Annotated in this window: 110 protein-coding genes (1 of these 110 only partly in view); 55 read left to right on the top strand and 55 right to left on the bottom strand. The window is 70.6% G+C overall.

All coding sequences use genetic code 11. The features are described 5' to 3' along the window. Together WH85_RS48210 and WH85_RS53070 are read left to right on the top strand one after the other, a co-directional pair. Nucleotides 1-69: the end of an ISAs1 family transposase gene (locus WH85_RS48210; protein ID WP_245674052.1), read on the top strand. It extends 741 nt beyond the left edge of the window; the window shows 69 of its 810 coding nt (coding positions 742-810); its start codon lies beyond the left edge, outside the window; its stop codon occupies nucleotides 67-69. After that, on the top strand, nucleotides 56-250 hold the full coding sequence (locus tag WH85_RS53070) for a hypothetical protein (protein WP_245674051.1): 195 nt from the start codon (nucleotides 56-58) through the stop codon (nucleotides 248-250). The genes WH85_RS48210 and WH85_RS53070 overlap by 14 nt, the downstream gene beginning before the upstream one ends. Before the next feature lie 123 nt (nucleotides 251-373). Here WH85_RS53070 and WH85_RS50650 read toward each other — a convergent pair whose 3' ends face one another. Both WH85_RS50650 and WH85_RS22660 read right to left on the bottom strand, forming a co-directional pair. Continuing rightward, nucleotides 374-811 carry a hypothetical protein gene (locus tag WH85_RS50650; protein WP_157411170.1) on the bottom strand — a complete coding sequence of 146 codons (438 nt, stop codon included), beginning with the start codon at nucleotides 809-811 and terminating at the stop codon, nucleotides 374-376. 91 nt (nucleotides 812-902) lie between these two features. Further along, the gene (locus WH85_RS22660) at nucleotides 903-1,151 is read right to left on the bottom strand and encodes a hypothetical protein (protein WP_157411169.1); all 249 of its coding nucleotides are present in this window, start codon (nucleotides 1,149-1,151) and stop codon (nucleotides 903-905) included. Nucleotides 1,152-2,300: 1,149 nt separating this feature from the next. Here WH85_RS22660 and WH85_RS47250 point away from each other — a divergent pair. Together WH85_RS47250 and WH85_RS22650 are read left to right on the top strand one after the other, a co-directional pair. Beyond that, on the top strand, nucleotides 2,301-3,401 hold the full coding sequence (locus WH85_RS47250) for an LPXTG cell wall anchor domain-containing protein (protein WP_052720684.1): 1,101 nt from the start codon (nucleotides 2,301-2,303) through the stop codon (nucleotides 3,399-3,401). Between the two features lie 269 nt (nucleotides 3,402-3,670). Then, on the top strand, nucleotides 3,671-4,054 hold the full coding sequence (locus WH85_RS22650; protein ID WP_045743959.1) for a hypothetical protein: 384 nt from the start codon (nucleotides 3,671-3,673) through the stop codon (nucleotides 4,052-4,054). Between the two features lie 39 nt (nucleotides 4,055-4,093). Here the strand turns inward: WH85_RS22650 and WH85_RS22645 are convergent, their stop codons facing one another. Further along, nucleotides 4,094-5,119 carry an ABC transporter permease gene (locus WH85_RS22645; RefSeq protein WP_045743958.1) on the bottom strand — a complete coding sequence of 342 codons (1,026 nt, stop codon included), beginning with the start codon at nucleotides 5,117-5,119 and terminating at the stop codon, nucleotides 4,094-4,096. Between the two features lie 89 nt (nucleotides 5,120-5,208). On the opposite strand from WH85_RS22645, the gene WH85_RS22640 reads away from it, so the two are divergent. After that, complete coding sequence (locus tag WH85_RS22640) at nucleotides 5,209-5,835, top strand: TetR/AcrR family transcriptional regulator (protein WP_045743957.1); 627 nt, start codon at nucleotides 5,209-5,211, stop codon at nucleotides 5,833-5,835. Nucleotides 5,836-5,928: 93 nt separating this feature from the next. Here WH85_RS22640 and WH85_RS22635 read toward each other — a convergent pair whose 3' ends face one another. The 5 genes from WH85_RS22635 to WH85_RS22615 form a co-directional block, all read right to left on the bottom strand. Next, nucleotides 5,929-6,795: a hypothetical protein gene (locus WH85_RS22635; protein ID WP_045743956.1), complete on the bottom strand. Its 867-nt coding sequence runs from the start codon at nucleotides 6,793-6,795 to the stop codon at nucleotides 5,929-5,931. After that, a complete protein-coding gene (locus tag WH85_RS22630) occupies nucleotides 6,792-8,120 on the bottom strand; it encodes a hypothetical protein (protein WP_245674050.1) in 1,329 nt (442 codons plus the stop codon). The genes WH85_RS22635 and WH85_RS22630 overlap by 4 nt, the downstream gene beginning before the upstream one ends. Then, on the bottom strand, nucleotides 8,117-8,416 hold the full coding sequence (locus tag WH85_RS22625) for a DUF6403 family protein (RefSeq protein WP_045743954.1): 300 nt from the start codon (nucleotides 8,414-8,416) through the stop codon (nucleotides 8,117-8,119). Before WH85_RS22625 ends, WH85_RS22630 begins: the two co-directional genes overlap by 4 nt. Nucleotides 8,417-8,515: 99 nt before the next feature. After that, nucleotides 8,516-9,733, bottom strand: coding sequence for a sialidase family protein (locus tag WH85_RS22620; RefSeq protein WP_052720682.1), 1,218 nt, complete (start codon nucleotides 9,731-9,733; stop codon nucleotides 8,516-8,518). 218 nt (nucleotides 9,734-9,951) lie between these two features. Next, on the bottom strand, nucleotides 9,952-10,749 hold the full coding sequence (locus WH85_RS22615; protein WP_045743953.1) for an SDR family NAD(P)-dependent oxidoreductase: 798 nt from the start codon (nucleotides 10,747-10,749) through the stop codon (nucleotides 9,952-9,954). An 81-nt stretch (nucleotides 10,750-10,830) separates the two neighbouring features. Here WH85_RS22615 and WH85_RS22610 point away from each other — a divergent pair, with 81 nt between their 5' ends. Beyond that, complete coding sequence (locus WH85_RS22610) at nucleotides 10,831-11,739, top strand: LysR family transcriptional regulator (RefSeq protein WP_045743952.1); 909 nt, start codon at nucleotides 10,831-10,833, stop codon at nucleotides 11,737-11,739. 145 nt (nucleotides 11,740-11,884) lie between these two features. Here the strand turns inward: WH85_RS22610 and WH85_RS22605 are convergent, their stop codons facing one another. Next, complete coding sequence (locus WH85_RS22605; protein ID WP_045743951.1) at nucleotides 11,885-12,364, bottom strand: SRPBCC family protein; 480 nt, start codon at nucleotides 12,362-12,364, stop codon at nucleotides 11,885-11,887. 105 nt (nucleotides 12,365-12,469) lie between these two features. Here WH85_RS22605 and WH85_RS22600 point away from each other — a divergent pair, with 105 nt between their 5' ends. Continuing rightward, nucleotides 12,470-13,138, top strand: coding sequence for a TetR family transcriptional regulator (locus WH85_RS22600; RefSeq protein ID WP_045743950.1), 669 nt, complete (start codon nucleotides 12,470-12,472; stop codon nucleotides 13,136-13,138). Nucleotides 13,139-13,300: 162 nt separating this feature from the next. Here WH85_RS22600 and WH85_RS51670 read toward each other — a convergent pair whose 3' ends face one another. After that, nucleotides 13,301-14,056, bottom strand: coding sequence for an SDR family NAD(P)-dependent oxidoreductase (locus WH85_RS51670; RefSeq protein WP_045743949.1), 756 nt, complete (start codon nucleotides 14,054-14,056; stop codon nucleotides 13,301-13,303). 49 nt (nucleotides 14,057-14,105) lie between these two features. Between WH85_RS51670 and WH85_RS51665 the strand changes: the two genes are divergently transcribed. Continuing rightward, complete coding sequence (locus WH85_RS51665; RefSeq protein WP_045743948.1) at nucleotides 14,106-14,675, top strand: hypothetical protein; 570 nt, start codon at nucleotides 14,106-14,108, stop codon at nucleotides 14,673-14,675. Between the two features lie 268 nt (nucleotides 14,676-14,943). Here WH85_RS51665 and WH85_RS22585 read toward each other — a convergent pair whose 3' ends face one another. Continuing rightward, the gene (locus WH85_RS22585; RefSeq protein ID WP_045743947.1) at nucleotides 14,944-15,840 is read right to left on the bottom strand and encodes an SCO6745 family protein; all 897 of its coding nucleotides are present in this window, start codon (nucleotides 15,838-15,840) and stop codon (nucleotides 14,944-14,946) included. Nucleotides 15,841-15,947: 107 nt separating this feature from the next. Between WH85_RS22585 and WH85_RS22580 the strand changes: the two genes are divergently transcribed. Further along, entirely contained in the window at nucleotides 15,948-16,130 is a 183-nt protein-coding gene (locus WH85_RS22580; protein WP_045743946.1) for a hypothetical protein, read from the top strand. A gap of 52 nt (nucleotides 16,131-16,182) precedes the next feature. Further along, a complete protein-coding gene (locus WH85_RS22575; protein WP_045743973.1) occupies nucleotides 16,183-16,617 on the top strand; it encodes a PPOX class F420-dependent oxidoreductase in 435 nt (144 codons plus the stop codon). On the opposite strand, the gene WH85_RS22570 is transcribed toward WH85_RS22575, so the two are convergent. After that, the gene (locus WH85_RS22570; RefSeq protein ID WP_045743945.1) at nucleotides 16,592-17,218 is read right to left on the bottom strand and encodes a TetR/AcrR family transcriptional regulator C-terminal domain-containing protein; all 627 of its coding nucleotides are present in this window, start codon (nucleotides 17,216-17,218) and stop codon (nucleotides 16,592-16,594) included. The genes WH85_RS22575 and WH85_RS22570 overlap by 26 nt on opposite strands. 197 nt (nucleotides 17,219-17,415) lie before the next feature. On the opposite strand from WH85_RS22570, the gene WH85_RS22565 reads away from it, so the two are divergent. After that, nucleotides 17,416-18,996, top strand: coding sequence for a methyl-accepting chemotaxis protein (locus WH85_RS22565; protein WP_045743972.1), 1,581 nt, complete (start codon nucleotides 17,416-17,418; stop codon nucleotides 18,994-18,996). 57 nt (nucleotides 18,997-19,053) lie between these two features. On the opposite strand, the gene WH85_RS22560 is transcribed toward WH85_RS22565, so the two are convergent. Next, the gene (locus tag WH85_RS22560) at nucleotides 19,054-19,941 is read right to left on the bottom strand and encodes a helix-turn-helix domain-containing protein (protein ID WP_045743944.1); all 888 of its coding nucleotides are present in this window, start codon (nucleotides 19,939-19,941) and stop codon (nucleotides 19,054-19,056) included. Nucleotides 19,942-20,110: 169 nt separating this feature from the next. Here WH85_RS22560 and WH85_RS22555 point away from each other — a divergent pair, with 169 nt between their 5' ends. From WH85_RS22555 to WH85_RS22545, 3 genes are read left to right on the top strand one after another with little or no spacing between them, the layout of a single operon-like run. Next, on the top strand, nucleotides 20,111-20,998 hold the full coding sequence (locus WH85_RS22555; RefSeq protein ID WP_045743943.1) for an MBL fold metallo-hydrolase: 888 nt from the start codon (nucleotides 20,111-20,113) through the stop codon (nucleotides 20,996-20,998). Continuing rightward, nucleotides 20,995-22,377 (top strand): carboxylesterase/lipase family protein, encoded by a 1,383-nt coding sequence (locus WH85_RS22550; RefSeq protein WP_211275427.1) that lies wholly within the window; start codon nucleotides 20,995-20,997, stop codon nucleotides 22,375-22,377. The genes WH85_RS22555 and WH85_RS22550 overlap by 4 nt, the downstream gene beginning before the upstream one ends. Before the next feature lie 3 nt (nucleotides 22,378-22,380). Further along, nucleotides 22,381-23,100 carry a hypothetical protein gene (locus WH85_RS22545; RefSeq protein ID WP_045743941.1) on the top strand — a complete coding sequence of 240 codons (720 nt, stop codon included), beginning with the start codon at nucleotides 22,381-22,383 and terminating at the stop codon, nucleotides 23,098-23,100. A gap of 44 nt (nucleotides 23,101-23,144) precedes the next feature. Here WH85_RS22545 and WH85_RS48925 read toward each other — a convergent pair whose 3' ends face one another. Further along, nucleotides 23,145-23,612, bottom strand: coding sequence for a fasciclin domain-containing protein (locus WH85_RS48925; protein WP_169792478.1), 468 nt, complete (start codon nucleotides 23,610-23,612; stop codon nucleotides 23,145-23,147). A 646-nt stretch (nucleotides 23,613-24,258) separates the two neighbouring features. Between WH85_RS48925 and WH85_RS22535 the strand changes: the two genes are divergently transcribed. Continuing rightward, nucleotides 24,259-26,619, top strand: a complete 2,361-nt coding sequence (locus WH85_RS22535) for an NACHT domain-containing protein (protein WP_045743939.1) — start codon at nucleotides 24,259-24,261, stop codon at nucleotides 26,617-26,619. Nucleotides 26,620-26,686: 67 nt separating this feature from the next. On the opposite strand, the gene WH85_RS22530 is transcribed toward WH85_RS22535, so the two are convergent. Continuing rightward, a complete protein-coding gene (locus tag WH85_RS22530; RefSeq protein WP_245674049.1) occupies nucleotides 26,687-27,238 on the bottom strand; it encodes a hypothetical protein in 552 nt (183 codons plus the stop codon). Nucleotides 27,239-27,550: 312 nt separating this feature from the next. Here WH85_RS22530 and WH85_RS22525 point away from each other — a divergent pair, with 312 nt between their 5' ends. Beyond that, nucleotides 27,551-28,021, top strand: coding sequence for a hypothetical protein (locus tag WH85_RS22525; RefSeq protein ID WP_157411165.1), 471 nt, complete (start codon nucleotides 27,551-27,553; stop codon nucleotides 28,019-28,021). Nucleotides 28,022-28,300: 279 nt separating this feature from the next. Here WH85_RS22525 and WH85_RS22520 read toward each other — a convergent pair whose 3' ends face one another. The 6 genes from WH85_RS22520 to WH85_RS22495 all read right to left on the bottom strand — a co-directional run bounded on the left by WH85_RS22520 (nucleotide 28,301) and on the right by WH85_RS22495 (nucleotide 34,151). After that, nucleotides 28,301-29,329 (bottom strand): 2-hydroxyacid dehydrogenase, encoded by a 1,029-nt coding sequence (locus WH85_RS22520; RefSeq protein WP_083449183.1) that lies wholly within the window; start codon nucleotides 29,327-29,329, stop codon nucleotides 28,301-28,303. A 273-nt stretch (nucleotides 29,330-29,602) separates the two neighbouring features. Further along, entirely contained in the window at nucleotides 29,603-30,766 is a 1,164-nt protein-coding gene (locus tag WH85_RS22515; RefSeq protein ID WP_045743936.1) for an ABC transporter substrate-binding protein, read from the bottom strand. Continuing rightward, nucleotides 30,763-31,530: an ABC transporter ATP-binding protein gene (locus WH85_RS22510; RefSeq protein ID WP_045743935.1), complete on the bottom strand. Its 768-nt coding sequence runs from the start codon at nucleotides 31,528-31,530 to the stop codon at nucleotides 30,763-30,765. Before WH85_RS22510 ends, WH85_RS22515 begins: the two co-directional genes overlap by 4 nt. Then, nucleotides 31,523-32,287, bottom strand: coding sequence for an ABC transporter ATP-binding protein (locus WH85_RS22505; RefSeq protein WP_045743934.1), 765 nt, complete (start codon nucleotides 32,285-32,287; stop codon nucleotides 31,523-31,525). Before WH85_RS22505 ends, WH85_RS22510 begins: the two co-directional genes overlap by 8 nt. Beyond that, nucleotides 32,284-33,291 carry a branched-chain amino acid ABC transporter permease gene (locus tag WH85_RS22500; RefSeq protein WP_045743933.1) on the bottom strand — a complete coding sequence of 336 codons (1,008 nt, stop codon included), beginning with the start codon at nucleotides 33,289-33,291 and terminating at the stop codon, nucleotides 32,284-32,286. The genes WH85_RS22505 and WH85_RS22500 overlap by 4 nt, the downstream gene beginning before the upstream one ends. Continuing rightward, on the bottom strand, nucleotides 33,288-34,151 hold the full coding sequence (locus tag WH85_RS22495; RefSeq protein WP_045743932.1) for a branched-chain amino acid ABC transporter permease: 864 nt from the start codon (nucleotides 34,149-34,151) through the stop codon (nucleotides 33,288-33,290). Before WH85_RS22495 ends, WH85_RS22500 begins: the two co-directional genes overlap by 4 nt. A 533-nt stretch (nucleotides 34,152-34,684) precedes the next feature. Between WH85_RS22495 and WH85_RS22485 the strand changes: the two genes are divergently transcribed. Further along, on the top strand, nucleotides 34,685-35,734 hold the full coding sequence (locus tag WH85_RS22485) for a D-alanine--D-alanine ligase family protein (protein WP_045743930.1): 1,050 nt from the start codon (nucleotides 34,685-34,687) through the stop codon (nucleotides 35,732-35,734). 172 nt (nucleotides 35,735-35,906) lie between these two features. On the opposite strand, the gene WH85_RS22480 is transcribed toward WH85_RS22485, so the two are convergent. Beyond that, nucleotides 35,907-36,989, bottom strand: coding sequence for an esterase-like activity of phytase family protein (locus WH85_RS22480; protein ID WP_045743929.1), 1,083 nt, complete (start codon nucleotides 36,987-36,989; stop codon nucleotides 35,907-35,909). A gap of 22 nt (nucleotides 36,990-37,011) precedes the next feature. On the opposite strand from WH85_RS22480, the gene WH85_RS50640 reads away from it, so the two are divergent. From WH85_RS50640 to WH85_RS22440, 9 genes are all read left to right on the top strand, one after another. Further along, the gene (locus WH85_RS50640; RefSeq protein WP_157411164.1) at nucleotides 37,012-37,185 is read left to right on the top strand and encodes a hypothetical protein; all 174 of its coding nucleotides are present in this window, start codon (nucleotides 37,012-37,014) and stop codon (nucleotides 37,183-37,185) included. 140 nt (nucleotides 37,186-37,325) lie between these two features. Beyond that, nucleotides 37,326-41,006 carry a S8 family serine peptidase gene (locus WH85_RS22475; protein WP_245674048.1) on the top strand — a complete coding sequence of 1,227 codons (3,681 nt, stop codon included), beginning with the start codon at nucleotides 37,326-37,328 and terminating at the stop codon, nucleotides 41,004-41,006. Between the two features lie 58 nt (nucleotides 41,007-41,064). After that, entirely contained in the window at nucleotides 41,065-41,544 is a 480-nt protein-coding gene (locus WH85_RS22470; RefSeq protein ID WP_157411163.1) for a DUF3421 domain-containing protein, read from the top strand. 70 nt (nucleotides 41,545-41,614) lie between these two features. Next, entirely contained in the window at nucleotides 41,615-42,511 is an 897-nt protein-coding gene (locus tag WH85_RS22465) for an alpha/beta fold hydrolase (RefSeq protein ID WP_245674047.1), read from the top strand. Nucleotides 42,512-42,788: 277 nt separating this feature from the next. Beyond that, on the top strand, nucleotides 42,789-43,160 hold the full coding sequence (locus tag WH85_RS22460; protein WP_245674046.1) for a phage holin family protein: 372 nt from the start codon (nucleotides 42,789-42,791) through the stop codon (nucleotides 43,158-43,160). Beyond that, nucleotides 43,157-43,426 (top strand): DUF4235 domain-containing protein, encoded by a 270-nt coding sequence (locus WH85_RS22455; protein WP_045743926.1) that lies wholly within the window; start codon nucleotides 43,157-43,159, stop codon nucleotides 43,424-43,426. The genes WH85_RS22460 and WH85_RS22455 overlap by 4 nt, the downstream gene beginning before the upstream one ends. Nucleotides 43,427-43,567: 141 nt before the next feature. Further along, complete coding sequence (locus WH85_RS22450) at nucleotides 43,568-44,053, top strand: hypothetical protein (protein ID WP_045743925.1); 486 nt, start codon at nucleotides 43,568-43,570, stop codon at nucleotides 44,051-44,053. 85 nt (nucleotides 44,054-44,138) lie between these two features. Further along, entirely contained in the window at nucleotides 44,139-45,020 is an 882-nt protein-coding gene (locus WH85_RS22445) for an SDR family NAD(P)-dependent oxidoreductase (RefSeq protein ID WP_211275426.1), read from the top strand. Between the two features lie 18 nt (nucleotides 45,021-45,038). Beyond that, nucleotides 45,039-45,647, top strand: coding sequence for a TetR/AcrR family transcriptional regulator (locus WH85_RS22440; RefSeq protein WP_045743923.1), 609 nt, complete (start codon nucleotides 45,039-45,041; stop codon nucleotides 45,645-45,647). Nucleotides 45,648-45,847: 200 nt separating this feature from the next. Here WH85_RS22440 and WH85_RS47245 read toward each other — a convergent pair whose 3' ends face one another. The 5 genes from WH85_RS47245 to WH85_RS22415 are packed head-to-tail and all read right to left on the bottom strand — an operon-like array spanning nucleotide 45,848 to nucleotide 50,586. After that, nucleotides 45,848-47,533 (bottom strand): serine/threonine-protein kinase, encoded by a 1,686-nt coding sequence (locus WH85_RS47245; RefSeq protein WP_052720676.1) that lies wholly within the window; start codon nucleotides 47,531-47,533, stop codon nucleotides 45,848-45,850. A 9-nt stretch (nucleotides 47,534-47,542) separates the two neighbouring features. Beyond that, nucleotides 47,543-49,057 carry a serine/threonine-protein kinase gene (locus WH85_RS22430; protein WP_045743967.1) on the bottom strand — a complete coding sequence of 505 codons (1,515 nt, stop codon included), beginning with the start codon at nucleotides 49,055-49,057 and terminating at the stop codon, nucleotides 47,543-47,545. 10 nt (nucleotides 49,058-49,067) lie between these two features. After that, nucleotides 49,068-49,313, bottom strand: a complete 246-nt coding sequence (locus tag WH85_RS22425) for a hypothetical protein (protein ID WP_045743922.1) — start codon at nucleotides 49,311-49,313, stop codon at nucleotides 49,068-49,070. Then, complete coding sequence (locus WH85_RS22420; RefSeq protein ID WP_045743921.1) at nucleotides 49,310-49,687, bottom strand: DUF1622 domain-containing protein; 378 nt, start codon at nucleotides 49,685-49,687, stop codon at nucleotides 49,310-49,312. The genes WH85_RS22425 and WH85_RS22420 overlap by 4 nt, the downstream gene beginning before the upstream one ends. Nucleotides 49,688-49,737: 50 nt before the next feature. After that, entirely contained in the window at nucleotides 49,738-50,586 is an 849-nt protein-coding gene (locus tag WH85_RS22415; protein WP_045743920.1) for a helix-turn-helix transcriptional regulator, read from the bottom strand. 139 nt (nucleotides 50,587-50,725) lie between these two features. On the opposite strand from WH85_RS22415, the gene WH85_RS22410 reads away from it, so the two are divergent. Continuing rightward, nucleotides 50,726-51,577, top strand: a complete 852-nt coding sequence (locus WH85_RS22410) for an SDR family NAD(P)-dependent oxidoreductase (RefSeq protein WP_045743919.1) — start codon at nucleotides 50,726-50,728, stop codon at nucleotides 51,575-51,577. Nucleotides 51,578-51,583: 6 nt separating this feature from the next. On the opposite strand, the gene WH85_RS22405 is transcribed toward WH85_RS22410, so the two are convergent. From WH85_RS22405 to WH85_RS22395, 3 genes are all read right to left on the bottom strand, one after another. After that, the gene (locus WH85_RS22405) at nucleotides 51,584-52,900 is read right to left on the bottom strand and encodes a cation:proton antiporter (RefSeq protein WP_045743966.1); all 1,317 of its coding nucleotides are present in this window, start codon (nucleotides 52,898-52,900) and stop codon (nucleotides 51,584-51,586) included. A gap of 206 nt (nucleotides 52,901-53,106) precedes the next feature. Beyond that, entirely contained in the window at nucleotides 53,107-54,489 is a 1,383-nt protein-coding gene (locus WH85_RS22400; protein ID WP_045743918.1) for a metallophosphoesterase, read from the bottom strand. Between the two features lie 88 nt (nucleotides 54,490-54,577). After that, entirely contained in the window at nucleotides 54,578-55,006 is a 429-nt protein-coding gene (locus WH85_RS22395; RefSeq protein ID WP_052720672.1) for a MarR family winged helix-turn-helix transcriptional regulator, read from the bottom strand. Nucleotides 55,007-55,096: 90 nt separating this feature from the next. On the opposite strand from WH85_RS22395, the gene WH85_RS22390 reads away from it, so the two are divergent. Further along, nucleotides 55,097-55,447: a DoxX family protein gene (locus tag WH85_RS22390; protein ID WP_045743917.1), complete on the top strand. Its 351-nt coding sequence runs from the start codon at nucleotides 55,097-55,099 to the stop codon at nucleotides 55,445-55,447. 172 nt (nucleotides 55,448-55,619) lie between these two features. On the opposite strand, the gene WH85_RS22385 is transcribed toward WH85_RS22390, so the two are convergent. From WH85_RS22385 to WH85_RS22375, 3 genes are all read right to left on the bottom strand, one after another. Next, nucleotides 55,620-56,537: a dioxygenase family protein gene (locus WH85_RS22385; protein ID WP_045743916.1), complete on the bottom strand. Its 918-nt coding sequence runs from the start codon at nucleotides 56,535-56,537 to the stop codon at nucleotides 55,620-55,622. A gap of 93 nt (nucleotides 56,538-56,630) precedes the next feature. Continuing rightward, entirely contained in the window at nucleotides 56,631-57,176 is a 546-nt protein-coding gene (locus WH85_RS22380; protein WP_045743915.1) for a YciI family protein, read from the bottom strand. A gap of 5 nt (nucleotides 57,177-57,181) precedes the next feature. Further along, nucleotides 57,182-57,868, bottom strand: a complete 687-nt coding sequence (locus WH85_RS22375) for a TetR/AcrR family transcriptional regulator (RefSeq protein WP_045743914.1) — start codon at nucleotides 57,866-57,868, stop codon at nucleotides 57,182-57,184. A 100-nt stretch (nucleotides 57,869-57,968) separates the two neighbouring features. Between WH85_RS22375 and WH85_RS22370 the strand changes: the two genes are divergently transcribed. Further along, nucleotides 57,969-58,487: a hypothetical protein gene (locus WH85_RS22370; protein ID WP_045743913.1), complete on the top strand. Its 519-nt coding sequence runs from the start codon at nucleotides 57,969-57,971 to the stop codon at nucleotides 58,485-58,487. A gap of 8 nt (nucleotides 58,488-58,495) precedes the next feature. On the opposite strand, the gene WH85_RS22365 is transcribed toward WH85_RS22370, so the two are convergent. Further along, nucleotides 58,496-59,512, bottom strand: coding sequence for a peptidase C39 family protein (locus tag WH85_RS22365; RefSeq protein WP_045743912.1), 1,017 nt, complete (start codon nucleotides 59,510-59,512; stop codon nucleotides 58,496-58,498). Between the two features lie 106 nt (nucleotides 59,513-59,618). Here WH85_RS22365 and WH85_RS22360 point away from each other — a divergent pair, with 106 nt between their 5' ends. Further along, the gene (locus WH85_RS22360; RefSeq protein WP_045743911.1) at nucleotides 59,619-59,954 is read left to right on the top strand and encodes a cupin domain-containing protein; all 336 of its coding nucleotides are present in this window, start codon (nucleotides 59,619-59,621) and stop codon (nucleotides 59,952-59,954) included. 92 nt (nucleotides 59,955-60,046) lie between these two features. On the opposite strand, the gene WH85_RS22355 is transcribed toward WH85_RS22360, so the two are convergent. After that, nucleotides 60,047-61,192 (bottom strand): DUF2157 domain-containing protein, encoded by a 1,146-nt coding sequence (locus WH85_RS22355; protein ID WP_045743910.1) that lies wholly within the window; start codon nucleotides 61,190-61,192, stop codon nucleotides 60,047-60,049. Nucleotides 61,193-61,418: 226 nt separating this feature from the next. On the opposite strand from WH85_RS22355, the gene WH85_RS22350 reads away from it, so the two are divergent. After that, a complete protein-coding gene (locus WH85_RS22350; protein ID WP_157411161.1) occupies nucleotides 61,419-61,874 on the top strand; it encodes a hypothetical protein in 456 nt (151 codons plus the stop codon). Between the two features lie 87 nt (nucleotides 61,875-61,961). On the opposite strand, the gene WH85_RS22345 is transcribed toward WH85_RS22350, so the two are convergent. After that, nucleotides 61,962-64,100, bottom strand: a complete 2,139-nt coding sequence (locus WH85_RS22345; protein WP_045743908.1) for a hypothetical protein — start codon at nucleotides 64,098-64,100, stop codon at nucleotides 61,962-61,964. Between the two features lie 179 nt (nucleotides 64,101-64,279). On the opposite strand from WH85_RS22345, the gene WH85_RS22340 reads away from it, so the two are divergent. Then, entirely contained in the window at nucleotides 64,280-65,257 is a 978-nt protein-coding gene (locus WH85_RS22340) for an STM4015 family protein (protein ID WP_045743907.1), read from the top strand. Nucleotides 65,258-65,428: 171 nt separating this feature from the next. Here the strand turns inward: WH85_RS22340 and WH85_RS22335 are convergent, their stop codons facing one another. The 3 genes from WH85_RS22335 to WH85_RS22325 form a co-directional block, all read right to left on the bottom strand. Continuing rightward, a complete protein-coding gene (locus WH85_RS22335; RefSeq protein ID WP_052720671.1) occupies nucleotides 65,429-68,008 on the bottom strand; it encodes a putative bifunctional diguanylate cyclase/phosphodiesterase in 2,580 nt (859 codons plus the stop codon). A 143-nt stretch (nucleotides 68,009-68,151) separates the two neighbouring features. Continuing rightward, a complete protein-coding gene (locus WH85_RS22330; protein WP_157411160.1) occupies nucleotides 68,152-68,619 on the bottom strand; it encodes a ricin-type beta-trefoil lectin domain protein in 468 nt (155 codons plus the stop codon). Between the two features lie 121 nt (nucleotides 68,620-68,740). Next, the gene (locus tag WH85_RS22325; RefSeq protein ID WP_045743905.1) at nucleotides 68,741-69,766 is read right to left on the bottom strand and encodes an aldo/keto reductase; all 1,026 of its coding nucleotides are present in this window, start codon (nucleotides 69,764-69,766) and stop codon (nucleotides 68,741-68,743) included. A 272-nt stretch (nucleotides 69,767-70,038) separates the two neighbouring features. Between WH85_RS22325 and WH85_RS22320 the strand changes: the two genes are divergently transcribed. The 3 genes from WH85_RS22320 to WH85_RS22310 are packed head-to-tail and all read left to right on the top strand — an operon-like array spanning nucleotide 70,039 to nucleotide 77,084. Further along, nucleotides 70,039-71,637, top strand: a complete 1,599-nt coding sequence (locus WH85_RS22320; RefSeq protein ID WP_045743904.1) for an MFS transporter — start codon at nucleotides 70,039-70,041, stop codon at nucleotides 71,635-71,637. 11 nt (nucleotides 71,638-71,648) lie between these two features. After that, nucleotides 71,649-72,263: a TetR/AcrR family transcriptional regulator gene (locus WH85_RS22315; RefSeq protein ID WP_045743903.1), complete on the top strand. Its 615-nt coding sequence runs from the start codon at nucleotides 71,649-71,651 to the stop codon at nucleotides 72,261-72,263. A gap of 39 nt (nucleotides 72,264-72,302) precedes the next feature. After that, entirely contained in the window at nucleotides 72,303-77,084 is a 4,782-nt protein-coding gene (locus tag WH85_RS22310) for a DUF4011 domain-containing protein (protein WP_045743902.1), read from the top strand. 65 nt (nucleotides 77,085-77,149) lie between these two features. Here WH85_RS22310 and WH85_RS22305 read toward each other — a convergent pair whose 3' ends face one another. Both WH85_RS22305 and WH85_RS22300 read right to left on the bottom strand, forming a co-directional pair. Then, nucleotides 77,150-78,883 (bottom strand): M28 family peptidase, encoded by a 1,734-nt coding sequence (locus WH85_RS22305; RefSeq protein ID WP_045743901.1) that lies wholly within the window; start codon nucleotides 78,881-78,883, stop codon nucleotides 77,150-77,152. Nucleotides 78,884-78,982: 99 nt separating this feature from the next. Continuing rightward, entirely contained in the window at nucleotides 78,983-79,528 is a 546-nt protein-coding gene (locus tag WH85_RS22300; protein WP_045743900.1) for a TetR/AcrR family transcriptional regulator, read from the bottom strand. A gap of 295 nt (nucleotides 79,529-79,823) precedes the next feature. On the opposite strand from WH85_RS22300, the gene WH85_RS22295 reads away from it, so the two are divergent. After that, a complete protein-coding gene (locus tag WH85_RS22295) occupies nucleotides 79,824-80,819 on the top strand; it encodes an NADP-dependent oxidoreductase (RefSeq protein ID WP_045743899.1) in 996 nt (331 codons plus the stop codon). Between the two features lie 139 nt (nucleotides 80,820-80,958). Here WH85_RS22295 and WH85_RS22290 read toward each other — a convergent pair whose 3' ends face one another. Further along, nucleotides 80,959-82,563, bottom strand: a complete 1,605-nt coding sequence (locus WH85_RS22290) for a cellulase family glycosylhydrolase (RefSeq protein ID WP_045743898.1) — start codon at nucleotides 82,561-82,563, stop codon at nucleotides 80,959-80,961. Nucleotides 82,564-82,713: 150 nt separating this feature from the next. Between WH85_RS22290 and WH85_RS22285 the strand changes: the two genes are divergently transcribed. Next, nucleotides 82,714-85,296, top strand: a complete 2,583-nt coding sequence (locus WH85_RS22285; RefSeq protein WP_157411159.1) for a hypothetical protein — start codon at nucleotides 82,714-82,716, stop codon at nucleotides 85,294-85,296. A 107-nt stretch (nucleotides 85,297-85,403) separates the two neighbouring features. Here the strand turns inward: WH85_RS22285 and WH85_RS22280 are convergent, their stop codons facing one another. Together WH85_RS22280 and WH85_RS22275 are read right to left on the bottom strand one after the other, a co-directional pair. Next, a complete protein-coding gene (locus tag WH85_RS22280; protein WP_045743896.1) occupies nucleotides 85,404-85,838 on the bottom strand; it encodes a VOC family protein in 435 nt (144 codons plus the stop codon). A gap of 9 nt (nucleotides 85,839-85,847) precedes the next feature. Then, nucleotides 85,848-86,402 (bottom strand): TetR/AcrR family transcriptional regulator, encoded by a 555-nt coding sequence (locus WH85_RS22275; RefSeq protein WP_045743895.1) that lies wholly within the window; start codon nucleotides 86,400-86,402, stop codon nucleotides 85,848-85,850. A 113-nt stretch (nucleotides 86,403-86,515) separates the two neighbouring features. Here WH85_RS22275 and WH85_RS22270 point away from each other — a divergent pair, with 113 nt between their 5' ends. The 3 genes from WH85_RS22270 (at nucleotide 86,516) to WH85_RS22260 (ending at nucleotide 91,450) form a co-directional block, all read left to right on the top strand. Then, nucleotides 86,516-87,901, top strand: coding sequence for an FAD-dependent monooxygenase (locus tag WH85_RS22270; protein WP_045743894.1), 1,386 nt, complete (start codon nucleotides 86,516-86,518; stop codon nucleotides 87,899-87,901). Nucleotides 87,902-88,028: 127 nt separating this feature from the next. Next, nucleotides 88,029-90,374, top strand: coding sequence for a hypothetical protein (locus WH85_RS22265; RefSeq protein ID WP_045743893.1), 2,346 nt, complete (start codon nucleotides 88,029-88,031; stop codon nucleotides 90,372-90,374). 191 nt (nucleotides 90,375-90,565) lie between these two features. Then, entirely contained in the window at nucleotides 90,566-91,450 is an 885-nt protein-coding gene (locus WH85_RS22260) for a hypothetical protein (protein WP_045743892.1), read from the top strand. Nucleotides 91,451-91,453: 3 nt separating this feature from the next. Here WH85_RS22260 and WH85_RS22255 read toward each other — a convergent pair whose 3' ends face one another. The 3 genes from WH85_RS22255 to WH85_RS22245 all read right to left on the bottom strand — a co-directional run bounded on the left by WH85_RS22255 (nucleotide 91,454) and on the right by WH85_RS22245 (nucleotide 93,701). Further along, on the bottom strand, nucleotides 91,454-92,086 hold the full coding sequence (locus WH85_RS22255; RefSeq protein WP_045743891.1) for a DJ-1/PfpI family protein: 633 nt from the start codon (nucleotides 92,084-92,086) through the stop codon (nucleotides 91,454-91,456). 76 nt (nucleotides 92,087-92,162) lie between these two features. Further along, on the bottom strand, nucleotides 92,163-92,537 hold the full coding sequence (locus tag WH85_RS22250) for a TM2 domain-containing protein (RefSeq protein WP_052720669.1): 375 nt from the start codon (nucleotides 92,535-92,537) through the stop codon (nucleotides 92,163-92,165). Between the two features lie 39 nt (nucleotides 92,538-92,576). Then, nucleotides 92,577-93,701, bottom strand: coding sequence for a pyridoxal phosphate-dependent aminotransferase (locus WH85_RS22245; RefSeq protein ID WP_211275425.1), 1,125 nt, complete (start codon nucleotides 93,699-93,701; stop codon nucleotides 92,577-92,579). Between the two features lie 213 nt (nucleotides 93,702-93,914). Here WH85_RS22245 and WH85_RS22240 point away from each other — a divergent pair, with 213 nt between their 5' ends. Next, nucleotides 93,915-94,202 carry a hypothetical protein gene (locus tag WH85_RS22240; protein WP_045743889.1) on the top strand — a complete coding sequence of 96 codons (288 nt, stop codon included), beginning with the start codon at nucleotides 93,915-93,917 and terminating at the stop codon, nucleotides 94,200-94,202. Between the two features lie 12 nt (nucleotides 94,203-94,214). Here WH85_RS22240 and WH85_RS22235 read toward each other — a convergent pair whose 3' ends face one another. Then, nucleotides 94,215-94,937, bottom strand: coding sequence for a hypothetical protein (locus WH85_RS22235; protein ID WP_045743888.1), 723 nt, complete (start codon nucleotides 94,935-94,937; stop codon nucleotides 94,215-94,217). Between the two features lie 58 nt (nucleotides 94,938-94,995). Here WH85_RS22235 and WH85_RS22230 point away from each other — a divergent pair, with 58 nt between their 5' ends. Then, the gene (locus tag WH85_RS22230; protein ID WP_157411158.1) at nucleotides 94,996-95,646 is read left to right on the top strand and encodes a hypothetical protein; all 651 of its coding nucleotides are present in this window, start codon (nucleotides 94,996-94,998) and stop codon (nucleotides 95,644-95,646) included. A gap of 44 nt (nucleotides 95,647-95,690) precedes the next feature. Further along, a complete protein-coding gene (locus tag WH85_RS22225) occupies nucleotides 95,691-96,302 on the top strand; it encodes a class I SAM-dependent methyltransferase (protein ID WP_245674045.1) in 612 nt (203 codons plus the stop codon). On the opposite strand, the gene WH85_RS22220 is transcribed toward WH85_RS22225, so the two are convergent. Continuing rightward, nucleotides 96,241-97,170: a hypothetical protein gene (locus tag WH85_RS22220; protein ID WP_157411157.1), complete on the bottom strand. Its 930-nt coding sequence runs from the start codon at nucleotides 97,168-97,170 to the stop codon at nucleotides 96,241-96,243. The two genes, WH85_RS22225 and WH85_RS22220, sit on opposite strands and share 62 nt — an antisense overlap. 113 nt (nucleotides 97,171-97,283) lie before the next feature. On the opposite strand from WH85_RS22220, the gene WH85_RS22215 reads away from it, so the two are divergent. After that, entirely contained in the window at nucleotides 97,284-97,637 is a 354-nt protein-coding gene (locus tag WH85_RS22215) for an effector-associated constant component EACC1 (RefSeq protein ID WP_157411156.1), read from the top strand. Continuing rightward, complete coding sequence (locus tag WH85_RS22210; protein WP_052720667.1) at nucleotides 97,634-98,734, top strand: caspase family protein; 1,101 nt, start codon at nucleotides 97,634-97,636, stop codon at nucleotides 98,732-98,734. The genes WH85_RS22215 and WH85_RS22210 overlap by 4 nt, the downstream gene beginning before the upstream one ends. Nucleotides 98,735-98,741: 7 nt before the next feature. On the opposite strand, the gene WH85_RS22200 is transcribed toward WH85_RS22210, so the two are convergent. After that, on the bottom strand, nucleotides 98,742-100,577 hold the full coding sequence (locus tag WH85_RS22200) for a glycoside hydrolase family 5 protein (RefSeq protein ID WP_083449180.1): 1,836 nt from the start codon (nucleotides 100,575-100,577) through the stop codon (nucleotides 98,742-98,744). Nucleotides 100,578-100,686: 109 nt separating this feature from the next. Between WH85_RS22200 and WH85_RS22195 the strand changes: the two genes are divergently transcribed. The 4 genes from WH85_RS22195 to WH85_RS22180 all read left to right on the top strand — a co-directional run bounded on the left by WH85_RS22195 (nucleotide 100,687) and on the right by WH85_RS22180 (nucleotide 103,832). Beyond that, the gene (locus WH85_RS22195; protein WP_045743881.1) at nucleotides 100,687-101,922 is read left to right on the top strand and encodes an extracellular catalytic domain type 1 short-chain-length polyhydroxyalkanoate depolymerase; all 1,236 of its coding nucleotides are present in this window, start codon (nucleotides 100,687-100,689) and stop codon (nucleotides 101,920-101,922) included. Between the two features lie 39 nt (nucleotides 101,923-101,961). After that, nucleotides 101,962-102,318, top strand: coding sequence for a DoxX family protein (locus WH85_RS22190; protein WP_045743880.1), 357 nt, complete (start codon nucleotides 101,962-101,964; stop codon nucleotides 102,316-102,318). A 93-nt stretch (nucleotides 102,319-102,411) separates the two neighbouring features. Beyond that, nucleotides 102,412-102,600, top strand: a complete 189-nt coding sequence (locus WH85_RS22185) for a hypothetical protein (RefSeq protein WP_045743879.1) — start codon at nucleotides 102,412-102,414, stop codon at nucleotides 102,598-102,600. A 56-nt stretch (nucleotides 102,601-102,656) separates the two neighbouring features. Continuing rightward, nucleotides 102,657-103,832 (top strand): UDP-N-acetylglucosamine--N-acetylmuramyl-(pentapeptide) pyrophosphoryl-undecaprenol N-acetylglucosamine transferase, encoded by a 1,176-nt coding sequence (locus tag WH85_RS22180; RefSeq protein ID WP_045743878.1) that lies wholly within the window; start codon nucleotides 102,657-102,659, stop codon nucleotides 103,830-103,832. A gap of 3 nt (nucleotides 103,833-103,835) precedes the next feature. Here the strand turns inward: WH85_RS22180 and WH85_RS22175 are convergent, their stop codons facing one another. Beyond that, nucleotides 103,836-105,161 carry a helix-turn-helix domain-containing protein gene (locus tag WH85_RS22175; RefSeq protein ID WP_083449179.1) on the bottom strand — a complete coding sequence of 442 codons (1,326 nt, stop codon included), beginning with the start codon at nucleotides 105,159-105,161 and terminating at the stop codon, nucleotides 103,836-103,838. A 160-nt stretch (nucleotides 105,162-105,321) separates the two neighbouring features. Between WH85_RS22175 and WH85_RS50630 the strand changes: the two genes are divergently transcribed. Then, nucleotides 105,322-105,558, top strand: coding sequence for a hypothetical protein (locus WH85_RS50630; protein ID WP_157411155.1), 237 nt, complete (start codon nucleotides 105,322-105,324; stop codon nucleotides 105,556-105,558). Nucleotides 105,559-105,629: 71 nt separating this feature from the next. Continuing rightward, the gene (locus WH85_RS22170; protein ID WP_045743876.1) at nucleotides 105,630-106,493 is read left to right on the top strand and encodes an oxygenase MpaB family protein; all 864 of its coding nucleotides are present in this window, start codon (nucleotides 105,630-105,632) and stop codon (nucleotides 106,491-106,493) included. A 9-nt stretch (nucleotides 106,494-106,502) separates the two neighbouring features. Here WH85_RS22170 and WH85_RS22165 read toward each other — a convergent pair whose 3' ends face one another. Next, complete coding sequence (locus WH85_RS22165) at nucleotides 106,503-107,297, bottom strand: MBL fold metallo-hydrolase (protein WP_045743875.1); 795 nt, start codon at nucleotides 107,295-107,297, stop codon at nucleotides 106,503-106,505. Nucleotides 107,298-107,342: 45 nt separating this feature from the next. Here WH85_RS22165 and WH85_RS22160 point away from each other — a divergent pair, with 45 nt between their 5' ends. The 3 genes from WH85_RS22160 to WH85_RS22150 all read left to right on the top strand — a co-directional run bounded on the left by WH85_RS22160 (nucleotide 107,343) and on the right by WH85_RS22150 (nucleotide 110,150). Beyond that, nucleotides 107,343-107,903, top strand: a complete 561-nt coding sequence (locus WH85_RS22160) for a TetR/AcrR family transcriptional regulator (protein ID WP_211275424.1) — start codon at nucleotides 107,343-107,345, stop codon at nucleotides 107,901-107,903. 306 nt (nucleotides 107,904-108,209) lie between these two features. Beyond that, the gene (locus WH85_RS22155) at nucleotides 108,210-109,238 is read left to right on the top strand and encodes a YncE family protein (RefSeq protein ID WP_045743873.1); all 1,029 of its coding nucleotides are present in this window, start codon (nucleotides 108,210-108,212) and stop codon (nucleotides 109,236-109,238) included. A 93-nt stretch (nucleotides 109,239-109,331) separates the two neighbouring features. Next, nucleotides 109,332-110,150 carry a TrmH family RNA methyltransferase gene (locus WH85_RS22150; RefSeq protein WP_157411154.1) on the top strand — a complete coding sequence of 273 codons (819 nt, stop codon included), beginning with the start codon at nucleotides 109,332-109,334 and terminating at the stop codon, nucleotides 110,148-110,150. On the opposite strand, the gene WH85_RS22145 is transcribed toward WH85_RS22150, so the two are convergent. Together WH85_RS22145 and WH85_RS22140 are read right to left on the bottom strand one after the other, a co-directional pair. Further along, entirely contained in the window at nucleotides 110,140-110,325 is a 186-nt protein-coding gene (locus WH85_RS22145) for a hypothetical protein (RefSeq protein WP_045743872.1), read from the bottom strand. The genes WH85_RS22150 and WH85_RS22145 overlap by 11 nt on opposite strands. A gap of 200 nt (nucleotides 110,326-110,525) precedes the next feature. Then, entirely contained in the window at nucleotides 110,526-111,494 is a 969-nt protein-coding gene (locus WH85_RS22140) for an NmrA family NAD(P)-binding protein (protein ID WP_083449178.1), read from the bottom strand. 48 nt (nucleotides 111,495-111,542) lie between these two features. Here WH85_RS22140 and WH85_RS22135 point away from each other — a divergent pair, with 48 nt between their 5' ends. Beyond that, nucleotides 111,543-111,893, top strand: a complete 351-nt coding sequence (locus WH85_RS22135; protein WP_045743870.1) for a winged helix-turn-helix transcriptional regulator — start codon at nucleotides 111,543-111,545, stop codon at nucleotides 111,891-111,893. 52 nt (nucleotides 111,894-111,945) lie between these two features. Here WH85_RS22135 and WH85_RS47240 read toward each other — a convergent pair whose 3' ends face one another. Continuing rightward, complete coding sequence (locus WH85_RS47240; RefSeq protein WP_052720665.1) at nucleotides 111,946-112,515, bottom strand: GyrI-like domain-containing protein; 570 nt, start codon at nucleotides 112,513-112,515, stop codon at nucleotides 111,946-111,948. Nucleotides 112,516-112,686: the final 171 nt, after the last annotated feature.

Raw genomic sequence — 112,686 nt, 5'->3', positions numbered from 1 at the left:
AACCTGGATCCGCCGACACCGGCACATCAAGAACCGCCTCCACCACGTCCGCGACATGACTTTCCGTGAAGATCTACATCAAGCCCGGGCCAACAACGGACCCGCCGTCATCGCAACCCTGCGTAACACCGCGATCGGCTGGCACCGCGCGAACGGAGCGACCAATATCGCCCGACCTACCCGCCAGGCCAACCGCCAATCACACAACCTGATCATCGCCGTGACCAGCAGTTACCCGACTATTCAATGACCCTGGGGTTCGATGACGTAGCGATACCGACTGAGCCGGGTCGAGGAATCGATGCCGTTACGGGCGATCATGGCCTTGATCCGGCGCTTCGCCAGCACCTGACGCGATTTCCGCTGGGTAAATTCATGCAGGCTGGTTCAGCAGCATGAAGTGCCGGTCAAAAATCTTCTCCAGTTCGCCCATATGCGGCTTTCCCGCAATTTCGGCCTGAATCAATGCAACAGCATGCAGGAGCGCGGTGCGCCACTCATCCAACCGAACGGCGCCAACCACCACAGACTGCACCTCGTTCTCATCTCGATCACAATTTGCCTCAATGTACATCAACGGATCACCTGTCGCCTCGTACTGATAATAGAGAAAATACGGTCCGTCGAACACATACGAAAAGGCTTCCGAGTCGCCGGAAACGATTGAAGAGTAAGCGTTCACTGCGGAACTTATCACCGAAGCCGGAAAGTCGGACCATGCCTCGAAAGGAAATTCGACGCCTTTCAGTGTCAACCACACTCTGCCAGTTACAACACCATCGGGGGAATCAGGCGTCTCAATTCCCTCCACATGCCACACCGCGGCTCGACTCATCGAAATATTTCTCCATAGCATCCGCATCTTTATCAGATGCGCTCGCCAAAATTGAGGTTTTGATTATTTACTTCGTGCGGCTGGGCCCGAATGGCAACATTCGGGCCCAGCCGCGTTCCGGGTCCGGACCAACCATCGGCAGAACGGCCGCCTTCGGCACCACACCCGCCGATGTACGTTTCAACGTCGTGTCCACCGGCACCCATGAGGTGCCCTCACGTGCCCGCTGCGGCTCGACACTCTGCTCGAGCGTCCGCGACCCGTCGGCATTGGCGAACACCTGCGAGTACTCGGTCCGCTCCGACAGGATCTCCACGGCACGACCGCACACCGCGGCCATCCGCTGTGCAGCCGCCTCGTCCGCCTGCTCCCGGACACACGCCACCGGCGCGCCGCCACGGCAGGCGCAGGAAGGCCCACGACCTGCACTCCTGCACCTATCAGCCCCGCAGCGCAGAGCCCCGCCAAACGCAGCGAGACCGTCCCCGGACAGCAGCCATCATCGATCCCCCGCGCATCCCCGTAACAGCCAGTCGATCGAGGAATCTATACAAGCAAGATCATTAATGTAAAGAGTGATCTCACGCTACGCGGTCGGGCCGCTCCCGAGAGGAGCCAGCCGGAGCGCGAGCCGGTGATCACCTAACGCCTCCAGCCACCGCCAGCCAACCGCACCACACCCGCGCGACCCCCGGAAGGCGACACATGCGCCGGTCGCTCCCACAGGACCTTGGCACACATGGTCGTCGCCAGGATCGTCATGGCCGCCTGGGGTTCGGATCGCACCGGCGGGCTCACCATTCCGACATCCCTCCCGACGCAGACAGACAGTCGGACATCAAACCTCTCGGATCCCTTGCGGCGCCGTCCGAATAGGTCGACACGGTCATCTCATGGCCGACGTCGTCCCACAAAATTCCATTACCACCTTCATGGCTTCATCCGCATCATTCACCCACTTTGAATCCTCGCCATAATTCAAAAGAAAGAACATTACTTCTCCTGAAATGAAGAACTGATCCGGCCGCCTAAGGAGCACGAACGCCCGACACGGTAGCGCGGACATCAACACTCCCGGCCACGACGTCATGCCCCCGCTTCGACCGGCCTTCGACACGTCTGGTGGCGTGCGTCGCGTTCCTGCTCCCACCGCCACGTCGGCCGTCGCTGCCGCATCCGTCGAGGACAACGGCGACGGAACCGGCGAAGACGAACAGCCGGGGGTCTGCCGATCACCGGCAGTGCCACCGCCTCGATGGTGGCCGCGGGTGTTTTGCTCGTCGTGGGCGGGGCTGCGGCCCCGGTCACCAGCCAACGTCGGCGGGTTCTCTGATCAGCGGGCTTTCACGCGTACCCCAGGACGGGGTTGATCGGGGATGCATGGTGGTGATCTATGTCTGGACCGTGAAGAGGGTCCAACGGCTTCGGTAACAGCGGGTTGCGGGAGCGTGCCATACTCCCGCACATGACGTCACGGTTCCGCCACGAACGGTCCTTTGCCCTGCTCGCTGCGGCTGCCGTTGTTCTGATCGCCGCGTCGGCCGCGGCCGCGCCACCCGAGACCGTTGACATGCGCACCGCCGTCTCGGGACCGGCCGAAGTGGTCGCCGGGGAGATTCTCGGCATCGAGATCGGCACGACCGTTCCCGGGCCGCCGCCCCCGACCGGCGTCAAGCTGACCGTCACACTGCCCGAGGGTGTGGGCTACGAGGGTGAGGGCGGCGGATCCGGCCCGTGTTCGGGTGAGGCGGGTGGCCGGGTCGTCGTCTGCATCCCCGACCCGGAGGTGCCGGATCCGGGCAACCGGTCGTGGGGGCTCGGCGGGCGGGTCGCCGCGTCGGTGCCGGCCGGGACCACGCTCACCACCACGGTGGTGGTCTCCTCCGACAGCGAGGAGACGAACCCGGCCGACAACACGGCGCAGCTCGTCACCACTGTCGTCGACCGGGCCGCCGAGTCCCTCACGGTGACCGGTCCGGCCGATCCGATCGTTCCCGGACAGCCGTTCCGCGCCACGGTGAAGGCCCGCCACGGCGCCGGCCAGCCGCTGAAGAACTTCCACCTGATCACGTCGTTCGGTGACTGGTTCGAGGGCGGCCGGATCGTGAACCTTCCGGAGGTCGAGTGTTCGGCCGACCCGGGTTCGCTGCTGTGTGAGACCGGCAAGACCTTGGAGCCGAACAGCGAGCTGTCCTTCGAGTACGAGTTCCGCACCAGCGCCGACCCGAAGGACTATCCGGAGAGCGCCGTCACGCTGGGGTTCCGGAGTTACTCGTACAGCCAGGACTACACGGTCTCCGCGAGCACGCTGATCCATTTCGCCAAGGCGCCCGCCCCGTCGACGTCGGTGTCGGTGTCGCCGTCGGCTTCCCGGTCGGCATCGGCGTCACCGTCGCCGTCGCGTTCGGTTTCGGCCAGTCCCAGCGTCAGCCCGTCCGCGACCGGGACCGGTGGCGGTCTGCCGATCACCGGCAGTGCCACCGCCCCGCTGATGGCCGTCGGCGCGCTTCTCGTCGCCGCCGGCACCGGTGCGCTCCTGGCTACCCGGCGGCGCCGCACTTTCTGACAGCCCGCACCTCTGACAGCCCGCACCTCTGACAGCCCGCACCTCTGGCCGCCCGCGCCTCTGACCGGTAAGCCCGGAATCCGTTGCACCACAACGGATTCCGGGCTTTTCGGTGTCTCCGCACATCGAGGAATCGGGGCCACTCCCGGGCGTTCTCATGATCTACGGTCTCGATCACAGCCGTTCAGTGTTCTGAATGGCCAGTTCGCCGATGGCAACATTGAGGGGACGACCACGTGCATACAAACATCAAGCGGGCAATCGGCGGTGTGACGGCGACCGTCACCGCGATCGGCCTCGCCACCGCTCTGGGAGCGACGCCCGCTCAGGCGCAGTCGAATGTAACCGCCTACAGCAACGCCCGGGGCGGATACACGAGCCAGGCCGCGGTAACGCGATTCACTGCCTACGGTGACAAGATCACCCTTTTCGACCAGGCGGCGGACGGCGCCGGCGTCCATGGGGACTGGTTCTACACCGACGTGAACGGCCGGGAGTACGAGCAGACCGATCTGTACTGGGGTGGCGGCGCGGGTACCTCCCACACCTGGGACTTCGATATCCCCGAGAACGTCATCGTGACCGTCATCGCCTGCATCAGGGACAACGGAGACATCATCGTTGTCACGTGCGACGTTCAGCACAGCAGTTGATACACCCCACGCTCTGAGGGACGGAGAATCTCTGCCTTCTCAGACCGCCAGGGGAACCGCGGTCTCCTTCGGCGCTTCGGCGGTGATGGCGGCCGCGGTGCGGCGGCTGCGGACTCCGCCGGCGACGCAGAGCGCCAGGCCGACGGCGAGCCAGGCTGCCAGCACGATGATCGCGTGGGCGCTGCCGTGGCCGTCGAAGAAGGCGACGGAACGCAGCAGCTGACCGCCGGCACCCGGGGGAAGCAGCTGGCCGAGGGCCCCGGACCAGCCGGGCAGCATCTCCGGGGCGGTCGCGCTGCCGGAGAGCGGGTTGCCGATCAGCATCATGATCACGGCGCCGAGGCCCAGGCCCGGGTAGCCGAGCAGGGACTCCAGGCCGAGCAGGGTGAACGACGTGGCGGCGACGGTGAGGCTGATGGCGCCGACGTTGGTCAGGTAGGAGCCGTCCAGCGAGCCGAACCAGAACTGCAGGATGGCCGTGATGGCCAGGCCGCCGGCGACGGCGAAGGCCAGCGCTCCGACGATGCGGCGGCCGGTGCCGCGTACCAGCCGGGTCATCAGGACCGCGGTGAGCATGCCGCTCATGACCAGGGGCAGGGCGGCGGCGGCGAGTCCGGCGCCGCGCGGGTCGTCGGCAGGCAGGGCGGCCAGGTCGCGAACCGTGACGGTGGTGCCGGCGTCCGGTGCGGCCGCCTGGCTGAGGGCGGTGCCCACGCCCTGCAGGGTCTGTGCGACCGAGGCGCTGGCCGCGGAGGCGGTCAGGATCTGCGGGGCGCCGGTGCTGAGGTCGATCGCCCCGTAGACCTCCCGGTCGAGGATCAGTTGTTCGGCGGCGGCGGTGTCGGCGACGACGGTGACCTCGAAGGCGTCCGGCATCTTCGCCTCCAGCGCGGAGGTGACCTGCTCGACCGCGGCGGCCGGGCCGGCGACGGCGATCGGCACGTCGTGCACCGACGAGCGCACCGACGGCCAGGCGAACGCGGTGAGCAGCACGCTGATGATCACCGTCAGGAGGGCCGCGGCCCCGAACACCTTCGGCCAGGGCGTCGGATCGGTTTCGGTCATCACATCTCCTTAGGGAACGATCGTTCGTTTTTAGAATGCGCGCACCGGGCCTGCTTGTCAAGAACGATCGTTCGCTTTAGCGTCGGCTCATGCCTCGCGTCTCTGAGCAATACCGGGCCGACCGCCGCACCGAGATCCTGGTCGCCGCCACCCGCCTGTTCGCCGTCAACGGGTTCCACAGCACCTCGATGGCCGACATCATCACCGAGTGCGGGCTGTCGGCCGGGGCGGTCTACCGCTACTTCAGCAGCAAGGAGGAGCTGATCGCGGCATCGGCGGAATCCGCGCTGTCAGCGGCGAACGAGACGTTCCAGGCGCTGCTCGCCGACGGCGCCACGCCATCTCCCGAGCAGGCGCTGACCGCGCTCATCGAGACGATCGACAGACGCATCGTCAACCATCGGGCCGACGGTGCCGACCTCACCCGCATCGGCGTCCAGGTGTGGGCCGAGGCCCTGCGCAGCCCGGCGCTCGCGGCCCAGGCGAACACGGTGTACCAGCAGCTGCGGGGCAACTTCGCGGAGGTGATCCGGCGCTGGCAGGCGGCCGGCCACACCCCCGCGGATCTCGTGCCGGAACACGCGGGCGGGGCCATGCTGAGCCTGGTGCAGGGCTTCATCCTGCAGCGCTTGCTGGTCGACGGCACCAGCACCGAGGCCTACCTGTCCGGCGTACGCGGTCTGCTGGCCTCCGCCCCCGCTGCTGACGCCACATGACGGCACCGCCACGCCACCGGACGCCGGGACACGGTGCCGGCCGCGTCCCACACCGCTGACGGTCGCGTGTCCGGCGGCCGTCAGCGACGCCGGCTAGCGCAGGGCCGCCAGCTGGGTGGCCCGGGCAGCCAGGCGATCGACCCGTTTGCGGGCTTCGGCGTCGTCGCCGGACTCCAGGTCGCCGAGGAGTGCGACGTAGTCGCCGGCCAGGGCGGCGTAGTGCGTCCGGAAACCGCGGCTGCCGGCGCGGTAACCGGCGTCCAGGTCGATGATCTGCTGGGCGACCGCGGACGCCGCGGCACTCAGGGCCACCCGGTCGTCGGTGGCGGCGTCCAGACGTTCGCGGCGGTCCAGCGCCGCCCGGGCGGCGCGACGGCCCGTCAGCCACAGCAGCAGCGAACCCAGCACGACGGCCGATACGGCGGCTCCGGCGATCAGGTAGCGCGGCAGGTACGGGTTGATGGTGCGCGGCCCGTCCGTGAGGAGTCCGGTCTTGACCAGACGGTCGTAGTTGACCGCGACGACCTTGACGGTGGACAGCGGGTCACCGCCGAACTGCTGGATGCCGGTGCCGATGGTGGCCTCGATCGTCATCAGTTCGCCACCGCCGGGGAACATCGCACAGCCGTACCGGTTCCAGCCGTCCCCCCGGGGGCGCAGCGCCAGGACCAGGACGCCGTCGGCGGCGCGTTCCAGCGAGTCGCAGACCGGAGCCGGATCGCTGGTGCTCTGGTCCAGGAAGAGCACGATGAGACGGCGATTGCCGATGATCTGCTCGGCGGCGGGGACGTCCAGGTCGACGCCGGGTGCGGCGTACACCGACGAGGTGCGCACCTGCCGGGCGATCGGGCCCTCGAACAGGCCGCCGGTCCACAACGCCCAGCCGGCCAGGACCAGGCACGCCAGCGAGGCCAGCGCGAACGGTGACACCACGGCCCGCACGATACGGCGCAGTCTCACGCGAGCCGCCCCCTCAGGTATTCGGCCGGCCGGTACCCGCGGTACGGCAGCAGGCGGGCGGCACGGTCCAGCTCGATCTCCGCGTTACGCAGCATGGCGCGTACGTGAGCATCGGGAAGATCGGCGTCGACGGCGTCCCGCGCGGCGGTGAGGCTGACCAGCGCCCGGGCCAGCGGGGTCTCGCTGCGCTGATCCGCGAGTGCGGACATCTCCACCGCGAGGGCGGTCAGCGCGGCGAGCTGGGCGAGCGTCCCGGGAATCAGGCGGGCGACCTGCGGACCGGCCGGGAGCAGGATCGGCCGCGCCGAGATCACCACGAACAGCAGCACACACAGCACGAAGATCCACGGCAGGGCGGGCAGGGCTACCCGCAGCGGATCCGGCGGCTGGTAGGGCAACGGCCGGTCGAAGATCCCCGCGAACCGGATTTCGGTGACGCGCTGCAGATAGGTCTCCAGAACACCACGCTGTGTGTACGCGCTGCGCTCCATCACCGATGCGGCCTGCGAGTAGAAGCCGGCCGCCGCGATGTCGGCGAAGTCGCCGGCGAACGGGCCGGAGTACTCGATCCAGCCGCCGTACATCACCACGATCGGGGTGTCCGGAAACAGCTTCGCCAGCGCCGGGCCGTACTCCGGAACGGGTTTCCCGAGCGGCTGCACCGGCAGCGCAACGTAGAGCACACGCCCGTCCGGGAACGCCGTCGATTTCTGCGGCGCCTCCTCCAGCGCCGCGCCCTCGGCCCGGTGGAATCCGCCGGCCCGCAGATCGGCGGCGACCACCGCGGTCTCGGCGGCGGTCGGTTCCCGCCATCGCAGCGTCTCCGGCATCGCCGGCGCCGGCTGGTCGCGCAGGTCGGCGATGAGCAGGAGCAGCGAATTCGTCACGTCGGCGGTGGCGAACTCGTCCCGCCAGTCGGCCAAAGTCGAGCCGCCGACCGAGATCGTGCCGAGGGTCACCGCAGTGCCGATGATGCGCAGGTCGGCCTCCTCGACCGCGCGAAGCCGTTCGGTGGATGCCTCGTCGAGGCCGGGCGGCACGGCCAGGATCCGCAGTCCACTGTCCCCGATCGCGGCGTCGACCCGGGCGGTGTCCCACCGCGCGACGGTGCCCGGCAGCCGCACCACCGGCGACGCCCGTACCAGTCGGGTCATCTCCTCGACCGACGGCAGCGTCACGGTGCCGGCCGGGGCGACCTTGCCGTTACCGCCGGCCGGCGACCGGGCGTAGCTGACCTCGAAGTCGCTGCGCTGGCTGCCCAGGAACACGAGTATGGTGAGCGCGGCGACCGTGAGGGCGGCCCACCGCACCGTCTGGCTGATCATTCGCGCCACATCCGGTCGGCGGTCTCGGCGAGGTCGGTGGCCTCCCGGGCGGCGTCCGGTCCGCCTCTCGCGGCGGCGATGGTCTCGGCCCGGCGCAGCAGCCCGGTCGCCTCGGCGTCACGCGGCGCGCCCGCCCCGGCGGCGTCCCGGCTGATCGAGGCGGCGGTGATCGCGGCGTGCGCGGTGGACCAGGCGACCCGGCGTTGCAGCGCGCGTTCCCGCAGCCGGGGCACAGCGACCGCCGCGTACCCCGATCCCACCAGCACGACAGCCCCGATCCCCCAGATCAACCACATCGGTGCAGGGTAACGGGTTCCGACCGCACCGTTGATCGTGTCAGGGACCACAGTCACCGGGGTACCGGCAGCAGCCGGTGAGCGTGGCCAATGTGAAGGTCAACCCGTGATCCAGGCGAGGTTGACCTTGCGGAAGGCGATCGAACGGTGTGAGGTGGCGCTCGCGCCGGTGTCCTCGTTGACCTCGACCAGGGCGCCGACGAAGAAGTCGGCGGTCTTCGCCATGCTGGAGTAGCCGCCCTCGGCGACCGTGCCGGTGCCCAGTGCGGGCCAGGCCGGCAGTGGCGCGTCGCTCAGCGGGCGGCTGACCGGCCAGGTCGCCGCCTCGTCGGTGCTGATCCGGATCGTCATGTGCTGCCGGTTCGCCGAACTCGCCGAGTTGAGGAAGACGATCCGGGCCGGCGACGGCAGGTTGTACCGCAGGATCGACGCCTCGGCGTGCGGGTCGGGCAGGGCCTGCTCCGGGGCGTACGAGTCGAAGCCCGACTCGATCGTGCCGCGGCTCACCCAGCGGCTCTTCGCCGTCTCCCACACCGACTTGACGGCGGTGTCGTTGCGCATCAGCCGGCCGTCGGTCAGTTCGAGCAGGGTGCTCTCGCCGGTGACCTCGTTGCCGTTCGCCATCGGCGCGCTCGTCCACGTCGTGCCGCCGTCGTCGCTGTAGATGTTGCGGTTGGTGGCCGGCACGACCAGCCGTCCGGTCGTCGTCTGCACGCCGGTGCCCGGGCCGACCGCGTCCCACGCCCACACCCTGCCGTCGGCGTGCACCTTCGGGGTGACGTCGGCGGTCAGGTCGACCGGGCCGGTCCATTTCGTGCCGTCGTCGTCGACACTGCTGGTGAACAGTCTGACCCGCCGGTCACCCCACGCGGAGATCTCGGTGGTGCCGTCGGCGCCGTCGGCGCTCTTGTCGGCGGCGTTCCACGACACGAACAGGAAGATGGTGCCGGTGTTCCGGTCGACCACCGCGGTCGGGTTGCCCCAGGTGCCCTGGCCGGTCCCGACCACCTCGTCGATCGCGGACCAGGTCTTCCCGTTGTCGGTGGACCGCTTGAACATCAGGTTGATGTTGCCGTGGTCCCGGTTGGAGGAGACCCGGCCCTCGGCGAACGCCAGGAGCGTGTCCTTCGTGGTGCGGATCAGCGACGGGATCCGGAACGAGTGGTAGGTGACACCCGCGTAGGTCTCCCCGTTCCCGTCGAACAGGAGCAGTTCGCTGTGCTTGGCGTCCGCCGCGGCCGCGGGCGTGCCGGGCATGACGAGTCCGCAGAGCAGCATCACCGCTGCGCCCAGGGCGAGCCGCCGGTGCCGTCGCATGGAGGAGTCCTTCCGTAGATCCACAGTAGGGCCCCATCGTCACCCGGCGCCGCCGCCGGCGGTGTCCCGTTCGCTGTAGGTATCGTCACTGTCGTCGTCCCGGAACGGCACGGTCCGGAACGGCACGATCCGGAACCGCCGTTTCGGGGATCGAGACGCGGGAATGAGAGATGCCGGGCCTGTGGCGGCGTTTCCGGCAGCGGCAGAACGACCGCGGATCAGGCGACCCGGCTGCCGAACGCGTCGAGTGACACCTTCGCCCAGTCACGCCAGGTGGTGAGGCGCTGCTCGTAGATGGCCTCGATCTCCGGCAGCACGTCGCCCATGACCAGGCGGCGTGGCGGGTTCTCCGCATCGACCAGGGCGAGGAGCGCCGCCGTCGTCGCCGTCGGGTCGCCCAGGCGGAAATCGATCTCCGGGCGCGGGTACGCCGGCGACTCCGCACTCTGGTGGATCGCGCCCACGAACCCGGTCGCGTACGGGCCCGGCTCCACCAGCGTCACGTGGAACCCGAAGTCCGCCGTCTCCAGCGCCAGCGCCTCGGTCAGTCCTTCGACCGCCCACTTCGACGCGTGGTAGGCACCGAATCCCGGGTACGCCCGGACGCCGCCCTCGCTGGTCACCTGCAGCAGGTGCCCGGCGTTCTGGCGGCGCAGGACGGGCAGGACCGCCTGGGTCACCCAGACCGCGCCGAAGAAGTTGGTCTCCATCTGCCGGCGCAGTTCGCGTTCGGTGACCTCCTCGACCATGCCGACGTGGCCGTATCCGGCGGCGTTGACGACCACGTCGATCCGGCCGAAGCGTTGGACCACGTGGTCGACGGCCGCGAACACCGCTTCCCGGTCGGTGACGTCGAGGGTCAGCGGCAGCACCGCGTCGCCGAACCGCTCGACGAGGGCCGGGTCGACGGCGCTGCGGGCGGCGACGGCCACCCGGTCGCCGCGTTCCAGGGCGGCCTGCGCCCAGAGCCGGCCGAAGCCACTGGACGCGCCGGTGATGAACCAGATCTTCTGCATGCCTGAAGTCTGCGCACCCGTCGGCCATGCCACCAGCGAATGTTTCGCATGGCAGGTATTCCAGGATGGCATACTCGGCCGATGGGACTGAACGTTCACCCGCAACTGCTGCTCGCCCTGCGGACCGTGCTGGACGCCGGTTCGCTCACCGCCGCGTCCGAACGTCTCGGGTTCACCCAGTCCGCGCTGTCGAAACAGATCGCCACCCTGGAGGCCGCCGCCGGCACTCCGCTGGTCCGCCGCGGCCCGCGCGGCGTCGAACCGACCGACGCGGGCACCCGGCTGGCGGCCCGGGCGGCGGCTGTCCTCGACCAGCTCGACGCCGCCCAGCGCGAACTCGACGACCTGTCCGCCCCGCTCGGCGGCCGGCTGACCCTCGGCGGCTTCCCCGCGACCGCGATGGAGCTGGCGCCGCGCACGCTCGCCCGCCTCCGCACCGAACACCCCTCCCTCGAGATCGACTTCTTGGAGTCGTCGACGGCCGTGCAGGTCCGGCGGTTACGGGCGGGCCGTCTGGATCTCGCGCTTCTCGCGACCGGCGAGGGCCTTCCGGGGTACGACCTGACGGGCATCGACATCGAGCGTCTGCCCGCCGGCCCGCTGATGGTCGCGGTGAGCCGCCGGCACCGGCTGGCCCACGCCCGGCGGGTGACGGTCGCCGACCTCGCCGGCGAGGGCTGGATCGTCGGCCGGGCCACCCGGTCCGAGCCGCAGTTCGGCGCCTGGCCCACCCTGACGAACGCCCGGATCGTCGCCGAACTGGGCGACTGGTCCGCCCGGCTCGGCTTCGTCGCGGCCGGCCTCGGCATCGCCACCGTCCCGAGCCTCAGCACGGGCGTGCTGCCCGGCGACGTGGTCTGCCTCGCGGTCGACGACCCGTCGTGGACGGGACGAACGTTGAGCCTCGCCCGGATCGGCGCGCTCACACCCTCGGCGGCCGCGGTCCGGGCCGCCCTGCGCATCGAGGCGCAAGCCATGGCCGACCGCTGAACGACTCGCCAACCATCGATCGGCTTCCCGAACGCCGTCGCGCCGCATGCGACCGTGTCCGACCGGCGGGCTGACCGGGTTCGTCAGCCTCGAAACCGAGCGTGCGTCGGTGCTCGAACGCTGCGAGACTGCGGCGTCGGCGCGCTCAGCCCTCAGCCCGTAAGGTCGAAGTGCGGCTCAGAACCCCGTTGTCGTCGATGTCACGGAGCACGGCCGGCAGCGCATCGGTCAGCATCTTCTCGCGCACGGATTTGAGCAACCGCGACATGGCGAACCCGCCGACCCCGGTGAAGCCGGTGTGCTCCCACGTGAAGCGCGTGCCGCCGGCCTGCGGTGCCAGCCGGTACGCCACGACGGACGGCTTGTCGCCCTCGTCGCCGACCCAGGTGTAGCGCAGCAGATGCGGGGCCCGCACCTCGACCACCTCGCAGTCGACGATGCCGCGCCACCCCATGGTCGGTTTCGCCACGAACCGGAACCTGTTGCCGACGGTCGGGGAGAAACCCTCCGGTCGCCCGCCCTGACCGGTGGATGTCCAGAGCGGAACCAGGCCGGGATCGGTCAAGGCCCGCCACACCCGTTGGGCGGGGTACGGGTAGTCCCGGGTGACACGAAACTCGCTCATGCACATCTCCTCGAGATCGAACTGAACTTACCGTAACGGCATTTATGCTGCGACTACAAGATTTTAGTCGCAGTAAGTTTTCTGACGCTGTATTAACATGACGACATGACCAGCGTCGAGGAGCGGCAACCGGCCGAAGGGCTGCGGGAGCGCAAGAAGCGGCTGATGCGCCGGCAGCTGTCGGACACCGCGGCGCGGATGTTCATGGAACACGGGTTCGACGGCGTCCGGGTCAGCGAGGTCGCGGACGCGTGCGGCGTGTCGCAGAAGACCGTCTTCAACTACTTCCCCACCAAGGAAGCTCTGGTCATGGACCGGCTCGAGGCGACAGCATCGTCGTTGCGCACGGGATTGGCCGACCGTTCGCGGCCACCGGTGGAGGCGGCACTCAACATCCTGAACGCGGAACTGACCGCCCTCACCGCATCGTTGAGCGACCACGACGATCCCGCCGCATCGATCAGCGACTATCAACGATTCGGCGAGTTGATCAGGGCTACGCCGTCGTTGAGGGCGTATCAGAGCGAGATGATGGACCGCTTCATCGCCGAAGCGGCCGACATGCTTGCGCAACGAACCGGCATGAGCGTCGAGGACCCCGAACCGCAGATCGCCGCCGCGGCGCTGCTGGGACTCTGGCGCGTGCAGTTCCAGAGCTTGCACCGGCACATGAAGCCGGGCCGGGCTCCGAACGACATTCGTGAGAACGTACGCGCCGATGTGGGGCGGGCCGCTCAGGTGCTCAACGTCGGGCTGGCCGCCCTCGAGTCCTGATCCACCGGACAGACGAGGCACGCCGCCGGCGAGGGCCCGGCAGACCACCCGCCCGCCATCGCAGTCGATCACCACCGCCATGGACGGGGCCCCGTGGCAACACCGGGGGCTCCGTCACTGGGGAAGCCGGGGACTGCGGTTGCGCGTACCCCCGGAAGAGCGTCAGCGGAAGACCAAGCCGGCGCCGACCTCGAGGACCTGGCCGGTTATGGCGGCGGAGCCTTCCCCGGCCAGCAGCCGCACCGTCGCGACCAGATCGTCCGGAGTGAGTGCTCGGGGGATGGCCTGGCGGGAGACGACCGGGGTCTGGTGGTTGCCCACGCCGCGGCCGGCTGCGTGTTCGGCGCGTTCGAGTTCGTCTTCGCCTTCGGTGCGGATCGCGCCCGGGGAGAGGGCGTTCACGGTCACGCCGCCGGGGCCGAGCGCCCGGGCGAGGGAGCGGGTAAGGCCGATGAGGGCGGCTTTGCTGGACACGTAGGCGGGGCCGGACGGGCCGCCGAGCGCTACCGTCGGTGAGACCACGTTGATGATGCGGCCCCACCCGCGGGCGGACATCCCTGCTCCGAGCGCTTGGGCGAGCAACATCGGGGCGGTGACGTTGACGGCGAAGACCGCCTGCCATTCGTCGACGGTCATCGCGTCGATCGGGACGTTCGAGGCGCGGGCGGCGTTGTTGATGAGTACGTCAATGTTGCCCGCGCGATGGGCCAGATCGGTCACGGCGGACGAGTCGGCGAGGTCGGCGTCGAGGGTTTCGGCCTGTGCGCCGAGGTCGCGGCAGCGGCGGGCCACCTCTTCGGCCTCGGCGGTGGCGTCGAGGTGGTGCAGGAGCAGGGTGACGCCGGGGGCGGCGAGACCGGTGGCCAGGGCGGCGCCGATCCCACGCCGGGCGCCGGTGACGAGAATGCGCTGATCCATCCCGCCATCGTCGGGGAACCGGGGCGGGCCGCGCCACGTCTGAGCTGTTGTGCGTATACGACTGATCGCCGCGCTGCTGCTCCTCGGCGGTTGTGCGAGCCCGGAGATGGCAGCGAGCCCGGAACCGGAGATCCACAGCTCCTGGGAATCCTGCGGTGACGTGGCGAAGACGGATGAGGGCACGCTGCCGCACCTCGATGACAGCTTCCGGCCCGTCGCCGTCGTCATCTGCCGCGAGACTGATCGGGAACGGCCGGGCGGCGGCACCGAACGGGTCGTCGTCGAGGCCCGGGGCGACGACGTGAGTGCGCTGCTGCCGGCCCTGCGGCTACCCGACGAGCCGGACACCGACCCCGGCACCCCCTGCACCGCGGACGGGCAGATCGCCCTCTGGTTCGCGCTGCTCGACGCCGAGGGCCGTTGGATGCGCCCCGGCATCCCGGTCGACAGGTGCCACAAGTTCCGCACCGAGTTCACGACCGCCTACCAGAATCTGGCGACCCGCACGGTGAGCACGACGGTGGTCGGGCAGTTCACCTCCGACGAGGCCGCCGCGAGCGGATGCGACCAGGACCGGGCCTACTCCCCACCGTGTTCCGGCAGGGCAGCGACCGGCTGACCGCACTGCTGTTCTAGACACGTTTCGTCATCAGGGTCCGCATGGTGACTTCAGCCGCCCATCCCGCCCGTAATCACCACACCCCCACGGGTGTGGTGATTTGGGGCGTCCAGCGCGCCCGTAATCACCACACCCACAACAGCGTGGTGATTTGGGGCGTCCAGCGCGCCCGTAATCACCACACCCACAACAGCGTGGTGATTTCGGGCGTCCAGCGCGCCCGAAATCACCACGCGGATGGGCTTCGCACCCTGACCACGACACGTGTCTAGCTCTTGGCGAGGATCGCCTTGGTGGGGTCGAGCAGCCCGGCATCGACGACCGCCCTGCTCATCGGCCGGGTCAGTTCGGCCAGCCGGGCGCAACCCTCCACGCCCAGCACCGTGTACGCGGGCACGGCCAGCCGGTCGGTCGTCGCCTCCACCCAGGCCCGCTGCGCCCGGCCGGAGTCGCTCAGCGCCGGCTCGTCGCCCTCGACCAGGCCGCGCTCGCGGAGGCCCTCGACGGCCGCCGACCACTGCTCGTCGCTCCACCCGCGACTGCGGCGCAGGAACTTCGCGGGCACCTCACCGGTCGCGGTGTGCAGGATCAGCGCCTCCAGCCCGGTCAGTCCGGCCATCAGCAGGGCGGCCAGGTGCCCGTCGCCGCGGAACTCCCGCAGCAGCGTCTGCGCGTGCCAGAGCACCGGCAGCGGTTCGTCCGGCCAGGTCAGCGTCGCGTGGGCGGCGAAGAGGACACGCCCTTCGGGGTACGCCGTAGCCGACTCCGCTGCCCGACGGGCGAGATCGGCGGCCTCGCGCATCTCGGCGGAGTCCACCCGGTCGCCGAGTGCCCGGGTCAGCGCCGCGACGGCGCCCTCCCGGCGGGCGGCGAGGACGGCCTGCGGTGTCGTCGTCTCCCACACGGCGGGCAGCGCCCGGGCGACCAGCGCCGGGTTGAAGTTGAAGAAGGCCCCGGCGACCGCCCCGGCACCGACCGGGCCCATCGGCGCCGACCGGGACGCGAAGTATCCGGCCGCCGGGTCGATGCCCAGCGCCGCGTACCGCTCGTGGGCCTCCGGAACGAAATAGATCATCCCGTGCAGCGGTTCGGCGGCCCGCCAGGCGCGACGCCCGTGCACGGGTTCGATCGTGGACGGCGGCAGCCAGTCGGTCGGATCGGTCATGGCGTCACCTTCCGTCGGGACTGTTACCGCTCGGTAGCGTCGCACGCGGCTCCTGCCCGTGTCACCAACCGCCGCCGGACCCCGCCGCTCGTCACCCGAATCCGCCGATGGGGAAGCCCGGCAGGCCGGCCGGTGATCTGTTCGCGGAGATGGCCGCCCGCCTGGCGCCGGCCGCCTTCGACGCGGCGATGGAACGCCGGCTGGCAGCGACGGCACCGCCCGACCCGCACGCCGTGACCGAACAGACGTTCGTGATGCTCGACCCGGCGCTGCCGCATGGAGTGTCATGAAACACTGTGGACGGGACAGCCGGGCCGCACGGGGATCGATAGCGTGATCCTCGTGCATCTGCCGGAATCACTGCGCGAACTGATCGCCTCGGGCCCGCTGGTCCACCTCAGCACCGTCAACGCGGACGGCAGTCCGCAGGTCAGCGTCATCTGGATCGGCGTGGACGGCGACGACCTGGTGAGCGGCCACATGGGACGGTATGCGAAGCTGCGCAACATCGAGCGTGACCCGCGAGTGGCGCTCTCATTCGAGGGGCCGCGGGACCCGTCGGTCACGCTGAACCCCTATGCGGTGCTCTACGCGCATGCCACCGTCGAGCCGAGCGACCGTGCCTGGGACGTGCTCGACGACCTGACCAAGGTCTACCAGGGTCCGGACGTCACGTTCCCGGCACCGAAGGGCCCCGGTTACCTCATCCGTTACCGGGTGGAACGGATCAGCGGCGTCGGCCCCTGGACGGTCACTTCCGCTGAGCCCCGGCCGTGACGGCGGCGCCCTCGATCACCACGTCCAGGCAGTCCCGGAACAGGTCGTCCACGGTGCGGCCCGGCTCGAAATAGGCGGCGACCGCGGTCGGATGCCGTTCGGTGAACGCGGCCATGTCGAAACCCTTCAGCGTGTCGGCGTCCGGGCGGGGAGCCTGTTCCTCGAGGACGTGCCCGACGGTGAACCGTTCGACCGTCAGCACGATCACCCGGGCCTGCCGTAACGGGATGCCGCGCGCCACCAGGGTGCTCATGGCCAGTTCGGAGATCGCCGCCATGGTGTGCGAGAGCTGCGACGCGGAGACGACCCGGGCGCCGTCCGGGTGTGCCAGGAGCGCCCGGCGCAGTCGTCCGGCGAGGTCGCTGAGCCAGTCCTGCCAGTGCTGATCGGGCCCGGGCGGTGTCATCTCGCCGAACTCCTGGTCGAGGATCGCGTCGGCTATCGCGGTGACCAGGGCCGCCTTGTTCGGCAGATGCCAGTAGAGGGTCGGTGACCGCACGCCGAGCCGCGCGGCGAGCCGCCGCGTCGTCACACCGTCGAGGCCTTCGGCGTCGAGCAGGGCGACGGCCTCGGCGACGATGCGTTTTCTGTCCAGCGCCAATGCGGTACCTCCCTCGGCACTCTATCAGCGATAGATTGGTCATCACCGAAGAGGGAACGCGCGCTGACCTCGCATGGCCGAGCAGGGCTGTACTCCGACAGAAGTCGAGAACGCCTCACCCACGGGGGCCAGTCGCTCAACACCGCTGGATCCCGGCCGAAGAGCAGAGGGGTATCGGAGCGAAAGAGGTGCAGGACGTGGGACTCGCCACGCTGTTCGACGACAGGTCGTTGCGTACCAAGATCAGCTCCGCCCTGGTGGTCGCGATGGCGAGCGGGGTGATCGTCGCCGTCGTCGCGGTCGTGGCGCAGCGTACGCAGACCGACGAGACCGCAGCGGCGCAGCGCAGAACACTGGCGGTGGCGACCGCGGCCGGATCGTTCGGGAAGAACCGCGAGGCGTACATCGGGTATTTGAACGCCTTGAAGCTGTATCCGAGTCTCACCGATTCGATCAACGAGCAGATCTCCGCGGCCGAGGAGGGTGCCAACGCCGCGTTGAGCAGCCTGGCGACCACGCTCGCCGGGGACAGCGCGGGCGCCGCCGCCACGGCCCAGGCGACCACGGACTGGCAGACCCTGCTGGAGTTCGAGAAGCAGGACTTCGGGAAGATGACCGCCGCCCAGCTGGCCGAGGCGTCGGACGCCTACAACAAGATCATCGCAAGTCTCGTCGCCGACGAGACCGCGCTGCAGGACAGGGCCGGGGCCCTCTCCGAGGAGAGCATCGCCCATTCGCGGAGTTCCGGTACCCGCAACACCTGGACGGTGATCCTGCTGCTGGCGGCCGGGCTGCTGCTGAGCCTGCTGGTCGGTCTGCGGGTGGTGGGACGGATGAGCCGCGCGGTGCACGGGGTGTCCCGGCTGGCCAGCGGGATCGCCGAGGGCGACCTGACCGGATCCTCCGGAGTGACCAGCCGCGACGAGGTCGGCCGGATGGCCGCCGCGCTGGACGGCGCGGTCGGCCGCCTACGCCAGGACATGACCCAGCTCGCCGGAGCAGCCGGCACGCTGGGCAACGCGGCCGGGCGGCTGACCGCGGTCTCCGACGAGGTCGGCTCGGCCGCCTCCCAGGCGTCCTCCCAGGCCGGGGCGGTCTCGACGACCGCCGGTGACGTGTCCAGCAATCTGCGGGTGGTCTCGGACGGCTCGCACGAGATGGACTCGGCCATCCGTGACATCAGCGTGTCGACGACCGAGGCGTCCCAGGTCGCCGAGCAGGCCGTGCAGATGGCACAGCAGACCAACGAGATCGTCGCCCGGCTCGGCACGTCGTCGACCGAGATCGCCCAGGTGGTGAAGACGATCACCGCGATCGCCGAGCAGACCAACCTGCTCGCGCTGAACGCGACGATCGAGGCGGCCCGGGCCGGCGAGTCCGGCAAGGGCTTCGCCGTGGTAGCCGGCGAGGTCAAGGACCTGGCCCAGGAGACCGCGAAGGCAACCGAGGACATCTCCCGGCGGGTCGCCACGATCCAGTCCGACACCGAGGGCGCGGTCGGCGCGATCGGCGAGATCTCAGCGATCATCGAACGGATCAACGGGATCCAGACGACCATCGCCGCGGCGGTCGAGCAGCAGACCGCGACGACCCAGGAGATGAACCGGACCCTGTCGGAGGCGTCCGCCGGTGCCGACCGCATCGCCGAGACGATCCGCACCGTCTCGAACGCGACGGAACGAACCAACGGCGCGGCCGGCAACACCCGCGAGGCCGCCGACGAACTGGCCACCACCGCCGGCCAGTTGCAGGGGCTGGTGTCGAAGTTCCGGTACTGACCGCACCTCCGGTCGCTCCCTACCGCAGCGACCACCGCGGTGCGGTCCGGGCGATCGTCACCCGCCTCCCCCGGCGGGACGGGCGTGGTACGGGTGACCGCAGGCCTGATACAGCATGGTCAGGGCTGCGGCGGACGCCGAACCCTCTTCGGCGGTGACCGTCACCAGCGACTGGTGAGGCTCCTGCGGCACCCGCAACGTCTGCTGCGTCACGGTCAGCTCGCCGACCAGTGGGTGTGTCAGGTCGTAGACGTCGCGCCCGCACGGCAGAACAGTGTGCTCCGCCCACATGGTGGCGAACTCCGGGCTCTCGATGGCCAGCTCGCCCACCAGCGCCGCCAGGCCCGCGTCCCCCGGGTTGCGGGCGGTCATCACGCGCAGGTTGCCGACGACCGCCCGGGCCTTGGTGTCCCAGTTGCGGTAGAGGCCCCGAGTGTGGGCGTCCAGGAAGACCAGCCGGGACATGTTGGGGCGGGTTTCCGGACTGCCGGGGGCAGCGAAGTCGAGGTGCCCGGCGAGCAGGGCGTGTCCGGCCCGGTTCCAGCTGAGCACGTCGTTGCGGCGGCCCACGACCAGCGCCGGCACGTTGTGCATGGCGGCCAGCAGCGTACCCAGACCGGGGTCTGCTTCCTCGTCCGGTGGGGTGGAGGTGCGCACCCGGCGGGGCACGGTGGCCGACAGGACGTGCAGGTGCTCGCGTTCGGCGGTGGTCAGCTGCAGGGCGCCGGCGATCGCGTCGAGGACCTCGGCGGAGGCGTTGAGTGACTGGCCCTGTTCGAGGCGGGTGTAGTAGCCGGCGCTGACCCCGGCGAGCATCGCCAGTTCCTCACGGCGCAGGCCGGGTACGCGACGCCGCTCCCCGTAGCGGGGCAGGCCGACGTCATCGGGGCTGATCCGCGCCCGCCTGGCCTGGAGGAACTCGCCGAGCGGCGACTTGGCGTCCATGCCGGCAAGTATGCGCGGCTCCCGGGCCCGGCTGCCTGCACCTGTCAGGTGTAGGCAAGAGCGGGTCTGGTTGGCCGGTCCCGGCACTCCCCAGGATTCTCGGCATGACTGCTGTTTCCGCCATCCTCACCACCGCCCACCCCGCGAAGAACCCGGCCGGGGAGATCGCATGACCGACACGATCCAGCTGGGCGACGTGACCGTCACCAGGGTGTGGGAGTACTACGGCACCGTCGAGATGACACCGGGCCAGTTCTTCCCGGACAGCCCGGCGGAGCCATGGGAGGGCATCGACCCGGCGTTCCTCGACCCGGCCACGAACATCGTCAACTCGGCGATCCAGACCTGGGTGCTGCGCAGCGAGGGCAGGACGATCCTGGTCGACACCGGCGTCGGCAACCACAAGGAGCGGCCCTACGCCCCGGTGTGGGCCCACCACGACTCGGACTTCCTGGGCAACCTGGCCCGCGCGGGTGTCCGCCCCCAGGACGTCGACGTCGTCGTCAACACGCACCTGCACATCGACCACGTGGGCTGGAACACCTACCTGGACGACCGCGAGTGGGTGCCGACGTTCCCCAACGCCACCTACCTGATGCCGAAGGCCGACTTCACGTTCTGGGATCCGGCGAACAACAGCCCGACGGTTCTCGGGCGGGGCAACCAGAACGTCTTCGAGGACAGCGTGGCGCCCGTACACCAGGCAGGTCAGACCTTGCTCTGGGAGGGTGGCCACCGCATCGACGGCAACCTGGCGCTGGAGCCGGCGCCCGGGCACACCCCGGGTTCCAGCGTGCTGACGCTCACCTCCGGGACCGACCGTGCGCTGTTCGTGGGTGACCTCATGCACAGCCCCGTGCAGATCCTCGAACCGCACGTCAACAGCTGCTTCTGCGAGGATCCGCAGGGCGCGATCGCCACCCGCCGCCGTCTGCTGGGCCAGGCCGCGGACACCGGCGCGCTGGTCGTACCCGCGCATTTCCCCGGCGGCGGCGCGCTGGAGGTCTCCCGCGACGGTGACCGGTTCGGCATCAAGGAATGGGCGCCGTTCCGTTGACCGTCATCACCACCACCACAGGCAAGATCAACGGCTTCTTCAACATTCCGTACGCCGCAAAGCCCACCGGCGCGGCCCGGTTCGCGGCTCCGCAGCCGCACGAGCCGTGGGACGGTGTGCGTGACTGCACCGCGTTCGGGCCGAACGCGCCCCAGTCACCACGCCGACTCGGCGACGTCGACATGACGCACTACTTCGGCGACGGCTGGCACCGGGGCGACGACTACCTGACCGTCAACATCTGGACCCCGGACGCCCACGGTTCGGGCGCGCCAGTGATGGTGTTCGTCCACGGCGGCGGGTTCGTCGCCGGCTCCAACCGGGCCGCCCAGTACGACGGCACCGCGTTCGCCCGGGACGGCATCGTGCTGGTCACCGTCAACTACCGGCTCGGGATCGCCGGTTTCCTGGACCTTCCGGGCGCACCCGCCAACCGGGGGCTGCTCGACGTCGTCGCCGCGCTGCGCTGGGTCCGGGAGAACATCGCGGCGTTCGGCGGCGACCCGGACAACGTCACGCTGTTCGGGCAGTCCGCCGGCGCCACCATCGTCGGCGGGATCCTCGCCACCGCGGAGGCGGCCGGGCTGTTCCGCCGGGCGATCGTCCAGAGCGGCAGCGGGCTGGGCGCGTTCAGCCCGGAACAGGCCGCCCGGGTCACCGCCGCCGCGGCCCGGGAACTGGGCGTCGCACCGACCGTCGAGGCGTTCGCGGAGATCCCCGACGAGCGCCTGGTCGACGCGGCCGGAGCGCTGGCCGGAATCGACCTGCGGACCGCGGCCGACACCGATCCGCTGATCGGGCTCAGCCCGTTCAGCCTGGTGCTGGCGCGGCAACCGGCCGACGCCCGCGTCGTCGACGCCGACCTGCTGATCGGGACCAACACCGAGGAGGGCAACCTCTATCTGATCCCGGTCGGCAGGTACGACGGCTCGACCAGCGCCGACGTGCTGGCCGCCGCAACGGCGGCACATCGCGAACCGGAGCGGCTCGTCGCGGCATACCGCGCACATCGCCCGAAGGCCACCGAGGCCGAGTTGCGGTCGGCCATCATGGGCGACGCGCTGTTCGGCGCCGGCACCTGGGCGCTGGCCGACACCAGGACCCGATCAGCAACCTGGATGTACGAGTTCGGCCATCGCGACGAGCGTCTCGGCGCCACCCACACGATCGAGCTGCCGTTCGTCTTCGGCCCGGGCGCCATGCACGACGCCTGGGTACGCTTCGCCCGCACCGGTGACCCGGGCTGGCCGCGATACGAGGCGGGCCATCGCACCACGATGCACATCGGCCGGACATGGCAGCAGGTCGACGACCCGCGCGGGCCGGAACGCCGGGCGTGGCGGCGGACCATGCAGTCGCCGCCGGGCGTGCTGGACTGACCGATGGTGCTGCTCGCGCCGTTCCTGACGGTCTTCGACTATTTCGCGATGAGCACGGTCGCGCCGCTGGTGTGGCAGCACCCCGAACTCATCCTGGCCGTCTTCTCCACCGTGTACGCCGCCGGCCTGGTCACCGGCGGCGTGCTCGCGACAGCCCGCGCGTTTCCGCCGCCTTCTTCGCCTTCTTCATCCCTCGACCCGGCCGGGCTCACGCTCGGCGTTCTGCTACCGCTGTCAGTGCTGGGACCACTCACTCTGGTACGCCTCACCGACGTCACGCCACTGTTCCTGCTGTTCGCGCTGACCGTGGTGCCGCTCGGTGTCGCGTACCGGAGAAGGGCCCGGCGGGTGTTCGCGAACCGGACGGCTCTGGTGGCGGCGGTGGGTACGGGGGCGGCGTACGCGGGACAGGCGGCCGTTCTCCTCCTGGCGGCCCCGCGGCCGGAGGCGGTCGGGTACGGGATCGCCTTCGCGGTGTTCTCGCTGCTGCGCCGCCCGATCCCGCAGGCCGCGGTGGCGGTGCTGGCCCTGACGCTGCTCGCGGTCGCCGGCTACTCCGGGATCCCGCTCGTGCTGTGCGGTGCTGCGATGGGAGCGATCCTGCCCCGGCTGACCGCGCGGGCCCTCTCCGGCGCTGTGCCGGGTGCGGCCTCGGGCGCCCTCGCCACCGTGCAGCAGTTCGCCGCGGCCGCAGCCGTCACCCTCACCGGCTGGCTCCGCTGACCGGACAGCGGTGACGTCACACCGCCACCCATTTTCAGCATTTCTCATTCCATCATTTTTTCGACGATATGAATCGTCGCATTCAACGTCTGTATATCACTGCAGATGATGCGAGCACGATTGACAACGACACTCCCGTTCTCCGCGGAGCCTGAGATGGTTCCATGTCCGATGGTTTCATGCCGCCCAACGATCTCCCGGCTCGACAGGCGTTGCGGAATGATGCTTGCATCGAGCAGAACCCTTGACTTCTTCGAATCCTTCGACAGATCGAAGTACCTTTCCGGTCCCATATCGGCAAAAGCCCGGTTCGAGGGGACGATAATGGTCGCTTCCTGCATCGAGTCCACTTCGCTCCGGGCGCCTGTCAAACGCAGCACGTCACCCATCATTGAGTAATCAAAGTTTTCCTCGAGGGCAGTGCCGGCTGATTTTTTTGCCATCAGACGCAAATTCGTCAGCGTTGCCGGCGCGAGAGCCTCCGTGTCGCAGACAGATTCCTTCGGGATCACCTCTGCGGGAGGGCTCGCCGTGGAGACTCGGGTGTCAACCCTTTGGGTGACACAACCATAAAGTGCGGTTGATACGGCAATCGCCAACCATGCAACTAAGCGCCTGAAACACATGGACCGCGCCCACCATCCTGATATCCCGGCCACCCGATGCCGCAAACGAGCCCGCATACGACAACACCTCAGACACCCTCGGCCAGGGCACCAGATATTGGTCACCCAGGCCCTCGCATACCCTCGAATTCGCTAGCCAGATATTACCCCCTTAAGGGCTGAAAATCCCCTTTTCGGACAACTCTCCACCGCCCGCAGCGCTCAGCGGCAGCGGTATTCGGATTGCTACGGTCGGCCAGCAACGTGTAAAGGCGTGCATCCTGGACATCAACGCCACCACCGGCGGCCAGGCCCGGCAGGCAACCCGGGTCACGGCGGTGGCACAAACCCGACGTCGGGCACGTCGCTGCGGCGCCCACCACCGCCACCCGCATTCCGGGCAGCGCGACCACCACCCCACCACCACAGGGGGAGCCGCTCGCACACACCCGTGCGCGATGATCCACAACGAGACCGACACCTACCCGGTGAACGTTCGTGGACACCGCATTAGAGTCTCGCCTCACTGTCCTCAATGCACGGTGGGAGTGAGATGCGACGCCCGTCCCCGATCGCGGCCACGGCGCTGTCCGTGGTGCTGGCTCTATTGACCAACCTGGCCACCGGCACGATCGAGGTGGCCGGACCGTGGGGTGTCACGGGGGTGTGGGTGCTCACCGCGCTGTGCGGTCTCGCCGCGCTGGTCGTCGAGGTGCGGCACCGGCGGCAGTGGGGCGTGCCGCACTGGGGCGACGACCGGGACAGCACCCTGGATCAGCTCGCCCAGGCGGTCGACCTGCAATGGCGTACCGCGGAACGCCAGCGCCGCATCAACGACCCGGTGGCGTTGCCGGTCCGCTGGGTGACCGCGCCCGCCACGGTCATGGATCACTGGGCGAACATCGGGCTGGCACCGGCCGGGCAGGACGCCGGGCCGCTCGACCTGGACGGGGACCTGGACCGGCTCGCCGACGTCTACCAGCGGATCCCGTCCGGCCGGCTGGTGCTGCTCGGCCCGGTCGGCAGCGGCAAGTCGGTCCTCGCCGCCCGTCTCGCGCTGCAGTTGCTGGAACGCCGCGAGCCCGGTGGCGCGGTGCCGGTGGTGTTGAGTGTCGCCTCGTGGACGCCGGTGAACGACGGGCACACCGACGGGCAGTCCCTGCCGGAGTGGATCGCCGGCCGACTGGTCCGCGACCATCCCGGGCTCGCGGGCGCGGCCGGTGACGGGCGCAGCACCGCGCGGATGCTGATCGACGACGGGCACCTGCTGCCGATCCTCGACGGCCTGGACGAGATGCCGGCCGGCCTGCACGCCTGGGCGCTGCGCGGGATCGGCGAGGCGGGACTGCCGGTCGTGCTCACGAGCCGGCCCCACGAGTACGCCGAAGCGGTGTCCGCCACCGCCCCGCTGGCCCGGGCCGCCGTCGTGGAGGTGCAGCCGCTCTCCGGCGACGACCTGCTGGTGTACCTGCCCCGGTCGGCGAGCCCGGCACGCGGCGACGACTGGACGTCGATGCTGCACGGCCTCGACGAGGACGCCCCGGTGCGCCGGGCGCTGGCCAACCCGCTGATGGCACACCTGGCCCGGGTGGTCTACGCGGAGTCGGGCCACCGTCCGCCGTCCGAGTTGCTCGCCTTCTCCCGGGTGGCCGAGGTCGAACGGCACCTGCTGGGGGCGTACCTCCCGGCGGTCTACCCGCACCGGTCACGGCGGGCCGTGCAGGGCTGGCTGTCGACGCTGGCCCGCTACGCCCAGCACCGCCGCTCCCCCGACCTGGAGTGGTGGCGGCTGTCCCAGGCCGTGTCGCTGCCGGTCGCGGTGCTGCTGTACTTCCTGCTCATCGGCGGGCTGACCGGTACCTTCCTGCTGCTGGGTCACGCCGGGCACCTCGATCAGATCCCCGTTCGGGGGTACGCCGTGGACGCCGTCCTCCGGTACGGCCTGGCCGGCATCCTCCCCGTCGGCTACGCGTTGTTCACGGCCCGGTCCGGCGCGGTCGGGCGTACCCGCTTCCTTGTCGTCTGTGTTCTGTGGGCGTTCGCCGGGGCCGTGGCCGGCACGCTGGCCACCCGCCTGCGCTGGTATCTGGAGTACGGTCCCGAGGTGTTCCTGGGGCAGCAGGGCATCCAGACGACCGTGATCGGCGCGGTCGCGTCGGCGGCGCTGCTGGGCCCGATCGCCGGTCTCGCCCTCGGTATCGCCGGCCCGCGGCCCCGGCCCAGCGCGACCCGGCTCGGCGTGCACAGCCGGCCCGAGCGGCTGCTGCGGTCGGTGCTGACCGGCGGCGCCCTCGGCTGCGCGGCGACGCTGTTCTACTGGCTGGCCACCGAGGCCGTCTTCCGGGCCGCCGGAACCTCCGGGATCCTGGCGGTCGGCATGGACGCGATGCTGTTCGACCTGGTGGACCGGCCGCTGCTGCTGCTCGGCCTGGGCGCGGCCCTCGGCATGGTGTGCGGCCTGGCCGTCGGCTCGCGGGTGCCGCTGGACGTCTGCGAGGAGGTCGGCCCGCTCCGGTCGCTGTCCCTGGCACGGACCAGCGCGCTGCTGCAGATGCTGCTGATCGGGATGGTCGCCTCGGCCGCCATCGGTATCGCCACGGCGTTCGCCGACCCGTCCGCGTCGCCCTGGCAGGGGCTGACGTCCGGGATGCTGCTGGCGCTGCTGTTCGGCCTCTGCGCCACCGTGTGGGGGCAGTGGCTGATCCTGGTCCGGGTGTGGTTGCCGCTGACCGGCCGGTTGCCGTGGCGGCCGACCCGGTTCCTCGCCGACGCGTACGAGCGCGGCGTGCTGCGCCAGTCCGGCACGGCGTGGCAGTTCCGGCACGCCCGCCTGCAGGAACACCTGGCCGTCACGCCGACCGCCGACGACACCGGGGCCGAGGCGGAACGCCGGAGGGCCGCTTCACGGCGGTGACGGCCCGACTGCGGTACTTCGACCGGGCCGTCGGCCAGCGGGCTTTCGTTCACTCGTACCCGATGAATCAGGGGATCAGGCTGTCGCTCCAGATCCAGAGTCCGATCGCGGCGGCAGCGATGGCCAGGTTGACCCAGTGCACTCCGAGTCGACGGCGGCCGTCGTCCGGCAGCCGTCCCACCTGTTCCAGCGCCCCTGCCAGCCAGCGCAACGCATCCCGGTCGGCGCGACGGTGGAAGAAGGACTGCAGCGCGGCCATGTCCACTGCGGGATGCCCCTGAACGGCGATGAAGCTGTCGTTCGGGCTCTCCGGGTCGGGGAAGGTCGCGATGCTGCGGGCGATCCGCCAGCGATGGAAGGTGTTGTTGACCACCACCTCGGCGGGTGTGACGACAACGCTGACCGCGGGCCCGAACAGGAAGAGGATGAGGCCGACGGGTCCGATGATGGAGATTGCGAGCATCGTCTCGCCGGGCCACTCCAGCCAGAGAACACCTACCATCACGACGGCCCAAAGTCCGAGAAGGATCAGGACCTGGCCGTCGCGTCGCCGATACACCCGCCGCGTGTGAGACACGGCGGGATCGTAGAGGATGGGCGTGGCCACAGCGGCGGCCACATCACCCCGGGCTCCTCGGTCGTCCCTCGCCGGCGCGAGCCTGATCACGACCATTGGAGTGCGCCACCGGCGCCGAGGATGCACGGTTCGCCGCGGCCGCCTGTCGACGAACGCCCAGCGCGGCTTCCGTCCACCCCTACCCGCCAGCCGGAAGGGAACCATTCAGGGTGATCCTCAGTGGAATTGCGGCAACCAATCCGTTCCTTTCTATTTGCGATTCTCATCCCATTTTGATCGGTAAGGCGCGTGTCCACGGCCGGGCGCCAATAGCCTGAATCGCCTATGTCCACCGCCTCACTCATGGGAGTCGAAGTGTCGAAGAGGAAAGTGTTGCTGTCGGGGGCCGCGGCCGTGGCGTTCGGGGCCGGGATCCTGGGTGTGGTGCCCGCCGCTTCCGCCGACGACAGCCCGAACGACAACAACCTGATCGGCCCGGTTCCGAAGAGCTGCCAGGTGGCCGGCAAGAACGTCGACGTCAAGGTCTGGCTGCGCTGGAAGCCGCAGAGCACCGACTACCGCGTTGATCGCCTCTGGTGGGACGCCGACTTCACGGCGGCGAAGCTGACCGTGACGTCGAGGACCACGGACGGCAGCGACATCGACGACATCCGCTCCTGGGGCGGGACGACGGCCACCGAACACGACGTGGCGGCCAAGGGCGACACCGGCCACAACTGGGAGCAGACCTGGCACAAGATCTCACACAACCAGGTACGCGTCCGCTTCTACCTGAACGCGGAGCGGTCGTGCTGGGTGAACATCAAGCCCAGCACGTACTGGTGAACCGCCGGCCCGGCCCGGCCGACGAGATCCTCGACACCATCCGGGTGACCGCCGACCGGTAGCGGGATGTCACGGGATGGATCCGGACCGGCAAGCTGGGCTGACCGGTGTGGCGTCCGCCGTCGCGGACGCCACACCGAGCCGTTCAGGAGAGGGGCGACCGTCCTGCCGGTGGCACCGTCGAGGCGGTCCCGGTACTGACCTCGGAGGAGTTCAGAACGCTACGGCGATGGCGGCTACGCCCGGTGCGACGGCTGCGGGCCGGTCCGTCGCCCGGGCTCAGGCCGACGCCCGCGGCAGGTGCCCGTCCCATGGGCGCACCCGGTTGACCAGCGGCAGCCCGGCGAAGTAGCGCCGTGCCTGCTCGCCCGCGAGCCGATAGACCCGATCGTGCATGCTCTCGGTGAGGGCGGCGACGTGTGGGGTGATGAGTACGTTCGGGATCGCCCACAGCGGGTCGGACGGCGGCAGCGGCTCGGGGTCGGTGACGTCCAGCACGGCTGACAACCGTCCGGATTCGAGTTCGCGGTACAGGGCTGCGGCATCGGCCACCGGCCCGCGGGCAGCGTTGACCAGCAGCGCGCCGTCCGGCATCGCGGCCAGGAAGGCTGGTCCGGCCAGTCCACGTGTCTCGTCGGTCAGAGGTACCAGCAGTACCACCACATCGGCACGGGGCAGAAGGTCCGGCAGATCAGCGACAGCGCGTACCCCGTCCGCCGGGCGCGCCGTACGGGCGACCATCGTCACCTCCACCTCGAAAGGGCCGAGGCGGCGCGCGACCGCTGAGCCGATGTTGCCCGCGCCCACGATCAGTACACGCCTGCCCGCCAGTTCCCCGGTGGGGGCCGGCGCGTCGTGTGTCCACCGGCGTTCCGCCTGCGCCCGCTGGAACTGCGGGAAGGAGCGAAGACTGGTGAGGATCGCGGTGATCACCCATTCCGCGGTGGCCGAGTCATGGACCCCGCGGGCGTCGCAGAGTGTGATCCGGGAGTCCGGGAGGGGCGTCCAGGCGTCCGATCCTGAACTGGGTAGTTGCAGCACACGCAGGTCGGGCAGCCGCCCCACGAGGGTGTGCATCGGCGACTGGTTCAAGAAGGTGGGCATCCAGAACTCCACACCGCCGGGTTCCGACGGCAACAGATCCGGATGGTCCGCCACCTCGACGAGCACGTTGTCCGGTAGTCCGTGGAAGTAGGCGAGGCCGGACTTGTGTGGTATCCAAAGTTTGCGGGGTGTCGGCCCGGCAGCGGCGCCGGGCGGCGTTCCTACTATCAGCACGGCATCACCGTCGCCGATCGCATTGGTCATGTGACAGGTCAGCGATGCTCGGCTCGTTCAGACGGACGGTCCCAGGCTTGAACGGCCCACGTCCGCCGGCCGGACCGGCCGTGCGGGCCCGACAGCGACGGCAACGACAGTCAGCGCCGCCTGGTGACGATCCAGGCGGCGCTGAGTCAGCACACGGAGTGCTGGTACCTCGCCGGCCGCGAGAACGACATGACCGGTGTGTCCAGCGGAGTCAGCCCGGAGCCCGGATCAACGGTGCGAGCCCCGCCACCGGTGGCGGCAGGACGCCGGTTCTCACCGCGCCAGGTGCCATTCGCCTTGCCGGACCGTCAGGACGCCCAGTGCCTGCGGCTGCAACCCGGAGTGCTCGGTGGCGCTGAAGCGGACGGGCCCGCTCGCCCCGTCCAGGGCCGCGGTCTCGATGGCGTCGCGGATCCGCTCGCTGTCGGTGTCCCGGCTGGCAGCGTCGGCGATGACCTGGAGTGCGTCGGCGGCGAACGAGGCGAACCCGGAATAGGTGCCGTGGGCCTGTTCATAGGCGGTGACCCACTGCTTCTGCACCGCTCCGGCGGCCGTGCTCGCGTCGATCTCGTCGGTGGCCAGCACTCGGGGGAAGGCCATGTTGGTGCCTTCGGCGGTGTCACCCGCGCCCTTGACGAACAATTCCGCACCCGCGCCGGCGTCGAGGTAGACGGCGCCTTGGAAACCGGCGTCGTGCAGCTCGCGCACGATGGTGCCCGCTGCCGGCATGACGGCCCAGATGACGACGGCGTCCGGCTTCGCGGCGATGACCTTGCCTACTTGGACGGTCATCGTGGTGTCGGTCTGCGCGAACTGCTCGGCGGCGACGACATCGACGCCGAGCTTGGCGCTCTCCTGCCTGATCGACGTCTCGCCGTCCTGACCGTAGACGTTGTTGACGGCGATGAGTCCGATTTTCTTGATCGATGCGGCGGCCACGTGGGTGGCGATCACCGTGGCGTCCTGTGCCGGATTCGGGGCGATCTTGAAGACGTACCGGCGTTCGGTGACGGGTGTGGTGATGGCGCTGGCCGAGGCGAGCGCGATGGTGGGCATGTGATTCTCGGTGATGGCCGGCATCGCCGAGACGACGCAGGCGCTGCACCCACCGGTGATGAGCGCGGCCACCCTCTCGTTCTTGATCAGGTCGTTGACCGCGGCGACCGCGGTGTTGTTGTCGGTCCGGTTGTCCCGGATGACGAGCTTGATCTTTCTGTCGCCGAGCGTGCCGCTGTCGTTGAGCTGCTGGGCCTTGAGTTCCAGCGCCTTCTTGTACGTGCTGCCGATCGATGCTGTCGGGCCGGAGAGTTCGAGACTCGCGCCGATGACGATCTCGGCGCCGGCCTGCGCGCCGGTTGCCTCGTCAGCTGCACAGCCCCCGGCGGAGGCCGCCAGGATCACAGCGCTGACGGTTGATACGAGGGCAAGTGGCCTCACGGTGTCACCTTTCGTGGAGATGGTAGTGGTAGTGGTTCTTGGGACCGGGATGTTTCACCCAGATAGGCCGCCCGGACCTCGGGATCGGTACGAAGATCGGCCACGTCACCGGTACGCCGGATCAGCCCGCGGTCGAGTACGTAGCCGCGCTGCGCCACCCGGAATGCGGTCTCGGTGTTCTGCTCGACCAGCACGATCGCCGTGTGGCCACCGGTCAGTCCGGTGAGGATGTCGGTCACCTCGGCCACCACGATCGGGGCCAGGCCGAGCGTCGGCTCGTCGAGCAGCAGAACGTCGGGGGCCGCCATCAGAGCACGCCCTATCGCGACCATCTGCTGCTCTCCGCCGGACAGCGAGCCGGCCCTCTGCCGACGGCGCCGCGCCAGCACAGGGAAACGGTCGTAGACATCGACCAGGGCGCGGCGGACTGCCGTACGCCCGCGGCCGTGGCCGCCGATCAGGAGGTTGTCCTGCACGGACAGGCCGCTGAACACGTGGCGCCCTTCCGGTACGAGCGCCAGTCCGGCCCGCGCGCGCTTCTGCACAGGCCACCGGGTGACGTCGTGGCCTCTGAGCCGTATGCTGCCGCGGGTCGCCGCGACCAGACCGACGAGCGTCTTGAGCAGGGTCGTCTTTCCCGCCCCGTTGGCACCCACCAGGGTGACCGCCTCACCCGCACGGACCGTCAGGTCGACTCCGTGCAGGGCTTCGATATGGCCGTAGCGGGCGGCCACGCCACGGGCTTCGAGCACATACTCAGTCATCGTGGCTCCCGTCGCTGCCGAGGTACGCCGCACGCACCGCGGGATCGGTGACGATGTGCTCCGGGGCTCCGTCGGCGAGCACCGTGCCGTGGTGCAGGACGATCACGCGGTCGCTGATCCGTAGCACGCTCGGAACGTCGTGCTCGACGAGCAGCACGGTCACACCACGTCCGGGCAGGCGGGCGAGCAGGTCGAGCAGGTCCGCGCTCTCGCCGAGGGTGAGCCCGGCGAGCGGTTCGTCGAGTAGCAGCAGCCGGGGCGCGGTGGCGAGCGCCCGGCCGATCTCGAGACGGCGCTGCAGGCCGTACGGCAGTTCCGCGGCGTACCGGTGCGACTGCCCGCCCAGCCCGACCTCCGCGAGGATCGCCTCGCCCCGAGCGCGCCTGTCCGCCGACCGGATACCGAACCGGTCGCGCAGCCTGCGGGTGTCGTCCGTACGTCGATACGGCACGAGCACGTTGTCCAGCACACTGAGTGAACCGAAGATCTCCAGGTTCTGGTAGGTCCGCGCGACACCGGCACGGGCGATCCGGTAGGTCGGCAGCCGGCTGATGTCCTGTCCGTCGAGCCGGATGGTTCCGGCGGTGCCGTGCAGCACCCCGGAGAGCACGTTGATCAGGGTGGACTTGCCGGCACCGTTCGCCCCGATGAGGCCGACGACACCACCGGCCGTGTGCCGCAGCGAAACCCCGGCGAGCGCGGTCACCCCACCGAAGCGCACGGTCAGGTCGTCGATCTCCAGCAGCGCGCCGGTCATGACAGCGCTCGCGCGGTGGCGGCGGTCCGGCGGCGCTCCACGGTATGCCGCACCGTGCGGCCGGCCGCGGCGAAGGCGCCCACGAGGCCGTCGGGCAACAGCAGCAGTGTCAGGATCAGAGCAGCGCCGTAGATCGTCAACTCGTAGGTTCCGCCGGTGCCGGGTAGGTACTGTTTGGACAACTGCGACAGGGAGATGACGGTGAACGCGCCGAGCGCCGGTCCCCAGACGGACCGTGTTCCGCCGACGGTGACGATGATGAGCAGTTCGACGGAACTGAGCAGACCCATGATGCCGGGGTCGATGTAGCGGTACCAGTACGCGTATCCGCTGCCGGCTATCGAGGCGAGCACCGCGGCGAGCACGAACGCGGCACGCCGGAGCCGGGCGATGTCCACCCCGCTTCCAGCGGTGGCCAGAGGGCTGTCGCCGGCGGCGGTCAGCGCACGGCCGAACCCCGAACGCAGCAGGCAGTCGACCGCGAGGACGCAGAGCACCAACATGCCGGCGAACGCGTAGAACACCGACAGGTCGCCGTCGAGCCGGATGCCGAACGCCTCCAAGGGCGGGATCCCGGCGACACCGGCGTTGCGCCCGGTCACCGGCAGCTGTCCGGCGAGGGCGCTCAGCGCGATCCCCAGTGCAAGGGTTGCCAGCGTCAGGTAGTGGCCCTGGGCACGGAAGATGGCAAGCCCCAGCAGCCACGCCAGGGCACCGGCGAGTACCGCGCCGCAGGCCATCGCCGTCCACCCGTCGATGCCGTACCGGGTGGAGAGGACCGCCGAGGTGTAGCCGCCGATGCCGTAGAACGCGGCCTGACCGAGCGATACCTGCCGTGCCAGCCCGGTGAGCGGGACCAGCCCGAGGGCGCCGATGGCCAGCATCACCATGAGCACAGCGGTGGAGAGGGTGTAGAACGGCATCCGGGTGAAGAGGGCCGGAGCGGACAGGACGACAGCCGCGAAGACTCCGTGAGCCGCGCAGCGTTTCATACCGGGCGTCATGAGCCGCTCCGCCGCAGCAGGCCGTGCGGCCGCAGCATGAGGGTCAGCAACAGCACCGCGAAGACGATCACGTCGCGGTAACCGCTGCTCAGGTAGCCGGTCACGCCGGCCTCGACGAGACCGACCACGAGCCCGCCGACGACCGCCCCGAACAGTGAGCCGAGGCCGCCGATCACCGCGGCGGTGAATCCCTTGAGCCCGAGAGCGACGCCGATCGTGGCGTCCGGGGGCTGCAGCGGAGCCAGGACGATCCCGGCGGCGGCTGCCAGAGCCGCGGCCAGCAGGAAGGCCAGCAGACTCATCGCCTGTGGAGAGACACCCATGAGTCGTGCGGTGTCCCGGTCCATGGCCGTCGCGCGCAGCATCCGGCCCCACGACGTACGGTTCAGCAGAAGCCACAGTCCGGCGACCGCCCCGGCCGTGAGCACCGCGCACCAGACGTACTGGGTGGAGAACGACGTGGTCAGAAACTGGACCCGGCTCTCACCGCTGAACGGTGGCGCGAAGTGCTGATCGGCGCCGAAGGCGGTCAGGCAGAGGCCCTGCACGAGGATCGACGCACCGATGGTGAGCATGATGAGCCGGTCGGGACCCGCCGCACGGGCGGGAGCGATGATCAACACCTGCATGGCCACACCGGCGGCCACCGTCCCGGTCACCGCCAGCGAGATCGCAAGCGAGACCGGCAGGCCGCCCTCGCAGCCCAGGGCGTAGAGCAGCGCGCCCAGCATCACGAACTCCCCCTGCGCGAAGTTGATGATGCCGGTGACCTGATGGACCAGGGCGATGCCGACGCCGACCAGGGCATAGGTGGTGCCGGCCGCCAGGCCGGCGACCGTGAAGTCCACGAGTGGGGACATGAGATGGGTTTTCCTTACGAGATCCGGGCAGGCTGCCGCACGGCACGGTGCGGAGCAGACGGCCGGTGACGCGCCAGGGTCGGCGCAAGGTCATGATTTGTCGCGGAGACGATCAGAAAGAAGGCCACGCATGATCACTGGCTCGGCGAGCGCGAGAAGTCCCGCGGCGCTCGTGCTGACGGCTCGTAGGTCCCGCGCGTAGAGCTCATGGGCAGCGCGGTCGCGGCCAGGCCGAGCCAGCCCACCGGTGCCGCCGCGTACGGCTGGAAGTACGGTGCTGCTCTCGCGCACGATCCACGGGGTCGCACAGGCGGCACCCACGAGCAGGCCGGCGGCGGCCGGCAGGATCGCAACGCCATACGCTGGGCGATCATGGTGTGGTCGGCGAAGGGCCCGCCGCGGGGTGAGTGAAGTGACGACGCAGCCGTGGACGGCCGCGTACGACGGCGACAGCCCCTGGTGGGCAGGGGTGGAACGGCACGTGAGCACTCGGAGCTGCCACATTCACAGCCTCATGTCTGTGGAGGTAAGAGATGACATTCGACCCCCGGGGCGGCAGAACCACGGTCGCCGTCGTCTTCGGCGGTTCCGGCACCGGCTACCAGGACTCCTGCGAATCCGCAGCGAACGTGCTGAACAATCTCGACCGGCAACACTTCGCCTGCCTGCCGGTCTGTGTCACCCCGCAGGGCAGGTGGAACGTCGGACGTGAGGTGTCCGACGCGATCCTGCTCGACGGCACGCTGCTGAGCGATCTCACCGACCAGTGGGCCGTCGAGCAGTTCCACTTGCCCGACGACATCGCGAGGACGGCGGCCGCGCTGGCCACCGTGGATGTCGCCCTGTCCTGCGTACGTGAATGCGACAGCAGGGCCGGCATCCTGCGCGCGATGCTGGAGATCGCCCATGTCGCCCAGGCGGGTTTCAGCGCCACGGCCACGCTGGTCGCCGCGGACCGGGAACGCGTCCGGGAGTACCTGACCGCCGACGGCATCAGCGTGATGCCCGGCACCGTCCTGCACGACGACTGGACGGTGTCTCCCACCGACCGCACCGCCTTGGGCCTGCCCGTCTTCGTCAAACCGTGCCGCGTCCGACGGGGTCCGGGCCTGAGCCTGGTGACCGACTGGGCAGACTTGGCCGACGCGATCGGTCTGGCCCGCACGGTCGACAGCAAGGTACTGGTCGAGGCCGCCACGACCGGGCCGCGGGTCAGCGTGGCGGTGCTTCAGCACGCCGACGGCCGGCTGTCGGCCAGTCCCGCGTTCGAGCCCGGTACCTCCGGTGGCTTCGCGGTCGCTGCTCTGCCGCCCGGCACCCACGAACGGCTGGCGGACCTCGCCTGCGCGGTTTTCCGGTCCCTGGACTGTGCCGGCCTGTTGCACGTCGAGTTCACCCTGCACCACACGCCCGCCGGCATGTTCCCGGCCGTCCTCGAGGTCGACGTGGCCCCCGGCCTGCACCCGACCGCGCCGGTTCCCCGAATGTGGGCCGAGGCCGGTGTCCCGCTCGCCCGCATTCTGGAGACGGTGCTGTCCACTGCTCTGGTCAACCATTCACGTCAGGACTGGGTGAGCCTCTGAACCGCTGAGCAGATCTTCCAGAACCACCCGGTGTGCCGAGAGGGCCGCGGCAATGCTGCCCACGGGCCGTCCAGGTGGGGCTGTGGTCCAGTCGCCGCTGCAGGTCGTTCATGAACGCCGCCACGGCGTGCCGGCCGGCCCACGCGGTGGAGTCCGGCCGGCGGGACCGAGATCAGCGGAGAGCCAGGGCGACGAACTGGGTGACCTCCCGCGGATGGAAGCCGTCGTCACTCACCAGAAGCAGAACCCGCTCACCGGTCGGCAGGAGCGGTCCCCAGGCCATCCCTTCGAGGTTGTCGAGCCACGGCAACGGGAGTTCGTCGAAGTCGATCAGCAGCCGCTTGCGCAGTGCCACCCCGGACACACCGGCGAGCGCGTCGACGTGCAGGACGTCCACCGCCCCGTGCAACGTCACCTCGAAGAGCCACACCTTGAATCCGTGGCCGGGCATGAAGGTACGTTCCAGCACGAGCAACCGGTCCACGGAGCCGGGATAGGCGAGAACCGCCGACACACCGTGGGCGGGGCGGCCCTCGGTGGGCGGCTCGGTGAAGAGCGGCTCCTGCCGGTAGGCATACTGGCCGAGTGTCCGGCCCCGGCGGTTCTGCACGGATATCCGGGACAGCGCCCCGACTTCGGTAGTCGACAGCGGACCGTCCTGGAGCAGTGGCCCTTCGAGAGCGCTGATGAACAGCGCACCCCGGGCCGCGAAGGTGATGGACTCCAGCGAGTAATTGCGCCGTGGCCCGGTCGATTCCCCATGTTCCAGATAGTTCGCGGGTAGCGGGAAGAATCCGCGGTGGCGCCCGTCGGGTGCGGCGATGTGGACGGAACAGGCGGCGATCTCCTCGCCGTCCTCGGTGGCCTCCCCGCGCGTGCCCTCCTGGGACCACCAGTAGTCTCCGGTCCGCGGATCGACGCGGATGTCCTCCGGGTCGATCGAAGCGGCACCGGCGGCCGAGAACGCCGGGAACGGTTGCCCTTCCGGGTCGAGCAACGTGTGAACGCCGGTGATGCGGACCTCACTGGGCCCATGCTCGTCGACATCGATGACAGCCGTGTAGAACCGCGCCGGATGCAGCTCGGAACGATCGTCGCTGATGATCACCCATCGTCCCGACCGGTGGTCGAAGTCTATTCCCGAGAGGCCCCCCACGGTGGTGCCCTCGAACTGCATACGGTGCGGGAGGATCCGTTCTCCCAGGAAACGGATTCCGGCCACGCCGTCACGTTTCTCCGGATCAATTGTTCGCATGCCGCGAAGCTAGGGACGCGGGGTGTCCGAAGTGGAGTTCGTGACGGCTCGCCCCGACGGCTGCGGGGGCGCCCACTCGGCAGTAACGGATTCGCTGGGGTTCGCCGCGATCGAGACGCCGGGCGACATGCGCCGCCGCCACCTGAGCCCGCTCCTCGACGGCCTCGACCCGCCCCGGGCGCAGCCGCTCCCCTGATCCGCTCCGTTTCGGGCGGCTACGCATTCGGTTGCATTCCCGTTACCGGAGGAGATCGACGATCAAAATATCGATCTTCAGGATTGGTACGTCTATAGCGTCGACCCCACTTCAGGCTTCTGACCGATTTGGAGTCTCCGTTGACGCTCTCCTCCCCCGGCAGGTCCGTGCCGGTTCTCCTCGCCGCCGTGACCGCGCTGGCCATGCTCCCACCGGGCCCGGCCGCCGCGACAGAACCGGCGGCCGTCGCCGAAGAACAGGCAGCCGCCGCAAAGGTGCGGGCAGCAGCCGCGACGGGACAGACGGCCGCCGTCAAGGAACAGACGATCACGCTGATCACCGGCGACAAGGTCACCGTCCGGCCCGGCGGCACCACCGTGCAGGGACCGGACGGCGAGCAGATCGGCGCCCGCATCACCACGATCGGCCCGGACACGTACGTCTATCCGGAGAGCGCCCTGCCGTATGTCGGCACCGGGCTGCTCGACAAGCGCCTGTTCAACATCACCCTGTTGACCCGGGACGGGTACACCGACAGGCTGCCGGTCATCCTCGGGTACGAGAACGCCACGCTCGCCAAGCGTTCCGGCGCACTGCCCGACGCCGCCACCGAGGTCCGCGCGCTGCCCAGCATCCACGGCCGGGCGGTGAACACCGACCGTTCCCGGGCCGGGGACTTCTGGACCTCGCTGACCGGGACGGCACCGGCCACCGCCACGGCGAAGGCGAAGGCGACGACGGGCGCCACCTTCACCAACGGCATCACCAAGGTCTGGCTGGACGGCAAGGTCCACACCACTCTCGCCGACAGCGTCGCCCAGATCGGCGCCCCCGAAGTCTGGGCCGGTGGCAACACCGGTGACGGCGTCGACGTCGCCGTCCTGGACACCGGCATCGACCCGGAACACCCCGACTTCGCCGGCCAGATCGAGTCGGCCGTCAGCTTCGTACCCGGGGAGGAGGTCGCCGACGGGAACGGCCACGGCACGCATGTCGCGTCCACCATCGCCGGCACCGGCGCCGCCGCCGGTGGCGTCGAGAAGGGCGTCGCGCCCGGCGCCGACCTGCAGATCGGCAAGGTCCTCGACAACAGCGGCTCCGGCCAGGACTCGTGGATCGTGGCCGGCATGGAGTGGGCCGCCCGCGACCGCAAGGCCAAGGTCGTCAGCATGAGCCTGGGCGGTGACCCGACCGACGGCACCGACCCGATGAGCGTGGCCGTCAACGAGCTCAGCGCCGAGACCGGCGCCCTGTTCGTGATCGCGGCCGGCAACAGCGGACCGTTCGAGCAGACCGTCGGGTCGCCGGGCGCCGCCGACGCCGCCCTGACCGTCGGCGCGGTCGACGGCGACGACGAACTCGCCTCGTTCTCCAGCCGCGGCCCGCGGGTGGCCGACGGCGGGCTCAAGCCGGAGATCACCGCGCCCGGCGTGGACATCGTGGCCGCCGCCTCGCACTACACCGGCATGGGCGACGACAAGTACCGGACGATGAGCGGCACCTCGATGGCCACCCCGCACGTGGCCGGGGCCGCCGCGCTGCTCGCCGCCCAACACCCCGCCTGGACCGGTACGCAACTCAAGGACGCCCTGGTCAGCACGGCCAAGGAGACCCCGGACTACGACGCCTACACCGGTGGCAGTGGACGCCTCGACGTCGCCGCGACCACGAAGGCCACCGTGTTCGCGAGCGCGTCGGCATACCTGGGCATCCACCCTCTCGAGGACGAGCCGACCGGCAGCACCGAGAAACCGATCACCTACACGAACCTGGGGGCGGCCGACGTCACCCTGGCGTTGAAGATCGACGCTCCGGGCGTACCCGAAGACCTGGTCTCTCTGTCGTCGCCCAGCGTGACCGTCCCGGCGGGAGGGACCACGACGGTGACCCTCAGTGCCGACCTGGACGGGCTGGCGGCGAAGGGCCGCTGGACCGGAAGTGTCGTCGCCACCAACGCGGCCGGCACCCGGCTGGCCGACACCATCATCGGGATCAGCACCGAGAACTCGCCGAAGCACCTGGTCATCGCGCCGACCGACCGCAGCGGCAAGCCGATGCCCGCCGACATCAACCTGATCCGGGAGGGCGACGAGCCCGGCACCTACTACAACATCGTCACCCTCGACGGCAGCCCGGTCGACCTGCTGCTGCCGGAGGGTAAGTACTCGGTGTGGACGTGGGGTGCGGTCGAGGGCAGCCACGGCCCGAACTCCCGCGGCATGGCCCTGCTGACCGAACCCGACCTGGTGGTCGACGGCAACACCACGCTGGAGATGACGGCCAGCACCACCCGGGAGATCCAGGCGATCACGCCGAAGCCGTCCGCGACCGCCGAGCTGCGCCTCGACTACCACCGCGAGCTGGGCGACTCCGCGTCGGCGACCGACTCCTACCTGCTCCCCCGCTACTACGACAGCATCTGGACCACGCCCGGTGTGACGGCCGACGACGGCGACATGTCGATCACCGCCCGCTGGCGCAAGATCCAGCCGACGCTCGCCGTCGACGACTTCGACGACCTGCTCGTGCTGCCCGGCACCACCCTGCCCGCCGAGGGCACCCGGCGGATCGAGGCCGTGTTCGCCGGCACCGGAACAGCAGCCGAGTTGGCGGCCGCCAAGGCCAAGAACAAGATCGCCGTGGTACGCCAGAACGACCTCGACGAGCAGGTGGCGGCAGCCGAGGCGGCCGGTGTGGCACTGCTGCTGGTCGTGACCAGCGAGACCGGTCGCTGGGAGGACGCGACCAGCCGGACCCCGCTCGCCGCGGCCGCGCTCACCAAGGACGGCGGCGAGAAACTGATCACCCGGCTCGGCAAGGGGCGGGTCACGCTGACCGTCACCGCCCACCCGACGACCGACTACCTGTACGACCTGGTCCGCTACTGGCCGTCCGGCGTACCGAAGTCACTCGTCTACCGGCCGGCCGAGCGTGACCTGGCCCGCGTCGACGTCGACTTCCAGAACACCTCGGACCGGGCACTGCAGGAACGCCGCTACGACACCAACCCGGACACGACGTTCAAGGTGGGCACCACGCTGCCGATGCTGGCCGACCGGTTCCGCACCGACTGGCTGACCCCCGGCGACGACATCCGCTGGTCGGCCGAGATGAACGACATGCAGACCTCCCAGCGCAGCGGCAGCACCACCTACCGGGCAGGCAGCCGGACCAGCGAGAAGTGGCTGGCCGCCATCGTCCGCCCGCGGATCACCGACGCCGGCACGCTCCCCCGCCGCGACGGCGACCGGATCGTGGTCGAGGTCCCCGGCTGGGGCGACTCGGGCGCGAACCACGCCGGCGACACCGTCCCGGAGGGCGGCGGCCAGACGGTGACCCTCAGCCAGGGCGACACGGTGATCGAGAACAACGGGTGGGGCTGGATCGACAGCAACCGGAACCTGAACCCGGCCCGGCTGCCCTACCGGCTGAGCACCACGACCACCGGAACGCTGCCCACGCGTACCGACTGGGACTTCATGTCCGGGGAGGGCACTGCCCGGCTGCCGCTGATCCAGCTGGACTACCTGGTCGACACCGACCTGGCCGACAAGGCGTCCCGGACGGCCGGCATCACCGTCGTACCGTCCCACCTGGCCGGCGCCCCGAGCAGTTCCACCATCACCACGGTGACGCTGGACGTGTCCTACGACGACGGCGCCCACTGGACGAAGGTGAAGCTGACCAGGACGAAGGCCGGATGGACGGGCGGACTGCGGGCCCCGAGGAGCGCACAGACGGTGACACTGCGGACCGCCGCGAAGGACACCGGCGGCAACCGGGTCGAACAGACCATCACCCGGGCCTTCGGTCTGAAGTGACATCGCGGGGCCGCCCCACCCTCGTCGACCAAGATCGATAGGCTCTGCCGTTGTGAAGATGGCATTCGATCCGAACCGGTCCACGCCCCCGACGGACGGCTACCGCTGGGCCCGGGCAAGCGGCGGTCACATCCCGCCCGGCGCGGTCCCGCACGGTTACGAACAGGACGGAACCCCGCTCTGGGTCTGCCGGGCCCACATGTACGGCGGGCTGCACCCCGGCAAGGTCCGGCCCGCCCTGGGCATGGCCGGCATCGCCTGGGACGGCGAAGAGCTGGGCGTCCCCGACTACGAGGTGCTGATGGACCGCGGCGTGTGGGGCATCGCCCACGGGGGTGAGGTGCCCGCGGACGCGTACCAGGTGGGCTGGGAGAGCAGCGGCGAACCGCTGTACACGGCCCGCGCGGCGGTCGACGGCAGCAACCTGCAGCTCGGCAAGCTGCGGCGCGAGTTCGGCGCGGCCAACATCGGCTACGGCGACAGCGAGCACAAGATTCACGCGTACGAGGTGCTGCTCCACCCCGCACCCCGGTACTGAAACGGCCGCCCCGGCGATCGAGGTCTCCACGGACCCGGACGCCGGGGCGCCGCTACGCTGGGGCGGTCCGATGCTGGTCACCTGGTTGTGGGAGCACATGTCCTACCTGCGGATCGACTCCTCTCTCCGGGACGACTCCCCACTCCGGGACGACGCCTCTCTCCGGCCCGGCGGTTCTCTCCGGAACGACTCCTCGCTCCGGGCCGGCGGCTTTCTCCGGATCGGCGGCGTCGATCTCTACTCGGAGATCGCCGGAGACGGTGATCCCGTGCTCCTGCTGCACGGCGGTTTCTGCTCGCTGGAGTCACTGCGTGCCCAGTCCGACGCGCTCGTGACGGACCACCGGGTCCACGCCTTCGAACGGCCCGGTCACGGCCGGTCGGCCGACATCACCGAGGAATACGGGTACGCCCGGATGGTCGCCGACACCCTGACCTACCTCGACGCCGTGGGCCTCGAGTCGGCGCACGTCGTAGGCTACAGCGACGGCGCGATCATCGGGCTGCTGCTCGCCCTCGACCACCCGGCCCGGGTCCGCTCCCTGACCATGATCAGCGGCAACCTGGACCCGTCGGCGTTCACCGACGCCGCCGGGGCACTCGGCGAACTCACCACGACGGCGGAGCCCGGCCCGGACATGGAACGCCTGCACTACGAACGCCTGTCGCCGGACGGGCCGGAGCATGCTGACCGCGTACTCGAGAAGCTCTTCCGCCTCTGGAACACCGAACCGCACATCGACCCGCAAGAGCTGGCCCGCATCACCGCGCCGGTGCTGGTGATGTCCGGCGACCGGGACACCATCCGCCCCGGCCACAGCCTGCTGATCGCCAGGTCGATCCCCGGCGCGCAGCTGTGTGTCGTGCCGGGCACCAGCCACAACCTCGTCGCCGAACGTCCCGCCGTGATCAGCATGATCATCCGCGACTTCCTCGCCGCTCACCACAGCGCCCCTGCCGGCGGTTGACAGTCGACCCGTCCCGCCAACACACCTCGTCCCGCCGCCACCACACCTCGTCCCGCGGCGTCCCGCCTCCCGCCGCCGATCGTGGCGCACTGACCCCCGCCGGGGGTGGCTGACGCACCACGATCGTTGCTGGGCCGCCCGCCAGCAGTCCCCCGTCCGGGTGTTTCAGCAGGTCGAGGGACGGGCACCTCATCAGCAGCGAGCTGGGAGGTAAGTTGTGACGACAAATGCGGCGCATGGCGGCGGGCCGGCCGGATCACCCTCGACGGGCGATCTGGTGAACCAGGCAGCAGCGCAGATCTCCACACTGGTACGCGACGAACTCGCCCTGGCCAAGCTGGAACTGGCCGAGAAGGGCAGACGAGCAGGCGTCGGCGGTGGCCTGGTCGGCGGAGCCGCGGTCCTGGGCTGGTTCGGCCTGGGCCTGCTGGTGACCCTGGCCGTGGTATTGCTGGACCTGGCGTGGCCGCTGTGGCTGTCCATCCTGGTCGTCATGGTGGTGGTGTTCGCCGCCGCAGCGGTCGCCGCGTTCCTCGGCCGGCAGAAGCTGACCGCCGCCGTCCCGCCGACCCCGACCGACGCCGTCGCCGGCGTGCAGGCCGACGTGCGCACCGTCCGGGACGCGGCGAAGCAGGGACGGCACGCATGAGCAAGGCTGCCAAACTCGCGTACAAGCCGGTCGGTCTGCTCCTCGGTGCGGGCGCCGGCCTGGCCGCAGGCCTGATCTTCAAACAGATCTGGAAGGTCGCCGGCCACGACGACGACGCGCCGCACGCGACCGACCCCGACCGCGGCTGGGGCGAGATCCTGCTCGCCGCCGGCATGCAGGGCGCCATCTTCGCCATCGTCAAGGCCGCCGTCGACCGGGCCGGCGCGGTGGGCGTCCACCGGGCCACCGGCGAGTGGCCCGACTGACCAGTTCCCGCCGCGTACCCCCACGGTCAACACCAAGTGGGGGTACGCCCGGAGCACCGTCCCCTCCGCACGGCTGAACCGGTCGCCGGCGGACCTGGCCGAAGGCTGACGCATCGCCGGGCTGATCGATACCCTCCGGCGGTGACCATCGAGGATGCCGAGGAGCTGCTGTCGCGGCCCTTTCCCCGCGAGCTGCCGGACGTCGGCGACTGGCTGGAGGGCGCAGCGCAGAGCGGGGCCAACGCACACTTCGTTCCCCTCGCGGTGTTCGCGAGCCTGCACGACACGCCCGCCGACTACGACGACACCGCATGGCCGCAGCACGTGGAGGCCTTCCGCCGGTTCGAGCAGCAGCGGCAGGAGATCGTGGTGGCGCTGACCGCCCGGTGGGGACCGCCCCGGCAATACTCGTTCCGCACGGCATTCGAACGGGTCGTGGCCGGCGACGACAGCGTCTCGAGCCTGGAATTCGACCTCGCCATGTTCGCCGGCGACCAACCGGTACCGGCCTGGCCGCACGGCGATCGCGTTGTCGCGCTGCTCCTCGGCCAGATGGACAAGGAATTCCCGATCGTCCTGACCGTCGCCGCCATCAGCGCGGATGTCAGCGGGCTTGCTGCCGTGTGAGGCACGAACGACGAAGCCATCTGGCTTTTTGCGACAGTTCGTCGCAATGTTTACGACAGGTTGTCGCATAGAGAAGGGTGGCGTAGTGGCAAAGCAGGCAATGAGCGCGGGTGCGGGCAAGCTGGTCGTCGTGACCGGGGCCTCCACGGGCATGGGGGCGGCGGCCGCCCGCGAACTGGCCCGCCGGGGATTCCACGTCCTGGCCGGCGTGCGACGGGACAGCGACGGTGACGCCATCCGGGCGGCCGGCGTCGAACCCGTCATCCTCGACATCACCGAGCCGGAGCACGTGGCCGCGCTCGCCGCCCGGATCGCCGCCGACACCCGTGCGGTGCACGCGCTTGTCAACAACGCCGGCATCCAGGTGAACGGGCCGGTCGAAGCGCTGCCGATGGAGCAGTGGCGATGGGTGTTCGAGGTCAACCTGTTCGGCCACATCGCCGTCACCCAGGCGCTCCTGCCGGCACTGTTGCGCAGCAGGGGCCGCGTGATCAACATCAGCTCGATCGGTGGCCGGGCCGCCATGGCGACCTACGGTGCGTACGCCGGCGCGAAGTTCGCCCTGGAGGCGGTCAGCGACTCGTTGCGCCGGGAGGTCGCGCCGCTGGGCGTCGACGTCATCGTGGTCGAGCCCGGCGGCGTCCGCACCGAGATGGCCGCCCGCGGGGTCGCCACGGCGAACGACCTGGCCGCGCGGATGACACCGGAGCAGGCCGAACGCTACGACGGTTTGGTCCGGGCGAACAACGCCCTGATGTCCTCGGGCACCGCATCGGGCCTGACCGCCGAGGCCGCCGCCCGCGTCGTCGTGAAGGCCGTGACGACCCGCAGGCCACGGTCCCGCTACACCGCCGGACGGGACGCTGCCATGATCATCCCGCTGACCCGGATACTGTCCGACCGCACGCTCGACCGTATTCTCGCCGCCAACCTGCGCCGCCACTACCCGAAGCAAGCCGCCGCGTAGCGAAGAAAGGGAGTGAGAATGCCGCGTATCCGGGGAGTCAACCTCGAGGAGCACCACGAGCTGGTGTGGGCCGACCTCGCCGAGGCGATACGGCAGCTGCTGCTCGAACGCGACTACGAGTCGATCAACATGGGCCACATCGCCGCCCGGGCCGGGCTCGCGCGCAACACCCTGTACAACTACGCGACCGACAAGAGCGCCCTGATCCTTGCGCTGACCGAGCGGCGGGGCCGGCCCACGGTCGAGCGCGTGACCGGCATCGCCGCGCGGGACGCGGAACCGGCGGCACAGCGCATGCTGAAGATCATCCAGGTGGTCCTGGAGGCGTTCCGGGACCCCGCCATGCAGTTGATGTTCCGCCCGGGCTCCCACATGCCCACCGCCGGGGCGCCGAAAGGACCGGGCAATCCGTTCCACGCCGTCGTGGTCGAGGTGGAGCATGTTGTACGCGACGGAGTGGCCCGCGGCGAATTCCGCGACGTCGGCGACCCGCACCTCACCGTGGAGCTGCTGTCCGGTGTCATGCGCGCCGGCGCGGAGCGCATCGGCCGTGACCCGGCCGCCTTCGACGCGACGGTCCGGGCAGTCCAAGAGATGATCTTCGCTGCCCTGACCACTCAAGCCTAGACACGTTCCGTGGTCAGGGTGCGAAGCCCGTCCGCGTGGTGACTTCGGGCGCGCTGGACGCCCGAAGTCACCACACCGGTGGGGGTGTGGTGAATACGGGCGCGCTCCACGCCACAAATCACCACACCCGCCGCGGTGTGGTGAATACGGGCGCGCTCCACGCCACAAGTCACCACGCGGACCCCGATGACGAAACGTGGCTAGAACGAGGTGATGCGGGCGTCCCGGAAGGTCACCGTGGGGGTGCCGTCGGGGTCGAAGCCCATCGCGCCGAACGTGACCCGTCCGGCGTCCGGGGCGTCCAGGCCCTCCTTCTCGAGGTCGACGTTCAGGGCGTTCTTGTCGTCGAGGGAGATGGTGGCTCCGGCACCGATCATGATGATCTGGAGGCGGTGTTCGCCAGGGGTTCCGAACTGTATCTGGGACGCTCCCACGGTGCCGGTGTCGACCCAGGAGTCCTGGATGTATTCGCCGTCGATCTGCCGGCCCAGGTGGATGATCTCGGGGCAGACGTAGAGGGCGTAGCCGTCGCCGGCGGCGTCACGGCGGAAGTAGGCCGTGGCGCACACGTTGTCGCCGATGTCGACCGTCACCTCGATCATCACGTCGGTGAAGGACCTGGCCGGTCCGGTGCAGGCCACCTCGTTGCGGGCCCGCACGAGCAGGCCGTCGTCGAAGCGGCAGCCCGCGGTGCCGGTGCCGGATTCCTTCCAGGACTTGCGGGCGGTCAGCGGGTCGACGATGTCGGCTATCTCGTCGGCGGTCACGGGCCAGCCTTCGCCGCTGTCGTCGCCCGCGTCGCCGACCACCGCCGGCGACGCCACGGGCGACGACACGGGCGACGACACGGGCGACGCCGCGGGCGACGACGCAGCGGACGAGGACTGCTGGGCGAGGGTCGTCCCGGCCCAGGCGCCGGCCAGCCCGAGCACCAGAACCACCGCGACGGACCCCGCCACCAGACCCCGCCGACGGCCTTTTCGCAAGGCGGACGTCGGCAGCACCGTGGTCCGCTGGGCCGCCTCGGAGGCGAGACGCACGTCCACGGGCAACGGCGCCTCGGTGTCCGTGCCCGTGGTCAGCAACAGGTTGAGCAGTTCCGGCGCGGTCGGGCGGCGGCCCGGGTCCTTGTCCAGCGCGCGCTCGACGATGCCGGCCAGCCGGGGCGGCAGGCCCTCCAGCGACGGCGGCTGGGTGAGGATCCGGCCGGCGATGGCGACCGGGGTGTCGGCGTCGAACGGGCTGCGGCCGGTTGCCGCGTACGCGATCAGCGCCCCCCAGGCGAAGATGTCCGCCGCCGGTGTGGGCCGCTGGCCGGTGTCCGGGTCGAAACGCTCCGGTGACATGTACGCCAGGGTGCCCACGACCTCCTGCGTGCCGGTGAGGTCGGTGGCGGCGTCGACGCCCTTCGCGATCCCGAAGTCGATCACTTTCGGCGAGCCGTACGCGAACATCACGTTGGCCGGTTTCAGGTCACGGTGGACGATGCCGGTGCGGTGGATGGCGACCAGTGCGGACGCCACTCCGACGGCGACGCTGTGCAGGCTGCCGCCCCGCAGTGGGCCGTTGCCGCGGACCACGTCGGCGAGGCTGGGCCCGTCGACGTATTCGACCACCAGGTACGGGGTGTCGTGTTCCGGGTCGGCGTCGAGGACTTCCGCGGTGCAGAAAGACGGGACTTCGCGGGCTTTCGCCACCTCGCTGCGGAACCGGGCCCGGAACTGTTCCTGCCGCGCGTACTCCGCCTTGATGACTTTGATCGCGGCCTGTCGCCCGTCGCCGTCGCGGCCGAGGAAGACCGCGCCCATGCCGCCTTCGCCGAGGCGGGCGACGAGCTGGTAACGGCCCAGGAACCGCGGGTCGTCCGGGCGCAGGGGTGTGGGCACGCGGACACTCTAGGCGGTGATCCGGACGTCCCGGAAGGTCACCTCCCCGGACCATGCGACGTCCTGAACCTCCGATGTACGCACCGCGCCGAAGGTGACCCGGCCCCCGCCGCTCGCCGGCAGGGTGCCGCGTACCGCCTCCGTGCCGTCCACGGACACGACGGCCACGTCGCCGGTCACGTGGATGTCGATGAGGTTGTCGCCGGTGGCCGGGCGCAGCGGCTGCTCGGCGACATCGTCCTCCCCGGACGTCAGGGCGACCGTGGTGGGACAGACGCGGACACCGTCGGCGGCCCGGAACCGCACGATCGCGCAGACGTCCGCGCTCAGCAGCGCCTGCACCTGGATGTGCTGGTCGCCGGCGAGCACCGGGCCGGTGCCGGGCTTGCAGATCACGGTCGCCGCGTCGACGGTCCGGACCAGCAGCCCGTTGTGGAACCGGCAGCCCTTCTCACTGTCTCCGGAGGCGACCCAGGTCCCCTGTTCCTGCAGCGAGTCCTCGACGACCAACGAGGCGCTGGGCCGCGGTGGGGTTGGCGACGCGGCGTCGGACGCACCGAGCCGCAGGCCCACGCCGGCACCGACCGCGGCGAGGACCGTGAGGGTCGCGAGCACCGCCACCAGCCGGCCGGGACGCCGCCGTGGCCTGCGCGACGCCGCCTTCGCCGCCCGGGTCACCGCGATCGGCATGGTCGCCTCCGCACCGGGATCGGCGCCGAGCAGCATGTCGAGCAGTTCCGGAGCGCTCGGGCGCTGCCGCGGATCCTTCGCGAGGGTCCGTTCGACGATCTCTTTCAGCGGGTACGCGAGACCGTCCAACCGTGGCTGCTGGGTGAGGATGCGGGCCAGCGTGACGGCCGGGGTGTCGCCCGCGAACGGGGTGGTGCCGGTCGCCGCGTACGCGATCAGGGTCCCCCACGCGAAGATGTCGACGGCTTCGGTCAGTTCCCGGCCGTATTCGGGGGAGAGGCGTTCCGGGGCCATGTAGGCGAGGGTGCCGACCACCGTGGACGTGCGGGTGTGGTGGCTCGTCGGGTCGACGGCCTTCGCGATGCCGAAGTCGATCACCTTCGGGGAGCCGAACGCGAACAGCACGTTCGCCGGTTTCAGGTCGCGGTGCATGATCCCGGCGCTGTGGATGGCGACGAGCGCGGACGCCACGCCCACCGCGGCGCTGTGCAGGTTGCCGCCGGTCAGCGGCCCCTGCCGGCGGACGAGGTCGGCGAGGCTGGGCCCGTCCACGTATTCGACCACCATGTACGGCGGGTCGTGGTCGGGGTCGGCGTCGAGGACCTCGGCGGTGCAGAACGCGGGGACCTCGCGGGCCCGGCTCACCTCGCTGCGGAACCGTCCCCGGAACTCCCGGTCGCCGGCGTGCTCCGGCTTGATGATTTTGACGGCGACGAGGCGGCCGCCCGGGTCGCGGGCGAGGAGGACGGCACCCATGCCGCCCTCGCCGAGGCGTCCCACCATCTCGTACTTGCCGAGCGACCGCGGATCCCCGGGGTGCAGCGGTGAACTCACGCCGCGCACCCTACCGGTCGGGCCGGGCGCGCGGTCGGGGCCCGGTCAGCAGCCGGGCCGCCATGACCGCCACGGCCGCCGGCAGCTGCCACGGCGAGAACGGCAGGGCCAGCTGGATCAGGGCCGCCGCCAGCAGCAGGTCCAGGGCGGTGCCGAGCGCTACCCGTACCCGGCGGGTGATCAGCAGGGTCACCGTGCCGGACACCAGACCGGCCAGGACACAGACCATTGCGGCGTACGCCAGGACGGTGGTCACCGCCGTGCCCGTTCGTCGTCGTGATCCAGTTCGGCCCGCTCCTGCTTGATCTCGCGGTCGAGGAAGAAGTTGAGCGCGGTCCGGATCGCCGCGACCGCCGCCAGTTCGGCGATCTCCCGCAGCGTCGGTGCGATCGCGGTCCGCAGGATGTCCGAGGCCAGCTGGAACTCCAGGCCCAGCGCGAGGAACCGGCCCAGGCCCAGGCGCACCGGCACGAAGCTCGCGGCCCGGCGGTCGCGCAGCCCGACGACGACGAACCGTCCGAAGGCGATCATCGCCCCGACGAAGATGATCAGCGCACCGGCGACCTCGACCACCCGGACCAGCATGTCCACGGCCTGCGACAGCCACGGCTCCCCGAAGATCTCATCCATGTCGCGGGGACTGCCCGTTCGCGGCGGTGGTCAAGCCTGCCCGCGCGGGTTCAGCCGGTGGACGCCGGGAACGCGTCGGAGCCCAGCACGGTGAGCAGGGCGAGTTTGTCGTAGCTGTCGGTGCCGGGGGTGGCGGTGAAGATCAGCAGCGATTGGCCCTGGTCCGGGTCGAGCAGCGTCTGGCAGAACAGGTCGAGGCGCCCGACCTCGGGGTGGACGAACCGTTTGGCGTTGCTCCAGCGCAGGCCCACCTCCTGGCGGTCCCACAGCGCGGCGAACTCGGGGCTGAGCCGCCGCAGGTCGGTCACGAGCGCCGCGGCGGGCGAGCCGGCGCCCTGCGCGGCGCTGATCGCCCGGGCGATCGACACGTACACCCGGCTGTTCTCCGGGTGGTCGTCGGCCAGGTACCGGGACCGGGAGGCCGGGTCGGTGAACCAGCGGTAGAGGGCGCTGCGGTCCCGGCCGGCGTACCGGGTCTCGTCGCCGAGCAGCGCCACCGCCGGGGGTGTCTGCCGCAGCGTCTCGCCGAGCGGGCCGATGACCTGCGCCGGGGTGTCCTGCAGCCGGTCCAGGACGCGCAGCAGACCCGGGCTGATGTGCGCGTCGCCGAGGGTCCGCGACGGCAGCCGGTGCCCGCACAGCAGGAACAGGTGGTCCCGTTCGTCCGGGGTCAGCCGCAGCCCCCGGGCGATGGCCGCGGCCATCTGCGGCGACGGCTGGGATCCGCTGCCGCGTTCCAGCCGGGCCAGGTAGTCGGCCGACATGTCGCACAGCTCGGCGACCTCCTCCCGGCGCAGACCGGTCGTGCGCCGGCGCGGGCCGCGGCGCAACCCGACGTCCTCGGGTTGCAGGGCCTCACGGCGGCCACGCAGGAACGCGGCCAGTGCGGTGTTCGTCATCGGCTTCCCCTCTCCCACCCCATCGTCCGGCAGGCGTACGCCGTTATCCACGCCCTGTCGTTCAGTGGCTGAGCTGGTCCTTCATCCGCCCGCCCACCGGAGCGTCCACTGGTGGGCACCCCGACCGAAGGAACCCGCCGTGAAGAACTGGACCGCCGACCGCCTGCCCATCCTGACCGGTACCACCGTGGTGATCACCGGTGCGACCGGGGGCATCGGCCTGATCACCGCCCGCGAACTGGCCCGCGCCGGCGCCACCGTCGTGCTGGCCGCCCGTGACGTCGACAAGGCGCACCGGGCGATCGCGAGCCTGCCGGGTGACGTCACCGTCCGCCGGCTCGACGTCGCCGATCTGGATTCGGTGCGCGCGTTCGCGGACGCGTACCCCGGAAGGATCGATGTTCTGATCAACAACGCCGGGGTGATGGACATCCCGGCGGCGCGCACCCCGCAGGGCCTCGACGTGCAGACCGCGACGAACTACTTCGGGCCGTTCCTGCTGACCACCCTGCTGCTGCCGCGGATCACCGGCCGGGTGGTGACCGTCGGCAGCCAGCTGCACCGCTTCGGCAGGCTCGACCTCGACGACCTGGACTGGCGCACCCGTAGGTACAACGGGCTGGCCGTCTACGAGGCGTCGAAACTCGCCGTCGTCCTGTTCTCCCTGGAGTTGCAGCGCCGCCTCGACGAGGCCGGCAGCACCGTCCGCTCGATCGTCGCGCACCCCGGCATCGCCCGGACCGGCCTGGTCGCCCACTCCCCCCTCGGGTTCATCAACCGGGTGCCGTTCCTGGTCCAGGACGCCGAGCACGGCGCGCTTCCGCTGTTGTACGCGGCCACCCAGGACGTGCCCGGAAACGCCTACGTCGGGCCGGACGGGCTGTTCGGCTTCACCGGGTACCCGCTGGTCCGCAAGCCCAGCCGGGCCGCCCAGGACCCGGCCGTCGCCCGCCGGCTGTGGCAGGCGACCGCCGCGCTCACCGGAGCCTGACCCGGTTCACCGCACGGCGTTGAGCCGCTCGTCCTTCTCGCGCCGCAGCACCTCGTCCGCGTCCACGTCGACCCGGGCCATCGCGGCACGCAGGATGGGCGGCCCCATCAGCGACGTCACGATCGCGATGAGCACGATCACGGTGTACATCGCGGTGCTCAGGATGCCTAGCCGGACCCCGACCATCGCCACGACGACCTCGACCACGCCGCGCGCGTTCATGCCAGCGCCCAGAGCCAGGGACTCCCAGCGGTTGAGACGGCTGAACCGGGCCCCGACGAACGCCCCGGCGAACTTGCCGACGATCGCGATCGCCAGCAGGATCACCCCGGCCAGCAGCACCTGCGGATCGGCGAGGGCGGCGAGGTTCATCCGCAGGCCGGCGACCGCGAAGAAGATCGGCGCCAGCACGGCGGTGACGACCGCCCGCAGCGAGGCCATCCGGGTGAGCACCTCGGTGCCCGCCGACGCCACCAGCATGCCGGCGACGAGAGCACCGAAGATCGCCTCCAGGCCGAGCAGGTTGGTGACCGCGCTGAACGACAGGATGATCACGACGGCGGCACTGACGGTCACCCCCGCCGACTCCGAGCGCAGGGTGCGGCGCAGCAGGAACCGGACGGCGAGCCGGCCGGGCAGCGCGGCGAAGGTGATGAACAGCAGCAGGGACAGCACCGCCCGGGTCACGCCCGCCCCGGTCAGGCCGACCGTCGCCATCGCCGTCACCAGGGACAGCCCCAGCCAGCCCAGGACGTCGTCGATGGTGCCGCTCATCAGGATCAGCTGACCGATGTTGCGGTGCAGCAGGTTCATGTCCATCAGGGTCTTCGCGATGACGGGGATCGCGCTGACACACATCGCGACGCCGAGGAACAGGGCGAAGATCGTCCGGTCGGTGCCCTCGGTGATCAGCGCGGCGGGCAGCAGCAGGCCCGCGCCGATGCCCAGGCCCAGCGGGATCAGCAGGCCGGGCAGGCTCACCCCGGCCGCGGTCGCCGCCCGCCGCCGGACCAGGGCCATGTCCAGCTGCATGCCGGTGATGCCGACGAACAGCACCACACCGAACTGGCTGACGGCGTCCAGCAGGTGCGCCTGCCCGGGCTGCTGCGGGAAGAGCCAGCCGGCGGCGCCCGGGGCGAGCCAGAAGAACAGCGACGGTCCCGCGATCACCCCCGCGGTCAGCTCACCGACGATGGCGGGCAGTCCCAGCCGGGTCGCGAGCCGCCCGAGCAGCAGCGCCAGGCCGAGCAGGACGGCGATCTGGAGGAGCAGCAGGGTCAGGGCGGTGCCGCCCAGCGGCGGCAACGGAGTCTCGGCGTGCACGGGCACCTGCCTGTCCGGGTCGTGGTGGCGAACAGATCCGCGGGCCGGCCACGGTTCCATTCATGACTACCATTCCCCGGACGGCCGTTTCGGCCGTCCAACCAGGCAGAATTACATCGACGGAATGCGATATATAAATGGCCACCGCACGGGGCGGCAGGCACTGGTTCGTATCGCATTTCCGTCGATGCAGTTGGACGCGGCGGTCACGCCTGACGGGAGGCAAGCTCCACGACGGTGATGTCGGACGGGGCGCCGACCCGGACCGGCGGGCCCCAGGCGCCCGCGCCGCGGCTGACGTACAACTGCGTGTCGCCGTACGCCTCGAGCCCCGCGTTGGTGGGGTTGGCCGCCGCGGCGATGTAGTTGCCCGGCCACAGCTGACCGCCGTGGGTGTGCCCGGACAGTTGCAGGTCGACGCCGTGCGTGACCGCGTCGTGGATGACCACCGGCTGGTGGGCCAGCAGCACCAGCGCGCGCGACGGATCCCGGTCGTCGAGGGCCGCCGCGAAGTCCGGGCCACCGCCGTCGGACTCGCCGGCCACGTCGTCGACCCCGGCCAGGTCCAGGTACGGCAGCTCGGCCCGGGTGTTCCGCAGCGGCTGCATGCCCAGTTCACGGACCTTGGCCACCCACGGCTCGACGCCGGAGTGGTACTCGTGGTTGCCGGTGACGAAGAACGTCCCCAGCCGGGACTGCAGTCCGCGCAGCGGCTCGACGGAACCGGCCAGCGTCTCGACGTCACCGTCGATCAGGTCGCCGACCACGGCGATCAGGTCCGGTTGGGTGCCGTTGATCGTGTCGACGACCCGCCGGCAGAACCCGGCGCCGAGCACCGGGCCGAGGTGGACGTCGCTGACGACGGCGATCCGCAGGCCGTGGGCGGCTCGGGGCAGGCGGGCGAGCGGGACGGTCAGGCGTTTGACGGACGGGCCGTTCAGTACTCCGTAGGTGCCTGCTCCGACGGTACCGACGGCGACGGCCGCTGCCGCTCCCCCGACGACGCGCGACACGAACACCCGCCGCGACAACACCGGCGGCGCAGGCGGGGTTGCAGACGGGATCCCAAGCGGGGTCTCGGGCACGGTCGCAGACGGGATCGCGGACGGGGTCTCGGGCAGGGTCGCAAGCGGGGTCTCGGGCGGAGTCGTGGGCTGCGCCCCGGCCGGCGGCGTGGCCTCCGTCTCCGCATGCGGCCCGGTCGAAGCCACGGCCACCGGTGCCGGCGCCACGGCCGCCGGTGTCGGTGACGACGCGGGCCGGGTCGTCGCGCGGCGTTCCAACCACCAGGTCAGCAGGGGACGGATCACCTCGCCGGCCAGCACCGCGAGGAACAGGTAGAGGAACAGTGCCAGCCACAGGTAGCCGGGCCAGGCGAGCACTCGCTTGACCAGCAGCGGAACGGCGAGCTGCTCACCCATCAGGGCACCGACGGCGAGAAGCGGCCCGGCGGCGAACAGTGCCGTGCCGGCCCGGCGCAGCCCCGATCCGGCGGGGGTCGTGTCGCGGATGAGGCGGCGCCACAGATACCAGTGGCCCGACCCGAGCACAGCCAGCGCCACGAGGGCCAGCAGAAGAACGATGATCACCGGTACGAGGGTAGGCGCGCCGTCGTTCCGGAACCTCCCCCGGTCCGCCCCCGGGAAGTGACACCGTCCGTTCTTCACCTGGGGGCCGTCAGTCGCCGGCGCCGCAGGCTTCCGTCTCGGCGACCTTGTGCAACAGCTGCGCGAGCTGATCGCGCTCGGTGGCGGAGAGCGCGGCGAACAGGTCGTCGTCGGCGCCGGTCAGCGCGGTGCCGACCGCGTCGAGAGCCTCGGTGCCTTTGCCGGTGATGGTGACGATGTGCCGGCGGCGGTCGGCCGGATCGCGGTCTCGCGACGCCAGGCCCAGGCTCTCCAGCTCGTTGAGGACGGCGACCAGGGCGCTCGGGTCGACGCCGAGCAGCTCGATCAGCGCCTGCTGGCCGACCGGGCCGCCGGCGAGGTGCGTGAGCGTGAAGTGTGACCGCTGGGTCAGCCCGTGGCCGGCGAGGGCGTTGCGGACCCGGCCGCCGGCGACCGCACCGCGGCCGGCGAGGAGCACGCCCAACTCGGTCGTTGTCATGGGACTCATGATACCAACGGCCGGATTGTTGGCCGCGAGCAATCGTTGTAAGCTTCCAACGATTCGAGCGAACAGATCATTGGAGTAATCATGTCCATCGCTTACACCGTCGTCGCCGTCGTCTACGGACTGGCCAACGTCGCCTCGGCCACCGCGAAGATCCGCGGCGTGGAGCGGGTCGCCGGGATTCTCAGCGCGGTCGGCGTGCCCACCTCGTGGTTCCTGCCCCTGGGGTTGCTGCAGGTCGCGGGTGCACTCGGACTGTGGGGCGGGATCGCGTGGCGCCCGCTGGGGATAGCCGCGGCGACCGGCCTGGTGCTGTACTTCGGCGGCGCGGTCGTCGCCCACCTGCGGGTCCGCGACTACCAGGGCATGCCGATGGCGGCCGTGCTCGGTGCCCTCGCCGCGCTCACCCTCGGGCTGGCCGTCGCCTCAGCATGACGCGCCCGTGCCCTTCTCATACCGGCGCGCACCAGGAAACCCGTATCCTCCGCCGGGGCGGGCCGGGTCGGGGAGCCAGCCGGGCCGGGGAGCCGGCGGTGCGATCGATCAACCGCAACGTGATCGAGCATGCACCGGCGGCGCCCCTTCGACGGCTTACCCTCCGACGGCTTTACTCCGCCGACGCCGACGCCGACGCCGACGCGGACACGGACGGCGAACTGCTCGGCGGCGGGCCGCCCGGAGCGCCGCCGCCGGTCTCCTCCTCGTTCTCCGGGTCGACGGTGATCGTCAGCGTGGCGACGTAACCGCTGGTCACATCGCCGGTGACGGTCGCCATCTGGTGCTCGGCGGAATCCTCCCCGAAGACGTTGTCCGTCTCCAGGGTGATCTGCTCCATGTTCGACACGCTCAGCTCGTAGCCGTCGGCCTCCGCGTACACCGTGTCGGAGACGTCCTCGGGCAGCGCGATCTGCGACGTCTTGCGGATCGGGCCGGCACCGCTGGTCGCGTCGTCGAGGCTGGCGTACACCTCGAAGTGGATGTGCGGCCAGCGCCCCAGATAGCAGGCAGGGAAGATGCTGGTGAAGGTCACCGTGCCGGTGTCGTCGGTGACCTGGATACCGCGCAGGTAGTTCTCGTCGGTCACCCCGTCCGAATACAGCGAGTACAGGCCCTCCCGGTCACAGTGCCAGGCGTAGACAGCCGCCCCGACCAGGGGATTGCACTCCAGGTCCTGCACGACCAGGGAGAATTCCAGGGGTACGCCTTCGGCCACCGTCGACGAGTCGCCGTAGGACGACCGGATGTCCCGCCGCACGATCCCGTCCTCGATCCGCACGTCCGGCCCGTTCGACCCGTCACCCGGGTAGGGCCCGGCCGTCTCGGACGCCACCTCTTCGAGACAGGTCGCGTCCTCGGTGGCGGCCGACGCGTCGCCGCCGACGACAGCCCGGCCGATGAACGCCAGCGCGCCGGCCCCGCCGACCGCCGCCAGTAGGCCCCGCCGGGTCAGTGCCTTCCGGTCGAACCGCAACCCCTTGTCGTGGACTTCCCGGACGTACTCCGCATTGCTCTGTTCTTCGCGCATTGTTACCTCCAGTTCCGGACCGTTCTCCGATTCCGGAACATGAAAGCCAATCGATCTATGAATGCGGTAGGAACGCCCTGTGGGCACCTGTGGCTATCGGCGGCCGCCGAATCGCCAGCGGTGCGCCTCGACGGTGGTGTAGCGGCTTCGGGTCAGGACGGCGGCGGCCTCTTCCGGACTGGGGGCGGCCAGCAGCACCGCCGTCCCCAGCCAGGTCGCGCCGTCGTCGGAGAGCAGCGGCCCGTACGCGATGAGATCCTTCGGATCCGACGGCACGGCGAGGTCGGCGGGCTCACCGGAACCGAGGCCCAGGACCAGGTAGCGGTCGCCGCCGTCGGCCTCGCCGGGGAAGTCCCACATGGTCCGGCCGAGCGTGTTGCGCCACCGCCGCAGCAGCACGTCCCGGTAGACCCCGGCCTGATAGTTGGGCTCGTCGAAGGCGAACGCGCGGGCCGCCGCGGCGTCCGGGAGGTCGACGATGTGGACGCTGCCGGTGGGGGTGTCGTCCGACGCCAGGGTGGGCCCGCGGGCGATCAGCGCATCGGTGAAGCCGTCCATGTAGGCCCAGTGTGCCTCCCCCAGTTCGTAACGCAACGCCAGGGAGCCGGGCCGGTCGCGGTGATAGCACAGGAACTCCATGCCCGTCAGCTTTCCATCCGACCGCGATCGCGTTCGGACTCCAGGCCGGCCAGCAGGACACGCAGGCCGGTTTCGAAGGTCTGCGCGGGTGCGGCGTCGTAGGCGGTGGCCGCGGTGTCGAGGCGGGCCCGCAGACGGGGGAAGCGCTGGGCGATCGCGGTCGCCGCAGCGACGGCACCGGCGATCTCCTCCTCGGCGTCGCGGCCGCTGCGGGTCAGCCGGCGGGTCAGGGTGGTGGTTGCGGCGGCGCCGAGGACGTTGCCGAGGACGAAGGTGAACATCATGCCGGCGGCCTGGTCGGCGGCGGCGCCGGTGAATCCGCCCGCCTCGAACACGGCGAGGCTGTTGTCGTCGTACCGCGCCTTGCCCTCGCCGTAGAACAGGTGGGTACCGAACGCCTGGACCAGCCACGGGTGCCTGCTGAACATGGCGTGCAGGTCGGTGGCCATCGCGGTGGCGGCGGCCCGCCAGCCGGTCCCCTCCGGGTCGGGTGGCGCGATCTCGGTCCAGACCCGGTCGCCGGCGAGGGTCACCAGGTCGTCCTTGTTCTTGACGTGCCAGTAGACGGCGGTGGGTGCCACGCCGAGCCGCTGGCCCAGGGCCCGCATGTTCAGGCCGTCCAGGCCTTCGGCGTCGAGCAGGTCGACGGCGCTCTGGATGATCTGGTCCCGGCTGAGGGCGTCACGTGGCATGCCAGCGATTGTACTTAGTTCAGGAAATCCCTTGAACTAAGTACAGGAGCGCCCTACGGTCGTCCTGTACTTAGTTCAAGACGAACCGTTGAGGAGCCCCGTGCCGACACTCGCCGCCATCCTGCAACTGCTCATCGCCGTCGCCTTCGTCAGCATCCCCGTGGTACGCCACCGCTACGGCACCACCGCCGCGGCCGCCGCCGAGGCCGAACTCGCCCGTCAGAGGGTGCCCGGCACGGTCCTGGCCGACAACGGCATCAGCTTCGACGCCTCCGGCCACGAGACGGCGGCCCCCGCCGGCGTCGCCGCGGTCATGGTCACCTTGGCCGCGCTCAACCTGGCCGGCAACCCCTGGGGCGAGACGCTCGGCTGGGTGTTCATGCCGCTCGTCCTGCTCGGCAACGGGCTGATCGTGTGGAGCAACCTGACCGCCGCCGACTCGGTGCGGGCCGCCTTCCGGCGCAAGGGCGACCCGGTGCTGCTGCGCGTCGACGTGCCCGCGCTGCTCAAGGCCGCCGAGAGCGGCTTCCCGGCCTGGGTGCGGATCCAGCAGTACGTCCGCAACACCGTCGTCTTCGCCGGGGCCGCCCTCGTCCTGGCCGTCACCGCCCTCGCCTGAGCCCGGCGTCAGCCCAGACGGACCGCGCCCCGGTGGCCGCCCTCGTCGATCGCGGCCATCGCGTCCAGGTCGGCGGCGGCGATCGGCAGCAGGTGCCCGTCGACCCAGCTCTCGCCGATCCCCGGAGTGACGAACGGGTCCTCGGTGACCACCGTGTCGCCGGCCGTGCCGTGGCAGAGCAGCCAGTGCGGCACCGCCACCCCGTGCAGGGCGTCGGCGGTGATCAGCAGCAGCACGTCCGTTCCGGCCCGGGTCAGGCGGGTAACCTCGTCGATCGGCAGCCGCCGGGACTCGACCGGCACACCGGCCTCCGCCGCCTCGTCGCGAGAGCGCCTCTGCAGCCGGGCCCGCCACTGCTGATCCCGTTCGGTCAGATGGCCGAGCATCACCGGCTGGTCGGTGTCCAGGTCGATGTGCACCGGGACGTGCGGGCGGGCCCGCCGGACCGCGACGCCCAGGCCGACCGGCTCGCAGGCCATGAAGTTGGTGGCGGCACGCCAGAAGTCGACCTCGGCGTCCGGGCCGAACGCGGCGGCGTCGAGGTCACCGGCCCGCATCGCCGCGGTCAGCGCGGTCACCGCCCCGCAGCTGAAGTCGAGCGTCTGCCGGTAGTAGCGGGACTCCCGAACCGACGGTTCGGCGAGCCAGCGTACATAGGAGACGCCCGGTTCGGCGCTGCCCGGCCCGGACGGCAGCGGCGGCAGCATCGCGGTGAACCCGGTGGCCGGACCGGCCGTCCAGCCCTCCCACTTGATCTGCACCATTCCGGACCGGCGGGCATACGCCACGACCTCGTCACACACCGGCGGCACCACACCAACGACATCCACGATCTTGAGGTACGCCGTGCGTGGGCGTGCCGTGACCAGCGCCGCACCGGTCCACGTGCCGTCGGCGTCGACGGTCACCACCAGGCGCGGATCGTGGTAGCCACGGTCCGGTCCGGTCCACCGCCGGAGCACCTCCGGTGGCGCCAGCCGGACGAGGTCCGCCGGGACTGCTGAACGGTCGAAGGGCGTGATCATTCGAGCATTGTCGCCGAGCGGTCACAGCCGTGACCTTCGGCCCGTGTCCGGCCGGGACGGTCCGGCGAGAATGGGGCCTCGTCCCCTACCGACCCCGGGAGAACCCATGCAGTCGACAGCGCTCACCGACCTGGCCACCCGGCTCCTCGACGAGGCCCGCACCGCGCACAGCGGGCGCAGCGCGCACACCCTGCACGGCAGCCACGAGCACCACCTGCGGCAGACCGTGATCGCCCTCGCCGCCGGCCGGCACCTCGCCGAGCACAACAGCCCCGGCGAGTCGACGCTGCAGGTGCTCACCGGCCGGGTCACCGTCAAGAGTGCGACGCAGTCCTGGACCGGCGGCACCGGCGACCACGTCATCGTCACCCGGGAACGACACGAGCTCCTCGCCGACGAGGACTCCGCCGTGCTGCTGACCGTCGTCGTGCCCCGCGGCTGAGACAGCCGCCCTACTGAGACAGACGCCCCACGGAGACCGGCTCGCGACTGGGGCGGCTGCGCGACTGCGGCAGCCGCCCGTCCGGGCCGCCGTCACCCGTCGGTGACGGCGGCGGCTTCGGTGGTGGTGTTGCGCAACCGCAGACCGGCGAGGCTGCCGCCGAGCAGGGTGACACCCGCGACGAGCATCACGCCGCTGGTGCCGAGCGCGCCACCGGTGACGTCGTACAGGAACTCCGGCACCACGAGGGTGGCGCCGACGACCCCGCCGACCAGCACGACCCATTCGCGGAGCCGCGCGTAAGCCGCGAAACAGGCGCCGGTGACGAGCGCCGTCAGCGCGTACCCCAGATGGTTCTGAGCCCCGGTGTCACCGCCGACGATCAGCTGCGCGCCGAGCAGGCCGAACGTCACCGCGATCGCCAGCGCGAACCGGTGCTCGACGGCGAGCCGCTGCCAGGCGAGACCCACCCAGGCGAGGCCCAGCAGCAGAGATCCGGCACCGTACGCCGCCATGTCGTCGAGGTTCAGCACGTCGAGCAGGTTCCCCATGGTCCAGAACGCCCCGACGGCCGCGGCGAGCTGACCGAGCGCGCTGCGGGCCAGCAGGTATCCCAGGATCACCACGGCGAGCCCCACCGCCGACGCCAGCAGAGGCGCATAGGCGGGCGGCGAGAAGCTGACCGGGTCGGCGTCGAAGCCGGCGTACACGGCGACGCCGGCCGCGAGTGCCGCGCCGGTCACCAGCGTGCTCGCCAGCCGCCGCCGCACGCTGTCGCCGGGCCAGGGCCGCCACCACCGGGCACCGGGTGCCGCCGCCCGCCACCGCACGGCCACACCGGCGGCGAACAGCACCGCCGTCATGGCGCCCAGGATCGCGACGCGGCCCAGCCGCCCCAGCACCTCCCACTCCTCGCCGAGGAACAGCGCTACCGCCCCGACGACGAACGAGGCCCCCAGATACCCGGCGATCTCCCCCAGCTGCCGCCGCAGTCCCGGGCCCCGCAGCGCGTCGCCGGGGCCGCGGTACTCCCTCAGCACCGCCCCGGCCTGCGCGGACGTGATCTCGCCGCGCCCCACGAGCCGGTCGAGAGCGGCACTCAGCCGCCCGCTGTCCACCGGCTCGGACACCGGCTCGAACGCAGGCGTGGACGTGGGCGCGGACATGGGCGCGGACATGGGCGCGGGCTCGCCGGCGCGCTCGTCCGGCGGCGCCGGTTGATCCTCGGGCTGGTCCACTTCGTCTCCTCCACCCACTGGTTCGACGCGCATGATCATGCCAAGGCCACGCCACCCCTCGCGGAGGATCTTCCGAAAAGAATGACGTCAATGTCGGTGGAATTGTTGACCAGATCATTACCGGACAGAGCGGTACGCCCTTTCGAGGTAACGACATTGTGGTGCGGTCAATCGCCGTGATGGGGTCATGGGGAACCGATGAGCCGGTCCCAGGAAAGGACGTCACATGACCATGTCCCCATTCCGCAGCAGACTGATCCGAGGTGCCGGAGCCGCGGCATTCGTGGCCGTCGGGACGATCGGCGCACTGCCCGGGATCGCACACGCCGACCAGGGCGGCCGGAAGGTCCTGGCGTACGTGACGAACGAAAGTCCCGTACAGCTCAAGCTGGTCGGTTCACAGCTCGAACTCGACGAGGGCGAGTGGACCAAGCGGCCGCCCGCCAAAATCAAGAAGAACGGCAAGGCGTCGTTCGGCTCCCGGTCGGACGGGCACCAGAGCGGCACCGAGGCGACCGTCGTCTACCGGACCAAGTACGGCGACGTCGAGATCTACTGGAATCACCCGTGGGACACCGACGACGACGAAATCACGTGCGAGGCCCCGGACGAACTGACGTGCGACGTCCATTATTCGGGAACCGCGACGGTGAAGGCCTATTTCACCGTCGCCAAGGAATGACAAAATATTCTCCGTGGCGGACCGGGGCATCGGAGATCTCCCTCCGATGCCCCGGCGGCATTCGTCACATCATTGTCGCCCGGCGGGTCACATCCGGTTGGCGGCGACCTTCGCCTGGTACGCCGCGGGCGCCAGCGGCCCGAGCGGCGTGACGCTCAGGGCCGAGCGGATGTAGTCGGCCGGCTCGTCGAAGTACGACTCGAAGGCCAGGTCCCCGGCGTGGGCCGCGAACCAGTTCATGTAGTCCTCGATGTACTGCGGGTTGTCACCGCCGGAGTTGCCCAGCCACTGGCAGTCCAGCTGCGGATCCGGGTTGGTGTGCTCGGTACAGGCGACACCCCACTCGGCGACCGCGAACTTCTTGCCGTATTTGACAGCGATGGCAAGCGACTCGTTGAGACGCCGGTAGCCGTCGTAATGCTCGGTGCGGCCGGCATCGCCGAGGTCGGGGTTCCACGAGTCGTACGAGTCGATGGCGTACACGTCGATGTACTCGTGCACCTCGTCCAGTACCTGCAGGCTGCACTCGTTGCTGCAGGTCTGGTCGTGGCCCTTGTTGGGGTTCCAGACGAACTGCAGGCCGGGTGCGGCCGCCTTCATCCACTGGACGGCCTGGATGAACGAGGCCTGCCAGTCCGCCTGGTTGTCCTCGGTGAGCGCCCAGTACCCGCCCAGGTTCATCTCCCAGCCGAGACGTACGTACGCGTTGGGGTCCCCGCTCGCGATCGTCGTGGCCATCTTCTGCCACTGGGCCTGGGTGCCGGTGAAGCCGACGTGGTTGACGCCGCCGCCGGGCCACAGCGGGAGCGTCATGATCAGGTCGTCACGGGTGGGGTTGAAGCCGTCCGGCAGACCGTTCACGACGAGCTGGGCCGCGTCCTCGAGTGCTACGTCCCAGTTGTCGCGCTTCGGAAACAGAGTGACGTTGTCGACGGCGGCGCCACGGAATTCCGCGAACTGGTTGGCCCGCGCGGTGTTCTGGCCCTGCGGGTTGACACCGGAGTTCCACGGGAGCCGGCTGGCGCGTACCCCGGTGGGGGTGAAATAGCCGTGGACGTCGAACAGCATGACGACGGCGCCGGCACCGACGTTGCGGACCGCGAACGTGCCGTCCTGGCCCAGGTGGGTGGTCTGCTGGGTGGGCCAGCGGCGGGTGTTCGCCTGGTAGGACAGCTGACGCGCGACCGGGGTGCTCTCGTCGGAGGCGTAGACGCTGAGGCCTCCCGCCGCGTCGCCGGTCTCCGAGTACGCGGTCACGTTGAACGCGACGGCGGACACGCCGGTCGCGGGCACCCCGCCGACGCCGGCGAGCGAGAAGGTGTCGGTGGAGTCGGCCGCGACGGTCGGCCGCGTGCCCGGGAGCCGGGCCGGGGTGACCGGGGTGAACAGCGAGCCGGTCGCCGAGCCGGTGGCGTCCTGGTAGTAGCCGACGATCTCCACCCACAGCGACGCCGCCGTGGTGGTGTAGATCCGGAACGTGCCGTCGGCGCCGAGCTTCACCGTGGTCTGCGCGGTGTACCGGCCGCCGGTGCCGTAGTGCAGGTCGGAGGCGCCCGGGCGGGTGATCCCGTTCGGGTACGCGAGGAACGCGCCCGCCGTGCCGGACTGCGCGGTGACGTGGGCGACCACGGCGGTGACGCCGCTGTGCGGAACGCCACCGGTGCCGAGCGGCGCCACGTCGAGGGTGCCACCGGTCGTGGTGGTGCCGCCGTTGACGATCCGGACCGGCTTCAGAGGCACGAACGTGGAACCGGTCACCGTGGAGCCGGCGGCCGTGTAATAGCCGACCACGTCGATGTACACGGTGGCGGACGCGCCGTTGGTGGCGCCGTTGGTGATCGAGACCTGGCCGCCGGTGCCGAGTTTGGTGATGACGGCGTTGTCGACCGTCTCCCCCGCGACGAAGTTCACATCGGACGTGCCGGGGGTGTTGTTGCCGGCCGGGAACGCGGTCAGTGTGCCGTTGCCGGTGCCCGCCGCGTGCAACTGGTACGCGATCGCGGCGACACCACTGGCCGGGACGCCGCCCTTACCGAGCGGGTTGAACGTCAGCATCCTGCCGGCGGTCACCAGCGTGCTGGTCACGATGCGGGCCGGGGTGAGCGGCACGTACTGCCCGGCTGCGGGCGTCACGACGGCCGCCGCGGCCGGGGTCACCGGCGTCACGGCGAACGACAGGATCAGTGCGAGGATGGCGATGAGGGGTACGGGATAACGCTTAAGCACAAGACTCCCCGATAGGTCTGACTTATCGCGATCACTGTATGACCTTCGGTGAGCCTGGTCCGTCCCTCGCCGTTGAGGGCAGTATCACCCCGCCAGAGCATCGAGATCGGACACTCCCCATGCGACCCTGCGGGCGTCCGGGCCGAAGGTGTCGGGGGGCGCTGTTATCGTGCCCGGCCATGGACAACGACGACCATCTGCGGTCCTTCGCCGGCCTGCCCGCCCTGGAATACTTCCCCGGCCTGGCGGACACCCCCGACCCCGCCGCCGTCGCCTGGCGCCTCAGCTACGGCGGCCTGTGGAGCGGCGGCTGCCCCTGCTCCACCTGCGCGGACGACCGCCGGCAGCGGCCCGAGATCGCCGACCTGAGCGGCGGCATGGACCTGGACGAGTTCGTCGCGCAGTACGGCGACGTCGCCACCGCCCTGATCATCGCGGACGGCGACGAGGACGCCCCGGACATCGAGCGGATCGCCGCGGCGGTCGCGAAGATGCCACGGCTGCGGGCCCTGTTCGTCGGTGACGTCATCGACCGGGCCGCCCAGATCTCCTGGGTGCACCAGGCCGACGTGACGCCGCTGCCGGCCGCCGCACCCCGGTTGGAGCATCTGCAGGTCCGCGGCTCCGACGGCCTGGAGTTCCCCGCGGTCCGCCACGAGCACCTGCGCCGTCTGGTGTTCGAGGGCGGCGGCCTGCCCGGCCCGGTGGCGCGGGGTGTCGGCGCCAGCGATCTGCCCGCCCTCGAGCACCTGGAGTTGTACCTGGGCACCGAGTGGTACGGCGGCAGCGCCACCATCGTCGACGACCTGGCCGGGGTGCTGGCCGGGGACCGGCTGCCCAAGCTGCGCTACCTCGGCCTGCGCAACGCCGAGCTGGCCGACGAGGTCGCCGCCGCGGTGTCGCACGCCCCGGTCGTGGCCCGCCTCGAGGAGCTCGACCTGTCCCTCGGCGCGCTCTCCGACGCGGGCGCGGAGGCGCTGCTCGCCGGGCAGCCGCTGACCCACCTGCGGCGGCTGTCCGTGGAGCACCACTTCCTGACCGACGACATGGCCGCGCAGCTCGACGAGCAGCTGGCCAGCGTGGACGTGGACACCTCCGACCCGCAGCTCGGGGTCGACGGCGACTCCGACGAGCGTTACATCAGCATCAGCGAGTGAGCCGGCCGGCCGCCCCGAGCACGCCCCGAGCACGCTCAGGGCGGCCGCGGGTGCGTCGTCCGGGCCGGGCCGCCACTGACTGATCGGGACCAGGCCGGACGGCAGCAGGTCCCAGCCGTCGAGGAGTGCGGCGATCTCGTCGCGGGTACGGACGGCGGGCGGCGTCACCGTTCAGGCCGGTCCATGTGACGACGCTACCGGCAACCAGGCGGACAGTGCGGCGGCGGGCATCGGCCGGGCGAACAGGTAGCCCTGGGCCAGCTCGTAGCCGAGGCGGGCGAGCCGGTCCGCCTGCTCCGGGGTCTCGATGCCCTCGGCGACGGCCTCGATGCCGAGGGCGTGCGCCAGCTGGATCACCGCCTCCGGGATCGCGTCCGGGCCGTCGACGAACGAGCGGTCCAGTTTGATCTGGTCGACCGGGCAGGCGGCGAGCGTGCTGAGGGTGGCCGCGCCGGTGCCGAAGTCGTCCAGCGACAGCCGCACGCCGAGTTCCCGTAACGCGGTCAGGTTCTGCGCGGTGGCGCCGCCGCCGATCGCCGTGCTCTCGGTGATCTCGGCGCAGAGCCGGGCGGCCGGCAGGCCCGCGTCCCGCAGCACCGCCGCCACCTCCGCGGCGAAGCCGTCCTCGCGCAGCTGGGCCGCGGAGACGTTGACCGCCACCGTGCCGGGCGCCGCGTCCCCGTGGTCGAGGCTCCAGGCGGCGGTCTGGCGTACCGCCTCGCGCAGCACCCATGCGCCGAGCGCGACGATCAGGCCGGTCTCCTCGGCGAGCGGGACGAACTCGCCGGGACCGAGCAGCCCCCGCTCCGGGTGCTGCCAGCGGACCAGGGCCTCGACGCCGGCCGGGCGCCCGTCCGGCAGCGTGACGACCGGCTGGTAGTGCAGCACCAGCTGACCGTCGTCGATCGCCGTCCGCAGCGGTCCGGCCGTGTCGTGGCGGGCCTGGATGCTCATGCCCGCGCGGTGCCGGACGTGGCCGCCCTCGCCGCGGACCTTCGCCGCGTACATCGCGATGTCCGCGTTGTGCAGCAGTTCGTCGACGTCACCGCCGTCGGCGTCGGCCACGCCGAAACTCGCCCGCACCGAGATCAGCTTCTCCTGGACGGCGACCGGGATCAGCAGCGCCTCGGCGATCCGGTTCAGCACCCGGTCCACGGGAGCGCCGGTGAGCCCGTCGAACAGGATGGCGAACTCGTCGCCGCCGAGCCGGGCCACCGTGTCGCTGGCCCGGACGTTCGCGGTCATCCGTTCGGCCACCGCGATGAGCAGGGCGTCCCCGGCGGCGTGGCCGAGGGTGTCGTTGACGTTCTTGAAGCCGTCCAGGTCGACCAGCGCGATGCTGAACGGCGCGCCGGCGACGACGGCCGCCTCCACCCGCCGGGTGTAGAGCGCCCGGTTGGCCAGCCCGGTCAGCGCGTCGTGGGTCGCCTCGTGGCTCAGCTTCGCCTGGACCAGGGTCGTCTCGGTGACGTCGCGGCTGTTGGTGAGGATGCCGCCGACGCTCGGTTCGTGCAGCAGGTTCGAGGTGACGATCTCGATCCAGCGCCATTCACCGGCACTGTTGCGGACCTGGATCCGGCAGGTAGCCGAGGCTCCCGGGCCACTCAGCGTCTTCGTCCAGCAGTCCCGCAGGTCATCGGCCTGGTCGGGGTGGGACCAGTCGGCGACCCGGGTGCCGACGGCGACGGACGCCGCCAGGCCGAGGACCCGGTGGATCGCCGGGCTGCAGTAGGTCACCCGGCCCTCGGGGTCGGAGATCGAGATGATGTCGGACGAGTTCTGCACCAGCAGCCGGAAGCGCTTGTCCAGCACCTCGCTCTCCCGGGCGGCGACGATCTGGCGGGCCACCACCAACCCGGTCAGGAACACCGCCCCCACCGTCACCAGCGTCAGCCTGTCGTCGTCGTGGTGCAGGCGGGCGAGCAGCAGCACGTCGACGGCGACGACCGACGCGTACGGCAGCATCCTGCGCCAGGTCCCCGGGATGCCGGCGGCAGCGGCGGTCCCCGCGTCGGCGAGCTGGAAGCGACCGGTCAGCCCCACGCCCAGGTTGGCGAGCAGCGGACCGATCAGCAGCGCCTCGCTGCCGGGAGTGCCGGGGGCCCAGCCCAGCAGCAGCATGCCCACCGGCGGCACCATCCCACCCGCGCACGCGCCCGCCCCGATCGCGATCAGGGACCGTGGTGGCAGCAGCCCGCCGCCGCCGAGAGCGAGCCGGGTCACCAGGAAGATCCCGACGGTGCTGGTGATGAGCAGCCCCATCGTCTGCGGCGGGATGCCCGCGCCGGCCTGCATGACGTCGGCGAGGACCACATGCCCCAGAATGATCATCGTGCCGGCGGTGACCGTGGTGATGTCCAGCCCGAGCGCGACCTTCTGCGCCCCGCTGTCCACGTGGGCCGACAGCCGCAGCAGCGACCAGGCGAAACAGGTCGCGGCGAGAAACCGCAGGAGGGTGCCGGGACCGGTCGCCGCGGGCTCCCGCACCGCGATCAGGCCGCAGATCTCGGCGACGGTCATGGTGCTGATGGCGATCAGGTTGCGTCGCCAGAAGGCCCGCGACGGCGGGCCGAGCCCCGGGTACCGCATCATCCGGAAACAGACATGGGCGGTCAGAGCGGTGGAGAGCACGGCCACGGCGTGGATGATCGCGGCGGTTCCGGGCGGCCGGAGCAGCACGAGTGCGACAGCCACACCCGTCAACAGCCCCAGCACGCCCAGCACGCGGATTCTCCGCGGCGCCTCGCTCACACCCTGACGATCGTCAGTTGCGGCCCGTTGTTGACCCCTTGCCCGACACCAGCCGGGCGTTTCTCCGGCGGCTCTTTCGCGGGTACGCCTGCGTGAGGCCCCGCCGAGCGGCGTCGCCCGCGGCCGGCCCGCTCCGGCCGGGATCAGCCGACGGCGGTGACGGTCCAGAGCTGCCCGGTGCCGCCGTTCGCGCAACCATCGACGCCGACGGTGGACGCGCCCGCCACGAGACAGTCGCCGTCCGGATCCGGGGTGTGCCGGATCCGCCCCGCGTCCTCGGCCCAGCGCTGGGAGGCGACACCGGTGCAGGTGGCCGCCTCGACCGTGGCCCCGTCGGACTGCAGGCACCGCCCGTACATCCGGCTGCGGATCAGCAGCCCGTTCACGGTCCACTGCTGGAACGGCGACGACGCCCGGCAGTCCGCCAGGCCCACCGGCAGTGGCGTGGCCACGACCGAGCTGTCCACCGCCCAGCCGACGGTGAGGCACTGGCCGGTCGTGCCGCTCCGGATCCAGGAGAGCGCCGGCCCGTCGGAGGCACCCACGGCTGGCACCGACGGCAGCGCCAGGAGCACGGCGGCGACCCCGGCCACCCGGCTGAAGTCCGTCACGGCGCCCACCTCCCGATCCCGCCACCGTCAACGGTAGGCCTCTCCGGGGAGCCGGAAGCGATTTGCCCCGGATCAGGGAACCCCGGTCCCGCTCCGGCCCGGCCCGGCCCTTCGGCGACCGTCACCCGGCGCTGGCCGGGAAGCCTGCGCGGTCGAGGCGGCCGAGGTGGCCGGCGTCGAGTTCGAGGTCCAGGGCGGGCAGCAGGTCGGTGAACTGCTCGTACGTGCGCGGCCCGATCAGCGGCAGCACCGGCGGCTCGGTCTGGTGGAACAGCCAGGCCAGGACCAGCTGGTTGGGGGTGACACCGAGCTCGGCGGCGAGGGTGGTGACCGCGTCGAGGCGGGCGTCGCTGTCCGGGCCGGCGTAGGCCTCCATCATCCAGTGTTCGGCACGGCGGGCCGGGTCGTCGTAGATGCCCTTGACGATCGGCGAGTAGGCGACCAGGGTCTGGTCGCGGTGCCGGTTCAGGTAGTCGAGCTGCTCGCCGCCGACGATCGAGGCGGTGTCGTGGCCGCCGCGGGTCCGCAGGTAGGAGTGCTGCTGCTGGACGGCGACCGGCAGGGTCCAGCCGTGCCGCGAGCACAGCTGGCGGATGCTCTCCAGCCGCCAGGTCCGCACGTTGGACCAGCCGATGTGGCGGATCTTGCCGGCGACCACCAGGCCGTGCAGGGCCTCGAGGCTCTCCTCGAGCGGGGTGAACAGGTCGTCGACGTGCACGTAGTAGAGGTCGATGCGGTCGGTGCCGAGGCGGCGCAGGCTGCCGTCGACGGCGGCGCGCAGGGTGTCCGCGCCGGCGCCGGCGAAGGTGCGGCGGGCGAGTTCCCAGTTCGGGGTGCCGTCGGCGGCCCACAGGTCGGGTGAGTGGGCCGGCAGCGCGCTGCCCTTGGTGGCGATGAACATCTCGTCGCGGTGGCCGCCCTTGCGCAGCCAGCGGCCGAGCAGTTCCTCGCTCTCGCCGCCGCGGCTGCCGGGGGTGGACCACCATTCGTAGCAGTCGGCGGTGTCCACGAAGGATCCGCCGAGGTCGCGGTAGTGGTCGAGGATCCGCACCGAGGTGTCCTCGTCGGTGGCGCTGCCCATCTGCATCGCGCCGAGGGCGAGACGGCTGACGTGTTCTCCGGTACGGCCGAGTTCGATCGTTTCCATGGGTTCGACGCTATGACCTGGAGCGCGCTCCAGATCAACCCTCATATCTTGCGGACCGCCAGGATCATCGCGATGACGAAGAGGGTGAACAGCACGACGCCGCCGATGCAGAGACCCATGAGCCATGGTTTGAGGGCTTCCATGGCGGCCACTGTAGACGATCATGTGACTGGCGTCACTCCTCCGGGCGATGCAATACGAGACGGTTCCGTTTTATATTTCCTCCGCAGATACGGAACGGTTCCGTATCTGAATTGATCTCCGGGGGACCCATGACTGACCAACCGACGCCGGCGGGCCATCCGCGGCGCTGGGCGATCCTGGCCGTGCTGGTCATCAGCCTGCTGGTGGTCGTGCTCGACAACACCGTGCTCAACGTCGCCATGAAGACGATCGCCGACCCGGAGCACGGGCTCGGCGCCACCCAGAGCGAGCTGGAGTGGTCGATCAACTCGTACACGCTGGTCTTCGCGGGCCTGCTCTTCACCGCCGGCATCCTCGCCGACCGCCTCGGACGGCGACTCTCGCTCACCGTCGGCCTCGTCGTCTTCGGCATCGCGTCGCTGATCTCGGCGTACGCCTCCTCCCCCGACCAGCTGATCGCCGCCCGCGCGGTGATGGGCCTCGGCGCGGCCGCGGTCATGCCCGCCACCCTGTCGATCATCGCGAACGTCTTCGACCCGACCGAGCGCCCGCGCGCCATCGGCGTCTGGGCCGGCTCGGTCGGCCTGGCCGTGGCGATCGGCCCGGTCGTCGGCGGCATCCTGCTCGAGAACTTCTGGTGGGGCTCGGTCTTCCTGATCAACGTGCCGATCGTGATCATCGGGGTGGCGCTGGTCGCCCTGCTGGTCCCGGAGTCCAAGGACCCCAAGCCGGGACGCATCGACTGGCTCGGCGTCGTCATGTCGATCATCGGGCTGACCCTGCTCACCTACGGCGTGATCAAGGGCGGCGAGGACGGCTTCGGCGCACTCGCCGCGTGGGGCACCATCACCGCCGGCCTGCTGGTCATCGTCGGATTCATCCTGTACGAGCGCAGCATCGAGTTCCCGAGCCTGGACGTGCGGCTGTTCACCAACCGGCAGTTCTCCGCCTCGGTCGGCATCGTCGGCCTGATCTTCTTCGCCTCGATGGGCTCCCTGTTCTTCAGCGCCTTCTACCTGCAGCTGGTCCGCGGATACGGCCCCCTCGCCTCCGGCGCGCTGTTCGTCCCGTTCGCCGTCGGTCAGATGATCTTCGCGCCGCTCAGCGCCACCATGGTCAAGCGGTACGGCCCCAAGGCCGTCAGCACCGTCGGCCTGCTGCTCGTCGCGGCCAGCCTGTCGATCTGGCTGCTGATCGGCGCGGACACCCCGATCGCCGTGGTCGGCGTCTCGTTCTTCGTGATGGGCGTCGGCATGGCCAACGTGATGCCGCCCGCCACCGAGGCGATCATGTCGGCACTCCCCCGCGAGAAGGCCGGCGTCGGCTCGGCGGTCAGCAACACGATCCGCCAGCTCGGCGGCGCCCTGGGCGTCGCGGTGCTCGGCGCGGTCGTCTCCTCGGTCTACCGCGGCGAACTGGGTTCGGCCACCGACGGCCTGCCCGCGGCCGCCGCCGAGATCGCCGGCGACTCGGTGTCCGGCGCGTACGCGGTCGCCGCCCAGACCGGGCCGGCCGCCGCCCCGCTGCTCGACGCGGCGAACGAGGCCTTCATCACGGCCATGCACTCCGCAGCCGTCGGCACCATGGTGTTCGCCCTGCTCGGCACGCTGGTCGCGGTGATCTGGCTGCCCGGAAAGCGCCCGGCGAACGCCCCGGAACCGACCGCCGAGACCGCCCTCGCCGAAGAACAGGGCATCGTCCTGGCCGGCCGGGAAACCGGCAGTTAACAATAGTTGCCATGACCACGGCGAGCGCACCATCCGGAACCGGCCAGGAGCGTAAGGCTCCTGGCCGGCCCCGCAATGCCCAGACGGACGAGACGATCCTGGAGGCCGTACTCACGATGCTCTCCGAGGGGCAGAGCTTCGCCGCGATCTCGGTGGAGGCGGTGGCCGCCCGCGCCGGGGTCGGCAAGGCGACGATCTACCGCCGGTGGCCCAACAAGGAGGCGCTGCTGATCGACGCGGTCGGCAGCATGAAGGGCCCGGTCCCGGTGCTGGAGGAGCGTTCCGTCCGGGACGACCTGCTCGCCCTGATGGTCGCGAACCGCAACACCCGGGCCCGCCACTACGGCCGGATCACCGCCTGCCTGATTCCGGAGCTGATGAAGGACGAGCAGCTGGGCCGGATGTACCGGGCGGTGATCGAGCCCCGCCGTGAGGTGATGCGCTCGGTGCTGCGGCGTGGCGTGGCGAGCGGCGAGTTGCGCGAGGACCTGGACGTCGAGATGACGGTGCTGCTGCTCACCGCACCGTCGATGGCGCGGTCCCTGCCGACCTGGGATCCGGAGATGCCCAAGGAGGGTTTCGCGGAGCGGCTGCTGGACTCGGTGCTGCGCGGCGCACTTCGGTAAACACCTGCGAGAAAAGTTAACTTTTGGTGCAATCGGTGCATGAGCGACCGCCCTTCCACCGATGTCCGGGCCGCCCTGCACGCCTGGCGGGACAGCCTGGTCGACCTTGGGGACACCAACCGGCTGATCAACTTCCCGATCGACCAGCCCGATCTGGTGGAGATCGTCGGTCCCGAACCGGAGGCCGTGGTCGAGGCGCTGCGCCAGGGCGGGGAACACGGGCTGGTCGGCACCGGCGCCGACCCGCAGCGGCACACCGGGCCCGAGCGGTTCCGCACCGAACTGCCCGACCAGTCCCTGGACCTGGTGCTGCGCCGGATGATGAAACGCGGCCGCCAGGAATATCTGGACCGGGGCGTGTCCGTGCTGCACCTGGTCCTCGGCCTGCTGCGCTGGCGTGACGAGGAGGAGACCCCGCTGGCCAGCCCGGTCCTGCTGCTGCCGGTGGACCTGGTCGCCGACGGCCCCGGCGACCCGCCCCGCCTGCGGATCCGCGACGACGAGGCGGTGTTCAACCCGGCCCTCGCGATCCGGCTGCGCCGCCTCGGCCTGGAACCCCCGGCCACCGGCGGCCACGACGACGTGCAGGCGCTGTGGACCGCCCTGCAGACCGTGGTCGCCCGCCGCAAGGGCTGGCACGTCGAACGCGGCATCCTGCTGTCCTGCCTGACCTTCCACAAGGAGGCGATCTACCGGGACCTGCTGGTCAACGAGGACCGCATCGTCGCCCACCCGCTGGTGCAGGCGCTCGCCACCACCGACGGCCGGCAGACCGGCGCGTTCCGGTTCACCCCCATCCCGGCCGGCGACGTCGACCGGGTCGCCGCACCCGAACACATCCCACTGGTGCTGGACGCCGACGCGTCCCAGCGGGCCTGCGTCGCCGCCGCGGTCGCCGGGCAGAGCTTCGTGATGGACGGGCCGCCCGGCACCGGCAAGTCGCAGACCATCGCCAACATGATCGGCGGGCTGCTGCACGCCGGGAAACGGGTCCTGTTCGTCTCGGAGAAGGCCGCCGCGCTCGACGTCGTGCACCACCGGCTCGCCGAGGCCGGGCTCGACCGGCACGTCCTGGAGCTGCACGGCAGCAAGGCCGGCCGCAAGGAGGTGGCGACCGCCCTCGCCGCCGCGCTGGACGCCGCACCGGTCAGCGGTGAGACCGACACCGACCGGCGCGGCACCCGGGAACGGCGCGAGCAGCTGACCGCGTACGCGTACGCGATGAACGAAGTCCGCCGCCCGCTCGGGCGCACCCTGCACGACGTGCTGGGTCTCTGCGCCCGCCTGCAGGACGCGCCGGCCGCCCCGGTGCCGGTGATCGCCCCCACCGCGGTCACCCCGGAGGCGGTCCGCCGGATCCTGCAGGCCACCGACCGGCTCGCCGCCTCCTGGCGCACCCTGGACCGCGACGACCTGCCCTGGCTCGACGTGACCCGGCGCGAACCGCTGGACGCGGTGCTGTCGCGCGCCGAACGGGCCCTGACCGGGCTGGCCCGTACCGCTGCGGCGGAGAAGACCGCCGTGGCGGCGTTCGGGCTGGCCGGCCCGGACGACGCCGCCGTGCTCGCCGCCCTCGCCGTGCACGCCGGCCGCCGCCCGGCCCGGGTCCCGGACGCCTGGCTCACCGACACCACGCTCGATCCGGTCCGTGCCGCGGCCGACAGCCTGTCCCGCGACCTCACCGCCGTCCGCGCCGCCCGCGACGACGCCGCCCGCCGCGCCGGGGTGCCGTGGGCGGCTCTCCCCGCCCCGGCCGGGCTGCCCGAACCGCCCGACCTGAGCGCCCTCACCCCACCGGCCGCCGACCTCACCACACTCACCGCCGCCGACGCCGACCGGCAGGCCCGCGCCTGCACCGAGGCCGCCGACGAACTCGACCGGCACCGGGCGGCACTGGACCGGGTCACCGGCAAGCTCGGGCTGCCGCCGGCGGTCACCGTCGCCGACATCGGCCGGGTCGCCGCGCTCGTCGAACTCGGCGCGCGCCCGCACAAGCCGGAGCCGTTCTGGTTCTCCCCCGGCGTCGCGGCGACCGTGGCGACCGGCGCGCAGGCGCTGCGCCGATCGCTGGAGAACCTGCTCTCCGCCGAGGTCCGGGCCCGGCCGTTCTTCGCCGAGGCGATCCTCACCCAGCCGGTCGAGGAACTGGCCGACCGGTTCGCCCGGGTACACCGGGGCTGGCGGCGGATGCTCGGGGCGTACCGGCGGGACCGTCGGGTGGTGGCGGCATTCGTGCTGCCCACGGCGGCGGTGCGGGACGCGCTGCCGCGACTGGAGACGGCGGTCGCCTGGCAGCGGGCGCGGCAGGACCTGGCAGCGGCGGAACAGGCGTACGGGCCGGCCCTCGGACGGTACTGGCAGGGAGCGGCGACGGACTTCGCCGCCCTGGAGGAGGCGCTCAACGTCGCCGAGACGGCACTGCGGCTGGCGCCCGCGGCGGCGATGGGGGCGGTCGCGGCGTACGCCTGCGGGCCGAGCCCGGACCCGGAGGTGATCCGCACCGCGACGGCCGCCCGCGACACCGTGCTCGGACGGCACTCCGGGCCGTACGCGGCGGACCGTCCCGACCTGCTCACCGGCCCGGTCGACGCGGCTGCCGGGTGGCTGCGGGCGCACGCCGACGCGCTGGCCGCGGTGGCCGCCGTCGTGCACGCGTACGACGTGGCGACCGGACGGCACCTGGACTATGCGGAGGTGCTCCGGCTCGGGCGGCTGCGTCAGGAGGTGACCGCGGCGGAGGCGGCGCTGGCCGGGCATGCCGCGGGGTACGGGGACGTGTTCGGTGACGCGTACCGTGACAGTGAGAGTGACGAGATCGCCCTGGCCGAGGCCATCGAGTGGGCGGCGACGGCCCGGCGGTTGCTGACCGGCGCCGACGCCCCGCTGAGCCCGGCGCAGGGCGACGCGCTGCGCAACCTGCGCCCGGTGGCCGGGCTGGCGAAGCTGTCCGAGCAGTGGAGTTCCGCGCGGGCCGAACTGCTGGAGGCGTTCGCGGCGGAGCGGCGCGACGGTCTCGCCGGTGAGCTCGGCGACTACCAGCGGGCGGCGGCGTTCCTGCAGCGGATCCGCGACGACGCGGGCGGGCAGGAGGAATGGTTCGCGGCGCAGGACGCCCGGGCGGTGCTCAGCGGGTACGGCCTGGACGGCGTGGTCGAGTTCTGCGCGGACCGGCGGCTGGCCGCGGCCGACGTGCGCCCGGCGGTCGAGCGGGCGATGTACCGGGCCTGGGCCGACGCGATCATCCAGTCCGATCACCGGCTGCGGCCGTGGCGCTCGGCGGACCGGGACCGGCTGGTCGCCGAGTTCCGGACCCTGGACGCCCGGCTGGCGGCGACCGCGGTGACGGACATCGCGGCGGCGGTCACCGGGCGCCGGCCGGCCACCGACGGCCCCGACGCGGATCTGTTGCGCCGGGAGGCGATGAAGGCGAGCCGGCACCTGCCGGTGCGCGAGGTGATGGCGCAGGCCCGGGACCTGGTGCTCGGGCTACGGCCGTGCCTGTTGATGTCGCCGTTGACGGTGAGTCAGTCGCTGCCGGCCGACATCCGTTTCGACGTGGTCATCTTCGACGAGGCGTCGCAGGTCACGCCGGCCGATGCGATCAACTGCATCTACCGGGCGGACGCACTGATCGCCGCCGGGGACGACCGTCAGCTTCCGCCCACGTCGTTCTTCGACCGGGGGTACTCCGACAGCGCCGGTGACCTGGCGGTCCTCGACTTCGAATCGGTGCTGGAACTGGCGAAGGGGTGCGGCGCGTTCGGCAGTCTCGGGCTGGGCTGGCATTACCGGAGTCGTCACGAGTCCCTGATCGCGTTCTCCAACCACGCGTTCTACCAGGGACGTCTCAGCGTGTTCCCCAGTGCCACCGCCGGCGGCCCGGACACCGGGGTCGCCCTGATCCCGGCCGGGGGTGTCTACCGGCGGAGCACGTCGCGGGACAACGTGGTCGAGGCGGACCGGGTGGCCGAGCGGATCGTGCACCATTTCACGACGCGTCCCGGGTTGTCACTGGGGGTGGTCACGTTCTCGGTGACGCAGGCGGAGGCGATCGAGCGGGCCGTCGAGCGGGTGGCGGCGGGCCGTCCCGAACTGGAGCGCATCCTCGACGACGACCGTCTGCACGGATTCTTCGTGAAGTCCCTGGAGAGCGTCCAGGGTGACGAGCGCGACGTGATGATCTTCTCGATCGGCTACGGCTTCGACGAGTCCGGGAAGATCAGCAGCAACTTCGGCGCGCTGAACCGTCCCAACGGCTGGCGGCGCCTCAACGTGGCGATCACCAGGGCCCGCTACCGCGTGGAGATCGTCACCTCGATCACCGCCCGCGACATCCCCGCCTCCGACAACGAGGGTGTCCGGCTGCTGGCCTCCTACCTGGACTACGCCGAACACGGTCCCACGGTCCTGGAGGTGGTGCCCGCCCCCGACCAGGCCGCCGACGGCCCGCTGCCGGCCTCGGTCCTGGAGACGGTCCGGTCCTGGGGTTACCCCGCCTATCCGGGTCTGGGCTGGGCCGGCGGTCGTGTCGACATCGGCGTCCGGCTGCCGGACCAACCCCATGCCGGGTACGCCCTGGGCATCCGTTGCGACGGCGCGGCCTATGCGGGCTCCCCCGCCGCCCGCGACCGGGACCGGATCAGCGAGCAGGTGCTGCTCGGCCTGGGCTGGAACCTGCACCGCGTCTGGTCGGTCGCCTGGTACCGCGACCGGGCCGGCGAGGAGGCACGACTGCGGTCCGCGCTGGAACGGGCCGCCGGTCCGCGCCGCGTCACGCTGACCGACTATCCGCCACTGCGGGACCTGAGCCCGCATCCGTGACGACGCCCGGCCCGGCACCGCGCGTGGTGCCGGGCCGGTACTGCATGGCGCCGGGCCGGCGCTCGTCAGCTGACGGTGAGCGCCGTGTCGTCGATGACGAACGACGTCTTCAGCGAGGAGTCCTCCACCCCGGTGAAGCCGACCGTCACGGTCTGCCCGGCGAAGGCCGCCACATCGTACGAACGCAGGGTGTAGGCGCTCGCGTTCAGGTTGGAGAAGACCTGCAGCGCGGTGCTGCCGATCCGCACGGTCAGCTTGTCGTACTGGGTGCTGGTGGTCGTCTCCGACGTGACGATCTTCAGGTGGAACGACAGCGTGTACGCGCTGCACCCGGCCGGGATCGTCACCGACTGCGACAGGGTGTCGGTGTGGGTCGAGCCGTACCCGTTGAGCAACGCGTCCCGGGTGCCGGTCCGCGGCGCGCCGTCACCGGTGTTCGCGCCGATGATCCCGGTCGCGGCGGTCCACGGTGTCGTCCCGCTCTCGAAGCCCTCGTTGCCGAGTTTCTGGCCGGCGCCGGTGCACGCGCCGGTCCCGTTCACCGTCAGCGTGTAGGTGGCGCTGTGGGCCGCCGCGCCGGTTCCGGTCACCGTGATGGTGTACGCCCCGGCCGCCGCGGCCGTGGTGGCCGCGATGGTCATGGTCGACGATCCGCCGGAGGTGACCGACGCCGGGCTGAAGCTCACCGAGACGCCGGTGGGTGCGCCGGAACTCGTCAACGCGACGGTCTGCGCGCTGCCGGAGGTGGTGGCCGTGCTCACGGTGACGGTGGCCGACGAGCCGGGGGTCACCGCGCCGGTGCCGGGGCTGAGCGCGACCGAGAAGTCGTCGGCGGGAGCGCTGCCGGTGGTGAGGTTCCAGAGCGCGTACAACTCGGCGTTGGCCCACCGGCCCAGCGAGGTGACATTGACGTTCGACGGGTACGAGTCGCAGGCCTTGTGGTAGCACGGGTCGTACGCCTGCCCGGCGGTGCCGCCCCACTTGGTCACCTGGGCGCTGGTCTTGGTGTAGCTCGCCCCGGTCGAGTTGATCGACGACGGGATGCCGGCGTTGCGGAACGAGCCGTCGTCGCTGCAGCACTCGGTCGACGTCTCGGTGGGCACGCCGATCGAGGTGAAGTACTCCCGCAGCTTCACGGCGACGGCGTCGGTGCCGGTCACGAAGTAGCCGCCGTTGGTAGAGGCGATCATGTCGAAGGTGCCGTACGCCTTGATCGCGGTCTTCTGCGCCGTGGTCAGCGAGTTGACGTAGAACTTGGACCCGATCAGCCCCTGCTCCTCCCCGGCCCACCAGCCGAACCGCAGGTGGTTGGTCATGGTCGGGTTGTTCGCGGCCAGCTGGAGTGCGGCTTCCAGGAGCGTGGCCGTCCCGGAGCCGTCGTCGTTGATGCCCGGACCGGCCGACACGCTGTCGGAGTGGGCGCCGAACATGTAGGTGTTGGCGGTGTCGCCGCCCGGCCAGTCGGCGATGATGTTCTTCGCGGAACCGCTGCACGTGGTGCAGGTCTGCACGGTGACGGTGTACCCCGCCGCCTGCAGTTTCTGCTGCAGGTACGTCGTCGTCGCGGTGTGCCCCGCCGTGCCGGTGGCCCGGTTGCCGCCGTTGCCGGTGGCGAAGGTCTGCAGTTGCTGCAGGTGGGCGTTGACGTTGGCGACGTCGACGACGGGTGCGGCCGCCAGCAGGGGTGTGGTGCTCGCCGGCGGGGTGGCGGCGGCCGCCGCGGGCAGGGCGCTGAGGACCAGCGCCGCCGCGGCGAGAACAGCTACGGCAGGTCGTGCCGTCACCGTCTTGAGTCTCATGAGGGTTCCTAGGGTCGAGCCGAATCATGGCTGGCCGTAGGAGAACAGGAATTCACCACCACGCACAAGATATCGAAACATCTATATCCCTGTACGGTGTCAGGCGGTCAGGATGGCCCCGGTGACGACGCCGACGAGCCGGTCCACACGGGAGGCGAAGCCCGGCTGGTCGGCGATCCACGCGAGGGAGCCCGCCAGGGCGTACACATCGGTGCCGTCGATGTCGGCGCGCGCCGCACCGTCGGCCTGCGCCCGGGCCAGCAGGCGCGCCCCGGCGGCCCGCATCGCGACACACGAGGCATGCAGGGCCGAGTCCGGGTCCTCGATGGCGGCCATCATCACCGTGGTGACGCCGCGATAGGTGGTCGCGTTCGCGATGAAGTCGCGCAGCCACACCCGCAGCGCCTCCCCCGGCGCACTCGCCGCCTCCAGGTCGGCGGCCTTGGCGGTGAGCGCGTCGAACCCGGTCCGGAGCAGGGCTTCGAGCAGCGCCTCCCGGGTCGGGAAGTGCCGGTAGAGCGTGCCCAGCCCGACCCCGGCGCGCCGGGCGATGTCGCGCAGGGACGCGTCGGCGCCGCCCTCCGCCACGACGGTGCTAGCGATGGCGAGCAGCTGGTCGTAGTTCTTCCTGGCATCGGCGCGCATGCACCCCTCCTTGACAATCGGAGCACTGCTCCATATATTCGGAGCACCGCTCCACTTGGAGCATTCTAGACACGTTACGCGCTCAGCACCCACGTGGTGACTTCGGGCGCCCAGCACGCCCGTAATCACCACACCACCACGGGCGTGGTGATTTGGGGCGCCCAGCACGCCCGTAATCAACACACCACCACGGGTGTGGTGATTTGGGGCGCCCAGCGCGCCTGAAGTCACCACGCGGACGGGCTTCGCGCCCTGACCACGAGACGTGTCTAGCCGCCTACGGAAACGAGGAACCATGAAGGCGATCCGACTGCACGAGTTCGGCGGCCCCGAGGTACTGCGCCACGAGGAGATCCCGGCCCCGGTCGCCGGGCCCGGCGAGGTGCTGATCCGGGTGCACGCCGCCGGCATCAACCCCCCGGACTGGTACGTGCGCGACGGCATGACCGTGATGCCCGAGGCGATGCGACCGCCGATCCCCCTGCCGCTGATCCCGGGCACCGACGTGTCCGGTGTCGTCGAGGCGGCCGGCCCGGACGCCGGCGACCTCGCGGTCGGCGACGAGGTGTTCGGCATGCTCCGCTTTCCCGGCTTCGGCGGCAGCACCTACGCCGAGTACGTCACCGCCCCCGCCACCGACCTGGCCCGCAAGCCGTCCGGCGTCGACCATGTGCAGGCCGCCGGCGCCCCGATGGCCGCCCTCACCGCCTGGCAGTTCCTGATCGACCTCGGCCACGACGACCCGTCTCCGTTCCAGCCGTTCACGCACCGCCCGGTTCCTCTCGGCCCCGGAACGACCGTGCTGGTCAACGGCGCGGCCGGCGGCGTCGGCCACTTCGCGGTCCAGCTCGCGAAGTGGCGCGGCGCCCGGGTGATCGCGGTCGCGTCCGGCCGCCACCGGCGGTTCCTGCGCGACCTGGGCGCCGACGAGGTCATCGACTACACCACCACCGATCCGGCCACGACCGTCCGCGACGTGGACCTGGTCCTGGACACCGTCGGCGGCCCGCACACCGGCCGTTTCCTGCAGACCATCCGGGACGGCGGCGCACTGTTCCCGGTGTTCTTCGGCGCCGTCGACCCGGACGAGGCAGCCACCCGCAAGATCACCGTCTCCAGCGCCCAGGTCCGCTCGAACGGCCGCCAGCTGACCGAGCTCGCCCACCTGCTCGCCGCCGGCACGGTCCGCACCGCCGTCGACAGCACGTTCCCCCTCGCCGACGCCGCCGCGGCCCACACCCGGGCCGCCCAGGGTCACCTCCGCGGCAAGATCGTCCTCACCGTCGCCTGAGAACTGATGACGGCCGGGCCCTTTCGGGTGCCCGGCCGCCATGTCACACAGATCGACTGCAGGTCGCTCCGCGCTCGCAGATCGACTGCAGGTCGCTCCGCGCTCGCAGATCAGCTGCAGGTCGCTCCGCGCTCGCAGATCAGCTGCAGGTGGCTCCGTTGAGCTTGAAGCCGGTGGGAGCGGCGGAGTTGCCGGTGTGGGTGGCCTGGTAGCCGATGGTGGTCGAGCCGCCCGCCGCCAGCGCGCCGTTGTAGCTCACGTTGGTCGCGGTCACCGCGCCGCTGGCCGGGGCGTACGTGGCGCTCCAGCCGGAGGTGATGGTCTGCCCGGAGGCCAGGGTGAACGCCAGCGTCCAGCCGTTGATCGCGGCGGTGCCGGTGTTCGTGATGGTGACGTTGTTGGTCAGGCCGGTGTTCCAGGCGCTGACCGAGCTGGTGACGCGGCAGGCCCCGGTGCCGCCCGGGGTGGACGGGGACGTCGACGGTGAGGCGGACGCCGACGGTGAGGCCGACGTGGACGCGGACGGTGACGTACTGGGCTGGGTGCTGCCGGCGCCGGCCAGGATGGCGGTGATGATGCCCTGCTGGGTGACCGCGGTGGTGCTGCGGTCGAACAGGCCGAAGCCGTGCTGGCCGTTCCAGCCGTTGTCCCAGTATGCGGTGGCCGCCCCGTACTTCTTGGCGGTGGCCGTCACGGCTCGCGCGTACGCCGCCCGGTACGTGTTGCTCGCCGCGTCGTACGTGGTCTTGTCGATCGAACCGTATTCACCGACGAACACCGGGTAGCCCTGGGTGACGAACCGGTCGTAGGTCTTCTTCAGCTGGCCGTCGAGGTAGTCCTCCTGGCCCCAGGTCGACTTCTTCGCCGGGTTCGTCGCGGACGCGCCCCACTGGGTGATGACGCCGTCCTCCTGGCCGGTGAAGTCCCACGGGTCGTAGTAGTGCACCGAGATCATGATGCGTTTCTCGGCCGCCGGGACGGTCGGCGAGCGGTACTGGTCGGTGGGGATGACGAAGCCACTGCCCACGGTGTGGTCGATGTTCGTGTTCCAGCCGGGCACCAGCAGCCAGCGGGCGGCATTGTTGCCGCCGGTCTGGCGTACGGTGTCCACGAAGATCTGGTTGTAGGCGTTGATGTTGGTGTAGCACGGCTCGGTGGGGTTGCCGTACTGCCCGTCGAACTCCTCGTTCATCGACTCGAGGATCAGGTGGTCGTCGTAGCTCGCGAACGTGGTCGCGACCTGCTGCCAGACCTTCTGGTACTTGGCCTTGACCGTGGCCTGGTCGGCCGCGTCGCAGATCAGCCAGGAGCCGGTGACCGTCTTGTACCCGTCGCCGTGCATGTTGATCAGCACGTAGAGGCCGCGGCTGTAGGCGTAGTCGACGACCTCCTTGATCCGGGTCAGCCAGGCGGCGTCGACCGTGTAGTTCGGGGCGGCGCCGATCTTGCTCAGGTAGGACACCGGGATCCGGATCGTCTTGAACCCGGCGGCTTTCACCCGGTCGATGAGGGCCGGCGTGATGACCGGGTTGCCCCAGGCCGTCTCGCTGGGGACGCCGTTGTTGCTGGCCTCGAGGGCGTTGCCCAGGTTCCAGCCGGCACCCATGTCGGCGACCAGCTGCGCGGCGGTCAGGGGGGCAGCCGCTTCGGCCGGGGCGGACCGGGTCACGCCGTACACGGATCCGGTGAGGGCCAGGGCCGCGGCGACGATGGCGAGCCCGGCCCTTCTTGCTCGCGTACTCATAGATCATTCCTCTCGGGAGCGCTCCCAGCATCGTAAATCATCGATACCTTGTAACGCCCCGGAAATCATCGACCGAAAATGACGGACGCCGATGTTACGATCCGCGCGCCCCCACGGACATCGATGTTGGGGAGCAACGGGGAGAACGACATGCTGCGCAGCCTTCGGGCGCTGTCGGCCGCCGTCGCGGCCGCACTCTGCGCCACCACCGTCCTGATCGGCGTCACCGCCGGCCCGGCCCAGGCCGAGACCTACGGCAACCTGCCGCGGACCTGGACCTTCACCGACAGGGCCACACCGTCCACACCCAATCCGGACCCGGCCGGCAACTATCTGATCGGCAGCCGGGGCGACTCGACCGGGCGCGCCTACTTCACCTTCGACCTCACCCCGCTGAAGGGCCGGGTCCTGCACCGGGTCACCTTCTACACCACGGAGAAGACGGTCGACGACTGCGGCCGGGTCGCGCCGATCGAGGTCTGGCGGACCACACCCGTCACCGCCGGCACCACCTGGGACGACGCGCCCGACGAGCTGGAGCTGCTCACCGAGCGGACCTGGGGCAAAGGCACCATCTGCCCCGGCGCCTACCTCGGCATCGACATGATCCCGACGGTCCAGGCGGCTCTGGACCGGGGCGAGGACACCGTCACCCTCGAGGTCCGGGTCAAGCCCGGCAGCGAGGAGGGCCTCGGTCGCAGCATGGTCCCGGCGCAGATGAGCTACGCCGTCAACCACGCTCCGATCGTCTCCGGGCTGAAACTGCGCACTCCGGACGCGGGCTGCGGCACCCTGGACGATCCGACGCCGGCCCTCGAGGCGCTGCAGTTCCAGGCGACGGTCACCGACGCGGACCCGAACGACTACGCCCGCATCTGGTTCGCGTATTGGCCGGCGGACCGCCCGGACCTGCGCAAGGAGACCAACAGCCTGTCACCGGACCTGACCGGGATCGCCGACGGCACCGTGATGGCCTGGACCGCCCAGGGGCGTGACTACGACGACGCCGGGCCGTGGGGCGACACCTGCTACTTCGTGCTCGACTCGGTCGCGCCGGCCACCCGGCCGGTCGTCTCCTCGGAGAAGTACCCGACCAGCACCTACCCGGGGACCGGCGGGCCGGGCGTGCCCGGTGTCTTCGTCCTGGACGCCGTCGGGGACGTCGACACGGTCGCCTTCGACTGGTACACCGAGTCGGCGATCACCCGGACCCGTCCCGAGCACCCCGGTGGCCGGGCCGAGATCACCGTGACCCCGCGGCTCTGGGGCACGAACCGGGTCCGGGTCGCCGCGGTGGACACCGCCGGCAACCGCGGCCCCTGGGTCGAGTACCGCTACGAGGTCCGCAACACCGCCCCGTCGTCCACCTTCGAGCTCAACGGTGTCGGCCTGACCAGCCACATCACGCTCTACTCGCAGGCCGCCGAGGTCACCGGATTCGGGTACGCCGTCGACGGCGGCCCGGAGACCCGGGTGCCCGCGGTCGACAAGCAGGGCCGGGGCGACCTGGTGTTCACCAGCGTCGGCACCAAGAACGTGCTGGAGCGCGCCTTCGCCGGCGACGAGGTCATCGGCACGCACACCTCCCAGGTGTCGGTCACCGACGCCCCGGTCGTCACCTCCGCCGAGTTCACCTGGTCCGGGACCCCGATCGCCGGGCAGCCGGGCTCGTTCACGTTCGCGCCGCGGACCACCGGCGTCACGTCGTACCGCTACGACCTCGGCGAGGGCGGCAGCGGGACGGTCGATGCCGGACCGGACGGCGCCGCGACGGTGTCGTGGACGCCGCAGGCCGGCGGCTACTTCACCATCACCGTCACCTCGGTCGACGCGGACGGCAACCGGTCCCAGCCGGCCCAGTCCTCGTTTCGGGTGATCGACCCGCACCCGACCGTCTCCGCGTACGACCACGACAGCCAGGTCGGCAGGCCGATCACCGTCAACGCCTGGTCCGACCTGCCGAACGCCACCGGGATCGTCTACCGCTTCGACGACGGGCCGACGCAGACGTACGACAGCAGCCACGCCGACTTCGACGTGGTGCCCACCCGCCCCGGCGACCTCACCCTGGTCGTGTGGGCCCGGCTGTCCGACGGTTCGCTGTCGCCGTCGACCACGATCGTCCTGCACGTCGACTCGGCGCCGACGGTGACGGCGAAGGGCCCGTTCACCGAGGACGCGGTCGCGCTGCGGCCGGTGACGTTCACCGTCACCGCGGTGCAGCCCGGCGCGGCCACCTTCCGCTACACGGTCGGCAGCCGTTACGACGGCGAGGAGCATCCGGAGCAGACCGTCCCGGTCGGGGCGGACGGCACCGCCACCATCACCTACGACGTGCCCGCCGGCTGGGGCGACGTCACCCTGACGGTCGCCAGCCTGACCGCCGGCGGTGAGGTCTCCGACACCGACGAGTTCTCCGTCGTCGTCCGCAACGCCGACGCGGTGCTCAGCACCAACCCGTGGCCGGACGCCGGTGGTGTCGGGGTCACCGGACAGTTCGGGTTCTCCGTCTACGACCTCGGCGAGTACACCACGTCGTTCGTCTGGCACGTCAACGACGGCCCGGTCCAGGAGACCGCTTTCGATCCGTGGGCCTGGGAGACGCTCGCCTCCTACACCCCGGACCACGCCGGCGCGAACACCCTGTACCTGCAGCGCCGGTTCACCGACGGTTCACTCTCCCCGGTCACCGAGGTCCCGTTCGAGGTCGGCACGGAGGTCGCGGCCGTTTAGGCGTACCCCCCGAGAAAGGGTGACCGGCGCAGTGAGCCGGTCACCCTTTCGCATCCGCGGGTGCGCTGTGACGGTCGCGGACTGTGCCGGCGACATCACGAGCGCGATCAGTCCAGGCAGAACTCGTTGCCCTCGACGTCCTGCATGTTCTGGCAGGACTCGTTCTCCTCGTCGGCCAGCAGCAGCTGTCCGCGGGTGGCGCCGAGGGCGACCAGCCGTGCGCTCTCGGCTTCAAGGGCGGCGAGGCGTTCGGCGCCGACCAGGCCGGTGCCGACCCGCACGTCCAGGTGCACCCGGTTCTTGACGACCTTGCCTTCGGGTACGCGCTGGAAGTAGAGCCGCGGCCCCACACCGGCCGGGTCCTGCGCCACAAAACCGGCACCCTGGCGTTCGGCCGGCAGCGTGCTCTCGTAGGCCGCCCAGTCGGCGAAGCCCTCCGGGGGCGGTGGCACCACGTAGCCCAGCACCTCGCACCAGAACCGGGCGACCCGTTCCGGCTCCTTGCAGTCGAACGTGATCTGCACCTTCTTGATCGTCCCCATCGGTCCACCTTAGACGGGGTCGGTGAGGTAGCGCTGGACGGTCGGGCCGAGCCACCGGACGGCCTCGTCGCGGCTCAGCTCGGCCACCGGCGGCAGTTTCAGCACGTAGCGGCAGAGCGCGAACCCGAGCATCTGCGTCGCCACCAGTCCGGCGCGGGTGGCCGCCGAGTCCGGGTCCGGGGCGGCCCGGGCCACGACCGGGCCCAGCTGGGTGGCGAAGATGGTGCGCATCCGTTCGGCGGCGACCTCCTTGGTGACGGCCGCGCGCATCAGGGCCAGCAGGGTCTCGTCGCCTTCCCAGCGTTGCAGGAAGTGCGCGACCAGTTCGGCGCCGAGTGTCTCGACGGGCACGCCGGTCATCGACGGGATCCGCAGCTCGAACTCGGCGGCCGCCGCGAACAGCCCCTCCTTGCTGCCGTAGTAGCGCATCACCATCGACGGGTCGATTCTCGCCTCGGCGGCGATGGCGCGGATGGTGGCGCGCTCGAACCCGTCGGCGGCGAATCGTTCGCGGGCGGCGACCAGGATCGCGGCCCGGGTGGCGTCGGAACGGCGTGGCGGCATGATCGGCAGCGTAATGCCAACAAGCGTTTGCCAACAAGCGTTGACACCCCGTAGGGCGGCGCCTAGCGTTGCCAACAAGCGTTGGCACAAGGCACCACCGAAGGGAGCGCACCATGCACAGCACTGTCGCGATCGTCGGCGCCGGACCCACCGGACTCCTGCTCGCCGGCGACCTGGCCCACGCCGGCATCCCGGTCACCGTCTACGAACGGCGGACCACCACCTCCAACCTGACCAGGGCATTCGGCGTGCACGCCCGCACCCTCGAGATGCTCGACGCCCGCGGCCTGGCCGACGACCTCGCCGCCGGCGGCAAACCTGTCGACCGGCTGCGCCTGTTCGACCACATCGAGATCGACCTGTCCACGCTGCCGTCCCGCTTCCCCTACCTGCTGATCACCCCGCAGTACCGGGTGGAGCAGGCCCTCGAGGACCGCGCCGTCACGGCCGGCGCGCAGATCGTGCGCGGCGCCGCCCTGACCGGGATCGATCAGGAGACGCTGCGCTTCGAGGACGGCACGACCGCCACCGCCGACTACATCGTGGGCACCGACGGCGCGCACAGCACCGTGCGGACGAGCCTCGGCCTGCCCTTCCCCGGCGAGACCGTGCTCAGCTCGATCATGCTGGCCGACGTGCGCCTGACCAGCCCGCCGCGGGACACCGTCGCCGTCGACAGCACCGGCGACGCCTTCGCGATGATCGCCCCGTTCGGCGACGGCTGGCACCGGATCTTCGCCTGGAACCGGGACAACGACGTCGACGACAGCGCCCCGGTGACCCTCAACGAGGTCCGCGACGTCACCCGCCGCGTCCACGGGACCGATTTCGGTCTCACCGAGGCGCGCTGGCTCTCCCGGTTCCGCAGCGACGAACGGCAGGTCCCGCAGTACCGCGCCGGACGGGTCTTCCTGGCCGGCGACGCCGCCCACGTGCACTCACCGGCCGGCGGGCAGGGCATGAACACCGGACTCCAGGACGCGGCGAACCTCTCCTGGAAACTCGCGGCCGCGATCCGGGGGTGGGCCCCGGGCGGCCTGCTCGACTCGTACCAGAATGAGCGTTCTCCGGTGGGAAAGATGGTGCTGCGCAGCAGCGGCCTGCTCGTCAGGATGGCCATGCTCCGCGGCGCACCCACCCGCTGGGCGCGCAACACGGCCGGATCCGCCCTGCTCACGCTGCCGGCGGTGGCCCGTCGCGCCGCCGGGACGATCTCCGGGATCGGCATCGGGTATCCCGGGGCCCCGCGCGCCGAGGACCGTCCCCTGCAGCGGGACGGACGCCTCTACGAGGCACTTCGCGACGGCCGGCACGTGCTTGTCACGGCCACACCCATGAGGGGGTACGCCGACCGCCTGCACGTGGTCGCGCCGGAGGAGGTCACCGGCGAAGCAACCCTGGTACGGCCGGACGGCTACGTGGCCTGGCGCGGCCCGGCCGGCGACGCGGGAGCCGCCCTGCCCACCTTCCTCGGCGCCGATGAGGCGCGTCACAGCTGAGCGCGCGGCGCTGATCAGGACGACCCCGGCTCATCCGGTCGGAGGACGTGCGACACGGGCCGGTGATCTTACGGTTGCATCCCCCACCAAATCGGGTGCTATCCGCCCGTAACCGACCGGAGCGTCGATGCGTTTTCCCCTCCCCGCCCGCGCCCGCACCACCGCGGCCGTGCTCGCCGTAGGGCTCCCCGCCACCCTGGTGGCCTTCGGTGCACCGGCACAGGCCGCCGCGTCCGCCGACGTCCCGGCCTACACGCTGAGCTCGACGATCAGCCCCGCGCCGCTGACCGCCGCGGACTGCGGGCCGGACTGCGTGGTCGCCCCGGCGCCCCGCGGTGGAACGCTCGACGACTACGCCGCGCTCAACCAGGTCGTCGCCGCCGCGGCCGCGAAGACCGTCCCGGCGGTAGTGGCCGCGGACGGCACCGTGACCACGCCCGCGAAGACCGCGACGATCCTGCTGCAGGCCGGCACGTACCGTCTCACCAAGGGGCTGCGCCTGCCCCCGAACGTGAACCTGCGCGGCGCCGGGATCGCGGCCACCGTCCTGCTCGCCGACCCCACGGTGAACTGGAAGAACTTCTCCTACAGCTTCCTGGTACGCCCGACCGACGACAAGTCGGCCGGCAGCAGCAACCTGGTGTCCGACCTGACCGTCAACGGCAACTGCCGCACCGGCGCGGGCGCCTTCGACGACGCCACCCTGCCCGGCAGCCCCGGCGAACTGTGCGACTTCCGCACCACCGTCGGCGCCAGCACCAACACCGCCGGTGGCATCTCGGTCGGTGACCGCTGGACCGTCCGGCAGGTGCGCTTCACCAACCTCGAGTACTTCAAGCTGTGGATCAACTACGCGAGCGGGGCGCGGATCGTCGACAACCGGTTCGACAACCGGGGCGGCGGCGAATCCGGCGACGAGGACAACATCGGTGGCGGCGGCCGCAACGACGGCACGATCATCGAGAACAACCAGTTCGACGCGACGATCAACGGCAACAGCTTCGACTTCACCAACGCCATCCGTACGGTCGTGCGCAACAACATCGTGCACACCACCCCGGAGGTCGCGGCGGCCCGCGGCCACAAGGAGTACGGCAACATGTACTTCGAGGGGGTCGTCGGGGCGACCGTCACCGGCAACACCCTCGAGGGCGCGCACATCGTCCTGAAGTCGAACTCCGGCTACGCCCACACCGGCAACAACAAGGACGTCACCAACCCGCGGGACATCCTGGTGGCGAACAACGTCATCCGCGACTCGGCGACCGTCGGCGTGGCCGTGGCGTACGACGACTACACCGACGCCGACGGCACCACCGGCACCCTCGGTGGCTGGAACGACTTCAGCACCGCCGACGACGACCATGTGGTACGCGCCGGCGGCAACAACACCGTCCGCGACAACGTGATCGAACGGTCCCGTGAGACCGGCGTGATCGTCTACGGCCAGAACGCGGCCAAGAACGCCGCCGACACGATCACCGGGAACCGGATCGTGAACGCCGGATTCGGCGGGTCGACGTCCTACAGCACCGGCGCCGGATACTTCGACACCGCCGGCGTCGGCGTCTCGGTCGGCAGCAAGGACGTCGTCACCGGCAACACGATCGTCGACGACCAGGCCAACCCGACCACCTGGTACGGCGTGCAGATCGGCGCCCGCAAGGGATCGTCGAAGGCCACGTACACCTCGGTCGGCAACAACACGACGAGCGGCCTGATCGGCTCGGCGCTGCGGACCGCCGCCAACGCCCCCGAGGCGCCCGGCAACCTGACCGCCACTGCGGACAGCGTCTCCTGGGACGAGTCGTACGCCACCGGCAACCCGATCGCCGGCTACAAGGTGTACCGGGACGGCCTGCCGGTCGCGACCCTGCCGACCGGCACCGCCACCATCCCCGGCAACCTGCTCGACACCGACGCCGCCGGCCTGGAGAACGCGAGCGCGGGCACGGCCGGCTGGACCGCCGGCGGCTCCGGCACCCGGGTCGCGCGCAGCACCGCCGCGGGCGCCGTGGGATCCGCGTCCCTGCAGCTGACGTCGGCCACCGCCGGCCAGATCAGCACCTACAGCAAGAAGGTGACGCCGACCGTCGGCGCCACGTACACCTCGGTCGCCAGTTTCCAGGCGACCGGCACCGCCCGCCGGGTCCGCGCCGGCATCGCCTTCACCGACGCGAACGGCAAGGTCACCCGCCTGGCCAGCTCCAACGCGTCCACGGTGGACGCCACCACGGGCTGGATGACCAGCGCGTACACGGCGGTCGCCCCGGCCGGTGCGGTCTCCGCACAGGCGTTCCTCATGGTCGAGAACACCGTCGTCGGCGAGTCGCACCTGCTGGACCGGCTCGGCCTGGTCGAGGGCACCGCCACCGAGGGCCTGACCGGCCTGTCATCCGGCACGTACCAGGTGGTCGCCTACCGCACCGACTCGTCGGAGAACTCCGGCGCCACCACCGTCACCATCCCCTGACCCGGTTCCGATGCACCCGTTCGCCCGGCGGTCTCCTCCGCCGGGCGTTCGGCACACAGCGTCACGTTCACCGATGCCCGACGTCACCGTTCCTTTCGAGGATCTTTGCTGTTCGGGCGCGTGGTGCGGCATCTGCCACGAGTCCGTTCCGGGATTGATGGGACGGGTGACGGTCCGTCATCGTTTCCCGCATGGCGTGCCCGTTCCTCTTCGACCTCGCGGTCACCGCTGAGAACTACGGCCAGATGACCGGCGTACTGGCGGGTTTCGCGTTCACGGCCCTCGTCCTGCTGCTGGCACCGACGAAGACCGTCGAGCGGGCCCCGCTGGCACTGATCGGCTCGTTCATCGCGCTGGTCCTGGCCACCCTCACCTACTCACTGATCGCCGGCGACACCGCGGAGCTCGCCCGCCCGCGCGCCGCGACCCTCGAACTGGTCGGTGGGCTGATCTTCGGCCTGGCCGTGATCTCGCTGCTGCAGGGGTTGCACCTGGTCATGCGCGGCTCCGGCGTCGATGCCTCCACCGTCCGCGTCACCCGGTTCAACGCGGTGGTCGTCTTCCCCGGCCTCGTGGTGTTCTTCATCGTCCAGGCCGGCGCCGACACCGTCGCGCTGCGCGCCGCCGCGGCGGGACGGCCCTGCATCCCGGAGGTGCCGGGGATCGGCGTGGGCCTGACCGTGCTCTCCGTGGCGATCCTGTCCCTGTCCCTCCTCCGCCCCGCCCAGCGGATGTTGGCACGGCATGCCTCGCCGGCCGCCTCGGCCGCCCCGATCCTGGTGATCGTGGCGTCGGTGGCCGGCGCGGCGGCGGCCGGCGAGTTCTGCACCCACGCGCCGGACTTCCTGATGTCCCCGCGCGCCCTCGACCTGTATCTCGTCGGCGTGACCGTGCTGGTCACCACCGTGGGCCTGATGTTCTCGGCGGCCGGGACGACGAGCCCGAAGCCCTCGCCCCCGCAGCCGGCCGGCCCACGCCGGATCGTGCCCTACACCTTCGCCCACGAGGTCACCCAGGAATTCCCGCTGAACACCGTCCCGCGCCAGGACTGGGGCGTCCGGTTCCGCAGGGTCTGATCCTCAGAACGGGAGGGGGACGGTGCCGGTGGCGCGCCAGACGGTGCCGCGGCGCTCGTGGGCGAAGAGCTGCTCGACGGCGTGCGCCACCCGCGGCCCGAGGAAACGGTCCACCAGGTGCAGGCCGACATCCAGGCCCGACGTGACCGCACCCCCGGAGATCAGGTCACCGTCGTCGACGACCCGGGCGTTGATCGGGTACGCCCCGGAGGCCCCCAACCCGTCGAGCCCGAGGTGGTGCGTGGTCACGTGGCGGCCCGCCAGCAGTCCGCCCATGGCGAGGATCATCGAGCCGCCGCAGACCGTCGCCACCGTCGTCTCCGGGCGATCCATCGCGGCCTTGAGCAGCGGCGTCAGTCCCCCGGCTGCGGCCTGGGCCAGGAGCGGCGGGATCGCGTCCAGCGGTCCGGACGCGCCGGGCACCACGATCAGGTCGGCCACCGCCGGGTCGAGGGCGGCCGTGGCGCGCAGTGTCAGTCCCCCGGTTCCGCTGGTCACGTCGCGGGGGCCTTCGGCGGAGACGAGCTCCACGGTCAGCTGTCCGCCGCCGGCGGCGCCTCCGCTGTGCAGCACTTCGAAGGGTGCGACGACGTCGAGCGGGTCGAAGCCGTCGAAAAGTACGATCTGAGCAAGCATGCCGATCACGCTAGGTGCGGCGCCCGTTCGCCCACAGTGGCAGGAATGCCGCCTTCCGACGGAATCCGGCCAGCCGTCAACCCGCGTACATCACCGGAACGCCCGCACGCTCGAAGATCGCGGCCTTCGTGGCCGCGTTGTGCTCACGGACCGCGCTGCCGATGAAGAACAGATCGACCACCCAGATGACCCCGGCGCCACCGACCGTGACGAGCAGGGCCGCGCCGAAGCCGTTGTGGTGCAGGTAGAACCGGTGGCCACCGAGGAATCCGCAGGTCGCCCAGAGCACGTAGGCGAAGATGACCGACTTCTTGACGTCGTCGTAGGCCGACTGCGCCTGCATCTGCAACAGGATGTGATCGGTGAGGTCGGCGAGATCAGCGAGGCTGGTGGTGCCGTGGCTGTGGCTGTGGCTGTGGCTGTCACGGGTGTCGGTGATGGTGTCGGTCATCGCTGCGGAGCCCTCTTCAACTTCGGTGTGACCTACGCCTCATCGGGTCCCCGCCTGACCGGTTGAGGGGTTGCCTCCGATCAGCGCGGTGCCGAGCCGCTCCAGCGCGGCCCGGAATTCGTCGGCCGGCAGATGACCAAAACCGACCCGGAAAACGCGGTCCGACTCGCCGAACCATGACCCGCGGCCCACCCGGACCTCGAGGTCGGCGAGCCGCGCGTAGAAGCCGTCGACGTCGACGCCGGCCGGCACTCGCAGGCAACACAGCGCGCCAGCGTCCGGGACGACCATCTCCACGCCGTGGTCCGCGGACCACTTCCGCAGCGTCGCCAGCTGCTCGGCGAGGTACGCACCGCGGGACGCCAGGATCGCGGACTGGCGGGCGAGCACCCGGGCCGCCAGGAACTCGTCGACGTTCGCACCGGCGATCGCGGACTGGAACTTCGCCTCACGCAGCCGCTCGTACAGATCAGGATCGGTCACGGTCAGCCAGCCGACGCGCAGGCCGGGCGCGCCGTGCGCCTTCGAGACGGAACCGCACGTCACCACGTGCGGTGACAGCGCGGCCGCGGAGGGCGGGACGGGGCTTTCCGCGTACCCCGAGAATCTGTATGTCTCATCGACCAGGACCACCGCCTGGGGTGAACGTTCCCGCACCGCGGAAAGCATGTCCCGCAGTTCCGCCGCCCGCAGCAGCACCCCGGAGGGATTCTGCGGAGAAGCCAGGGACACCAATTTTGTACGCGCTGAGAGCAGTCCCGCAATCGCCGCGACGGGCAGCCGGTAGCCGTCGTCGAACGAGGCCCGCGCCACGTCGATCGTGGCACCCAGCGCTTCCGGAACAGTCCGCGCCGGCGGAAAACAGGGGCTGACCAGAACGGCCTGCTCCCCCGGTTCGACCGTTGCCTGGGCGACCAGGAACATCGCGTCGATGGCGCCCGCCGTGACCAGAACCTGATCGGCACGAACACCGGTCGCCGCGGCGATGAGCTCCCGCAGTTCCGGATCGCCGCGACTGGTCCCGTAACCGAGCGTCAGCCCGGCAAGCTCCTCCCCGGAGGCGAGGTCACCGACGGTGAGTGGTGGGCTGGTGCTCTCCGCCAGGTCGTAGCGGACATGCGCGTCGATCAGCGCGGTCATCGGGCTGGCCGGAAATGTGGTCATGCCTCATCGTGACGGCCACCTGCCCCGTCGAACACGGCCAATTCCGAGGCTGCGGCAGGTCTGACAATCCGGCGCTCTGCCTCGTGAGACCGTCCCGCTGATCGGGCCTGCGTATCGACCGGGCGGTCGGGGGACGGCTCGTGCCTGATATCGCGTACGCACGGACGTGCTGACGGCAACCGGGTCGCAACTGAACATGGCTACCGTTGCCGGATGTTCGTGTTCGGGGATCAGTACCGGTCGGCCGGGGCTCTGGTGGTGACGGCCGTGGTGTTCGCCGTGGTCGCGGCCGCAGCCGGCTTCCGGTGGCAGCACCGTCCTGTGCCGGAGGTGGTGTGGGCCGACGACCGGGCGCCCGCGGTGGCGATGCCGCAGTTCCGGGACGACTGCACCGGCCCGACGGCCGGCATCTTCTTGACCGCGGAGAGGCCGAAGGCGTGCCGGCAGGCGATCGCCCGGGACCCGTATCGCGGCAGGCTCACCACGAGCCACGCGGTCTGAACGGCTCGGCCGTCACCAGTTCATCCAGCCGTCCAGGCTCGGCTTGCGCAGGTGGGGCGGCTCGTCGTAATCGATCGCGGTCAGCCACTGCGCGCCCGGCATCACCCGGTGACCGAGACGGATCAGGTCGCGGACGACCGTCGGCATGTGCAGTGCGCCGAAGACGACCGCCACCTCCATGTCCTCGGCGGCGAACTCGCCGTCGATCTCGTGCAGCACGCCGAGCAGCAGTTCCTCGCGTTCGATGTCGGTCGCGTCGCGTTCCACCTCGGTGCTGTCGTAGAGGTCGAGGTTCTGCCGGTTGCCGAACCAGTCGCCGTCGCCGGTGAGCGCCATCTCCAGCGCGAGAAACGGCTTGCGGATCCGCACGAGCAGCCGCTCCTCGCGGGAGATCCGGCGTTCCGGATCGGGCGGCGGGGCGAGGTACTCGTCGGGAAAGATGATCGGCACCCCGAGCGCCCCGTAGTCGATGTCCTGCGGCACCAGGTCCCGGCTGGCCCGCTGCCGGGCCAGCCGCATCGCGTCGGCGTACAGCATCCCGGTGGAACTGGGGCCGTCCGCGATCTCCGCGATGACCGCCTGGCAGGAGCGCAGCCGCTGCCAGATCGCCCAGAAGTAGTCGGCGTGCCCCATGTGGATGGTCGGAATGATCACCCACCGCAGTCCCCCGCCGGGCCGCTGGAACACGGTGACCGACGTCCGGAACCCGACGACGCTCATCTCGGTCAGCTGCATGCCGCCAGCGTAGAAACCCGCTCCCAGGCCCGCGTCCGGGCGTCACTACTGTGGCCGGATGTTCGTGTTCGGGGATCAGCCCCGGTCCGCCGGGTTCGTCACGGTGGCCGCGGTGGTGCTGGCGGTCGGTGCGGCCGCGGCCGGCTTCTGGTGGCAGCACCGGCCCGCGCCGGCGACGACCGCCACCGGCGACCGGGCGGCGCCGGTGGAGATGCCGCAGCTCAGAGCCGGGTGTGATCCGAGCAGCAACGGCATGTACGCCTTCGTCGGCGACGCCGGCCCGGACGCGGTCAACGTGCGGATCCTGATGGCGAAGGCGCAGCACTGCCAACCACTGCTGGAACAGGACCCGCACCGCAGCAGGCCTGCCGTCACGCCGGAGGCCACCCGCGAGGCCGATGACATCGTCGCCGGCGTACACCTGGCAATGTGCCCTGACCCGGCGTCCTGCGCCGCGGCGCGTCCGCAGTCCCCCGGCGGCACCACCTTCGGCATCGTCCGGGCAGCGCTGATCGAGGCCGGCTATCCGGAGGCCGAGGTGCGGGAGGCCAGGTATCCGGGCGAGTCCGAGGGCAGCGGCATCGTCTACGGCGTCCACCTGCGCGCCCAGGCGGCCTGTCTGGTGTCGTTCGCCGTGCCGGGCCAGGGCGCCGCCCCGATGCAACCGGTCGGTGTGCTCGACGACGGCCGCTGCCTGCAGAGCGGCTGATCTCTCCACCACCTGTCGGCGTCATGTTGGGAGACCGTGTGAACATGTCGTACTGGAACACCGTCGGCGCGGCGAAGACCTTCACCCATCCCCTGCACCGGGAGTGGCTGGCGGACGTCGACCGGTCGGCGCGGGTGCTCGACTACGGGTGCGGGTACGGCCGGACCATGGCGGAGCTGAGCGATCTCGGCTTCAGCCGGGTCGTCGGTGCGGACATCTCCTCGGCGCTGCTCGACCGGGGCCGCCACGACCGGCCGGACCTGCGTTTCGACCTGATCGCGTCGCCGCCGGCCGTGGACCGTCCGGCGGCGAGCTTCGACATGATTCTGCTGTTCGCCGTGCTCACCTGCGTCCCCGGCGACGAGGACCAGCGCGCGCTGGTCGCCGAGGTGCGGCGGCTCCTGGCGCCCGGCGGCCTGCTCTACGTCAGCGATCTCACGCTGCAGACGGACGAGCGGAGCCTTCTGCGGTACGCGCGTTCACCCGGCCCGCACGGGGTGTTCACCACCGGTGACGGCGCGGTCTGCCGTCATCACGAGGCCGGGCATCTGCGGCAGCTTCTCGCCGATTTTCACCTGATCGACCAGCGCCGGATCAGGGTGCCGACGATGAACGGTCACCAGGCCGAGGGGATCCAGGTGCTGGCGCGGGCGTAGCACCCTGTTCGGCGAGTTCGGCCAGCAGCGCGTGTACCCGATCGGGAGTCAGGTCTTCGCCCTGTTCCTCCCGTACCGCACTCAGGAACGCGAACTGTTCCGGGCTGAGGAGCATCATGCGGTCGACGTCCTCCGGTTCGTCCTCCAGGTCGGCCTCGATCTGGACGATCGCCGACCAGGACTGGGCCTCGCCGAACTGGAAGGCCGCGATCACCTCGGCCTCGCGCAGCAGCCCCGGGTCCTCGGTGCCGAGGTAGAAGGCACCGTCGGAGCGGGCGGTGTTCTCGTCGCGGCAGAAGACGCTCAGGTGGTCGCGGAGTTCGGCGGGCAGCACCGCGAGTTTCCGCTGCCACTGCGGCTCGACGCCGCGGACCGGCCCGGGTTCGAAGATCTCGCCGTGGGCGAGCATGGTGCCGGTGGCGGCGCGCATCGCGTCGAGCAGGGTGCCGTCGGTGTGCACCCGAAAATCGATCTCCGGGTACGCGCGGCGCAGCTTCCGCGGTTTCCAGTCACGGTCCACCAGGAGGCGGCCGAGTTCGACGCCGGACAGTCCGACGGCGAGTTCCGGCAGGTCGAGGGCGAGGGCCTCCTCGGGATCGCCGCTGCGGAACCACGACAGGCCGAGGTCGAGGCTCCAGTGCGGCGCGATCGGATCCCAGCTCCGGAACAGTTCGCCCAGGACCGAGATGCTCGGGTACGGCGGATGCACGATCTCGCCCCGGGTAAGTACCCCGGCGTCGAACGACCGCGCGAACAGTTCGCCGGACAGGTCGGAACACGAGTAGTACAACGCGTACGTCGCATCCCGGTCGAAATCGCCAAGCGGGCGTCCCAGGAGAATCGCGAACCCGGCTTCGTCGTTCATCACGCCGACAGACGATAGACAGCGTCGAGGCCCGGAAGAGACCGATTGGCGACGACTTCTGTCCTGACCCGGACGACCTATAGCGCTCACAGCCGGGGATGCGGGAGCATCGCCGCGTGCTTGCGACGATTGCGCTCATCGATGGCATGGCCGGGGAACTGACGTCGCTCTACTCCTGGCTTCAGCGTGACGACGACCTGCGTGGCCGGGTCCGGACGGTCCCTACCGCGGCACAGCCGGGTGAGATGGGTGGTGTCACCGAGATGGTGTCCGTGGCGCTCGGCAGCGGTGGCGCGGTCGCCGCGTTCGGCGGCGCTCTCACCTCCTGGTTGTCCGCACGCCGCACCACCGTGATCGTGGAGATCGCCGACGGCGAGCGGACCCGGCGTGTCGAGATCGACGCGACGAACGCCAGTGCGGCCGAGCGGCTGTTGTCACGAGCGGTCGAGTCGATGGGCGAACAGCGGTGACCGCCCGGCTGCCGGAACCGGGCCGGTCCCGGGCGCTGGTGATCGGGACGTCGCAGTTCATCAGCGACGCGATCAGTGACCTGCCGTCGGTGGGTGGAAACGTCGCCGCGGTGGCGCAGGCCCTGGCCGGGGTGATCGGTCCCGGACGGTGTCGGCAACTCGTTGATCCGCGTACTCCGGGCGAGGTCGGCCAGGCCCTCGACGAGGCCGTCGAGGGTGCCGAGGACACGGTGATCGTCTACTACGCCGGGCACGGATTCCTGACTCCCCGCGGGGTCCTCCATCTCGCCGTCGCCACCACCGATCCGGCTCGGGTCGCGTACACCGCGGTACCCGTCGACTGGCTGCGGCAGGCACTGGCCGAGGCTCCGGCGAAGAACCGGATCCTGATTCTCGACTGCTGCTTCTCCGGGCATGCCACGGCGGCCATGTCCGTCGCCCAGTCCGCAGTCACCGCCGCCCTCGACATCAGTGGCACCTACACCCTCGCCTCGGCGCCCGCGTACTCGACCGCCGTCGCACCGCCCGGTGAGCGCTTCACCGCCTTCACCGGGGAGCTGCTGAGGATCCTCCGGGAGGGCATTCCCGGCGCAGGTGGCCTGCTCTCACTCCATGACATCTACACCGCGCTCGTCCGCGGGCTGCACGCCCGCGGCATGCCCCGGCCGCAACAGAAGGGCACCGGCCTCGCCGATCTCCTGGCGCTTGGGCGCAACAACGTCGGCCGCAGCGACTCGGCTCCGACACTCGTCGAAGCTGTCGCGCCGAGCGAGGCGGAACCGGTGGACCGCGCCGCCCTGGAGAGGAATTTCCACCGGGCTCTGGTGCAGGGATATCAGGACATGAAACGCCAGATCAACTACAACGCCACCATCTATATCCAGATGATTTCCCGGCTCGGCGGACTCGGTGCGGCACGGCAGCTTCTGCACACGTCGTCGGTCTCCAGCGGCTTCACCACTCTCTGGGAGAAGAAACGCCTCGACCTCGCCGTCGAGGCGTTCGTCCTCCGTGAGCCGTGGAACACTTTGTTCACCGACGATGAGGTGCGCATCGCTCGCGAGCGGCTCGCCGAATACGGCTACCACCCCGACTGAGCTGTGCTCACGCCCGTAGACAGTAGAGGGCGTCGGGGGTCTTGGAAGAGAAGATCCTTCCGGTGTACGCGACGCCGGCCACGAATTCGTCAGCGGCGCATTGGCCTTTGTAATTGCCGGACGCGAAGTCGCCGCCCGGGTTGCCGGACGGACGGTTGTCGCCGCGGTCGAACCACACGGTGCGGCCGCTGCTGTTCGGGAGTCCGAGGGCGCCGCAGATCACGCTGGACATCGCCGCGCCGCGGACCGCGTATCCGATGACCGCCGATCCGGTGGGGCACTGCAGTTTCGTGTAGCCGGACGCCCAGTCGGTGGTGACGTTCTGCTCGCCGGTGACCACCTGTGTTCCGGTGAAGGCTCCGGCCGGGCCGTAACAGAGGCCACGGTTGCCGGTGTGGCCCATTCCGGCGAGGCGCTGGCCGTCCGGGCAGGCGGCCTTACGTGCCCCGGAATCCCAGTCGCCTTGATTCCGCAGACGGGACGACGCCACGAAGTCGCCGTTGTCGGGGCTCAGCATCGACCAGGTCGGGGTGCTTTGCACGTACCCCGTGAAGCCTGTGGCCGTGAGCAGGCGCGCCCAGATCTCGGACCGCCAGTCCTGGGCGATCGTCCGTGTTCCGGCACGGTCCCAGAACAGCAGCGCCCAGCCGTTGGCGGCGCGTTGTTCCGACCAGCCGACCACCGGCCAGTAGGCGAAGTCCGCGTCGTGGCGGATCAGTTCGGCGACGAAGTTCGCGAACCAGGTCCGCTGCAGCGATCCGGCTGCCGCGTTGCCGTCCACGCCGAATTCGCTGATCCACACCGGGGCGGTGAAATGCTGGCCGGTTTCGGCGGAGACGAAGAACGCGTCGCGGTAGAGCACGTCCGCCAGTTCCGCCGGGCTCAGGTCCCGGTAGCGCGGGTCGGTGGTCTCGCCCACGCCGGAGGCGCCGCTGTGGTTCGGTCCGGTGTAGTCGTAGAAGTGCGCCGAGTACACCAGCTTTCCTGAGGTCACGAGTGTGTGGGACAGGGTGCGGACCGGTTTCAGGGTGGGGCGTTCGTGGGCGAATCCGTCGACCGGGATGCCGGTCCAGTTGATGCCCTCGACGATGATGAGCAGGTTCGGGTTGGCTTCGCGCAGAATGCGGTCGGCGGCGCGCTGGGACGCGGTGAACCAGTCGTGGTCGTTTCCCCAGCCCCAGTTCGGGTCGTCGAGGACAGTGCGGCGTACCTCGTTGTAGAGGTCGGCGCCGACGACCCGGGAATCGCCGGCGTAGCGGCGGGCCATCGTCACCCAGGTGTCCTCCCAGACCTGCGCGGTCTGCGAGGTGTTCCACCGTTCGTTGCCGTCGACGCCGCAGCACCAGCGGGTCGTGGTGGTGTGGTTGTTGAGGATGACGGCGAGTCCGCCGTCGGTGAGTGCGGCGACCACCCGGTCGTACACCTGCAGTGGCGTCATTCCGCGAAGCTGTGGATTGGCGGCTACGGCGGCGTCGGTGACCGGCACGGTGTCGCGCACCATCTCGCTGGAGAACGGCAGCCGGACGCTGTTCAGCCCGATCTCGCGGAAACTGTCGACGATCGTGGTGAGCGGTGCGCGGTCGAGTCCGAGGGGAATGCGGTTGGCGTTCTCCCCGGCGTGGTGATTGGCATCGACGGCGGTGTCGCCGGAACCGTTCCAGGTGCCGCTGGCGCCGTGCCAGTTTCCGGAGCGCAGTTTGAACCGTTCGCCGTTGGCGTCGACGATGTAACGCCCGCGGGTGCTGAGCGGACCGGTCCAGGTCTCCGCGGCCTCGGCCCGCACCGGTGGTCCGCCGACGCCGAGAATCACGGCGATCATTGCCGCCAGAACCGTTCGCGTCATCCCCACCCCTTTCAAAGGTTTCTTGACAGTATGCGGTGATGGCTTCCGTGGGAGCGCTCCCGTAACATGCATGACATTGAAAAATGTCAATCAGGAGAGGTGTTTCCCGATGCGAAGAGCCCTGCTGGCCGCGCTCGTCACGCTCGCCGCCGTCGTTCTCCTGCCGACCCGCCCAGCCGCCGCGGCCGCATTGACCGAGGTCACCGGCTTCGGCACCAACCCGACCGGCCTGCGCATGCACCTCTACGTGCCGGACAACCGGCCCGCCGACCCGGCACTGCTGGTCGCCGTGCACTACTGCACCGGCTCCGGCCCGGCGTTCTTCTCCGGCACCGAGTTCCGGTCGCTCGCCGACCAGTACGGCTTCATCGTGATCTACCCGTCCACCGTCCGGAACGGCAACTGCTACGACGTCTCCAGCCCCGGCGCGCTGACCCACGACAGCACCAGCGACCCGGCCGGCATCGTGTCGATGGTCCGCTGGGTCCAGCAGAACTACGGCACCGACGCCGGCCGCACCTTCGTCACCGGCGCCTCGTCCGGCGCCATGATGACCAACGTGCTGCTCGGTGACTATCCCGACGTGTTCGCCGCCGGGTCCGCGTTCATGGGCGTGCCGTTCGGCTGTTTCGCCGCCACCGCCGGCGACCCCACCGACCCGGCCAACCAGGCCGGTTGGAACAGCACCTGCTCGTCCGGCCAGCTGATCAAGACGCCGGCCGCGTGGGGCGACCTGGTCCGCGCCGCCTACCCCGGGTACACCGGCAAACGGCCGCGGATGCAGGTCTTCCACGGCGCGACGGACACCGTTCTGGCGTACCCCAACCTCGGTGAAGAGATCAAACAGTGGACCGACGTGCTCGGCGTCAGCCAGACACCGGTCGCCACCGACACGCCGCAGGCCGGATGGACCCGCACCCGGTACGGCACGAACACCGTGCAGGCCCCGGTCGAGGCGATCAGCGTCGCCGGGGTCGGGCACTCACTGCCCCTGACCGGCATGGCGAAGATGGCGATCTCCTTCTTCGGCCTGGACAGCGGCGGCACGACCACGCCGCCCCCGACCGGTGCCTGCACCGCGACGATCTCGCTCAATTCGTGGACCGGTGGATTCGTCGCGACGGTGAAGGTGACCGCCGGATCGTCCGCCCTCACCGGCTGGACAGTCGGCCTGACCCTGCCGTCCGGCAGCGCCGTGACCAGCACCTGGAACGCCGTCGCCACCGGCAGCACGTTCCGCAACGCCACCTACAACGGACAGGTCCCGGCCGGCGGCAGCACCGAGTTCGGCTTCCAGGGCACCGGCACCGGCCCGACGGCGACACCCACCTGCCAGGCCTCCTGACGACTGTCACGTTTCCCGGTGGCACGCCGTCCCTGTCCCGTGCACACCGCCTACTTGATCACCACCGTCATCGCCGCGGTCTTCACCGCCACCGCGGCAGTCTTCTACCTGATCGGACACGAGTACCCGAAAGCCCAGGCCGACATGAAGCGGATCCCGCGCCGCTTCGTGCCGGTCCTCGGCCTGCTGCTGGCCGCCGGCTCGCTGGGGCTGGTGGCCGGCCTCGCCGTCCCGTGGCTGGGCACCCTGGCCGCGGCCGGGCTGGTGCTGTACTTCACCGGTGCGCTGATCGCGCATCTGCGGGTCGGTTCGCGCAATCTTCTCGGCTGGTTCATCTTCTTCGTGACGGTGACCACGACGCTGGTGCTCACCGTGGCCTACCACTACGGATCGTGACGCAGATCGCGGGTGGGTGCCCTCTCAGGGCACCCCTGTCCGGCCCTTCTCCGGCCTACCGTGGTACGCGACACCTCTCGACAAGGAGACTCCATGTTCCGCAGGCTCGCCGCCCGCATCGCTTTCCGGCTGCAGGCCACCGCCGAGATCAACGAGCTGACCCGCGACCACCGGCGCGAGGCCCTCGTCGCCGCGTCGATGGTGCCCGGCCCGTCGGCCCTGCCGCTGCTGTTCCGCCGCGCCCCGCAGGTCCCGGTTCCCACCCGCGACCCACGCTTCTAGGAGCCCGCTAGACTCGGCGACTCTGTCCGGTTTCACGTTCATCGAAGTGGCTAGGTATGTCCCTCTACAGCACCCAGCGTCTGACCACACTCCGCATGATCGTGACCGGTGGCGGCACCGGTGGGCACACGTATCCCGCGCTGACCACGATCCACGAGCTGCAGGCCCGGCTCGCCGAGGTCGGCACCACCCCGCAGCTGCTGTGGGTCGGTGTCGCGACCGGGCTCGAAGCGAAGATCGCCGAACGCAACGGCATCCCGTTCAAGGCGGTCGTCACCGGCAAGCTGCGGCGCTCCGTCTCGCCCCGTGACCTGTGGCGCAACTTCGTCGACGCGTTCCGGATCCCGATCGGCATCGCCCAGGCCGCGTTCACCGTCGCCCGGACCCGTCCCGCCGTCGTGCTCAGCACCGGCGGTTTCGTCTCGGTGCCGATCGGCCTGGCCGCCGCCGCGTTCCGGGTGCCGTACCTTCTGCACGAACAGACCCTCGGCCTCGGCCTGGCGAACCGGATCCTCGCCCAGGTCGCCACCCGGGTCCTGCTCAGCCACGAGGCCTCGCTCGCCCACCTCTCCGAGCGGGTCCGCCGCCGGGCCGTCGTCACCGGCAACCCGATCCGGCCCGCGGTGCTGCAGGGTGACCCGGGCAAGGGGCTGGCCGCCTACGGCCTCGACCCGTCGGTCCCGCTGGTGCTGGTCACCGGTGGCGCGCTCGGCGCCCAGCAGATCAACCGGATGGTCTCCGAGGCGCTGCCCGGCCTGCTCCCCCACTGCCAGATCGTCCACCAGTGCGGCAGCCTCAACTACGCGGACATGCAGCAGGCCGCCGCCCAGTTGCCGCCGCACCTGGCGGCTCGTTACCGGGTCGTCGAGTTCATCCACGACGAGCTGCCCGACCTGCTGGCCGCGGCCGCCATCGTCATCGCGCGCAGCGGCGCCGGCACGGTCGCCGAGCTCACCGCCCTCGGCAAGGCGTGCATCCTGGTGCCGTACCCGCATGCGGCCGGTGACGAGCAGCGCATCACCGCCCGTCACCTCGCCGAGCAGGGCGCGGCCCGCATGCTCGACGGCGACCAGGTCAGCGCGCAGCACCTGTTCACCGAGGTCACCAGCCTGCTCGCCGACCCCCGGCAGCGCGACGCGCTGGCGCAGGCCGCCCGCAAGCACGGCCGCCCCGACGCCGCCCACCAGGTCGTCACCGAGATCCTGGCCGCCACCGCGCAGCCGAAAGGATAGGGCTCAGACCACACCGGTACGGACGGCGAAGTCCCGCAGCCCGGACATACCCCGAGCCGCTGGGGACGACAGCAGGTCGCGAGTGAGCTGCTGAGCCCACGGCCGGCAGCGGACCTCCTCCGGAGCATCCTGCTCGGCGGAACGTAAGGCCGTGAACGCCTCGTACGGACGGCCCCGGCCGTGCAACGCCAGCGCGGTGTCCTCCCAGTAGCGGGCCTGCCGCTCGGCGTCGGCGATCGATCGCGGGTCGACCCGCCGGGCGAAGTCGACCGCGGCTCCGTAATCGCCGAGCTTGCGGGCGACGCTGATCCGGTAGACGGCGACCTCAGTGCCGTTGAACGCGGCCGCCCCGCCGGCCACCGCGGCCGCCTGTCCGGCCTCGGCGAGCAGCTCCCAGGCCGCGTCCCGGTCGTCACGGACCGCTGCGGTGTAGGCGGCGACGGCGAGCATCCGGCCGTAGGCGGCCCGGGTCGCGGCGTCCCGGCGCGGAACGTCGTCCCGAAGCCGGGCCGCGGCGGCGAGCACCAGTTGCTGGGCGCTGTCACCGTGACCGGCACGCCGGAGGACCGTGGCGGCCAGCCGCCGGCTCTCCGCCATCATCAGTGGGTCGGTTCCGGTGCCGGCGGCTCGCTGTGCACGGTCCGCGGCGACGCAGGCCAGGCTGTCGTCATGCAGTTTGAGAAGCAGCTGAGCGGCGACGACATACGCCTCGGAGAGCTGGTCGGACGCTGCGGCGATCTCGCTGAGACCGGCGGCGTCCCGGCCCGCATGGGCCTGAGCAAGCAACCTCGGCAGCCGCCGGGCGAGCCGACTGTAGCGTGCGGCCCGGTAGTCACCCCGGGCGGCTGCGAGTTGCGCCGCGAGTTGGCGGCCCGGCAGCGGTTCCGCGACGACACGGCCGAAGAGCACATCCGGGATCGAGTGCCCTGCCGGAGTCGCGTCGGCAGGGGACGATCCCGGAAGGACTGCCGACACCCCGGCCACCGCAGCCCCGGCAAGGAAGTTGCGTCGTTGCACGTCGTCGCCCCCTCTGTCCACTGTCTTCGCCAGGTTAGACCTCGGGGACATCGCAGACGGGGCAGGCAGGCCGAACAATCGCAGAGGTACCCCGTAGAGGTCAGCGAGGTTGCGCAACTCGGCTTCATCACGAATGGGCCGACGCCGGTTCTCCAGCCGCGACAGCGTCGACGCCGAATAGCCGCTGGCTGCGCTGAGCTGCTCGAGCGTCAACCCGGCGGCGGCCCGGGCACTGCGCAGGATGGTGGCGTATTCGCCGGCGCGAGAAGCCTGCAGAATTGCCGGGTTCGTCGTCCAGGAGAGTGCGGTCACGGCCCGCTCCGTTCGACGCCCGGGACTCTCACCGTCGCGCGCCTCATGCGAATCACGCAAGAGACTTGCACAGAAGTCGGCATGCCTGGTTTCCCGCACCGGTCGGCTGGTCTTCTCACGTCAAGGCTCGCGACGGCGTACCCCGGCGAAGGGAATCGTGATGACCGACTTGACGACATCCAGCAGGCCAGAGGGCGGTCCTTCGGTCGCCCGCGCCGTGCTGCTGGCCGGAGGCAGTTTCGCAACCGCGATCGGCAGCATCCTCGGCGCCGCCGGAGTGTGGGGGCTGGGAGAACGCGTCGTCCTTCAGTCTCTGGTCGCGCTGTGCGTGATCACGGCGGTGACCATGACGGCCGCAGCGCGGGTTGCCGACCGGCGATCCGGCTGTGGGAGATGACAGACGGGCGGCGGGCGCCATTGCCCGCCGCCCGTGGCCCGTACCCGGCGATCTGCTTGAATGTCCGGACCATGAGAGGCCGTTACGCCAATCTCCGGCGCATCCAAGATCTTGACCCGGACGTCGACTTCGCGGACATCTATCGGCAGATGGTGCTGGTGGAGTTCCCCTTCGACATGAAGCTGGGCCTCAACCAGGGCTTCAACCGGTCGTTCTCCACCCCGTCCATCGCCCGCATCCTGGCCGGGACCGGTGAGCTCACCGAACGTACCCGCAAGAGGCGTGACGACACCGGCCTGCTGATGTACGAGATGGTCATCCACGGCCTGGACCATCCGCGCAGCCGCGAGGCGATCCGCCGGATCAACCGGATCCACCGTCCGTACCGCGACCAGCCCGCCGACGAGTACCTCTATGTGCTCGCCTGCTGCGTGGTGATCCCGCTGCGCTGGCTGGACAGGTACGCGTGGCGAGAACCGTGCTGTCACGAACGGCAGGCCACGTTCCGCTTCTACGCGGAACTCGGTCGCCTGATGCACGTGCCGGTCCCGGACACCCTGGACGAGCTGACCGGCTGGTTCGACGCCTACGACGCCGAGCACCTGGTCCCGAACCCGGAGGCCGCCGCGATCGAGCGGGCCAACGCGGGCATGCTCGGCGGGTTCGCCCGGCTGATCGTCGGCGCCACGTACGACGACCGGCTGCGGGCCGCGACCAGTGCCGCCACCCCACCGCGGCTGGTCAGGGTGGCGGTCGATCGCGGGTTGCGGGCCCGGTCCCTGCTGATCCGCCACCTCGGCACCCCGCGCACGGCCGGCCGTTTCGAGGGCGGTCTGACCGCACCGAGCTACCCGGACGGTTACGAGATCAGCGACCTGGGGCCGGCCGGCTCAGGTGAAGGACGGCACGACATGCTCGACGAACCGGACCGGTGACGCCTCGTCTCATCGCGGGGCGAGCACCGGGATGCCCCGGTAGCCGCGGGCGTCGTGGGCGGGCACGATCTGGTAGCGGTCGGCGATCGCGATGATCCGGGCAAGGTCGGCGCGGACCTGCCGGGCGTCGCTGTCGGCGAGGTAGCGCATCAGCAGGGGTCGTTCGGCGTGCTCGGTGATGCCGTCGAGTTGCCAGGTGAGGTCGCCGATGAAGGCGTACCGGCGATCGCCGGGCGCGGTGACGAAGACGATGATCGACCCGGTGGTGTGACCGGCGGCGGGGACGATCACGACGGAGCCGTCGCCGTAGACGTCGTGGCTGGCCGGGAACCCGAGATGGGCGGGGCCGTCGAACCGGTACGTCCGCAGCTCGTGCCCCGCGGCGACGTTTGCGAAGACCCGGTCGGAGGTCGCCTTGCGGGCGTAGGCGAGTTCGTCGTCGTTGATCCACACCGGTACGTCGAGCGAGTCGAGTCCGCTGACGTGGTCCCAGTGGGTGTGGGTGACCAGGACGCCGAGGAGCCGGGACCGGTCGTAGCCGTGGGCGTCGAGCTGCGCGGCCGCGGTGGGGCCGAGGGTGTGCGCGGACCGGCGGTAGAAGGGCAGCGAGGCGATGTGGGCGCCGGCGTCCCGGCCGAATCCGGCGTCGATCAGCAGGTCACCGTCCGGGTGCTCGATCAGCACGGCGGTGGCGGTGAAGTCGCGCCGGTCCCGGAAGGAGCCGCCGCGGACCGCGAGCGCGGCGGGTGTGGCGTACGTCCCGGTGGGGAGTTGCGTGATCGTCATCCCGACTTTGTTGGTCATGCCGTTCACTATTGCACAACCTGTTCAGTAGTTACCATGGCGGTTGTGAACGATCAGGCAGTGGCCGAAGACCCGAGAATCGTGCGGACCAAACGCGACGTGATCGAAGCGGTGACCGCCCTGCTGCTGGACGAGGGCTGGGACGCCGTCACGCACGCCGCGGTCGCCGCCCGGTCCGGATATGCGAAGGGCACCGTCTACGCCCACTGGCCCAGCCGGCTCGACCTGGTACGCGCGGCGATCGAACACATCTGCGACGCCGCCGACCACCCGGCGCCGACCGGGGACCTGCGCGCCGACCTGCGGACCGCACTCCTCGACTTCGCCACCGACCTCACCGAACGGCGCCTCGACCGCCTCCTCGCCGGCGTCGTCGAACGTTCCGGGCACGGCGAGGTCATGCGGTCCCTGCGGCACCGGCTCTACGAGACCGGGACGAGCGGCCTGCGCGCGATCCTCGCCGAACACCTGGATCCGGACGACATCGCCCCGGCCCTCGCCCAGCTCACCGGGGCGGTCCTGGTCCGCGTCACGTACGAGGGCGAACCCGCCACCGAGGACTTCGTCGACGACCTCATCCGGCGGGTCCTGCAGTCCTCGGAGTGACCGGCGACGCTCCGGATCACCACACGCGACGCGGCCTTCCGCCCCATCGAGGCCGGAGGAGAACTCTCACCGTGGGCCGCCTGTCGGCAATCCGATTCGCCGGGCGCCGTGCGCGGGCGGTGGCGCGGCGAGGACCAGGCGATTCTCTCGATCCCTTTCCGGGGTACGCGTAAAGCGACGTCCCCGCCCTTGCCCGCCCCTGGTACCTCTTCATTTTTCCGGATCGGCTCACGGGGGTGGCCGATCGGCGTGTCGTCCATGCCGGCCTGGTCCTCCGCGTCTGCCGACGACGCGCCAGGGGGATTGATGAGAACCGTCGCACGGATCACTCTCGCCGCCACCGCCGCGGCTTGCACCACCGCTGTACTCACCGGGCCCGCACTCGCGGCGTCCACCGTCACCACCCTTCCGTTCACCGCACCGGCCGATGTGGTCGCCACCGCCGGCCGGGTGTTCGTCAGTGGTGGCCGCACCGCCACCCAGATCGCCGTGACCGACGCCGCCGGGGTGGTGACCGGCAGCCTCGACAACCTGCCCGGACCGACCGACCTGCAGCTGAGCCTGGACCGCCGGACCCTGTTCGCCGCGCTGCCGTCCGCGAACGCGATCGTCGCGTTCGACACCGGAACGTTGCGGGAGACGGCCCGCTACACCACCGGCCCCTGCCCGGAGACCCTCGCCGTCACCGGCCGGCATCTGTGGTTCGGGTACGGCTGCGGCCAGTGGGACAGTGACCTCGGCCGGGTCGACCTGCGCGGCAGTGCGGGCACGGTGACCCTCGAGCTGGCGGGACAGAAGTTCTTCACCCCGCCGCTGCTGGCCACCGCCCGAGCGAACCCCGGCATCCTGCTCGTCAGCGACTACGGCCTCAGCCCGGCCCGGCTGTGGGCCTACACCGTCAGCACGGGCGGCGTGCTCGGCCCGGCCGGGCCCGGCTCCTACGACCCGGCCCGCGGTGACGTGTTCGACCTGGCGCTCGCGCCGGGCGGCCGGACCGCATACGCGGCCGGGGCCTACCGGGTGCAGCGGTACGCCGTCACGGACCTCACCCAGCAGACCGGCGCGTACGAGACCGGCCCGTTCCTGCAGGCGATGGAACTCACCGACAGCGGCACCCTGCTGGCCACCGCCGTCGAGGGCGCCGAGGTGGGCCGGCATCTGCTCGTCTACCGAGCCGGCGGCACGCTGCTCTCCGACACCACCCTGGCCGGCTCGACCGGTGCGATCGTTGCCGGCGCTCTGACCTGGTCACCGGATACCCGGCGGCTCTACACCGTCACCTACGACGCCACCGAGCCCGCCGACCGGGCCGAACTGCACGTCGTCACCCGCTGACCGCCCCGGGCCGATGGGGGCCTCCCCCGATCCGGTGGTTACCGGATCGGGGGACAGCGAGCACAATCGATGGTCCGGCCAGGGTGCGAGGTGGTGACGACGATGCTCCGGATCACGACCCGGAACGCCGCCTTCCAACAGTGGCTCGCGCTGACAACCAACCGCACCAAGCGCCACCGGTCCGGCGAATTCCTGGTCCAGGGGGTACGCCCGATCAGCCTCGCAGTCCGGCACGGCTGGCACGTTCGTACCCTCATCCAGGGTGAAGGAGATCTCTCACCGTGGGCGAACGACGTCCTGGACCAGGCCGGTGACGCCACCCGGGTGCGCCTGTCCCCGGAGCTGATCCGGGAGCTCGGCGGCAAGGATCAGGAGGTCCCGGAGCTGCTCGCCGTCGTCGGGCAGCCCGCCGACGACCTCGACCGGATCCCGGTCCGCCCCGGCCTGCCGCTCGTGGTCTTCGACCGGCCGACCAGCCCCGGCAACATCGGCACGCTGATCCGCTCCGCCGACGCCCTCGGCGCGTCCGGCGTGATCACCACCGGGCATGCGGCCGACCCCTACGACCCCAAGGCCGTACGCGCCAGCACCGGCTCCCTCTTCGCCGTGCCGGTCGTACGCGCGCCCGGTCACCGCGAGGTGCTCGCCTGGGCTTCATCGCTACATGCCGTGAACCCCGTCATCGTCGGCACCGACGAGCACGGCAGCCACGACATCACCGCGCACGACTTCACCGGCCCCACCATCGTCGTGATCGGCAACGAGACACACGGCCTGAGCGCGGCCTGGCGGGAGTCCTGCGACCGCATGCTGCGCATCCCGATCGGAGGCTCCGCCAGCTCCCTCAACGCGGCGGCCGCCGGCACGATCGTCCTGTACGAGGCGGCCCGGCAGCGGGCGCTCACCGGGTGACGGCCCCTCCCAGGACCCGGCCCCGCAGACGAGCCAGCCCCCACAACGTCCACAACAGCACCGGAACCGTCACCAGCAGGACAAGCCCGGCGTACACCGCCCACACCCCGGCGAGTGTCGGGCCGCCCCCGGCAGTGCGGTAGCCCTCGAAACCGTGCCACCCGCATCGGGCCACCGATCGATACCGAACCGGCAGCCGCCGGCAATGCGATCACCGCGTGCCCCATCCGCCGCCAGGTCCCGGCACCATAGGCCCCGGTCCGGCAAGAAGGGGAAAGACACCCATCTTCACCCGGGGCTCTCCCCCAGCCCCAGCACCAGCGGGTGCGGCAGCCAGGACCGGTGTTCCGCACCGGCGACAATTCATAGCCACGTCTACCAGTTCTTTTGCCTGCCGTCCCAGTTCGTCGCACGCAACCAGTCGCCCAAGGTCATCAGGTTCGGGTGCAGCTTTCGCAGAGCGTCGATGTCACGGTCACCGGCGGCGATGTTCCGACTCTGGAAGAACTGGAACATGGCCGCGAAGTCATGGCCGGTCCCGGGGATGGCGTCGCGCAGGGTAGTGAGCGGCAACGGCTGGTAGGCCGATGGGACTCCGGTGACGCGTTCGAAGACGGACGCTATCTGCTGCCCGGTGAGGCTGTCGCCCACCACGGCCAGGTCCCGTTCGCCCCAGCTCTGCCAGGAGTCGAACATGTGGCTGACGAACCACGCGATGTCGTCCAGTGCGATCAAGGGCCATGTGCCGTCGCCGAGGGCGAGCGTGAACAGCATGCCGTGCCGGCCGTCGGGCAGTGGGCCCTCCTGTGGCGCGAGAAGATACAGGTTCTCGAAGTACGGTGCCGTCACGAGCACCGACACGTGCTCGGTGTACCAGCCGTCCTCTTCTTGACGCATCATCTCGTGCGCACGCATGAGATTGATGTGCGCAGCGACAGCCGCCTTCGTGTCGTAATGGGGGACCGGATTGGTTCCCCCGGTCAGCGTGGCGGCCGCGTCGAGCGACGACCAGATGAAGCGATCCACGCCGGCCGCGCGGGCCGCCTCGAGCAGGTCGATCCCCTGCCGGTACTCGGTGAGCACGTCGGCCGCGGCGAAGAAGTTGGTGTTGGCGAAGACACGGTCGACGCGGCGCATGACGGCCGCGTCCAGGGCGTCGGAAATCAGGGTGACCCGGCCGGCACCGAGTTCGGCCAACCGTACCGCCCTGGGCGAGGCTGGATCGCGGGTCGGAACGACGAGCAGATCGTCGGAGGTCGCCAGGAGGCGGCGTACCACGCTGCTGCCCATCGCACCAGTGCCGCCGACCACCAGGACAGTTCGTGCGGAGTTCGAAGATCGCATGACGACCAAGCTAGAAGGGCGCTCGGAACCGATTGGTAACGTCGAGCGATGTATGGATGCGCACCCAGCGGCTTCGTGTCGGACTGCCCGGCCCGGCTCGCCATCGAGATTCTCAGCGACAAGTGGGCGGTACCGGTCGTCTGGTCGCTCAGCCGGGGTCCGCTGCGTCACGGTGAGATCGCCGACGTGATCCATGGCGTCTCCCGCAAAGTACTCACCCAGACCCTGCGCCGCTTGCAAGGCCATGGTCTCGTCGCGAGCGAGGCCGGGACGCAGGCCGGATATCGCCTGACAGAGCTGGGAGCAACCCTGATCGAGCCGATCCGGGTCCTGACCGACTGGTCAGCGCAGCACGGCGGGGCCGTGGTCGACTTTCATGAAGCGGCCGCGGTCCTTTAGAAAAGCTGTACAGGATCACGAGAAGCAACCCGGCCGATCACAGCGCGCCCGGTCACCGCACGGGCTGGACGATTTCCGTCTCCCACGTCGCCGGGTCCGGGCGTTCCCCCGGATCGGTCAGGTACGTCTCCCAAGGCGCTCCTGCCGCGGACAGCCCCTGGTCACGAATCCACCTCTCGATTCGCTGGTAGGACTCGGGCAGGCTGTCGTAGGGTCCGCGATGGATGGTCACCACTGCTCGACCCGGTGGAATGACGAGCGCCTCGATCCCGTCAGCGAGTGCCGTTGACGGAGCCTCGACGACGGTGATGCCGCTCTCGATGGTCAGCGACCCCATCCCTACTTCCGGATAGCGGGCGAACGGCGGCCCGGCGATAGCCAGCCCATGCTGCTGGGCGTAGTCGAACACCACCGGCAGACACTCGGCGAGCGCAGTCGCGATCTCGTCGCGCGTGACCCGGCGGCGAATCACGAGGGCGTGGACGGTGGGCAGGTCACGAACCGAGATGTCGAGGGGCACAGCGGGTTTCCTCTCGATGATGCTGATGCGGTAGAGGCTGATGCAGGGCGCCGTCGAACTCACGGTCGAGGCGTGCACGGCGGCGATGTGCTGGCCAGCCACGTTCAACCCGCGGGCACGGTAGCGCTGCGGACTACGACCGAGGTGGCGGGTGAAGGCCCGGGTGAAGACCTCTTGACTTCTCCCCGCCCTAAAGGACGGGGATTCCGGCGGTCGCCCGCCGGGTTTCCTGCTTCACAGCCGACCGCCCCGAACGGAGATTCCCCCGTTGAG

The organism is Actinoplanes rectilineatus, from assembly GCF_000962825.1.
Classification (GTDB): Bacteria; Actinomycetota; Actinomycetes; order Mycobacteriales; family Micromonosporaceae; genus Actinoplanes; species Actinoplanes rectilineatus.
Note: the sequence above shows the minus strand (reverse complement) of the source record. Positions and strands in the feature narration are given on the sequence as shown.

Coding starts and splice junctions, on each gene's coding strand:
- WH85_RS53070 (WP_245674051.1), top strand. CDS start 56: ATGACTTTCCGTGAAGATCTACATCAAGCCCGGGCCAACAACGGACCC.
- WH85_RS47250 (WP_052720684.1), top strand. CDS start 2,301: ATGACGTCACGGTTCCGCCACGAACGGTCCTTTGCCCTGCTCGCTGCG.
- WH85_RS22645 (WP_045743958.1), bottom strand. CDS start 5,119: ATGACCGAAACCGATCCGACGCCCTGGCCGAAGGTGTTCGGGGCCGCG.
- WH85_RS22640 (WP_045743957.1), top strand. CDS start 5,209: ATGCCTCGCGTCTCTGAGCAATACCGGGCCGACCGCCGCACCGAGATC.
- WH85_RS22630 (WP_245674050.1), bottom strand. CDS start 8,120: ATGATCAGCCAGACGGTGCGGTGGGCCGCCCTCACGGTCGCCGCGCTC.
- WH85_RS22625 (WP_045743954.1), bottom strand. CDS start 8,416: ATGTGGTTGATCTGGGGGATCGGGGCTGTCGTGCTGGTGGGATCGGGG.
- WH85_RS22620 (WP_052720682.1), bottom strand. CDS start 9,733: ATGCGACGGCACCGGCGGCTCGCCCTGGGCGCAGCGGTGATGCTGCTC.
- WH85_RS22615 (WP_045743953.1), bottom strand. CDS start 10,749: ATGCAGAAGATCTGGTTCATCACCGGCGCGTCCAGTGGCTTCGGCCGG.
- WH85_RS22610 (WP_045743952.1), top strand. CDS start 10,831: ATGGGACTGAACGTTCACCCGCAACTGCTGCTCGCCCTGCGGACCGTG.
- WH85_RS22605 (WP_045743951.1), bottom strand. CDS start 12,364: ATGAGCGAGTTTCGTGTCACCCGGGACTACCCGTACCCCGCCCAACGG.
- WH85_RS22600 (WP_045743950.1), top strand. CDS start 12,470: ATGACCAGCGTCGAGGAGCGGCAACCGGCCGAAGGGCTGCGGGAGCGC.
- WH85_RS51670 (WP_045743949.1), bottom strand. CDS start 14,056: ATGGATCAGCGCATTCTCGTCACCGGCGCCCGGCGTGGGATCGGCGCC.
- WH85_RS22585 (WP_045743947.1), bottom strand. CDS start 15,840: ATGACCGATCCGACCGACTGGCTGCCGCCGTCCACGATCGAACCCGTG.
- WH85_RS22580 (WP_045743946.1), top strand. CDS start 15,948: ATGGGGAAGCCCGGCAGGCCGGCCGGTGATCTGTTCGCGGAGATGGCC.
- WH85_RS22560 (WP_045743944.1), bottom strand. CDS start 19,941: ATGGACGCCAAGTCGCCGCTCGGCGAGTTCCTCCAGGCCAGGCGGGCG.
- WH85_RS22555 (WP_045743943.1), top strand. CDS start 20,111: ATGACCGACACGATCCAGCTGGGCGACGTGACCGTCACCAGGGTGTGG.
- WH85_RS22545 (WP_045743941.1), top strand. CDS start 22,381: ATGGTGCTGCTCGCGCCGTTCCTGACGGTCTTCGACTATTTCGCGATG.
- WH85_RS22535 (WP_045743939.1), top strand. CDS start 24,259: ATGCGACGCCCGTCCCCGATCGCGGCCACGGCGCTGTCCGTGGTGCTG.
- WH85_RS22520 (WP_083449183.1), bottom strand. CDS start 29,329: ATGACCAATGCGATCGGCGACGGTGATGCCGTGCTGATAGTAGGAACG.
- WH85_RS22510 (WP_045743935.1), bottom strand. CDS start 31,530: ATGACTGAGTATGTGCTCGAAGCCCGTGGCGTGGCCGCCCGCTACGGC.
- WH85_RS22505 (WP_045743934.1), bottom strand. CDS start 32,287: ATGACCGGCGCGCTGCTGGAGATCGACGACCTGACCGTGCGCTTCGGT.
- WH85_RS22500 (WP_045743933.1), bottom strand. CDS start 33,291: ATGACGCCCGGTATGAAACGCTGCGCGGCTCACGGAGTCTTCGCGGCT.
- WH85_RS22495 (WP_045743932.1), bottom strand. CDS start 34,151: ATGTCCCCACTCGTGGACTTCACGGTCGCCGGCCTGGCGGCCGGCACC.
- WH85_RS22485 (WP_045743930.1), top strand. CDS start 34,685: ATGACATTCGACCCCCGGGGCGGCAGAACCACGGTCGCCGTCGTCTTC.
- WH85_RS22480 (WP_045743929.1), bottom strand. CDS start 36,989: ATGCGAACAATTGATCCGGAGAAACGTGACGGCGTGGCCGGAATCCGT.
- WH85_RS22470 (WP_157411163.1), top strand. CDS start 41,065: ATGGCATTCGATCCGAACCGGTCCACGCCCCCGACGGACGGCTACCGC.
- WH85_RS22465 (WP_245674047.1), top strand. CDS start 41,615: ATGCTGGTCACCTGGTTGTGGGAGCACATGTCCTACCTGCGGATCGAC.
- WH85_RS22455 (WP_045743926.1), top strand. CDS start 43,157: ATGAGCAAGGCTGCCAAACTCGCGTACAAGCCGGTCGGTCTGCTCCTC.
- WH85_RS22440 (WP_045743923.1), top strand. CDS start 45,039: ATGCCGCGTATCCGGGGAGTCAACCTCGAGGAGCACCACGAGCTGGTG.
- WH85_RS22420 (WP_045743921.1), bottom strand. CDS start 49,687: ATGGATGAGATCTTCGGGGAGCCGTGGCTGTCGCAGGCCGTGGACATG.
- WH85_RS22415 (WP_045743920.1), bottom strand. CDS start 50,586: ATGACGAACACCGCACTGGCCGCGTTCCTGCGTGGCCGCCGTGAGGCC.
- WH85_RS22395 (WP_052720672.1), bottom strand. CDS start 55,006: ATGACAACGACCGAGTTGGGCGTGCTCCTCGCCGGCCGCGGTGCGGTC.
- WH85_RS22390 (WP_045743917.1), top strand. CDS start 55,097: ATGTCCATCGCTTACACCGTCGTCGCCGTCGTCTACGGACTGGCCAAC.
- WH85_RS22385 (WP_045743916.1), bottom strand. CDS start 56,537: ATGCGCGAAGAACAGAGCAATGCGGAGTACGTCCGGGAAGTCCACGAC.
- WH85_RS22380 (WP_045743915.1), bottom strand. CDS start 57,176: ATGGAGTTCCTGTGCTATCACCGCGACCGGCCCGGCTCCCTGGCGTTG.
- WH85_RS22375 (WP_045743914.1), bottom strand. CDS start 57,868: ATGCCACGTGACGCCCTCAGCCGGGACCAGATCATCCAGAGCGCCGTC.
- WH85_RS22365 (WP_045743912.1), bottom strand. CDS start 59,512: ATGATCACGCCCTTCGACCGTTCAGCAGTCCCGGCGGACCTCGTCCGG.
- WH85_RS22360 (WP_045743911.1), top strand. CDS start 59,619: ATGCAGTCGACAGCGCTCACCGACCTGGCCACCCGGCTCCTCGACGAG.
- WH85_RS22350 (WP_157411161.1), top strand. CDS start 61,419: ATGACCATGTCCCCATTCCGCAGCAGACTGATCCGAGGTGCCGGAGCC.
- WH85_RS22340 (WP_045743907.1), top strand. CDS start 64,280: ATGGACAACGACGACCATCTGCGGTCCTTCGCCGGCCTGCCCGCCCTG.
- WH85_RS22325 (WP_045743905.1), bottom strand. CDS start 69,766: ATGGAAACGATCGAACTCGGCCGTACCGGAGAACACGTCAGCCGTCTC.
- WH85_RS22320 (WP_045743904.1), top strand. CDS start 70,039: ATGACTGACCAACCGACGCCGGCGGGCCATCCGCGGCGCTGGGCGATC.
- WH85_RS22315 (WP_045743903.1), top strand. CDS start 71,649: ATGACCACGGCGAGCGCACCATCCGGAACCGGCCAGGAGCGTAAGGCT.
- WH85_RS22310 (WP_045743902.1), top strand. CDS start 72,303: ATGAGCGACCGCCCTTCCACCGATGTCCGGGCCGCCCTGCACGCCTGG.
- WH85_RS22305 (WP_045743901.1), bottom strand. CDS start 78,883: ATGAGACTCAAGACGGTGACGGCACGACCTGCCGTAGCTGTTCTCGCC.
- WH85_RS22300 (WP_045743900.1), bottom strand. CDS start 79,528: ATGCGCGCCGATGCCAGGAAGAACTACGACCAGCTGCTCGCCATCGCT.
- WH85_RS22295 (WP_045743899.1), top strand. CDS start 79,824: ATGAAGGCGATCCGACTGCACGAGTTCGGCGGCCCCGAGGTACTGCGC.
- WH85_RS22290 (WP_045743898.1), bottom strand. CDS start 82,563: ATGAGTACGCGAGCAAGAAGGGCCGGGCTCGCCATCGTCGCCGCGGCC.
- WH85_RS22285 (WP_157411159.1), top strand. CDS start 82,714: ATGCTGCGCAGCCTTCGGGCGCTGTCGGCCGCCGTCGCGGCCGCACTC.
- WH85_RS22280 (WP_045743896.1), bottom strand. CDS start 85,838: ATGGGGACGATCAAGAAGGTGCAGATCACGTTCGACTGCAAGGAGCCG.
- WH85_RS22275 (WP_045743895.1), bottom strand. CDS start 86,402: ATGCCGCCACGCCGTTCCGACGCCACCCGGGCCGCGATCCTGGTCGCC.
- WH85_RS22270 (WP_045743894.1), top strand. CDS start 86,516: ATGCACAGCACTGTCGCGATCGTCGGCGCCGGACCCACCGGACTCCTG.
- WH85_RS22265 (WP_045743893.1), top strand. CDS start 88,029: ATGCGTTTTCCCCTCCCCGCCCGCGCCCGCACCACCGCGGCCGTGCTC.
- WH85_RS22260 (WP_045743892.1), top strand. CDS start 90,566: ATGGCGTGCCCGTTCCTCTTCGACCTCGCGGTCACCGCTGAGAACTAC.
- WH85_RS22255 (WP_045743891.1), bottom strand. CDS start 92,086: ATGCTTGCTCAGATCGTACTTTTCGACGGCTTCGACCCGCTCGACGTC.
- WH85_RS22250 (WP_052720669.1), bottom strand. CDS start 92,537: ATGACCGACACCATCACCGACACCCGTGACAGCCACAGCCACAGCCAC.
- WH85_RS22245 (WP_211275425.1), bottom strand. CDS start 93,701: ATGACCACATTTCCGGCCAGCCCGATGACCGCGCTGATCGACGCGCAT.
- WH85_RS22240 (WP_045743889.1), top strand. CDS start 93,915: ATGTTCGTGTTCGGGGATCAGTACCGGTCGGCCGGGGCTCTGGTGGTG.
- WH85_RS22235 (WP_045743888.1), bottom strand. CDS start 94,937: ATGCAGCTGACCGAGATGAGCGTCGTCGGGTTCCGGACGTCGGTCACC.
- WH85_RS22230 (WP_157411158.1), top strand. CDS start 94,996: ATGTTCGTGTTCGGGGATCAGCCCCGGTCCGCCGGGTTCGTCACGGTG.
- WH85_RS22225 (WP_245674045.1), top strand. CDS start 95,691: ATGTCGTACTGGAACACCGTCGGCGCGGCGAAGACCTTCACCCATCCC.
- WH85_RS22200 (WP_083449180.1), bottom strand. CDS start 100,577: ATGACGCGAACGGTTCTGGCGGCAATGATCGCCGTGATTCTCGGCGTC.
- WH85_RS22195 (WP_045743881.1), top strand. CDS start 100,687: ATGCGAAGAGCCCTGCTGGCCGCGCTCGTCACGCTCGCCGCCGTCGTT.
- WH85_RS22185 (WP_045743879.1), top strand. CDS start 102,412: ATGTTCCGCAGGCTCGCCGCCCGCATCGCTTTCCGGCTGCAGGCCACC.
- WH85_RS22180 (WP_045743878.1), top strand. CDS start 102,657: ATGTCCCTCTACAGCACCCAGCGTCTGACCACACTCCGCATGATCGTG.
- WH85_RS50630 (WP_157411155.1), top strand. CDS start 105,322: ATGACCGACTTGACGACATCCAGCAGGCCAGAGGGCGGTCCTTCGGTC.
- WH85_RS22170 (WP_045743876.1), top strand. CDS start 105,630: ATGAGAGGCCGTTACGCCAATCTCCGGCGCATCCAAGATCTTGACCCG.
- WH85_RS22165 (WP_045743875.1), bottom strand. CDS start 107,297: ATGACCAACAAAGTCGGGATGACGATCACGCAACTCCCCACCGGGACG.
- WH85_RS22155 (WP_045743873.1), top strand. CDS start 108,210: ATGAGAACCGTCGCACGGATCACTCTCGCCGCCACCGCCGCGGCTTGC.
- WH85_RS22140 (WP_083449178.1), bottom strand. CDS start 111,494: ATGCGATCTTCGAACTCCGCACGAACTGTCCTGGTGGTCGGCGGCACT.
- WH85_RS22135 (WP_045743870.1), top strand. CDS start 111,543: ATGTATGGATGCGCACCCAGCGGCTTCGTGTCGGACTGCCCGGCCCGG.